Below are 115,343 nucleotides of genomic sequence, written 5' to 3'. Positions count from 1 at the left end.
CATCGCCCTGGCCATGAAGCCAGCCGTTATTATTGCCGATGAGCCGACCACAGCCCTGGATGCTGTGAACCAGCGGCAGGTGGTGGAGGCCTTTGAGCTGCTGCGGCAGGAGACCGGCACAGCACTTATCTTTATCTCCCACGATCTGGGCGTGGTCAAACGCCTGTGTGACGATCTGCTGGTCATGGAAAAGGGCTGCGGCGTAGAGGCTGGAAGGGCAGAGGAAGTGTTTAGGAACCCTCAGAACGCCTACACCCGGTATCTGATCGACACCCGGATCATGATCACGGATTCCTTTAAAAAAGCCATGAAAAAGGAGGCGCGCCATGAAGAACCTGGTAGAAATTAAAGATGTGCATAAGAGCTATCTAAAGGTGGGCGAGGGCTTTAGCGGCGGCCGCCTCAAGGTGCTGGAGGGTGTAAGCTTTAACATCGAGGAGGGCCTGTGCGTGGGACTGATCGGGGAGAGCGGCAGCGGCAAGAGCACACTCTCCCGCCTGATATTGGGGCTTGAAAAGGCCGATAAAGGCAGCGGCGGCATTTTTATCGAGGGTAAGCCCGTTAAGACATGGCTTGCGCAGAACCGGGGCAAAATGAGCGTTGTCTTCCAGGACTATACCTCCTCGGTCAATGCGCAGTTCACTGTGCGAGAGGCCATTGCAGAGCCGCTGCTGGCCCTTGGAAAAAGGCCAGAGGACCATCAGATCGACACTTTACTTAAAAAAGTGGGGCTGCCCGCGACCTTTAAAGACCGCTATCCTCACGAGCTGTCCGGCGGCCAGCTCCAACGGGTGTGTATCGCCCGGGCCATTGCCACGAACCCGCGGTTCATCGTTCTGGACGAGGCCATCAGCTCACTGGACGTGTCGGTTCAGGCCCAGATCATGACCCTGCTGCACGCGCTGCGTGTTGAAATGAACATGACCTATCTGTTTGTGGCCCATGACCTGCAGGCAGTCGCCCACCTTTGCAATAAAATTGTCTTCCTATATAAAGGGCGCATTGTTGAGGAGTGCATGAGCGGCGAGCTGGCCCAGGTACAGAACCCCTATGCCAGAAAACTGCTGGAGTCGGTAATTCCCTTTGAAGTATAGGGAAATAGAAGGGCATTTTAGCCGGCCAGCCATTGACGTTTTCATACAAAAGCGGTACAATATTAATCACATATTTAATTGATAGAACAAGTATGAAATCAGGAAAGCAGGAAGAACCAGTGAGCAGAGAATTTAATCAATGTATTACGCCGCTGACGCAGGAAATGGTGGAGAGTTATCATGAGGATGACGCCTACACCACCTATACCTCCACAGCGCTGCCAAACAGGAACGAAATCATTGGCATTTTATGTGATATAAGAGAGCTGTTTTACCCAAGGCATTACGGCAGCCGGGAGCTCTTTAACTGTACCATCCAATACTATATCGGGGATATTTTAATGCGCATTGAGGAAAAACTGCACAAGCAGATCCGCCTCTGCCTCATGCGCAAGTATGAAAATTCTGAAAAATACCAGGTGCAGGCCGTGGCCGACGAGGCAGCGCAGATCAGTTGCGCCTTTATGAAGACCCTCCCAAAAATAAGAACCCACATGGCCCAGGACGTGCAGGCCGCCTATGACGGCGACCCCGCGGCAGCGGATAAGGATCAGATTATTTTCTCCTATCCCGGCGTGTTTGCCATGATGGTCTTCCGCGTCGCCCATGAGCTCTACCAGCTGGGCGTGCCGATTATACCGAGAATGATGACCGAATACGCCCACAGCCGCACCGGCATTGACATCAACCCGGGCGCCACCATCGGAAAATACTTTTTTATGGACCACGGCACCGGTATTGTCATCGGCGAGACCACCATTATCGGCGATTATGTCAAGCTGTACCAGGGCGTTACCCTGGGGGCCCTCTCAACCCGTGGCGGCCAGAATCTGCGCGGGCATAAGCGCCACCCAACCATTGAGGACAATGTGACCATCTATTCCAATGTGTCCATCCTGGGCGGCGAGACCGTCATCGGGCATGATTCCATCATCGGTGGGAACTGCTTTATCACCCAGTCTGTCCCGGCAGGCTCAAAGGTCAGCGTGAAAAACCCAGAGCTCCAGGTGGAGGGCGGCGAGCCCCAGGAGGTTGAGGAAAACTTTGACTGGGCAAATTAAGAGAAATTCAATGGGAAATTGAAAATGATAGCATTTGTTTACACTCTGAAACGGTGGATCGCTGATCCATCGTTTTTTTGTGGTAGAAGAACAAAGAATAAAAGGGTATAATGAAGCTATAGGATCAACCATCAGAAAAGAGGCGGAACCATGAGCGACATTAAAGTAAAAAATTTTGATTTTCAGAGAGAGCTGGAAAAGGTGGCGGCCGGAATCCGTAAGCCCAATATCCTGATCTGCGGGGCCACCGGAGCGGGTAAAAGCTCGGTGGTCAACTGGGTTTTTGGCAAAAATGTGGCCGCCACCGGCACAGGAAGACCGCTGACAAGAGGTATTACCGAATACAGCAGTGAGGACACCAGCGTCAATCTTTTTGACACCGAGGGCTACGAGATCGGCGAGGAAAAAATCTCCGCCTATCGGGACAATGTGGAAAAATGGATCGGGGAACGCCGGGAGGGCGCCCTGGCCGGGCAGATCCACGAGGCCTGGTACTGTATCTCCGCTGCCAATAAACGGGTGACCGATATGGATCTCTCTGTGGTGCAGACCCTGCAGGAAAAAAATATCCCTACCGCCGTAGTGCTGACCCAGCTGGACTGCGTTGATTATGACGAATACCAGGAGCTGCTGAAGGCTGTCTCCGAGGGCTGCGGCGCCCCCTGCTTTGCCACCAGCGCACACGCGGACAAAGCCGTACAGGAGGCGCTGGCGCCCTATGTGCAGTGGGACGCCCTGGTCGACTGGGCCGAGGCTGTGCTGGACGACTCTTTAAAGGAAGGCTTCATCGGCTCACTGGCCGGCTATGTGCAGAAAAAGCAGGCACTGGTCACAAAAAAGATCATCCCCATTTATACCACCGCGGCGGCAGGTGTGGCCGCGATCCCCATTCCGTTTTCAGACGCGGTGCTTTTAGAACCCATACAGGTATCCATGGCCATGCATATTTTAAGAACTTATGGGCTGGATAAAATCTCCGAGGATCTCATCTCCTTTGTGGGCAGCCTGGTGGTGACCCAGGCAGGGCGCATGCTGGCCCAGAGCCTGACCGCCGGGGTGCTCAAGATGATCCCCGGCGTGGGTACCGCGGCCGGTATTGCCGTGAACACCGTTGTGGCCTCCACCTTTACCGCCGCCATCGGTGCGGCCCTGTCCCAGAGCTGCGCCAACTACTCAAAAGCTGTGTTTGAGGGCAGCAAGCCCCAGTCCTATCCAGAATTCTTTGACAGCGCTATCCTTTCCGGCTTTGTGGAAAGCTGGCTGAAGGAGCATAAAAATGGAAAAGACACTTGACGCCAATGTGCTCATCCTCGGTAAAACAGGCTCTGGGAAGACCTCCCTGTTCAACTATATTTTTGGCAGAAACGTCTACGCTACCGGAGCAGGGCGGCCCGTTACCGGCATGGGCATCTACGAGGAGGCTGTGACCCTGTCTCCCGACTTTACCCTGCACCTGTACGATTCCTGGGGGCTGGAGGCCGATAAGGCCAGAGACTGGAAGCAGCTCATAAACGATACCCTTAAAGCCCATGACGTGCCAGAGATCACCGAGTGGTTTCATACCATCATTTACTGCATTTCGGCCAAAGCCGCCCGGGTAGAGGACTTCGACCTCGAGATCATCGAGAGCCTCCGCCAGAGCGGCAACCAGGTGATCGTAGCCCTGACCCATGCCGATGTGGCCGGAGGGCAGGATAACCTCATGACCATGCTCCAGACCATTGCCCAGAGCGGCCATGTGCCCGAGGAAGATATCCTCCCAGTCAACAGCCAGTCCAAAACCCTGCTCACTGGGAAAAAGACCCAGGCCTATGGCCGGGAAGCCATTATCAGCCGGATCAAGGCCGGCCTGTTGAGCGCCATCAGCCAGAAGATCCCCCATATTTTTGAGGAGGAGGGCAGAGAGATCATCGAGACCTGGTATACCCGCTGCTGCTATCGCATTGATGCCGACCTCAGAAAGCCCGGCGGTATCAGCACCCGCAAGGAGAAAGAACGAAACCGCCTCTTTACCGCCTACGCAGAGGAAGCGCAGAGCGATATCGAACAGTCCTACGATACCCTGATCTCCGAAGCCTACCACTATTACTGGAAGTTTTGCGACCACCTCGAGAAAAATCCTGTCGGCTTTGTTAAAAAACCCAGAAAACCTCTGGAAGCCCTGAGAATGAAGCTGCACCTCACCGACGCCCTCCAGGCCGCAGGCGAAAATATCGGCCAGTTTTTTGAAGGCCTCTTTAAAAAAGAAAAAAGAACCGCAAAACACGACGCCTTTTTCCAGTTCTACAGAAAAGGCCTGGCCAAATACAGGGAACAGCTGTACCAGATGCTGGGAGAATATGCCGGTAAAATGAAAACCGAACTGCGCGAGTATCATCAAATTGTGCAGAGCCCAGAATAGAGAGTCTGAATGACGACCGTACGTTTCGTACGGTCGTCAGAGAAGGGTGTCATACCCAAATTATTAGAAAATAACCATTATAAATCGAATTTAAATAAATTTTTTTAATTATTTCAAAATTTTACGTGCAATTCATAGGAGCAAATGTTATAATAGGTTTCGATATTGAAAAAGTCGATGTTTTGTAAGAAAAAGAAGAGCGAGAGGGCTCTGATTTTTTTAGATGTTAGATTTAGATGAGTTTTAATATAAAATATAAAAGGAAAGAAAAATGGATAAGCCCGAAAAGATATATCTCGCCTCGCCCCACATGGGCGGCGAGGAAATGAAATACATACAGGAAGCCTTTGACACCAACTGGATCGCTCCCCTTGGTAAAAATGTCAACCAGTTTGAAAAAGAAATGGCAGCCTATGTAGGCGTTAAGACAGGCGCCGCTCTGTCCGCCGGCACAGCCGCCCTGCATCTTGGCTTAAAAGCCCTGGGGGTAGGGGAAGGAGACGTGGTCTTCTGTTCCAGCCTGACCTTTTCAGCCAGCGCTAACCCCATTATCTACCTGGGCGCAAAGCCTGTTTTTATCGACAGCGAACCCGAAACCTGGAACATGAGCCCGGTAGCTCTTGAAAAAGCCTATGATAAATATCCCCATCCAAAAGCCGTGATCATTGTGGATTTATACGGACAGGCCGCCGATTATGAAAAGCTGTCAGTCCACTGTAAAGCCCACCACACACCAGTATTAGAAGACGCTGCTGAAGCCTTAGGCGCGACCTATCAAGGACAGAAATGCGGTACCTTTGGTGATCTGTCCGTTCTATCTTTTAATGGCAACAAGATCATCACCACCTCCGGTGGCGGCATGCTCTTAGGCAATGATGAAGCACTCATTCAGAAAACCCGTTTCTGGTCCACCCAGTCCAGAGAGAATGAACGCCACTATGAGCATAAAGAGCTGGGCTACAACTACCGCATGAGCAACATTGTTGCCGGTATCGGAAGAGGACAGCTAAAAGTCCTTGATGAAAGAGTCACAAAGAAAAAGCAAATCTTTGAGACCTATCAAGAAGCATTTAAAGAAATCGACGATATTGAAATGATGCCTGTTTCCGATAAAGGCAAACCCAATTGCTGGTTAAGCTGCATGACCTTAAAACAGGGTAGTAAGATAAAACCATTAGATATTATGCAGGCCTTGGAAAAAGAAAATATCGAATCCCGCCCCATTTGGAAGCCCATGCATCTGCAGCCTTATTTTAAAGCCTATGATTTTTTTAGCCATTGTAACCAAAAGAATGAACAGAGCATCGCAGAAGATATCTTTAACCGGGGCGTCTGCCTGCCGAGCGATACCAAAATGACTGTGGCAGACCAACAGCGCATTATCAACATGATTAAAGCATTGTTTTAAAAAGCCAAATACAGAGGTTCAAAATGATCTATCAGAAATACGTCAAACGTATACTCGACATCACCCTGTCCTGCGCATCCATCATCGTGCTGTCGCCCGTGATGGGTGTTACCGCCATTCTGGTTAAACAGAAGCTGGGAAGCCCGGTCATTTTTAAACAGAAGCGGCCCGGCAAGGATGAAAAGATTTTTACGATGTACAAATTTAGAACCATGACCGATGAACGGGATGAAAAAGGCGAGTTGCTACCGGATAGTATTAGACTGACCAAGTTTGGAAAGATGCTCAGGAGTACGAGTTTGGATGAATTGCCCGAGCTGTTTAATATTTTTAAGGGCGATATGAGTATTGTAGGGCCGCGGCCGCAACTTATAAAAGACCTTGTATTCATGACTCCAGAGCAAAGAAAGAGACAAACCGTTTTACCAGGATTAACCGGCTGGGCTCAAATTAATGGTCGTAATGATGTGACATGGGAAGATAAGTTTAAATATGATTTAGAGTATCTTAAGAATATATCTTTTTTAAAAGATTATAAAATTATAGTCAAAACAATTACAAAAGTATTTGTCCGAGAGGGAATAAATGCAAAGGGAATGGATACAGCAGAAGATTTAGGTGATTATCTCTTAAAACAAAAAATGATTTCATTAAATCAATATAATATGCTTACGAAAAAGGCGGAAAGGTTATAAATGGTAAAAAAATATAGTGTGTTATTATCACTTTATATGGAAGAAAAACCTTGTTATTTAAAACAGAGTATTAACAGTATGATTAATCAAACCATTAAACCGGATGAAATAGTTATTGTTAAAGATGGCCCACTTACTACTGAATTAGAGATCGTTCTTGATAGGTATATTAGTAGATACCCAAATCTTTTTAAAATTGTTATCAGCAAAGAAAATATCGGATTGGGAAAAGCTTTGAATCTTGGACTTGATTCTTGTAAAAATGAATTAGTAGCAAGAATGGACACAGATGATATATCAAAACCTGAAAGGTGCGAAAAACAGCTTGAGTTGTTTAATAGTAATACCAATCTTAGCTTAGTAGGAACAAATGTTGATGAATTTTTTGATAATCCAGAGAGGGTTATATCAACCAGAAAAGTGCCATCTAAACAAAGTGATATTTATAATTTTTCTAAAAGAAGAAGCGCATTTAATCATCCAACGGTTATGTATAAAAAAAGTATAGTATTCCAGTTTAACGGATATAGTGATTTAAGAAGAAATCAAGACGTCGATCTTTTTGGGAGGATGTTGTATGGAGGTTGTGTTGCACAGAATATTGATGAATCGTTATTACTCTTTCGTTCAAATGATAGTCTAACAAAAAGGCGAAAAAGTTGGGAAAATAGTAAGAGCTATATGAATGTAATTAAAAAATTTTGGAAAATCGGATATGCTAGTTTTTGGGATTATTGTATTGTTGTTATCGGGCAGTTAGCTATAGCGCTTTTTCCAATAAAAGTTCAAAAGATTATCTATAAAAAATTTTTGAGAAAGTAAAAAAATGAGTGTGAGATTTTCAATAGTTATACCAGTGTTTAATGCGGAAAAGACAATTGAACGATGCGTTAAAAGTGTTCTATTACAAAATTATACAGACTATGAAGTTATTTTAGTAAATGACGGATCAACAGACAAAACGGGAAAAATTTTAAACAATTTTTTAAAAACTAGCGAGAAGCTTATTCTTAAGGAACAAAATAATAGAGGTCCAGGATTAGCTAGAAATGCCGGGATAGAAAGAGCAAGCGGAGAATATATTATATTTATTGATTCAGATGATTATATTGATGAAGGTTATTTTGAAGCATTAGATAACATCATCAAACTTGAAAATTCTGATGTTATATTTATAGACGCAGTCCAGGAAAAAATAGATGGAAAAATAATTTGCAAAGAGAAAATATCAAAATTTGCAAATTATTCAAAGAAATTATTGATTAGATGTCAAATGACTGGCAAAATTCCTTGGGGCGGTTGGAGAAAAGTAACAAGAAGAAGCATAATAATTAATAATAAAATTTTCTATTCGGACGATGAGGTTGGAGAAGAAGCTATATTTAGTTTTGAATGTTTAAGGAATGCAAGAAAAATAAGTTTTTTAAATAGTGAATATTATCATTATGTTAATTATCCAAGTAGTCAGTCTAAAAAAGGAAATGATGATCCTTGGGGACCAGTATATTTAAGAATGAAGAACTACCTTATTGAAAATTTATTGTTCGAAGAATATCAAAAAACAATACAAAGCTTTTCAGTAACAGCACTAACAGCTTCTTTGTATAGACTTGCATCAATAAACACTTTTGAAGAAACCAAAGAAAAATTGAGAGAAAAAGTAAAAGATTTAGAAAAGAATTGTAAAGTTTCAGTAGATTGGAGGAGCCTTAATAAAGCAAATAAATTCTTATATCCATTTTATATGTTGCATCTATATAATGTATTGGTTTTATTAGCAAAAGGATATTGTAATTTAAATAAATATGAAAAAAATAAAAATTTTAGTAGTTGACTATGGCAATGTGAACGGCGGAATTGAAAACTTTATTTTTAATGTTTTCAAAGGCATAGACAAAACAAAAATACAAATAGATTTTTTGGTTTATAATAATGAATGTTATAATGAAAAACTATTAATATCTGAGGGAAGTGAGATATATCATACAAATAAACCAAGAGAAAATTATTTTAAATGTAAAAAATACATTAAATCCTTTTTTATTAGAAATAGTAACAAGTACAATTTTATATGGTTACAAACCTGTTCTGCTAGTAGCATATTTGCCCATAAACTGGCACATAAGTATACTACTGCAAAGGTAATTACACATGCACATGCGTCAAAATCTGAAGCTAAAAACTTTATTTGTGAAATAATAATTAATTTTTTAAGTAGAGTTAACCAAAAAAAGCTTTTAAAAGTTTCGGATTATTATTTTGCTTGTAGTAAAAATGCGGGCATGTATTTATTTGGAAAAAAAATCATTTACAATAATCATTTTCATATAATAAAGAATGGGATTTTCGTTGATAAGTTTAGATATTCAGAAGAAAGAAGGAAAAAAATACGAAGAGAATTAAATTTAAATGATAAAGATTTTGTTGTTGGGAATGTAGGAAGAATTACCGCGATAAAAAATCATGATTTTTTAATTAAAATATTTTTAAAGATTTTAGAATATAAGCCCAATTCTACCCTTTTGATCATTGGAAATGGTGACCTCGAAATTAAAATTAAGCATAAAATCAAACAATTAGGCTTGGAGCCAAAAGTAAAACTTTTGGGCGAAAAAGAAAATGTTAATGAATATTTAAATACGATGGATTTTTTTGTTTTTCCTTCAAAGTTTGAGGGGCTTGGAATTGCCGTTATAGAAGCACAGGCTTCAGGTTTACCATGTTTAATAACGAGTAATCTTCCAAAAGAACTCTATATAACGGATATTATTTATTCAAAATCTTTAAAAGAAGGACCCGAAAATTGGGCAAAAGAGATTTTGAAAATTAGCATAAATAAAAAAAGAAATTATTACTACAAGTATGCTATTAAATCAGGTTTTGATATAGAAACAACAATAAAAGAATTAGAAAAATTTTTTATTAATATAGCTAACTAGGAGAGTTGATTTGGATATACTCATACATATTTTAGCATTTTTATTTGTTTACAACATACCTTTTGTTGGAATTCCAATAAGTAGTTCGAAGATTGTAGTTATAATTTTACTACTATATACAATATTCCATAGAATTGTATATTATAAAAAAGAATGGTTCAAAATAGTTGCTTTTTTGATTATATTAATTTTGTACTCGATTTTTATTATGATCATTAATGAATCCAAAGATATGAGCATTTTATATGCACTTATCCTTTTTATAGTGAATCATTTTTTAGGAGCTTTTCTATTTGTTCAACTTTTAAAAAGAACAAATAAATTAAATAAAAACTATATTATAAGATTATTTATAATACTCGCCTTTGTTCAAGCGCTATTCATCTTGTTAATGCTTCTATTTTCTGGATTCAGAGAAATATGTTTTTCAATTACATCAATTGAAAGAGAATCTTTGCTCAAAAGATACAACGGAATAAGAGGGTTAGGTATGGCTTCTTCGGTTACTTATGATTTAGGAGTAATACAATCATTTGCTTTAATATTTATTATTTACAAAATGATAAGTAACAAACTTTCGAGAAAGCAAATTTACTTTTATATTACCGCTTATATTGCTATATTTATTTCAGTTTGTGTTACAGGGAGAACAGGATTTATAGGAGTATTATTTTCTATATTTTTATCTGTTAGTTACATTTCGAATGATAGAAAAAAAGAAAAAAACAAAATTTTAAGAATAATAACTCATGGAGGTCTAATTGTAATTTTGAGTATCATAATAGCTTTTTCTTTTTTAGGAAAAGATAAAGTTTTAAAAATAAGTCACAACATAAGTGTGTATGCTTTTGAGATGATTTATTCATATGAGGAAACAGGCAGCTTTTCAATTGGAACATCAAAAAACTTAATTAAAATGGTAGAAAACTTTTCTAATATTAGTCCCAAATCTTTTTTAATAGGAGATGGAAGATATAAAGGAGAAGGTATTTTATATTATAAACACACAGATATAGGCTTTTTTAGACAAATCTATTTTTTTGGAATAGTTGGAACTTTATTGATAGTATATATGTATTTATATATATTTAAGAGAATGTCAATTACAGTAGCAAATGATAAATATTTTAAAAAAGTTATTTTTTTAATAGGAATATATTATTTTATTTCGAATATTAAGGGAGATTTTTTAATAGGATGTGGGAATGCAATTAGTATACTTCTTATACTTTATTTTACTATTACTGCTGAAAATATTAAAGATATAAGTAAAAGGGAGTGCTTCACCAATGAAAATTTTATTAATTAATCAAGGTTATTCGGATAATTTGGGTGATAAAGCAATAAAATACATGCTAATGGTTATGTTAAAAAAGTTAGATCATCAAGTTGAATTTTGTGGTTTTACTCAATTTGTAGAACAGAGTTTAGAATTCTCAAATAAAAAAGATGTATCTGGAAATAAAATCTTGTTAAAATTAAAAAAATCATTACCCGTGTCGTTAAAATGGAAAGTTAGAAAAGAACGTGACATAAAAAAAATACTAAGCAAGATGGATAATAATTTTGACTTTATTATTATCGGGGGAGGGCAGTTGGTAAAATCAAACTGTTATTTTCCTTACGCAATGCAATTCTGGACTGATTATGCAAGTAAAATAAATAGTAAGATAGTTTTGTTTGGTATTGGATGCGATCAAAATCTGTCAACACATGAAAAAAAGACTTACATAAAAGCTTTTAAAAAATGTGAGAATATTACTGTAAGGGATAAAGCATCTCAAAATTTTTTAAAAAAGGAGTTTGAAATAGAATGTTCTTATGTTCCAGATGTGGCTTTTTCTCTTTATAATTATGTTGTCCAAAATAAAAATAGTAAAAAAAAGGACGTTGTAGTTATGATTTATAGTTATACAACATATAAAAGCCACTTTAGACATAAAATAAATATAAAAGAGTACTATGATCGTTGGATTGAAATAATAAACCAACATATAGATAGAGATACGTTTATAAAACTTGCTTACAGTACATATGAAGATAAGATAGAAACTTACAATTTTATAAACTATTTAAAAATGCATATTGATAACAAGGTGAAAATATTGAATAGTGATACACTTACTAGTTTGTTAAATATTTTAGGGGAGTCAGAAAAAGTTATTACTGGAAGAATGCACCCAATGATTTTTGGTGTTTTGGCAAATTGCAAAGTAATACCATTTTCTATTTCTGATAAAATTGATACTTTTAAACAGGAATGGTTGCTGAATGAAAATGAAATAAATTTTAATCATATCAACAAAACTATTTTTAAAAAGTTAAATGAAGTCCTAGATTAGATAACGGAAAGGATAAGAATGCGAGTTAGTATAATAATATCTTCCTATAATAACCTAAAGTATATTTTTGAGTTACTTGACTCTATTTTCTCTCAAACTTACAGCAACATAGAAATTATTATTGCTGATGATGGAAGTGAAGAATTTGATCAAAAAGAAATATATAACTATATAAATAATAATAACAGTAAAAATTTTAATTTTAAAATTTTACATAGTGAAATTAATCAAGGAACTGTCAAAAATATTAATAGTGCATTAAGTGTTGCAACAGGTGAAATAATAAAATTTATTGCAACAGACGACCTTTTTTTCAGTACACATACTATTGAAAATATTGTATCTCATTTTAAAAAAGAACCATTTGCTTTTTTAGTAACGAGAATTCAAGAATGCGACATTAATATGTGTCCCATGCCATCCAAATTAGCTGAATTTACATTTAAAGAATTTAATTTTTTAAAAGAGATCAATAATAATGAACGATTTAGGCTACATTGTATTTACGGAACAAAGCCACCAGCACCAGGATTTTTTTTCACAAAAAAATGTTTTGAACAATATGGCTTTTTCGATGAAGCTTATCGTTTAGCTGAAGATTCACCCATGTGGTGTCGTTTGTTACGTGAAGGTTGTCCTATAGCGTTTTATGATTGTGTTACCGTTAAATACAGAATAGGATCTGGAATTTCTACTACAGTAACCAGTGCTCCTAATGAAGTATTAAAACGAGATCAGAAACTTAAAGTAGAAAAAGAAATTTTTCCGTATATGTCAATATTTAAAAAATCTGATAAAAGAAAAATATTATATACATATACTATTAATTTTCTTTTTGAAAATTATTCTACAACAAAAAAGTATAAATATATAGCTTTGAATTTTGATATTTTTTTAAAGCATATTTTCAAACGACTTTTTTGCAGAGTCAAAAGAAAATTTATTATATTTTTTACGATAAATTAATTATTAAAGATAATATTATCCAAAATGGTAAGATATAAAAAATTAGACTATTGCTGTATACAGTTTTACTAATAGAAGTTTATAAATAATTCTTGAGAGTAATTTGAAAAAAATAAAAAGTATGAGGATATAATGGGACGTTTTAGATTGTTTATAGAAAATTTTTTAGCTTATGGTTTTATTAATATTTTAAATAAAATCGTTCCTTTATTAATGTTGCCTATCGTAACCCGTTTGCTTCCTGACACCAGCGAGTTTGGACGCTTCGATCTTTTCAACATGATCATCAATTTTGGTTCATCCTTTGCCATATTGGGTGTCTACGACGCTATGTTCCGTGAATACTTTGAAAAAGACGAGATGCAATACAAAATGAAGGTTACATCAACCGGGATGCAAATTGTCTTGTTATCCTCTTTTGTGGTCATGGTTGTTTTAATCTTGTTCAACAAGGCCTTTTCACAAATCTTTATCGGTGATACCGACAGTACTTTTATCATTGTGTGTGCGGCTATCGGGGTTTTTCTGGCAGCTAACCGAAACATTATCTCTGCGCCCACACGTATGCAAAATCGTCGTACTATTTACGTGGTTTCGGGCCTATCCAATTCCATCGCCTATTATGGCATTGCCGTTTTATTGGTATACATTGGATTTGGCTATCAAGGTCTTATTTATGGAAATTTAATCGCTAGTTTAGGAATACTTCTTTTCTTTTGGGGATTTAATCGAAGAGAATTTCATTTTAAGCTATATGATAAAGAAATTGCCAGAACGCTGTTAAAAATCGGTTTGCCGCTTCTACCGGTTTTCATTATCTATTGGGCCTTTAACTCTACAGACAAAATTATGATCACCCACATGCTGGATGTAGCACAGGTCGGGATCTATTCCATTGGCGCTCGGGTGGCTTCCATCAGCCAGTTTATTTACCAGGCCTTTGCGGGGGGATGGCAGTACTTTGCATTTTCGACCATGCGGGATGATGACCAAGTTGGATTGATTTCTAAAATTTTTGAGTACTTAGGGGTGATCTCGTTTTTGGCCTTTATAGTCTTGTTACCCTTTAATCAGTGGATTTTCAATCTGTTATTCGCAGGTGATTATACTAAAGGAGCTGAAGTGTTCCCATACTTATTTTTATCGCCTTTGTTGTTAATGTTGTTTCAAACCGCTGGCAACCAGTTTTTAGTGATTAGAAAAAGTTATTGGTCTCCAATATGTTTATCAGTTGGGGTGCTCGTTAACATTATTATGAACTTTTTTATGATTAAAGCCTATGGAATTGTGGGCTGTTCCCTTTCTACGCTTACAGGCTATGCGGTTTCAGTATTGATAGTGGTGATCGTCACGTCAAGGATGAAGCTTTTGAAGTTAAGTAAAAAATTTGGTTTATTATCCGTTTTAATGGGTTGTATTACTCTGAGTTTATTTTTTAAGCTTTACTGGCCATTGGTCATTCTAATCCTGTTTGCAATGGGCCTGATTGTAATCGGATATGGAAATGATGTGCTGAAGTTATTAAAGGGGTTTAAAAAGAAAGGGTAGGTTTCCAATGATCAATATAAGAATGATTGAATTCAACGATATCGTTGATACAAAAAATGTCGAGCGCCCCATGGGCCATTTAACACCTATCGAAGGTCTTAAAGACGTGCCTTTTGACATCAAACGTATCTATTATTTAACGAGAGTTCCCGAAAATACTATCCGAGGATTTCACTCGCACAAAGTGCTCCAGCAGGTGCTGCTTTGTCTTAATGGCAGTGTGCAAATCAGTGTGAGCACTCCCTATGAAAAGGAGTTTATTACTTTAGATGATCCCGCAAAAGGACTTTATATCGGGCCAATGATCTGGCGGGAAATGTACAATTTCTCACCAGGAAGTGTTCTGATGGTTATTGCTTCCGAGTATTATGATGAGGAAGACTATATTCGAGATTATCGGACATACTGTGAGGAAGCGCAGGATTTTTTTAACAAAGAAAAACAAAAGGAAGAAAACGATGATGAACATACCCTTTAGTACCTTCACCCCCATGCACAATGAGATCAAAGCGGACATGCAGGCATGCTTCGAGCGCGTATATGATAAAAGCTGGTTCATTGACGGGGAAGAGTGCCGTCAATTTGAAAAAGAATTTGCAGAATACTGTGAGGCAGAATACTGTGTCGGATGCGGAAATGGTTTGGAAGGTTTGTATCTGTTACTGAGGGCTTTTGATATTGGCGATGGGGATGAAGTAATTGTTCCCTCCAATACATTTATTGCAACGGCATTAGCCGTATCCTATACTGGGGCAACACCTGTTTTTGTTGAACCAGACATCAAAACTTATAATATTAATCCAGCTGAAATCGAAAAAGCCATTACAGAAAGGACCAAAGCCATTATTGCCGTGCATCTTTATGGACAGTGCGCGGATATGGACCCTATTCTTGAAATCGCAGGAAAATACCAGTTGAAAGTCATTGAAGATGCCGCTCAATGCCATGGCGCAACTTATAGAGGAAAAAAAGCAGGGTCACTGGGAGATGCGGCTTCCTTCAGTTTTTATCCGGGTAAAAATCTAGGCTGTCTCGGAGATGGCGGATGTATTACGACAAACAATCCTCAAATTGCAGAGAAAGCAAGAGCCATCGGCAATTATGGCTCGGCTCGGAAGTACCATCATATTTACAAGGGCATTAATTCGCGTTTAGATGAATTACAAGCAGGATTTTTACGCATCAAGTTGAGAGAACTTGATCGCTGGACAAAAGCAAGACAGCAGATTTGCGAACGGTATTTGAATGAAATCAAAAACGATCAAATTATTTTGCCAGAAGTAAATGAAAAAAATACACACGTCTGGCATATTTTCCCAGTTCGTACAAAGAAACGTGATGTACTCCAAAATTATCTGAAAGAAAGAGGCATTGGCACCGTCATTCATTATCCTGTTGCGATGCATTTACAGGATGCTTATAAAGATTTAGGCCATGAACAGGGTGATTTTCCCATTGCAGAGAAGATTGCCAGAGAAGAATTGAGCTTGCCCTTATATTATGGGATAAAAAATGACATGGTTAATTATATTATTCAAAGAGTCAATTCTTTTTAAAGAAGTAAAAAAAGTAGAAAATGAGGGATAAAAGTGTTTATCGTAGAAAAATACAAAGATTTTGAAGAAAAAGAATGGGATGATTTTGTTCTTAACGATTCTGTAAATGGAACTTTTTTGCAAACAAGACGTTTTTTGAACTACCATCCTAAAAATCGTTTTGAAGATAATTCGCTTATCATTAAGGATAAAAAGGGAACGATAGCGGCCGTTTGTCCAGCGTGTAACATAAAAGAAAATGGTTATAAAGTGTTTTATTCTCATAAAGGATCAACTTTTGGCGGTATCATTATAAGAAGAAAGTATTATATTTCAAATAAAGTATTGGAAATGATTGATCTAATCGATCAATACTTGGGGGACAAAAATTACGAAGAAATTACGTTGAAAATTACCCCTTCCTTATTTTCAAAAGAAAGTCCTGAACTTTTGGAGTACTGTTTGGAGAACAGAAATTATAACGAATATGCAGAATTAAGTACATATATTGATTATTATTCATATAAAGAAAAGATTACAAGTAATTTTACGCAAGGCAAGAGAACCAATGTTAATAATGGAATTAAAGAAGGTTTATCTTTTCAAAGATTAAATGATGATGACAAAATTAGAAATTTTTATGAAATATTATGTCAGAATTTACACAAATATAAAACAAATCCCGTCCATTCAATAGAAGAATTATTAGAATTTAAAAATAGCAGTTTAAAAGATATCTGTCAATTTTACGGTGTCTTTAAAGAGAATGAAATGATTGCAGGCGGAATGGTTTTTTATTTTGAACAAACAAATGTAGCTCATACACAATACTTGGCAGCAAAGGAAGAATATGCGACGCTTAGTCCCAGTACATTTTTATATTATGGAATCATTAAAGAGATGAAAGAGAAGAATATATGCAAATTATCGTGGGGAATTTCAACCGAAGATAAAGGTAAAATCCTTAATGAAGGATTAATCAAAAGTAAAGAAGCCTATGGTAGCAAGTATAGTTTAAATCGCACTTTTTATAAATCGCTAGCGTAAATGCAAAAATTAATTGTAAAGTGATGGAGAAAAAGATGAAAGAATATGGGGGATATTTGCCTTTAGAATTAACGAGTAAAAAGGAATATTACCATGGAGAAGATGTATTGCCGCTTAATTGTGGACGTAGTGCAATTTATTATGCTTTGAGGGATGCAAATCCTTCTAAAGTCTATATTCCGTATTATAATTGTCAAAGTGTTATTGAAGCAGTGAAAAGATCTGGAGTCAGATTTGAGTTTTATTATCTAAATGAAGAGTTTGAACCGATAGACATACAGTTAAAGAAAAATGAATATATCTTATGGGTAAATTATTTTGGGATATTCAATAATGAAAAAGTTAATAAACTTGTCGAACAATATAAAAATGTTATTATTGATAACACTCAGGCGTTTTATTCCAAACCAAATCAACAGTCTTATAATATATACTCATGTCGAAAGTTTTTTGGTGTGAGTGATGGAGCTTATCTCATAAAAAAAGATTTGAAAATCCCAAAATTGGAACAAGCGACTTCTTATAAAACTTCAATACAACTAATAAAAAGTATTGATTTAGGGACAAACAAAAGTTATCAAGAATATCTTAATGCTGAAAATCATATCTTTGATGAAGTAAAAAAGATGTCGAAATTCACACAAAAGATTCTTGCTTCTGTCGATTACAAAGGTATAAAAACAATTAGAAATAATAATTTTCAAAGTTTACATGAAAAGCTTAGAAAATTTAATCAATTAAGCAATAGAATAAGCATAACTACCCAAACACCAATGGTCTATCCATTGCTAGTAAAAAACAAAAATTTAAGAAAAAAGTTGATTGAAAACAACGTATATGTTCCACAATGGTGGCAATACCTGATTAAGCAACTTGAAAAAAATACTTTTGAAAGTTATTTATCTAGTTATTTATTTCCATTGCCAATTGATCAAAGGTATGGTCAAGAAGATATGAACATAATTTCTGAATTTATTTTAAAGGAATGTAAAAAGGAATGTAAATATGAATAGCATTGCTAAATTAGACAATTTTATTTATCAAGTTCTAAATAAAAAAATTGATAAAATGCCTTCAAGAGTTATTAAAGCTGTAGCGTTATATTATCCAGATGCGCGAATAAGAAAAAAATATTTAAAAAAAATGGGTGTATTAATGGGAAAGGGAACATATGCCAATTTAGGTTTGAAAGTTGTTCCTTCCGAAAAAGATATTAGTGTCAAAATAGGAGATAATGTATCAATTGCTCCAAACGTTACATTTATTGCGAATTCGGCTCCAAACAATGGAAAAGAAATTTTAAAAATAGATTATATCCGAGAGAAACTCATTAAGGATGAAATGATTATCATTGAAAATGATGTCTGGATCGGAGCAGATGTAACAATACTTCCAGGTATAAAAGTTGGGAAGTGTTCTGTAATAGGGGCTGGAAGTGTTGTAATAAAGGATATTGAACCTTATAGTATCTATGCAGGAGTACCAGCTAAAAAGATTAGAAATAATAAATAGTAAATTAGGTTCATATAATGTCGGAAAGATTAATAAAGGAAAGTATGAAAAACATCACCGTAGCCGGCACCGGCTACGTCGGTCTCGTCGCCGGCGTATGCTTTGCCGAAGTAGGACATCAGGTACTTTGTGTTGATGTCGATGAAGAAAAAGTTAAAATGATGAAAGCGGGTAAGAGCCCGATTTATGAGCAAGACTTGGAAGAGTTGATGGTTCGCAATTACGAGGCGGGCCGATTGGATTACACCACGGATTATGAGGCAGCCTACCGGAACGCGGATGCCATTTTCATTGGGGTCGGCACACCGGAAAAGCCGGACGGGTCTGCGGATCTCTCTTATGTGGCCACGGTGGCGCGGCAGATTGCAGAGAGCGTGGTTCACGACTGCCTGGTGGTGGTCAAGTCCACAGTGCCGATCGGAACCAATGATAAGGTAGAGCAGTTCATCAAGGATTCTCTGGTCAATGACGTTAAGGTAGAGGTTGCCAGCAATCCCGAATTTCTGGCGCAGGGAACAGCGGTACGCGATACGCTGCACGCGGCTCGTGTCATTATCGGGACAGAAAGCCCGGAAGCGGAGATGCTGCTCAAAGAAATCTATGAGCCCTTTAAGCTGCCCATCGTTTCTGTGAACCGCCGCAGTGCGGAGATGATCAAATATGCCAGCAATGATTTTCTGGCGCTTAAAATTTCTTATATGAATGATATCGCTAACCTGTGTGAGCTGGTAGGGGCCAACATTGAAGATGTGGCCAGAGGTATGTCCTATGACCGCCGCATTGGGGATCGGTTTTTAAATGCCGGTATCGGCTATGGCGGCTCATGTTTTCCAAAGGATACCAAAGCATTAAAATATCTGGCCCGTCAGAATGGCTATGAGCTCAAAACGGTCGAAGCTGCTGTAGATGTGAATCGGCGTCAGAAGACGCTATTGTTTCGCAAAGCCTGTGAACGGCTCATCACCTTCAATGGTTTAAAGGTAGCGGTGCTTGGGCTTACCTTTAAACCAGGGACGGATGATCTCAGGGAAGCGCCCTCACTGGAAAATATTCCGTTATTACTTGAACAGGGTGCAAATATCTATGCCTATGATCCTATTGGCACGGAAAACTTTAAAAAACGTTATCCGGTTGGGAATCACGAGCAAGGTAGTATCGTCTATGTCGATGCGCCACAGGAGGCGCTGGAGAATGCAAATGTCTGCTTTATTTTCACGGAATGGGAGCAGATCAAAGCAATCTGGCCGGAGGATTATCGGGCATTTATGAAAACGCCTCTGGTCTACGATGGACGCAATATTTATGATCTTAATGCGATGAAAAACGCGAAGGTTGAGTACTACTCAGTTGGAAGATAAGATGATTTATAATATAAAATAATAAGACAGGATAGAAAAATGCAAAAGATATTAATCACCGGCGCAGCCGGATTTATCGGGTTTCACTTATCTAAGACCTTGTTAAACCAGAATTACAGCATTGTTGGCTATGACAATCTGAATGATTACTATGATGTTCGTTTAAAGCAGGACAGGCTGGCGCAACTATTATCCTATGAAAATTTTACTTTTATCGAGGGCGATCTGGCGGATAAGGAGATGCTGGAGATCCAGTTTAAAGGTCAGTCTTTCGATATGGTCATCAATTTAGCCGCCCAAGCAGGTGTACGTTATAGCATTGAAAATCCGGAGACTTACATTCAGTCAAACATCATAGGTTTTTTCAATGTTTTGGAATGCTGCCGCCATTATCCCGTAAAGCATCTGATTTACGCGTCCTCCAGCTCTGTTTATGGCGCCAATAAAAAAATACCATTCTCAACAGAGGATAAAGTGGACCATCCAGTAAGCCTGTACGCAGCTACAAAGAAAAGCAATGAGCTGTTGGCCTATTCTTACAGCAAGCTTTATGATATTCCAGCCACGGGACTGCGTTTCTTTACGGTTTATGGTCCTTATGGCAGACCGGATATGGCTTATTTTTCTTTTACAAAGGCCATTATTGAGGGACAACCCATTAAGATTTTTAATCACGGGGATATGTATCGGGATTTTACCTATATTGACGACATTGTCGAAGGGATTATCAAGCTGATGCCTCATATTCCTACACCGGACGAAAATAATGCTAGATACAAAGTTTACAATATTGGAAACAATCAACCGGAGAAGCTTATGGATTTTGTACAGACTTTGGAAGTTTGTATTGGCAAAGAAGCTAAAAAAGAATTCTGTCCGATGCAGCCTGGTGATGTTTATCAGACCTATGCGGATGTTACAGACCTGATGAAAGATGTGGGGTTTAAGCCCTCTACATCAATACAAGAAGGGTTGACACATTTTGTAGATTGGTATCAGTCTTATTATAAATAGCCCCCCACAACTTAACATGGTTTCCGGGACACATCCCAATCAACCGGTACGCGAAGCGTAAAAGCTTCGCGTACCGGTTTTTTTATTACTTTAAATCAGCGGCAAGGAGGATTTTATGTCGAAGTGCGCAGAGCCTGGTACGTTTGAGCTGGAGGTTTTGATTGAGGAGAATGAGGATTTTGGCACAGCTTTTGAGAAAACGAGGAGCAGGGTTTTAAAGGCGCTGCTCGCAGAGATTAAGGAACGGTTTGGATACTCGCCGGAGGTCTGCAAGACCAGGCTCCTGGAGGAATTTTTTTGTGAGAACACCATTGACTGGGCATCGGATGTGCTGGGAACAAAAAAGTCTGGGCTGGATTGGAAACGTCCTCATGCGTTTGGAGAGACTGATGAGCTCGAAAAATGCGGGCAGCGGCTGAATAAAAACGGGTTTGCCATCCGTGTGCTCATCGACCTCATGGATCACATCCGTATCTTTCTGGTGCCGGTGCTGCTGTGTCCGGACTGTCAGGAGCGGCGGGCCCTGGACGAGGCCTTTAACGCCCAGTACTGCCACCGGATTCTGCCGGAGGAGATGGTCAAGGGGTGTCAGTATGAGTCGGAGGTCTATGAAGCCCTGATCTGCGAGGGCTTTGAGAAGCGGTACCGGGAGGTGGAGGTCTATTTCAGCGAGGAGCGGGCAGTGGCCGTCAAACGGGATTTCAGGAAAATGTCCGGCCACGCCGAGGCCAGGCTGTCCGGGCCTTTATCGGAGCGGGTGATCCCATTGGATATCCGTCTTTGGCTGCGCAGAGGTGAGAAGCCCAGCCGGAAGGACCGTTTGTTAATAAGGCTCGAGCGTATGGTGGTCTGGGTAAGGGAGCTGGTGCAGCGCCCAGACGAGGCAGAGCCGGTCAAAAACTGGTACAGCCGGCTGCGCCGGTTATGCTCGGATGAAAACGGAGACCCTTGCTGGTAAAATTTGATCCCAATAAAATCAAATCCAACGCGAAGTAGATGGTTTCAGGGTTAAAACGGGAATATAATAATCCCAACGTCAGCGTTAACAACCGCGGCGTTAATAATCAATGAGGAGGTACTGATTTGATGAAAGAACAATCGGTACAAAAGGGTTTTTCCAAAAAATCGACATGGGAGGCTCTGGTTTCCTGCGGCCAAAATCAGAAAATGGTGCAAAAGGTAAGCCGGGAGCAGTGCATGTGCCCGAAATGCTTTTACAGAGACATGGGTGAGGACGGGGGCTGTCTGTTCACCGCCACCCTCGAGAACCATGAGGGCCTGTGCATGAACTACCGGGGCGATACGGGCTGCTTTCCCTGGGCGCTGCACTACAGCGATGTGGATGAAGACAACGTGAAGGAACGGCTTTTTATCTGGCGCCACAAAGAGATCGGTGAGCTTGAGTGTATCCTGAAAGGTAAGAACCAGGCGCTTTTCAGCTGTGAAGGGCTGGCGGCGCTGATGGGGATTAAGTTCTTCGGCTTCCTGAAACGCTATTTTAAGCTGCTGAAGCCTGTGCGGCTCCAGGTACCCGATGACACCTGCGTCGAGGGCTGCCGCGATGTTTTTTTTCTGGACTATCTGGGTCTGGAGCGCGCCCTGCTGCTGGAGACAGCCGTGGACCCGCGGCTGCGCTGGAAGCTCAGTGAGGAGCTGATGTTCGTCGGCGTCAATATCGAAAGGCTGCTCGAGGGAAATCAGGCCCTGCGGGTCGGCGTCGATGTGAAACTGGATTATGAATGGTAGGCCCTGTGATGAAAAAAGATTATTTACTCAAGCGCGTCTTTAAATTTGACGGCGTTACCAATCTGCGCACACTGGTGATTGAATGGCCGGTTTATGACAAGCTGGGCGAGGCCATCCACGATGCCTTCGGAAACCCTGTCACCCGGCGGGATGTGGGCTTTGTGGGCAAGGACGCGGCGGATATTCTGGAGTACCGCAACGCCTCCCACGCCATCATGCGCCACGTGGCTCCCGGCGACCGTACGAAACGGACGGTCGTCGATGGCGCCGGACGCAGCCAGAAAATGTGGGTCATCAATGAGCCGGGCCTTTACGGGCTCATCTTCGGCAGCAAAATGGAGGATGCCAGACGTCTGGGCGATTTTGTGAAGCGGGTGGTGCTGCCCTCCATCCGGCGATACGGGGCCTATATGGAGCCCGAAGTGCTGGCGCAGGCCGAGACCGACGACGCGGCCAGAGACGCGCTGTTTGAGGCGCTGAGAAAGGAGAAAGCCCACAGCCGCGCCCTGCTGGACGAGCTGACCGAGGCCCAGCCCAAAATCGAATTTTACGACACCATCGGTGGCGCTGAGAATGCCAGCTCCATGGGCGACACGGCCAAGATGCTGGCCAATGCGGGCTTTTTAAACGAGGATAATGACTGTCCCCTTGGCCGGAACAACCTGTACCGTCTGCTGCGCCGCTGGGGCTACCTCTGCTCCCAGCCCAGCAGCTTTAACACACCCTATGCCTGGTGCATGGACAGAGGCTGGTTTAAGGTAAAGGAGAAGCGCCGCATCCTGGGCGGCGTTTCCGTGCTCGAGACCATGGTACTGGTGACCGGAACCGGCCAGGCCGAGCTTTTAAGGCTTTTCCACGAAAAGGCCCGTCTGGGAGAGGTGGCTGTCCATCCCTGCAGGTACCAGGCGCCGGCCCAGACCGGGCAGGTGTGATTGAATTACCTGACCGAGCTTCTGGCCTTTTACCACTGGCTTTCGGCCCATCCCATGCCCGCGCTGCTTCAGGCCTACTGGCATCTGCTCATGTATTTTAACAACAAGAGCGCCCTACCCGATGTGTCCGGCGTCTGGCACTGGCCTGTAGCCTTCAAAGCGCCCAACTCCGTCGTCATGGCAAACCTTGGCCTTGACGACCGGCGCAAGGTCATGCGACAGAGAAGCAAGCTCATTGAGGCTGGACGGGTGACCTATGAAAAGGACACCGGCAACCGGGCAGGCTGGTACCGCATGGTCCCCTTTGACAAGGGCCTTGCAAAAGGGTGGGCACAGCTCGAGAAACAAAAGCAGCCGACACAGGTGTGGACACAAACCGGTACCCAGAACGGACACACAGGCGGACTGTTTATAAACAATGCTTTAAACAATAAGCATGCGTCTCTATACAGTAGTATTCCTGACGGCGGCGTGGCCCCCAGTCCGGAGGCAGCCATGGAAGCCATGAAGCGCAATGTGAACAGCGTATTTGGAACCGATATTTTTAAACTTTACGAGGAATGAGGTGAAAGGATGAACCGATATGGCAGGGGCAGGCCGGTGGTAAAAACGCACCGCCCCTATTACGCCCGCGCAGACTGCCGGGCAGGGCTGACGCTCTGGGCCCGAGACCCGGAGGATGCGGAGAACCAGTTTCAGGAATTTGCGGCCCAGGTGGAGGACCGCTTTCCGGAAATTGTTCTGGAGCTGCGTGAGCTCCGGGAGGAAGATGTTTTATTTTGAGAGGGGGCTTTGTTTGCAGAAAAATAAAAAGACAGTGGATTACACCGCTTTGGACGCTTTGGTTAAACGCGGTCAGCGGGGTGACAAGGCAGCCATGGAAGCGCTGCTGATGGCTTTTAAACCCATGCTCTGGTCAGTGGTCGGCCGCTATGTCTACAACCGGGAGGAGCTCGAGGACGCGTACCAGGAGGCCTGCGCGGTGTTTATCGAGGGGGTAAGGGATTTTGCCCTGGACGCCAGGGTCTACTTCCAGACCTTTATGCAGGGGCGGCTGGTCCACTATTTTTTAAAAAGGCGGGAGGGGCGCTTCAGCACATCGCTTGCCGGGACGCTGTCCCTGGATAGGCCGGTGGAGGGCGCCGATGGCGCCGTGGCCCTGATCGAGCTGATCCTGGATGAAAAGGCCGATGTCGAGGGAGCCTGCGTGGCGGCAGAGCAGCGAAAGGCACTCCTGCGCGCCTACAGGAAGCTTTCACCTGGGCAGCGGGAGGTGTTGCGTTTTCAGTATCTGGAAAAAGGAACCCTCTCAGCGCTGGCAGCCCAGAAGGGGGTGAGCCCAGCCGCCATCACCCAGACTCATAAACGGGCTCTGGCAGCCCTGAAACGGCATTTATGACCGGTGTTAAAAAATTTTTAAAAGAGGGGGTTAAAATTCGAGCCAAAACCGGATTGTATTAGTGTAAGGCAGCGATGCCAAAACGCAAATACAGGAGGTAAGAAAAATGGCAACCATTCAGAAAAACACCGAGTCCATCGGGATGAAGATCACCGTCAACCACGGCGAAAGAGAGGGGAAGATCGTCAAATCCTCAAAAACCTACGGCGACATCAAGGAGAGCGTGACCGACGACGCCTTTGTGGCCACCGCCAAGGCCATCGCCGGCATGCAGGAGCCCATCCGGGAGAAACAGGTGAAGGTGACGGCCGAGGAGTTAATTGAAGTGGCTTAGGCCGCTTTCATGAATGAAGAATGAAGCGGAGTCCAAATTTTGAAAAAATTTGGCAGTGAATAAGGAATGTGCCGTCAGGCGAATGCACGAACGGCAGCGAAGCAAACACAGATTTTTTAGAAACTTACCAAAACAGAATCAGTGTTTCTAAAAAATCTGTGATCATTAATTAAAAATAAGAAGGAGACTACAAAAATGCCAACAACCAGCAAAGATTTAACCATTACGTTCCAGCGGACAGACGGAAACCCGCATAAAATCACAATCCCGGATTACAGGGATGGGATCACCGATGCCGAGATCAAGACAGGGGCCCAGGCCATTGTGGACCAGGGCGCCTTTGAACCCGACGGGTTTGCGCTGGCCAAGGTGGTAAGCGCGGTGAAGGTCGACACCACCAAAACCGAGGTGGTCATTGAGGAAACAGCTTAAAAAAGGGGGCGAAAGGCCCCTTTTTTATGTGGAAGGTTGAAAGTGGAAGGTGGAAGGTTAAAGAACTTTTTGGCGTTCGCCAAAATGATGATGAACTCGGTCGCAGGCCGCTTTAGACAAATGTGAAAAGCACATTTGTACCAGAAACTTCCACTTTCCACCTTTCACCTTCCACCTGATTAAGAAGGGAGAAACCATGAAAAACATTTATAAAACCATCAGTCAAAGATTAATCCTCTCAGTCCTCCTCCTCGTTTCCTGTGTCTTTCTCATAGGTCTGAGCCTTAGGGCGGAGGAGGAGCCTGTGCCGACAGCGGAGCAGGCAGTGGGTGAGCCAGAGCAGGAGCTGCCCGCTGAGCCGGACGCGCCGCCGCCCGCGGAGAAAGTGCCAGAGGCTGGAACGCCAGTACTCATGGCCACTGCCCATTTCGCCATGGAGGAGTACCGCTGTGACTGCGATGGCTACTGCAGCGGCTGGCCCTGTGCCATGAACCCCGCGCTCCTCGATAAGATCGAGACCCTTCGCGGTGTTTTCGGACAGCCCGTGATCATTACCTCCGGTGTGCGCTGTGAGGCGCGAAACGCAGAGGTGGGCGGGGTGGCGTGGTCCTTTCACATGCGGGGCTGCGCCGCAGATCTTTACTGCCCCGGTGTGGCGGTAGGGGAGATGGCCGGGGCGGCAAAGGATGTGGGTTTAAACGTCCTGCCTTATTATGCTCACGGTTATATTCATGTTGAGATTTAAGAATTTAGCGAAACGGAAAGCGATGTATTTTAAAAATCACCTTAAACACAAGGCTTTTCTGAAAAGTGTGTATAAATGACACAAATGTCGTTTATTATAAAATAAAATCAGGGCATTTAAAAAAGACTGTTCAAAAAATGAACAGTCTTTTTTGTATTAATGAAATTTAAGGTCCCAGTTGCGCATTTCCTCACTCTTAAAGGCCACGCGTCCTCCAAGGGCCTCGTGAAGCTCTGCGAGCATCCGAGGCTTGTCCTGGTTCAGGGTACCGGCCAGGTTGATATAGTTTGAGATATGATTGGAACGGAATACCGAGCCGGGGCTGTCCAGGTGCTCCATCATCAGCAGGGTCTCCCGGGCAACCTCGATGGGGGTGAGCATCTGGAAATCACCGCGCTCGACCTCGGGGATCATGGGTGCCTGGCCTTCCAGCCGGAAAGTGAGCAGGCCGATGTATTCGGGGTTCATGGCGTTCAGCGCTTCTGCCGTTTTGACTGCGTGCTCCTGCCAGCGGGCTTTGCCGCCAAGGCCAGAGATGGCCGTGACCGACAGCTTCATCCCCGCTTCACGCACCATCCGGCCGGCCTTTATAATCTCGCCGGCAGTCTCGCCCTTGTTCACATGGGAGAGAATAGCGTCGCTGCCCGATTCCAGGCCCATGTAAATCATCTTAAGCCCCAGGGTTCTGAGCGTTCTGAGCTGCTCCGGTGTCTTAATCAGGATACTTCTGGGTGAGCCGTAGCTGGTGACCCGGCCACACTCCGGAAAGATTTCCTGGATGGCGACCAGAATGGCCTCCAGATCTGAAAAACGGCGGACTAGGGCGTCCCCGTCGGCCAGAAAAATCTTGCTCACAGGGCCATAGGCCTCCCGGGCCCCCTTCAGGTCCTCAATGACGTCCTCGAGAGGGCGGACATGGAAGCTTTTTTCTTTATACATATCGCAGAAACGGCATTTGTTATGGCTGCACCCCACGGTAGCCTGGATAATCAGGCTGTAGGCCTCGCTGGGCGGCCGGAATACGCGTCCTTCATAGCGCATGGCTGTCAACTCCTTTGCGTGCTAATTATTTTGTTTGAATAATTATAACACGCTTTTTCAAAAAAGGCCAGACGAAACTTTGGGTTGCATTTTTTTTAAGGCTGTGTTAAAATTTATTAGTCCGAAATCGGACTAATTTTAAGAGGTGAAAAATGAAAGTGCAAGCGATTGATAAAAAGTTTTTTAAGTTTGTCCTGCCCTCCATGTTTACCATGTTTTTAAATGGGCTTTATACCATTGTAGACGGCTTTTTTGTGGGGCATGCCGTCGGTGATGTGGGCTTGGCGGGCATTGGCCTTGTATGGCCTATTACAGCGGTGCTCATCGCCCTGGGCATGGGCATCGGTGTCGGCGGCTCTGTGCTCATGTCCACAGCGCGGGGCGCGGGGTGTGATGAAAACGCCAACGCGGCCCGGGCCAATACCCTGATGCTGCTGGTGGCAGCCAGCGCGCTGCTCACCCTGTTCCTGGTCTTTATGAACCCAGTGCTCGTATACGCCTTGGGGGCAAGGGGCGAGGTGTACGAGGCGGCCATGGCCTATATCCGGATCATTTCCATTGGCGGCAGCATGCAGGTACTGGCCTCAGGCCTGATCCCCATGATCCGGAACAGCCACAAGACCATCCAGGCCATGGTGATCATGGGCACAGGTCTTGTCTGTAATATTATTCTGGACGCCTGCTTTACCATGGTGATCCCCATGGGGCTGGCCGGCGCGGCCCTGGCCACCATTATCGCCCAGTCGCTGACAGTGGCCGGGAGCATGATCTGCCTTTTCCGGGATCGGGAGCACCCTGTCCGCAGGGGCCATTTCCGGCTTCAAAAGCGTATGATGGCCAAGATGCTGAAGATTGGCGTGTCCCCCTTTGGCCTGTCGCTGATGCCGTCAGTGATCACGGTCTACAACAATCTGCAGTGCCTGGCCTACGGCGGCGATCTGGCAGTATCTGCCTACGCGGTCATCAATTATTTTATCGGCTCAGTCCTGCTGCTGCTGGAGGGGGTGGGTGAGGGCATGCAGCCCCTGATCAGCTATGCGAGCGGCGCGGGGGACTACGCAGCCATGAAGCGGCTGAAAAACAGAGGGCTGATGACCGTGCTCGTCTTTTCGGCGCTGTTTTTGATCGCCTGTGTGCCGGCTGTCAGCCTGCTGCCCGGCTTTTTTGGCACCTCGGCCGAGACGGCGGCGATCATCCGGTCGGCGCTGCCCATTCTGGGACTGGCCTTCCCGATGATGGGGCTGGGCAAGCTGTTTACCTCCTATTTTTATGCCTGTGGCGAGACCCTGTACTCCACCCTGCTGGTCTATCTGGACCCGATACTGTTTACGCCGCTGTGCATTTTTATCCTGCCCAGGCTCTTTGGCCTCAAGGGGGTGTGGATGGCGCTGCCGGGCGCCCAGGCCCTGATCATGGCAGTGCTCGTGGTTCTGTGGGGACTGCACAAAAGCACACTCAGAAGCAAGGAGGCAGAATATGCAGGATAGTATTCAGGACACGCTCAGAGCCTACTATGATTTCTGGTTCAGTTGCAACGCCCTGTACGAAAAATGGGCCAAGCGGCAAGGCATAACGGTCAATACCCTGTTTGTGATCTACACCGTGAACGCGTATCCGGAGGGCTGTAACCAGCGGCTGATCTGTGAGAAGCTGATGCTGCCAAAGCAGACAGTGAACACCATCCTGGAGGCGTTGACCCGGAAAGGGATCGTCGAAAAAAAGGCCGATCCCTCAGATAAACGCAACAAGCGCATTGCCTTTACCAAGACAGGCGCAGACTATGCGGGACAGCTGTTAAAAAGGCTGGACGCCTTTGAGGAGAAGGCCCTGGGCACCATGACACAGGAGGAGCGGGAGGCCTTTACCCGCACCAGCCAGATCATGCTGGCGCGCCTGGAGGAAGCCCTCGGGACAGATTCTTAAAGGAACAGAGTGAATTTTTATCACACAGACAGCTTCAAAAATGATATAATGAAGCGAATACCTTCAAATGGAGAACAGAATGAGTGATAAAAAGCAAACCGTGCAGCCATGCAGCAAGCTGGTTCTGACCATTCTGATTCTGGCCATTGTTTTCCTGGAGGGGCTGGCCGCCTATGATTATGTATCCGGCGGAGCCCTGGCCTATGAGAACTGGTCCAGAAGCTTCAGAGAGCTGGAGGAATTGACACAAGCCCGGGAGATCACCGTAACGGCCCGAAACGACATCCAGTCCTTTGGCCTTGACGCGGCGGCAGAGGACTGTATTCTAAACTATATGACCCTGTATTTTGACAGTGTGGCCGCCCTGGAGGAACAGGACCTCACGGCCCTTTATGACACCGCAGAGCCACCGGCGGCCAAAGCCGCCGCCATCGACCAGACCGCCCTTTCCTACCTGATCGGGGTGAGAAGCATGCAGCCAAACGACCTTAAAATGAATGCCTGCAGCATCGGCGTCACCTATGTAAACGCAGCCCCGCAGCCCGGCGGCGACGTGCAGGTCGAGGTGTTGGAGGACCAGGTCGTCAATTTTGCCTTTATCCCAGAGGTCGATGCCAGCAGCAGCGGCATCCGGCATCAGTTCACCCTCCGGAAAAGCGGCGATGCCTACTGCATTGTGGCGCATGAAAAGGAGGAGGACGGCTACCTGCTCATCGAGGAATGCTATGAACAGGAAACCGGGGGCGGAGATCCCGAAAATGTCCAGGAGGTTCTGGACCGGATCCGGGGTTCGCTGCTTGAAAACGCCAGGGCCGCGGTCGATTACCAGAACGCCCAGCGCCTTACTGCAGCAGACAGCACGGCAGCCGATAAGCCCCACAGCCACCCCTATGACCGGGACGCGGCAGTGGACTACGCCATGGAGTGGGTCGATCCACTCGCCGTAAAGCGCAACCCGGACTGGTTTCTCTATGACGGCTACGGCGGCAACTGCAATAATTTTATCTCGCAGTGCCTGTACGCGGGCGGCATCCCCATGGATTGGGACGGCTATGCCCAGTGGAAATGGTTTGACGATGAGGTAGATACCTGGAACCAGCCAAGCGGCCGGTCGCCGGCATGGGCAGGGGTCGAGGAGTTCTATAACTACGCCGAAAACAACAGTGGCTTCGGCCTGGCGGCAGATGTTCATCCAAACCTGTACGCCGGCGAGCCCGGAGATGTCCTGCAATACGGCGCCACCGGCGAGTGGCGGCACTCGGTGATCATCACCGATGTGATCTACGGCGAGGACGGCGTGGTTCAGGACTATCTGATCAATTCCAACACAACCGACAGAATCAGCTATCCGGCCAGCGCGTATGCCTACTATGATTTCAGGCTCATACACGTGCTGGGCTGGAACGATTAAAAAACACGACCGTCCGTTTCGGGCGGTCGTCTCGTGGCGCAGTCCGAGACTGCGCCTTTTATCCAGATAAGAAAAAAGGTCCAGGCGCTGCGGTAAACGGCGGGGAATCGAATTGTATTGGCGGAACAGCCGGACACTGGAGAGATAAAGCATTTACATTATTGAAGAAGAGACAGGTTTGGAGGCCAGTGGCCGCAGAACGCTTTTTTCTTCCTTAGGTAAAAGGCTTCATCTCCCAAATACTTTGATGAGATGATGAAACCATTCATCATCTTTTTTTTATTGCGTCACATAATTGTCACGAAACTGTCACAAAAGTCGTCTATAATGTAAACTATCTTTGAGGAAGGATCGGAAATTAATGGATGAATAGACGATCAAATACAAGACAAAACAGAAAGAGAAGGCAGGCAGCAGTGCTGGTGGCGCTGATGGCAGTGTTCATCGTGGCAGGCTCTGCGGCTGTGCGTCATGTAACAAAAGTTCTGGCCGCGGGCGGCACCGCCGAAGCGCCAGCCGAGGACACTGCGGAGGATATAGCGGAGGATAAAAAGAACGGCGTTGTGGTGCGCAACAGCCGAACCGCCTACGGCATTGGCAGCAGCGCGGAGGACACGATCAGGGATTATCTGAACACCTGGTTCGGCACCCTGGCAGAGCTAAAGGAGCAGGATGTGACCCAGTACTTTGATCTGTCGGACAGCCAGGGCGCTGTCAGCGCCGCCATCGACCAGGCGGCCCTGTCCTTTCTGGTGGGGGTCCGCTCCCTTCAGGATAACGACCTGACGCTTACAGGCTATACCTGCGGCGTGACCTATACCGGGGCCGAAACGCTGGAAAATGGTGATCTGGCGGTGACGCTGGAGGAGGACCATGCGGTGCAGTTCAGCTTTATCGACGGGACTGATTCCTACAGCTCTGGCATCGAGCATACCTTTGTGATCCGCCAGGAGGGAAACAACTGCCGGATCATCGAGCACCAAAAGGAGGAGGACGGCTATCTGCTCATCGAGGAGCTCTATGATGAAGAAAGCCAGGGTGCAGCGCGCACCCAGACCAGCCAGCTTCTGGACCAGATCAAATCTGAGCTGATGGACCAGGCCCGGCAGGATATTGAGGCGCTCAATGCAGAAAAAAGCGAGGCCGCGGCCGGCAGCGAATCCGCTGCTCTGTGCGACCATGGCTATGACCGGGCAGCCGCTGTGGCCTACGCCATGGACTGGGTTGATCCGCTGTCGGTTATCCGGAATGACACGTGGGGGCTTTACGACGAATACGGCGGCAACTGCAACAACTATATCTCGCAGTGCCTGTACGCGGGCGGCATCCCTATGGATACCGAAGGGGAGGACCAGTGGAAATGGTACGGCGATTCCGTCAATACCCGCCAGACAGAAAGCGGGCGCTCCGGCTCCTGGGCAGGGGTTGAGGAATTCTATGACTATGCCGAAAGCAACACCGGCTATGGCCTGGCAGCGGACACCACCGCCAATCTTTACGCAGGACAGGCCGGAGATATCCTCCAGTACGGGGTGGACGGCGAGTGGAACCATTCTGTGATCATCACCGATGTGGTGACCGGCGCCGATGGCAGTGTCAAGGATTACCTGATCAATTCCAATACCACCGACCGCATCAATTACCCGGCCAGCGCCTATGCCTATTCAGATCTGAGGCTTATCCGCGTTCTTGGCTGGAACGACTGAAAAACACGACCGTCCGTTTCGGGCGGTCGTCTCATAGCGCAGTCCGAGACTGCGCCTTTTATCCAGATAAGAAAAAAGATCCAGGTGCTGTGGTAAACGGTCCGGAATCGTGCCGCTTTACCGGAACAGCCGGACATTGGAAAGATCAAGGATCAATATTCATGTAGAAGATACAAGTGAGAGGGCAGTACCCGCAGGACGCTTTTTCCTTCCTTGGGTAAAAGGCTTCGTCTCTCGGGTTTTTCGACTTTTTTCGACACGCTCGGCCGCGGGTCCTGTACGGATTCTCCAATTTAAAGCTTGACAATTGAAAAGGATTAGCATATAATGTAAACAATTAATCACCAGTTTAAGGACTTGAGTCTAAGAGTTGTCCGTATTATACCTTGTTACACAGTGTAACGTTTATTTGTTGTGCGATGAGGTATGATACGGATTTTTTATACCTAAAATCAGGAGGGATTGTTTTGGAAACGTCTAAACTGGAGCGGCTGCTCGCAGGCTCACGGGTCATCCCGTCGGTCAATTCGGCCGAGGGGCTGAAATGTGTGCTCACAAAGACCAGCCTGCCATGCGTCATGCTCAAGCTGGGGGATATCAACACCCTGCCCAAAATTGTCAGGCTTATTCACCAGTACGGGCGCAAGGCGATGGTCCACCAGGATTCCATCAAGGGGCTGGCCCGGGACCGCACCAGCATTGATTTTCTGTCAAAGCTGGGGGCGGATGCCGTCATCACCATGAAGCCCCAGTGTGTGCGGTGGATAAAGGAGGAAGAAATGCTCTCAATTCTGGGGCTGTTCCTCATTGATACCAACGCCATGGCCACAGGCATCCAGAGCATTAATGAGAGCCGGCCCGACGCGGGGCTGGTCATGCCCATGACCATACCGGGCAGCATCTATGACGCCATCCTCCGCCAGATCCGGGTACCGCTTCTGGCAGGCGGGCTGGGCATGGAGGAGGAGTTGGTGACAGCAGCTCTTGATAACGGCGCCCTGGCCGCGGCTGTCACTAAGCCGGCGCTGTGGCAGACCATTGGTTAATGAGCCTTCTGGGCTTAAAATATATTTTAGTGGAGGTAATCGGATGAAAAAAACTGTTTTGATTTTTGGGGATTCAAACACCTGGGGCTGGAAGCCCTCAAACGACATGATCAAGCCGCTGGAGCGCTGGGATGACAATGTGCGCTGGCCAGGTGTGCTGCAGGCTGGCTTGGGGGACGAGTACAAGGTTATCGCCGATGGGCTCAACGGCCGTACTACGGTCTGGAACGACCCTATCGAGGAATACCGCTGCGGCAAGGATCAGATCATTCCAACCATGGACGCCCAGGCGCCCTTTGACATGATCATCATCTTTGTGGGCACCAATGACCTCAAGGTGCGCTACACCGTATCCCCGCAGGATATCGCCAACGGCGTGGGTATTCTGGTGGATAAGGCCCTTCACCAGGTCGGAGACTATACCGGCGAGCCCAAGGTGCTGCTGGTAGGCCCGCCGCCGCTGGGGCCCATCGCAGACGGCGTGTTCAAGTACATGTTTGCAGGAAACGAAGAAAAATCCAAGGATGTCGCCCAGTTCTATAAGGGCGTGGCCGAAGCCTACGGGGTCGAGTTCTTTGACGCCGGGACCGTCGTCAAGAGCAGCGACGAGGATGGGCTCCACCTCCAGGCAGACCAGCACGAGCTGCTTGGCAAAGCCATGGTAAAGGAAGTTAAACGCATTATCGGATAGTGGGAATAAAAAGCGGACAGGCCAGAGGGCCTGCCCGCTTTTTTATGTTTTTACCGGGTCATATCATCAATGGATGGGTGGCTTGTGTGTTCACGGCTGCTGTGCTCGCTGATGTTTACCGCAGCTTCTGTATTCAGGTCAATTTCTTCTGAAATCACATCCTCCACGTCCAGCTCTTTGGGACGCTCGGTTTTATCCTTACGGTGCAGCTTGTTTTTTATTTTATCAAATTCGCCTGCTATGGTGTGTTTGGTCATTTTGTTTTCCTCCTCATAATAAACGGCATAAATGCCTTTCTGCTTTGTTTATACCCAGGGCGGGGAGGGAGTATCAAAAAAGATGACCGCCCGTTTCGGACGGTCATCTTTTTGATTATACGTGATCACTTCACAGCTTGCGCCACCCGTAAGTGCGCAGCTTTCGGATAAAGCTGTCGATATGGGAAGCGGCAAAATAGCCTGCGATGCCGGTAAAAAATAAAATTAAGAGTAAAAAGAGATTTGCCATAGTTTCCACCTTCTTTAAACATAGCATATCACGTTGCGCGTGAAGGTGGTGTTAAGGCTTGGCAAACCGCATAAATATTTTATAAAGATACGCTCTAGAGCCTTTATTTTTTATCGTCCATCAGATTCAGCTCAGACATATAGGCGCTCTTGGTCGCCAGTTTTTCGTCGGCTTCCTTCTGGAACTTGGTAACCGCTGTGACGGCTTTCTTAATCGGCATGAGCGTGCCGGCGCCGCCGATACAGCCGCCCGGGCAGGCCATGCCCTCCAGCAGGTAGCCGTCACGCTTGCCGGCCTGGGCCAGCTTCAGCATTTTCTGGCATTCCTTCAGGCCCTCGGCGCGGTCGATCTTGACATCCACGTCCGGGTAGAGGTCATGGACTGCGTTGCAGATGGCGTCTGCCACACCACCGGCCACAGAGTAGCCGCGGCCGGCCGCGGTTGCGTCGTCCAGCTTGCCGTCATCCTCAAGGTCGCCGAACTCAATGCCCTTGGCCACGAACATACCCATGAGCTCCTCAAAGGTAATGACAAAGTCCACGTCGCTGCGGACGCTCTTTCTGGAGGCCTCCAGCTTTTTAGCCGCGCAGGGGCCGATAAAGACAATCCGGGATTTGGGGTGTTCCTTTTTGATAATGCGGGCTGTGGCGACCATTGGGGTCAGCTCACCGGAAATGCAGTGGGCGATCTCCGGAAATTTGGTCTTGGCCATGACAGACCAGGACGGGCAGCAGGAGGTGCCAATAAAGGGATCGTCCCCCTTAACAACCTTGTTGACATAGTGGTGGGCCTCCTCAACAGCGCCCAGGTCAGCGCCCAGGGCTACCTCGACCACATCGGCAAAGCCCAGCTCCTTAATGGCTTCTTTGATCTTTTCAGGCGTTGCCAGAGGGCCAAACTGGCCCACAAAGGCCGGGGCGATCTCAGCAATGACCTCGTCGCCCTCCTTGATGGCGTGGATCAGCTGAAAAATCTGGGTTTTATCCGCGATGGCGCCAAAGGGGCAGTTGACCAGGCACATGCCGCAGGAAACACACTTGTCATAATTGATCTTGGCGCGTCCCAGCTCATCGCTCTCAATGGCGTCTACGCCGCAGGCCGCCGCGCAGGGCCGGTCATATTTTACAATGGCCTCGTAAGGGCAGGCCTCGCGGCAGCGCCCGCAGCGCACACATTTTTCCTTATCAATATGGGATTTGCCGTCCTTCATGTAGACTGCGTTTACCGGACAGACCGATACGCAGGGGTGTGCCAGACAGCCCCGGCAGTTGTCCGTCACCATAAAGGCTTTAGGCTCACAGGCGTCACAGGCAAAAGGAATAACATTAACCAGCGGTGGATCATAGACCTTTTCAGCGATGGCGCTTTCCTCCACATCTCTGGAGATGGGGGAAGGCTGATCGACTGGGTATAAAGGCAGGCCAATGGCGAGACGCAGGCGCTCCCCGATAATGGCTCTTTCCTTAAAGACGCTGTCGCGGTAGTTTGCGACCTCGCCCGGTATAATTTCAAAAGGGATTTCTTCCACTCTACTGGCGTAATCGCCGCCCTCATAGGCCATCTTGGCGATGGCGGCAAAAACCTGACGACGGATTTTGGTCACAGGTGTGTAGATTCCTCTCATTTACAAATTCACTTCCTTCTTGATTATTTTGTCATTTCAAGAATTTGTGCCATCACAGTTTCCGTATTTGCCTTTTCGATCACGACATTTCCGACAGAAACAATAGGGGATTTCATTCCATGCCTTGCTTCGCCGATACATTTAACCGTTTCGATATAAATACCGCGTGAGAGCTCAAGGACATCCTTAACATCGTTCAAGCTTTCGATGGATTCGATGATGTCCATAGCGCCTTTCATCACACATTCTGTACAGACACAAACTGCTACTTTTAAATCTTCCATGTTTTCTCCCCCTGTTTGCTGGCCGCTGGAAAATGACGAAGGGCGTCGCGCCCTGTGTTTCGTCATTTATCACGGGCCAGCCATTAAATTTAAGTTCGATTTTTATTAATTTTTAAAGCTGTGGATCGGAGCGGGAATTTTGCCGCCGCGGTTCACAAAGACAGAGCAGTCATTGGGATTGACTGCCATAATGGGCGCGGTACCCAGCAGTCCGCCAAAGGAGGCAGACTCGCCAAGGCCCTTGCCGTATACCGGGATCAGGCGGACAGCGGTGGTTTTGGCGTTGATCATGCCAATGGCCGCTTCGTCGGCGATGATGCCGGAGATGGTCGCGGCAGGGGTATCGCCCGGAATGGCGATCATGTCAAGCCCGACTGAGCAGACACAGGTCATGGCTTCCAGCTTGTCGAGGGACAGCGCGCCCATGGAGGCCGCCTCGATCATGCCCTCATCCTCACTCACAGGAATAAAAGCGCCGCTCAGGCCGCCAACGGAGGTGGAGGCCATGATGCCGCCCTTCTTAACCGCGTCGTTGAGCATGGCCAGCGCCGCAGTGGTTCCATGGGCGCCGCAGTGTTCCAGTCCCATCTCCTCAAGAATGCGGGCAACCGAGTCGCCGATTTCGGGCGTTGGGGCCAGAGAGAGGTCCAGGATGCCAAAGGGAACGCCCAGGCGCTCTGCCACCGTGGTGCCGACAAGCTGGCCGGCGCGGGTGATCTTGAAGGCTGTCTTCTTAATGATCTCAGCCATCTCGTCAAAGCTGGCGTTCTGGTGTTTTTCGAGAGCCTTCTTGACAACGCCCGGTCCGCTGACACCCACGTGCAGTACGGTGTCCGGCTGGCCGATGCCGTGGTAGGCGCCTGCCATGAAGGGGTTGTCCTCGACCGCGTTGCAGAAGACCACCAGCTTGGCACAGCCAATGGAGTCCTCGTCGCGTGTGAGGTAAGCGGTCTGTTTGACAATCTCGCCCATCATTTTAACCGCATCCATGTTAATCCCTGTTTTGGTCGAGCCAAGGTTGACCGAGGAGCAGACACGTTCGGTGCAGGCCAGCGCTTCGGGAATGGAGTTGATCAGGTTGAGATCGCCCCGTGTAAAGCCCTTGGGCACCAGCGCAGAGAACCCGCCGATAAAGTTGACGCCGATTTCGTGGGCGGCTTTATCTAAGGTTTCGGCGTAGGCCACATAGTCAGTGTCGCTGCTGGCCCCAGCGATCAGAGAAATGGGTGTCACAGAGACACGCTTGTTGACGATCGGGATACCAAACTCGGTTTCGATGCGTTCGCCCTGGGATACCAGGTGCTCAGCCATTCGGGTGATTTTATCGTAAATCTTGCGGCGGGCTTTTTCGCCGTCGGCGTCGATGCAGTCCATCAGAGAGATCCCCATGGTAGTGGTACGGATATCCAGATTTTCCTTTTCGATCATGCGGACGGTTTCAAGCACATCTTTAAACATTGCCATTGTGCATCACCTCTTAAATGGAATGCATGGCATTAAAAATGTCTTCATGCTGAATGCGGATCGACATGCCGATGGTCTTGCTGAGCGCTTCCAGCTCTTCCTTAAGCTGTGCGAAATCGCAGGTCATTTTGGTGACATCCACCAGCATGATCATGGTGAAAAAGTCCTGCATAACCGTTTGGCTGATGTCCTCAATGTTGGCGTTGCTCTCTGCCAGAATTTTGGACACATTGTAAATAATTCCTGTGCGGTCCTTACCAATGACCGTAACTACTGCTCTCATTTATACACGTACTCCTTACAATTTAATAGCGTTAAAGTATTTGAATGATCCCTACTATATTAAACTAAAAAAGCGCGCAGAACAAGGGGTAATGTGGGTTGAAACGGACTTCAGCTTAAGGAATACCCAAAAATCATTAAAATAAAGAGCAAAAGTAAATATTTAATTTTTTAAGATTGGTGGTAATAACTTGTCCCTGGGTGGTGCATTGTGGTATAATGTGGGGAGAATTGGTGTAGTGACCCAATAAAGTGGGGGATTAGTGGAAGAAAGGGTGGCGTTTGGCATGTTCTTTGGTGAATACGAGCATAATATTGACGACAAGGGCCGTCTGATCATCCCGTCCAAATTCAGGGAAGCGCTTGGTAAGGACTTTGTCATCACCAAGGGGCTTGACTGCTGCCTTTTTGTCTTTTCGACAGAAGAGTGGGAGATCTTTGTGAACAAGCTCAGGACCCTGCCCATCTCCGATAAGAATGCCCGGGATTTTACGCGTTTCTTTTTCAGCGGCGCCTCCGAGTGCGCGCTGGACAAGCAGGGGCGTATCTCCATTCCCGCGCCCCTCAGAAAGCATGCCCGGCTGGAAAAGGAAACCAAGATCATTGGGGTTTCCAACCGGCTTGAAATCTGGAACACAGAAAATTGGGACAACTACAACAATATGGACGTCAGCGATATTGCCGATAAAATGGCAGAGCTGGGAATCTAGCAGAAAGGAGGGAGCCTTTGGAATTTTCACACACAACAGTGCTTTTGCACGAAACCGTTGACGGACTGATGATCAGGCCGGACGGTACCTATGTAGACGGTACTCTGGGCGGCGGCGGCCATTCAGAGCTGATTTGCAGAAGCCTGAGCGCAGACGGAACCCTGATTGGTATCGACCAGGATGATTTTGCTCTGGACTACGCGGGCAGACGTCTCGCGCCCTATGCGTGCCGCAAACAGCTTGTCAAAAATAATTTTGTTCATCTGAAAGAGGTGCTCGGGGAAGCCGGTGTCTCACAGATCGACGGCATCATTTATGACCTGGGGGTTTCCTCCTTTCAGTTTGATGATGAAACCCGGGGCTTTTCCTACCACCATGACGGCCCACTAGACATGCGTATGGACAGCGGGGCAGAGCTGTCGGCCTATGAGGTCGTCAACGATTATCCGCCGGAGCGCCTGAAAAAGGTGCTGCAGGTCTATGGGGAGGAGCGTTTTGCCGGCCGTATTGTAAACGCCATTATAAAGGAAAGAGAAACGAAGCCCATTGAGACTACTCTGGAGCTCAGCGAGCTCATCAAGGCCGCCTACCCGGCCAAAGAGCGCTTCAAAGAAAAGCATCCGGCACGCAAAAGCTTTCAGGCCATCCGCCTGGAGGTCAACCATGAGCTGGACATTTTAGAGGATGCCTTTTCAGCGGGGATCGAAGCACTGAAGCCCGGAGGGCGTATGTGCATCATTACCTTCCATTCCCTTGAGGACCGGATCGTCAAGCATTTTTTTAAGGACAAGCAGAACCCCTGTACCTGTCCACCGGAGTTCCCCACCTGCGTGTGTGGGAAAAAGCCGGAAGTCAAGATTATTACGCGCAAGCCGGTGCTTCCCGCGCCGGAGGAGATCGAGGCCAACAGAAGGTCCAGAAGCGCTAAACTAAGAATTGCAGAAAAGCTATAGAACAAGGAGCAAAATCAAAATGGAGAACATGCAGAACAGTTGGGTTATTTCTGATACCATGAATTTGGATGCTGCTTCAGCCAGTGAAAGCCTGGGACGGACCAGCACCCGCAAAAAGTCATATAAAAAAGCAAAAAATAATGTAAAAGCCGCAAAAGCAGGCAATCGAAAACGCCGCGGCCGCGCCAAATCCAAGGAGCTTACCGGCTTGTCTTACCTGATGATTGCAGCTGTGCTTATTTTTGTGGTCTGCATCGGCCTTTTGTTCCAGCAGTCCATGATTTCAGAGCTGAACGAGGAAGTACGCACCATGCAGGCAGAGCTTGAGGACAAGCAGGCAGTCAACGACAGTAAAAACGGGCAGATCATGGCCAGCACCGATGACCTGAGCGGCATCGAGGCAACAGCCAGAGGATACGGCATGACCACGCCCACTGCCGGTCAGTACGTCTATGAAACGACCATGGAAAATACACAGAGAGCGTCAGCGGACACCCAGGGCGACAGTTGGCTCCGTTCGATTTTTAAATAATCGAGGGTGACAATGAGAGCGCGTAAGAAAAAAAAGAAAAATTTAAAGCAATCCCGTATGTATTATGCAATTGTTATTTTAGCAGTTGCATTTTTAATACTTGTAATAAAGCTGATGTATCTCCAGATTATCGACTCCACCGACCAGTACTCGCGTCAAGTGGATCAGCTGGTGGAGGAGGTGCCGTTAAAAGCCTCGAGGGGGAATATCTATGACCGCAACATGCGCATCCTGGTACAGGACTCCTCAGCCACCGCTATCCATGTCATCCCGCTGGAGGTCAAGGAGCCGGAAAAACTGGCCAAGGGGCTCAGTGAGAAGCTGAACCTTGATTACCAGGAGGTTCTGGACAAGGTCAACAAGACTGAGGATGACAAGGTCGAGGTGAAAAACGGAGTTAAAAAAGGTGACGGCGAGAAAGTCGTCGCTGGAATCCCTGAGGGTGTCAGCTTTCTGGACGGTACCGTCTACGCGGTACCTGATGAGATCAAAGATCCCGATTCAGCCGCCCAGGTATTAGTGAGCGTGCTGGGCATGGATTATGACGACGCCCATGAAGTGCTGACCCGCAAGGAAAACAGCGCGGTGCTCATTGAGGGCAAGGTCGATAACACCCTGGCCCGCGAGATTAAAGAGGACCAGGCCATTAAAAATGAAAAAGGCGAGACGAAAAGCTATAACGGCATTGAGCTCATCGAGGATAAACGCCGCTATTACACCAACGGCAATTTTGCCTCCTATGTTTTAGGGTTTACCGGGCAGGACCATACAGGCCTTACCGGTGTCGAATCCTCCTACAATGACCAGCTGAAGGGTGACGACGGCATCATCTATTTCCAGAAGGATGCCCAGGGCAACCAGATCCCCTCGCAGACAAAGGTCATCAAGGAGCCGACCCAGGGGCAGGATCTGACACTGACCATCGACAGCAATATTCAGATGCTGGCCGAGAGAGGGCTCAAGTCCGCTGTCGAGGAATGGAAAGCCAAAAGCGGCACGGCCATTGTTATGGATACCAAAACCGGCGAGATCATCGCCATGGCCACCCAGCCGGATTACAATCTCAACGACCCTTATTCCATCAGCGACTACTACAGCTCGAAGCACGCAGGCGACCTCAAGGACAAATCCAAGGCCGACCAGCTCAGTGAAATGTGGAAAAACCCAGCGGTCAGCTTCATCTACGAGCCTGGTTCGACCTTTAAAGCTGTAACGGCGTCCAGCGCTCTTGAAGAAGGCGTGGTGACACCGGACACCAAGGTGTACTGCAGCGGCTCCATCGACATTAACGGCGTAACGGTCAACTGCACCGGCTCCCACGGCACACAGACCGTTTCAGAAGCCATTGCAAACTCCTGTAACCCAGGGCTGGTCCAGATCATTCAGAAGCTGGACCCGGCGCTGTTCTATCAGTATGTTTATAACTATGGCTTTGGCAAGCAGACAGGCATCGAGCTTCCAGGGGAGGAAGCCGGGATCATCAACCGACCCTTTGACGGAAACGGCGAGATCAACCTTCTGGATTACGCCACCTTCTCTTTTGGACAGGGCCTTGCCACCACACCCATTCAGCTGCTCTCAGCACTGAACTGTGTTGTCAACAACGGTTATTATATGAACCCGACCATCATCGGAAAGGGGAGCAGCCAGCAGGAATATGTCAACAATCAGCTGAACGGCCCCAAACAGATCATTTCCTCCGACACCTCGGCGGAAATGCGCAATATCATGAAAAATGTTGTCGCTGAAAACTCGACCTTAGCCAGCCTGGCAGAGGGCTACAGCATTGGCGGCAAGACCGGTACAGCCGAAAAATTTGTGGACGGCGCTTACAACAGCACCTACTACGTCACCTCCTTTTTCTGTTACGCTCCGGTCGAGGACCCACGGTACTCCATTCTTCTGGTGCTCGACGAACCGGACCCCAGCGCCTTTGGGGGCACCAGCGCCGCGCCGACTGCCATCAATCTGATGAAGCAGGTTCTGGACTACATGGGCGGCCAGACCGACAGCGACACCCAAATCCAGCAGAACTCCATTACTGTGCCAGACCTGATCGGCCAGGAAAAGGATTTTGCTGTTAAGATTCTGGAGGAAAAGGGCATCAAGTATAAGCTGGATGTAAAAGGCGATGGCGATACCGTCATTTCCCAGAGCTTCCCGGCCCAGAGTGTCTATGACCCCAATACAGAGCTGGTTCTTGAAATTGGCTCCCAGAGCAGTGAGAATGGCGGCAAGGTTACCGTTCCGGACCTTAACGGCATGTCCATTCAGTCTGTCAACGAGATTGTCACCGGCCTTGGCCTCAACCTCAAGGTCACTGGCTCCGGCTTTGCCGCCGAGCAGTCCCCGGCGGCGGGAACCGTTGTCGATAAGGGCAGTGAGATCAGCGTGACCTTTAAACCTTAAAGCATAGAGTAAAGGCAGCGACGACCGTCCGTTTCGTACGGTCGTCAGGCTTAAGTTTTAAATCATCATTGAAGAAGCAGGATTTTCTTGCTTCTTTTTGTCAATTTGTAAATAAAATGTAAAATTGTTGGAACCTTGCCTGTGGTTTTGCTATAATAAGAAAGTATGTAAAAATTTCAGTTTGTCTTTGACAAAACAACAAGAGAAAGAAGATACTTAAATATGGAAAAAGTTTCACTTGAACAACTGGTGAAAATCACAGAAGGCCGGCTCATCCAGACAGGAACAACCGACTGGATCAGCGGCGCGGCGATTGATAGCCGTAAAATCGAGAAAAACGACCTTTTTATCCCCATTAAGGGTGAAAAGGTAGATGGACACCGTTTCATCAAAATCGCAGCCGAAAAAGGCTGTTCAACAAGTTTTACAGAAACAGAAGCTCTGGATTTTCCAGAGGGGATCAGCGTTGTTCTGGTCGAATCCTGCCTGGAAGCCATGAAGGCCCTGGCAAAGTACAACCGGGAGCGCTATGATATACCGGTCATCGCCATTACCGGCAGCAGCGGAAAGACCACAACCAAGGACCTCATCGCTTCAGTGCTGTCTCAGAAATACAATACCCTGAAAACCCAGGGGAATTTCAATAATGAATACGGCATTCCTCAGACGCTCTTTAACTTACAGCCAGAACACGAAATCGCCGTGATTGAAATGGGCATGGACCATCTCAATGATATCCGTAAATCCATCGGTGAGGTCAGGCCCCATATCGGCGTCATTACCAATATCGGCACAGCTCATATCGAGATTCTGAAAACCCAGGATAATATTCTGGCCGCTAAAAAAGAAATCTTTGAGACCATGGTCGCCGGCGACATTGCGCTGCTCAACGGGGATGATGTGTATTTAAATAAGATCAAAGAGGATGAAGAGCCTTTCTCGGTTGTCCGGGTGGGGATTAAAGGTGAGGATCTGTCACTTAAGGCAGAACAGGTCGATTCCTCTGCCAAGGGCATCCGCTTTGAGGCGGATGGCGAACACTTTCACTTCGCTTATCCTGGCATTCACAATGTTTACAACTGCCTGACCGCCATCTGGCTCGGCAGATATTATCAGATGACCCATGAAGAGATTCAGCGCGGGCTTGACGCCTTTAAACCAAGCGGCAACCGCATGGATATCGTCAAGGTAAGAGAGACCACAGTGATTAACGATTCCTATAACGCCAATCCCGATGCCATGAAGGCAGCCCTCGATATGCTGTGGGATATGGGGAAAAGCAGCCGCAGGCTTGCAGTGCTTGGGGATATGCTGGAAATGGGAGAGATGGCTGAAAGCGGCCACCTCGAGATCGGTGCTTACGCGGCAGAAAAAGCCGATGTGCTCATTGCGGTTGGCCCAGAATCAAAAGCCTACATCAAGGGGGCAGGCGCCAGCCTGGCAGATGAGCGCTGTTTCTGGACTGCAGACGCAGAAGGCGCCGGAGAGCTGCTGAGAAAGCTTATGGCGCCGGGAGACGTGATTCTCATCAAGGCCTCCAGGGGCGTGCATCTGGAAAAAACACTGGAAATGATTCAGGAGTAAAGGAAGAGGAAACAAGGAAAAGATGGATACTTTAAAAATTTCAATTGTCAGTTTATTAGTCGCATTTATCATTGTCTGGCTCGTCATGCCGCGAGTCCTGCCGATTCTGCACCGGCTGCACTTCGGGCAGGCCATCCGCGAGGAGGGGCCGCAGAGCCATATGAAAAAATCCGGTACCCCCACCATGGGCGGCCTTGTCATCCAGGGCGCTGTCCTCATCGCTGTTATTATCATCAGTTTATTTACTAAAAAATGGGACTTTTTCCCATTGATCGTGATGGTGGCCTTTGGTGCCATTGGCTTTATCGACGATTTTATCAAGGTTTCAAAGAAGCACAATCTGGGGCTGCGCGCCTGGCAGAAGCTGGTGCTCCAGTTTGCGGCGGCTCTGGCCATTGCCATTTACGCGGCATGGACACCCGCCATCGGCACAGAGCTGGTCGTTCCGTTTATGGGCACCACCGTTGATTTCGGTATCTGGTATGTTCCTTTTACCTTTTTCGCAGTCGTGGCAGTGACCAACGCAGTCAACCTGACCGATGGCCTTGACGGCCTCGCTTCCGGCGTTACGGCCATTGTATGTATTTTCTTCCTGGCCATGGCCGTTGCCCTGAATCAGGTCAGCACTGCTGTTTTCAGCGGGGCGGTGATCGGCGCGTGCCTTGGCTTCCTGCGCTATAACTCAAACCCGGCTGAGATTTTTATGGGCGATACAGGCTCCATGGCTCTGGGCGGCGCAGTCATTGTGATGGCCATCATTACACGGATGCAGATATTTGTGCTGATCGCAGGCCTGCTTTATGTAATTGAGGCCCTGTCGGTGGTTATTCAGGTGGGCTATTTCAAGCTGACCCACGGCAAGCGCTTCTTTAAAATGGCGCCGATCCACCATCACTTTGAGCTGAAGGGCTGGAGTGAGACCCGGGTGGTCACCGTGTTCTGGATTGTTACGGCAGTCTTTGTGGCACTGGCATTTTTATGTTTATAATTTAGGAGGCGTGAGTACAATTGAGTGAAAAGATTTTAGTGATTGGAGCTGCCCGCAGCGGTGTGGCGGTTTCAAAGCTTTTAATGGATTGCGGCAAGGCAGTGATACTGACCGATAATCGTCCTGAGGACGTGGTTCTGGCAGAGTTTCCCCAGGTACGGGAGACCTTGGCAGAGCTTGAGGTAAAAGGCATCGAAACCGTTTTTGGAAGACAGATCGACACCAAGGTTATCAATGAGATTGACCGTGTGGTCACAAGCCCGGGCGTGCCGTTAACCATTCCGATCATTGCCGAGGCATACCGCTGCGGCGTTCCTGTTATCGGCGAGGCTGAGCTGGCGTACTGTATGACAAAGGCCCCTTTTGTAGCCATCACCGGCACCAACGGCAAAACCACCACCACCACACTCACGGGTGAGATCTTTAAAAACAGCGGCCGGAAAACCTACACGGTGGGCAATATCGGGGACCCCATCAGCAACTATGTAATGGAAGCAGCGCCCGAGGATGTCTTTGTGACAGAGATCAGCGCGTTTCAGCTGGAGACCATCAATAAATTCCGTCCAGTCGCTTCGGCCATATTAAACCTGTCTCCAGACCATATGGACCGGTACGGCACCATGGAAAATTACATTGCCGCCAAGGCCCGCATTTTTGAAAACCAGCGCGGCGAGGACTTTTTGGTGCTCAACGCCGATGACGAGCAGGTCTGTGAGCTGGGCCGTCAGGCGCAGTGCCGGAAGTACTATTTCAGTCTGGATAAAAAGGTGGCCCAGGGCGCCTACGCCATGGACGGCGGTATTTTTATCAATGACAATGAATCGGTCATTCCAATCTGCCGTATCGAGGAGATGGGCATAAAAGGCCCTCACAACGTGCAGAACGCTCTTGCGGCCACAGTGCTCGCATATTTTATGGGAGTGGACGTGGTCAGCATCACGGAGACGCTGAAGTCCTTCGGTGGGGTAGAACACCGCCAGGAATTTGTGGCGACCATCGACGGTGTGGATTATATCAACGATTCCAAGGGCACCAACACCAACGCGGCCATCGTGGCTCTGAACGCTATGACCAAACCGGTCATCCTCATCGCCGGAGGCTACGATAAAAAAGAAGACTATAGCGAATTTATCGAGGTGGTCAGGAAAAAGGTCAAACGCATGGTGTTAGTCGGAGCGACTGCTTCCCAGATTGAGGAGACAGCCGAGGGCCAGGGCTATTACAGCACTGTGCGTGTGGGCGATTATGACGAGGCGGTCAAGGTCGCCTCGGAGTGTGCCGCTCCCGGCGATGTGGTGCTGCTGTCACCGGCCTGTGCCAGCTGGGATATGTTTGACAATTTTGAAATCAGAGGACAGGTCTTTAAGGATTTAGTGAAGCGAATCGGGAGTAACTGATGAAAAAAGGAAAAGTAGACAGGCCGTTTGTCATCGCTCTGTTGATTTTGGTAGGCTTTGGCCTCCTGATGGTCTTTAGCGCCAGCATGTATTCTTCAACAGTCGACGGCAGCAAGGGCTACTCGCTCTTTCTCAAGCAATTTGGGTTTGTGGCGCTGGGGCTCGTTGTAATGGGCTTTATGAGTAATATCGATTATCGCAAATACAATAATAAGAAAATCAGCATGATTTTGCTGGGCGTGACGGTCTTTCTGCTGCTCCTTGTATTGATACCGGGCATCGGGGTAGAGGTCAATGATGCCAGGCGGTGGCTGAATGTCGGCATCGGCCAGTTCCAGCCCTCGGAGCTCGCAAAGGTCACGGGCATTCTTTATCTCTCCTCCCTGCTAGCGCGGGAGCCGGAGGTACTGAACGGCGGCACCTGGGAATTTACAAAGCAGTGTATGGCGCCGATTTTCCTGATCTGCGGCATCACAGCCATCGAGCCCTCACTGAGCGCGGCCATGGCAATTGGCTTCGGTATGGTGGCAGTGCTCTATTTTGCAGGGGTACGCTTTAAACGCTTCGCGCCCTATGCGGCAGTCGGCGTGGCGGGGGTCGTTGTGCTGATGATCATTGAGCCCTGGCGTCTGGAACGCTTTAATGTATTCTTAGGCCGCGGGAGCGTTGACTATCAGATCACCCAGTCACTCTTAGCCATTGGGACTGGTGGCATTTTCGGGCAGGGGCTGGGCAATGGCAAGCAGAAATTTCTGTTCCTGCCAGAGCTCCAGAATGACTTTATTTTCGCCAATATTGGCGAGGAATTTGGCCTTATCGGCTGTGTCTTTGTTCTGGGCCTTTTCGCCTTTATTATCTGGCGGGGCTTCAAAATTGCCAACACGTCGCCGGACCGGTTCGGTTACCTTTACACCAGCAGTGTCATGCTGCTGCTGGGCTTTCAGGTGTTTGTAAACGTGGGGGTCGCCACCTCGGTCATCCCGGTTACCGGGATGGCGCTGCCTTTTGTCAGCGCTGGCGGTACCTCGATGGTGGTGCTCTTTGCCATGCTGGGGCCCATACTCAATATTTCAAGGCAGGCGGACCTGCGTAAAAGGAAAGGGAGAAGAAAATGAAAATTTTAGTAGCGGCCGGCGGCACCGGAGGCCATATCTATCCGGGGCTGGCCATTGCAGATAAACTAAAGGAGCGCCTGCCCGATGCCGAGATCCTTTTTATCGGCTCACAGGTAGGCATGGAAAAAAACATTGTGCCCAAGGAGGGCTATCCCATTGAGTACATCCGAGTCCGCGGCTTTGAGCGTGAGCTGTCGCTTGAAACGCTGGCAGCGGTCAAGGGAATCTTTGACGGCATCTCAGATTCAAAAAAGGTTTTGAAAAGGCATCAGCCGGACCTGGTGGTTGGGACTGGCGGCTTCACCTGCGGTCCGCTGCTTCTCGAGGCAGCGAAGCGGGGCATTCCCACCATGATCCATGAGCAGAACGCCTACCCAGGCAAGACAAACCGGATGCTTGGGAAAAAAGTGGACCGCGTGGCCATCAGCTTTAAAGAGGCCGCCGAGTATTTTCCGGAGGATAAGACATTTCTGGCAGGCAACCCAGTGCGTGACGTGTTTAAACAGACCGACCGCAAGGCCCTCAGGGATAAGCTTGGCCTGAAGGAAAACCAGCGTCTGGTCGTCATCATGGGCGGCAGCCAGGGGGCTGGGAGTATCAACAATGCGGCCGCTTCGTTTATTGCCAGGAATGCAGATAATCCGGATATTGTCGTTTATCACCTGACCGGGAGAGGACAGTACGATAAAGTCCTAGAAAAATTAAAGGAAAATGATGTAAAATTAGACGATTGCCGTAATATAAACGTGTTAGCGTACAGCGATGATGTCCACACCCTTATCGGCGCTGGAGATCTGGTTGTCAGCCGTTCTGGGGCCATGTCGGTGGCTGAGATTGCCGCAGTGGGTATTCCATCCATTTTGGTGCCCTACCCAATGGCAGCAGGAAACCATCAGGAATTCAATGCCCGTGTTATTACGGATAACGGCGGCGGTATCCTGATCCATGACACCGAGCTGACCCCGGACCTGCTGGCCGAAACCATTCCGGCCCTGCTCCGGGATGAAAAGGGGCTTGAAAAAATGCGGAGTGCCACAAAAGAACGGGCAATACTGGATGCAGGTGACCGGATTTGTGCAGAAGCTTTGAAGCTGATCAAATAAATTGAACAAAAACAAATAAAAAGGGTGACAAAAACCGGTAAATGGTGATAAAATGGATGAAAAGCTGCAAAGACGTAAAAAATTAAAAAAAAATAAAAGGAAAAGACTGCTAAAATATGTTACACTATTAGTGGTTGTTGTTTCTATTTTATTTGTCTTTATTTTTGTCATGGCAAGCGCCATTTCCGCCGGTGTGTTTAATATCAAGCATATTGAAGTAATTGGGAATGAAGTTGTCGATAGCGAAACAATTGTAGAAACTTCGGGAATCAATGAAGGTGAGAGCATTTTTTGGGTAGATTTAAATAAGGCTCATTATAATATTGAGGAACTCATAAATGTTGAAAAGCTGGAGATTACAAAAGTCATGCCGGACAAAATCGTGATCAAAGTAAAGGAAGCACCGGCAATCTGCGCGGTTAATTACGATGGTAAGATCAATTATATCAACCGTGAGGGGCTTCTGGTTGAGCGCAGCGAGTATCTGCGCAAAACGGATATCCCCATTGTTACGGGCTTCACGGATATTACCATTGATAAAATCGGGCATCCGGTAACCTTTAATCCGGACTGGAAGTTTGACACAGTCATGGAGATTCTGAAGACTTTTCAGAATGACGGAAACCTTGCGAAGATTTCGGAAGTGGGTATTACGGAAAATAATACTTATCGGATCATTACAAAAAATAATGTGGTTATGACCGTGTCGGATCTGGATAACTTTAAAGGCTCTTATGATTATATCAATACGGTTTTTGCCGAGAACAAGAGTAATCTGGACATCAATCTGACCACTGGCGGTAACAAACCGATTCTGAAACCAAGATAAACTGAGGTGAAGGCTTGAAGCGAAAAGGCAGTTTAGCGATTGCGCTAATATGTATTTTTGTGGGTGTTTTGATTATCCTTCAGATGAAAACAGTCGACCAGTTGGGCGGGACGGTTGATTCCGAGCGCGCCGGCGACCTGGCTGCTGAGGTAAAAGCCCTTGAAAACAAAAATGACGAGCTGAACAACCAGCTCGAGGATCTCGAAAAACAGCTGGCTAACTATGAATCGGATGCCGCTGGAACCGATGATGTCATAAAGAAAAAACAGAAGGAGCTGGAGAAGGAACGCGTGCTTGCAGGTGTGACGGATGTGACGGGTTCAGGCCTGGTCATCACCATTGATACCGACAGCACAGATTACGACGCGTCCCTCTATTCCAAAAGCTCCGATCTGCTGCTCTCACTGGTAAACGAGCTGAACGCAGCAGGCGCCGAAGCCATTTCCATCAATGGCGAACGTTTGATTAATACTTCGGAGATCCGCCAGGCGGGCTCCTATATTAATATTAACCGTAACAAATACGGTGCACCCTTTGAGGTGAAAGTCATTGGCAATCCTCAGGATCTCTCCGCGGCCATCAAAATGCGGGCCGGTGTTGTGGATGTCATGCAGTCCAATAAGCTGAAGGTTTCTATTTCACAGGAAGACAATGTTCTTGTGAAGGCCTACAGCGGTGTGATTGACTTAAAGTATGCCAAGCCGGCCTCAGGCAGTGGGTCCGATGAATAGCGGTGGGCTATGAAGAGTATAAGTGAAAAAACCATGAACCGGATACTGGTCTTGGTCTTTCTGGTGGTTGGCATTGGAATGGCCCTGATCGTTAAGGAGATTGGCTCAAAAGACATCCCGGCCCAGCGTACCTTTGTCAATGCGAAGACCTTATATAACCAGGAGCTTGAGGAGGATAACCTCAAGGTCAAAAATGAGGAGCTCAGCAAAAAAATAGCGGCTGAGCAAAAAAGGCTCGAAACCTACGAGGAGGCCCAGAGGGCCATCGAGGATGAAGGTTCTGTGGTCGATACTGTCGGCCAATATCTGGACGCAGAGCTTGAAAACTATAAAATGGCAGACGGCTCTGTACCCATCCAGGGACCCGGCCTTGTCATCACGCTGGAAGACAGTGACAAAGCCATCGAACCTGGTGAAAACCCTAATAAATACCTGGTGCACAACTCAGATGTGCTGGCAGTCATTAATGAACTGAAGGCAGCCGGCGCGGAGGGAATCCAGCTCAATAAAATGCGCGTGACAAGCAGCAGCAACATCGACTGCGGCGGCGCAGTCATAAATGTGGATGATGAGATATCCTCACCGCCATTTGTGATTGAAGCCATTGGAGACCCTGAATCCATGTATATTTACTTAAATTCTGATGAAAGTGTTATTCAACTGTTGAAATATTGGGAAATAAAGGTTAATATAGAAAAGTCAGAATATTTACTACTCAACAAAAGTAATAAACTGTAATTTGATTTTTTGCAGAGAAACGAGGACAACGATGCTATATCCATTAATAGGGCTGCTTGCAGGGCTTTTAATTGGTGTTGTTTTGCCTTTTGAAATACCGCTGGCATATTCATCCTATCTCTCGATCGCAATACTCGCTTCGCTGAATTCAGTATTTGGCGGTATTCAGGCAGACCTGGAAGGAAAATTTGACCAAAAACTGTTTATTACCGGTTTTTTTGGCAACACCATTTTAGCGGCGCTGCTGACCTATATCGGTGACAGAGTAGGGATTCCAATTTATTACGCAGCAATCTTTTATTTTGGAACCAGCTTGTTTTCAAATTTTGCGAAGATCCGGCGTTATTATTTCCGGTCTGGCAGCAAAAAATCAGATCCTAAAGCGATTTCAAAGGAGCAGAAGCATGGTCATTCAACCGGCCATAAGGCTGAGCCTATAGAAATAATACATTCCACAACCGATGATTTGGACGAGACAGAGGACTATGAGGAAGAAGACTACGATGCCGTTGAGCTTGACGAGAGCGGCTACCGCGGTGACGCTTCCGACGAGGATGAAGTCTTTGAAGATGATGAGGAACTGGATGAAGAACAAAAAAATGATGATAAAAAACAAACTAAGAGTTTCTTACGTGAAATAGAGGAGGAAGAAAAGTGATTGAATTAGATGGCTACAATGATAATTTTGCGAGAATTCGTGTAATTGGTGTTGGCGGCGGCGGGAACAATGCCGTTAACCGCATGATCGAATCAGGTCTGAAGGGTGTTGACTTCATATCCATCAATACTGATAATCAGGCATTAGCCCTGACCCTGGCTGAAAAACGCCTTCAGATTGGTGAAAAGACCACCGGCGGTCTTGGTGCAGGCGGTAACCCGGAAATGGGTCAGAAGTCTGCAGAAGAAAGCCGTGATGCCATTGCAGATTTAATTCAGGAAACAGATCTGTTATTTATCACTGCTGGTATGGGCGGGGGAACCGGTTCCGGTGCTGCGCCGATCATTGCAAAAATTGCCCGTGAAATGGGAATCTTAACCATTGGTGTTGTCACCAAGCCATTCTCTTTTGAAGGCCGAGTCCGCATGCGCAACGCTCAGATTGCCAGTGATTTCCTTCAGGATAATGTCGATGCGCTGGTTACCATTCCAAATGACCGTTTATTAAGAATGGCCGATAAGACCACTTCCTTAAGAGACGCTTTCAAGCTGGCGGATGATGTCTTATTACAGGGTGTTAAAAGTATTTCTGACCTGATCTCTATGCCAGGTCTCGTAAGCCTTGACTTTGCCGATGTTAAGACTATCATGAAGGATGCCGGTCTGGCGCACATGGGTGTTGGCCGTGCCTCCGGTGAAAACCGTGCAGAAGAAGCTGCAAAAGAAGCGATCTTAAGCCCGCTTCTGGAAACCGAAATTGACGGCGCTACCGGCGTACTTTTAAATATTACCGCAGGTGAAGACCTGTCACTCTTTGAAGTCGACAGAGCCGCTACCATTGCGAGAGAAGCTTCTGACGAAGACGCTAACGTTATCTTTGGTGCGACCATTGATGAAAGTTTTGGCGATGAAATCCAGATTACTGTTATCGCGACTGGTTTCTTACCGGCAGAAGAAGTGGAAGCTAAAAAAGCTGCTATCCTGAACAGCGCAAACGCTGCTGCTGCAAACACGACTGCTAAGCCTGAAACCAAAACAACCAGCGCCGCTGGCGAATTTGCGATTCCTGGATTTTTAAGCAACGAAGACTAAGGTGTCTGAATGAAGTGTCCCTTTTGTGATTATGACGAAAGCAAAGTAGTTGATTCACGACCTGTTGAAGAAGGCACTATGATTCGTAGAAGAAGGGAGTGTATCCGGTGCGCCAAAAGGTTTACGACCTATGAGCGGATTGAAAACATTCCCTTGATCGTTGTTAAAAAGGGCGGTCAGCGTGTACCCTTTGATAAAAATAAAATTTTAAACGGGATGATCAAAGCCTGTGAGAAACGTCCGGTGCCCATCGACAACATCCAGCGTGTTGTTGATTTGATGGAAAAGGAGCTTTATCAGGTTGAAGATAAAGAGGTGGAATCATCCTACATTGGAGAGCGCGTCATGGATGCGCTTAAGGATATCGATCAGGTGGCCTACGTTCGTTTTGCATCAGTTTATCGTGAGTTTAAGGATGTTGAGTCTTTTATGGATGAACTGAACCGCCTTATGTCTGAACGCTGAAGGCGTGGAGTAGTGAATGAGATTTTTTGAAAAAACCATTGCGTCTAAAGAGATTTACAATGGACGCATCTTAAATTTAAAGGTCGACGAAGTCGAGCTTCCGGATGGAGGTACTTCTTTCCGGGAACTGGTAGACCACAAGCAGGGTGTCGGTATTTTGCCTGTCAGAGGAAACCGGATTATTTTCGTGCGCCAGTTTAGAAAGGCCATCGAAAAAGTGATCCTGGAGATACCGGCTGGTCTGGTTGAAGTGGGTGAAGATCCAAAAGAGGCAGCGGTGCGGGAGTTACAGGAGGAAATTGGCCTGAAGCCCCTGGATTTGCACTTTTTAGGAGAAATGTGGCCCTCACCGGGATTTACCAATGAAGTGACCACTTTATTTATGGCGTCTCAATTTGTTATTGAGCCGAGAAAACAGGATGATGATGAATTCATCGAAATTGTCGAAATGCCTATACGGACAGTCCGAGCGCTTTACCTCAAAGGAAAGTTTTCAGACGCAAAGACTGCCTGTGTTTTAGGTCGCTTTTTTTCTCTTATGTAAATAAAATCATCGAGGTGGTCTATTATCATCTGTGTTGCACACAGGATAACAGATCACTTTTCTTATTATTTGTAACAAATAAATTAAAGCTTTTAAGGAGAAACCGAATGACAGAAAATTTTATATTCTCCGGTCATGACACGGTGGTGTTAGCGCAAAAATACGGCACGCCACTTTACGTTATGAGCGAAGATATTTTAAGAGGGAACATTAACCGTATTAAGGATGCCTTTGAATCGGCGGGCGCGGATTATGATGTGAACTATGCCGGCAAAACCTTTTTAAATATGGGAATGTGCCGGATCATTGCAAGTGAGGGCATCTCTCTGGACGTGGCATCGGGCGGAGAACTTTATACTGCTGTAAAAAGTGGTTTTAATCCTGCACGTATCTGCTTTCATGGCAGCAATAAAAACCAGGCAGAGCTGGAAATGGCCCTCGGCTACAAGGTAGGCCGTATCGTTGTCGACAGCGAATGGGAGCTGGAACGGCTGCATCTTTTGACTGAGGAGCTTGAGCAGCCTGTCAAGGTGCTGTTTCGGGTATCTCCCGGCATTGAAGCCCATACCCATGAGCTTATACAGACAGGGAAGATTGACTCCAAATTTGGCCTGCCATTGAGCCAGGCCCGTGAGATTATCGGCCGCACAAAAGAAATGGAGTTTGTGGAGACTGTCGGCATTCATTGTCACATCGGCTCTCAGATCGCAGATGAAAAGCCTTTCTTACTGGCTTCGGAAGTTATGCTTGATCTTTATAAGGCATTGCTCTCCGATGGGCTTAATCTGACTGAGATTAATCTGGGCGGCGGCTTTGGTATTCCTTACTTGAAGGAAGATCCCAGCTTTGACGTCACTAACTATATTCCTAAAATGGTCGACCATATGCGTGAGATGGCTGAGCAGAGACAGGTTCCGATGCCTAAAATCGTGGTAGAGCCTGGCCGTTCAGTAGCGGCTCCGGCAGGTATTACTTTATATACGGTGGGAACTGTCAAAGAAATCCCGGGACTCAAAAAGTACGTAAGTGTTGACGGGGGTATGGCAGATAATCCCCGCCCGGCGCTTTACGGAGCGGACTATGATGCCGTGATCTGCAATAAACCTCAGGATGAAGCATTGATGGAAGAAGTAACAGTCAGCGGTAAAGCGTGTGAGACAGATACCTTAATTAAATCCATTAAGCTGCCGTCTCCTCAGCCAGGCGATACGTTGGCAGTGCTTCATACAGGGGCCTATAATTATTCAATGGCCAGCAACTATAATCGTCTCAGAAGGCCGGCAGTTGTCCTTTTGAAGGGCGATCAGTCAGCAATACTGGTTGAACGTGAAAGCTTTGAGGATCTGGTCAAGAATGACAGGATTCCTTCCTGGCTCGAGGGCTGATTATGTTTAGCGCAAATTATTTTATCAACCTGCTGCTGAGCCTGCCCGGTATTTTAGTCGCCATTTCTTTTCATGAAATGGCCCACGGCTACGCGGCGGATGCGATGGGGGATCCAACCCCGAAACTGGCGGGACGACTGACGGTTAATCCCCTTAAGCACATTGACCCCATCGGTTTTATCAGTATGCTGCTTTTTCGTTTTGGCTGGGCAAAGCCTGTGCCGGTTAATCCGAATAATTTTAAAAATCATCGGAAGGGAATCATTGTTGTCAGTCTGGCGGGCTGCTTCACAAACCTTTTGTTAGGCTTTATTTCGCTCATTGCGATCTACGCGGTTTCGCCCTTTGCCAACGTGTATCTGCTGCAGATTCTGCAGTATTTGTACCTGTATAACCTGATGTTTGCAGTCTTTAACCTTATTCCCATTCCACCCCTCGATGGGTCACAGATTCTGGCTGAGTTTTTGCCTTACAATGCAAAACAGAAATTCTACCAGTTTTCACGTTATGGGATGATCATTCTGCTGCTGCTGGTTGTATTTAATGTGTTCGGTCTGATTATTACACCCATCATCAACGGGATTGATGGTTTATTTAGAATGATATTAAACCCACTTTTTTTAATGCTTTGGTCATAAAATGAATAGTTACGAAGTCAGTTTAGAGAAATTTGAAGGTCCTCTGGACCTTCTCATTCATTTAATTCAAAAGAATAAAATTGATATCTACGATATTCCCATCGCAGAAATCACAAATCAGTATCTGGCTCATATTGAGAAGTGGCGCGAGCTGGATATGGAGGTTGCCAGTGAGTTTGTGGTTATGGCTTCCAAGCTTTTGGAGATTAAATCCAGAATGCTTCTGCCAAGAGCAAAGGATGAGGAAGAGGACGAAGAAGACCTGAAAGAGAAATTGGTACGCCAGCTTATAGAGTATAAAATCTTTAAAAATATCAGCATTTATCTGGAAGAACGGGAGTGCGCAGAGCTGCATGCCGTCTATAAGGATCCGGAATATATCCCGGTTATGACCCAGGACGCCGAGGTTGAGATCAACCCTGAGGATATTTTTAAAGCATACTCCAACATATTTTCCCTATACAACGATGAGATTGAGTTCAAAGATTTTTCTCAGGAGATTGTAAGGGAAGTTTTTACTGTAGAGGAAAAAATTGATTACATCGAGCACCAGTTTGAGCTCAATCGCTCTGGAGAACTCCATTTTTCAGAGCTGTTCAGAAAAAAAGTCAGCCGGGGAGAAGTTGTTGTAACCTTTCTGGCGCTTTTGGAGATGTATAAAATTAATAACATACGGCTTTTTCAGAACCGTGTATTTCAGGAAATTATCATCAGACAGAGGACAGAGGAATAAATGCAGGAACTTTCAAAGAGTAATAAAAAGCGTCTAAAGGGAATCATCGAAGGCATCCTTTTTGCCGCCGGTGAGCCTGTCGCGCTGCGTGAGCTTGAAAAGGCGATGGAGCTGGACGGGAACACCATTCAGGCCCTTATGTCAGAACTGGAAAAGGACTATGGCAGTGTGGAACGAGGGCTTCGCCTAGTGCAGGTCAATCACACATGGCAGCTGTCCACAAAGCCTGAACATTACGATTTTATCCGTCAGGTACTGGGGCAGCAGGAGCCCACAGGGCTGTCCAAGGCGGCTCTTGAGACGCTTTCGATCATTGCCTACCGCCAGCCGATTACCCGTATCGATATTGATAATCTGAGAGGGGTCAGCTCCAACAGTTCTGTTCAGCGGCTCCTTGACCGGGGGCTGATCAAGGAGGCTGGCAGGATGGAAGCGCCGGGCCGGCCGATTCTCTATAAAACAACCCCCGCCTTTTTAAAGACCGTTCATTTGAAGCATATCGAGGATTTGCCGGCTTTTGAGCAGTTTGCTGAGGGAGAACAGCAGAAAATCGATATCTCCGCTTCTATGGCGGAAAATATGGAAATAAACACAGTTGAGGAATTGAATTGAGATTACAGAAATATATGGCCCAGTGTGGCGTTGCTTCAAGACGTAAATCAGAAGAACTGATTGCCGCAGGCAGGGTATGTGTCAACGGTGAGGCAGTGCTGACACCAGGGCTTCAGGTAGACCCGGAAGCCGACAGGATTACAGTGGATGGTAAAACCATCGCGGAGGACAAAAAAATTTATGTGCTGCTGAACAAGCCAAAAGGTGTGGTTTCTACCTCGGCAGACCGCCACGCCGACCAGACTGTGATGGATCTGCTGCCCATTAAGGAGCGGCTGTTTACCGTGGGGCGGTTGGATAAGGATACGGAGGGGCTGCTGATTTTAACCAATGACGGAGACCTTACTTTCAGACTGACGCACCCCAGCCATGAGTTTAACAAAATTTATGAAGGGCTGGTAAAAGGGCTCCCCAGTACCGGAGAGCTGAAGCTTTTTGCTGAAGGTGTCCAGATCGAGGATGATGACCATACACTGCATACCACTGCGCCCGCTTCAGTGCAGGTAATAAAGACTTACAGAAGCACAGCCCTGCTCGAAATGACGATCCACGAGGGAAGGAAGCGCCAGATTCGTAAAATGTGCGCGGCAATCGGCCATCCCGTCATTCACCTTAAGCGGACAGCTATTGGCAGTATTACCTTAAAAGGGTTAAAGGCTGGTGAATGGCGTTATCTTACTGAGGAAGAAATACGTTATCTGAGGGGAGAAAAAGATGATTAAAATTGTGATTCCTAAAAGTTTTGAGGTGGTCGCTCCTTATTTTAAGGAGCCCGAACACAAGCGGAGCCTTTATATGACAGCCATGGATGACGAAGCGCTTCTTGCTGTTGCCCGTTTTATGGTAAAGGGTGAAACAGCAGAGCTTTATGATATTTTAAATATTAAGCCGGAGGTGCCAATGGCGGTGCTGGACGGTTTGATCCGCACCACGCTGTTTCAGGCGGCTGAGCTTGGGTGTGAAGCCTGCAGGGTTTACAATGTGCCGGAGACACTGAAGGCGTACTTTAAAGGCCATCAATTTAGGGACTGCGGTGAGTACATCAGCCATGACGCTTATGTCGATGAATTTTTTAAACCGTGTCCGGGGTGTGCCGGTGCCGTCGATTAATGAATTCAGGAGAGTGACCCTGCTGGCAGGAGCCTTGATGGCCGAGCACTTACGCATGGGAGACTCCGCCGTCGACGCGACCGCCGGGACAGGTGCAGATACCTGTCTGCTGGCCCGGAGTGTGGGAGCGTGCGGAAAGGTCTACTCTTTTGACGTCCAGAAAGAAGCCCTGAAAGAAACCGAGCAGCGCCTGTCGGCCGAGGGCTTAAGAGACCGGGTCCTTCTTTTTCACAAGGGGCACGAAACAATGGGCAGTATACCAGAGCTTCGTCAGGACTCTAAGATAATGGGTATTATGTTTAATTTAGGGTATTTGCCTCATGGAGACAAAGAAATCGTTACAAAGACAGATACCACACTGGCAGCACTTGAAAGCAGTGTAACCCTGCTGGCGCCAAAGGGGCTGATGACGCTTTGCCTGTACCGGCATCTAGCCGGACTGGAGGAGAGCATGGCCGTTGAAAAATGGTGCGCGCAGCTTGGAGCAGGGTTTAATGTGCACAAGCTTGAGACAATCAATAAAAATAATCCGCCCTATTTAATTTTGGCGGAAAAGACAAAATGAGGCAGATAACGGAAATGAATCAATCATCGGATATGAAACAAGACAGCAAACCGGAACTAAGGGATATTTTTGCAGAGATTAAGGAGCGCTATAAAGGCCTGAGCAAGAGCCATAAAAAAATTGCAGCCTTTGTGATGAAAAATTATGAAAAGGCTCCGGATATGTCCGCCATCAAAGTAGCGCAGCATGTTAAGGTCAGTGAAGCGACGGTTGTGCGCTTTGCGCTGTCTTTAGGCTATGAAGGCTATCCAGAGTTCAGAAAGGCCCTTAAAAATGAAATAAACAGTAAATTGACGACCATTGAGCGCATCAACATGACTTTGGGTGACGAGGAAAAAGAAAAGCTGATGCAGCGCTCTGTGGCCGCGGTGCTCAAAAGTGATATCAACAGCATCAACGGAACCCTTGAATCCTTTGATTACGAAGCGCTCAGGCAATGCGTAGACCTGATCCGCAGTGCAGGCAAGGTGGTCATTATCGGTTTTAGAACAACTAGTCTGCTGACCGAGCATCTGGGCTATTACCTGAACCTGATCCTGGATGATGTCCGGGTAATCAATCACGGTGTAACAGACATATATGAGCATTTGATCAAAATTGGCGAGGGCGACGTGGTCATTGCCATGAGCTTCCCGCGCTATGCGCAGAAAACCTATGAGGCTGTAGAATTTCTTAAAAACCGGGGTCCCAGGATTATCACCATATCGGATAATGAGCACGCACCCATCAATGAGTTTGCCGATCACAAGCTCATTGCGAAGAGCAATGTTTATTCCTTCGTGGACTCCCTGGTGGCGCCTTTAAGTCTGATTAACGCGCTGGTAGTGGCCGTTGGTTTTAAAAATATCAAAGAAACAAAACAGACCTTTAATGAGCTCGAAGAAATCTGGAAAGAACATTATATTTATACCGGTGACGAGTTTGTCAAGGATTTATAGGAGAGAAAATGAAAAAAACAGCCATTATCGGCGGCGGCCCGGCAGGGATGAGCGCAGCCATTGCCGCGCTGCGCTCAGGCCAGCAGGCAGACCTTTACGACCAGAATGAAAAACTGGGCAAAAAGCTGTATATTACTGGCAAGGGCCGGTGCAACCTGACCAATCACTGTGACATAAGTGAATTTTTTGACAGTATTGTCACCAACAAAAATTTCCTTTATTCGGCCCTCTATACCTTTACAAATGATGCGCTTATGGATCTGATGGAAGAAAACGGCTGTCCCCTTAAAATTGAGCGGGGCGAGCGGGTCTTTCCCAAGAGTGACAAATCTAGCGATGTCATTAAAGCCTACAGGAAAATTCTGGAGCGCGAAGGGGCACAGGTCTTCCTGAACCAGCGTATTGCCGCTGTCGAGACAGCAAAGAGCAGCGAAGGGGTAAAGGTTACAGGTGTCCGTTTTGAGAATGGAAGAATCGAAAACTATGATCGGGTCATCCTGGCCACTGGCGGGAGAAGCTATATCTCAACAGGCTCTGACGGTTCCGGTTTTAAAATGGCCAGAGACCTCGGACACCGGGTAACCCCGCTGAGACCATCATTAGTGGGCGTCAATACCCAGGAGGCATGGGTGCCGAAGCTTCAGGGCCTCTCCCTTCGCAATGTAGGGCTGACCATGAAACAGGGCAGGAAAAAGATCCGCCATGAAGCGGGGGAAATGCTTTTTACGCATTTTGGTGTTTCCGGTCCGCTGGTCCTTACCATGAGTGCTTTTATGAAGCCGCCATATGAAGACTATACTTTGACCATTGATTTGAAGCCGGCTCTCAGCATGGAACAGATGGATGTGCGGCTGCAGCGTGACTTTGAAAAATATCATAACAAGCATTTTATTAACGGTTTAGTTGATTTATTACCTTCAAAAATGATTCCGGTTATGGTAAAATGTTCAGGGATTCCAGAAGATAAAAGGGTGAACCAGATCACGCGGGAGGAACGCAGGCATCTGGCAGAGCTTTTTAAAGGGCTGGCGCTCCACGTGACCTCTCTTCAGGATATCAATACCGCCATTATCACTTCTGGCGGTGTGGATGTCAAAGAGATCGACCCGAGCACAATGGAATCAAAACTCGTCCGGGGGCTTTATTTTGCCGGCGAAATGATTGACGTCGATGCCCTGACCGGAGGATTTAACATACAGATTGCCGCCAGTACCGGATGGCTGGCAGGCTTATCGGAAGAAGGTTAAGGAGAGCTTTATGCAAATTGCGATTGACGGCCCCGCTGGGGCAGGAAAAAGTACCATTGCGAAAATAATTGCAAAGGAATTGGGTATTCTATATTTAGATACCGGCGCCATGTACCGGGCCATTACCTATGGTATCTGGAAAAATAAAATAGATTTTTCGGATCAGAAGGCCATTGCCGATTTTACAAAAGAGAACACCATCGATTTTAAAGGGACAGATGTTTACCTGAGTGGAGAGAAGGTTACAGAAGAGATCCGTCTGCCCATTGTCAGCAGGCACACGTCAGATGTTGCCTGTATTGGTGAAGTCCGCAGACTGCTGGTCGGCCAGCAGCAGAGCATTGCAGGCTGCCATTCTGTTATTATGGATGGCAGAGATATCGGGTCTGTTGTGCTTCCCAAGGCAGACTATAAATTTTATCTGGATGCCAGCATTGATGAACGCGCCAGACGGCGTGCTATTGAGCAGCAGGCCAGGGGAATTGATCAGGATTTTGACAGTATCCGTGAAAGCATTGCGGTTCGCGATTACAATGACAGCCACCGCGATGAAGGGCCGCTGGTCTGTACAGAGGATGCCATTGTGGTCGATACGACCGGCAAAAGCATCGAGGAAGTCTGCCAGGTAATCTTAGATAATATCCGGGGAGGAAAGGCCCATGTTTTATAGATTCGGAAGAGCCATTATCAAGCTTTTAAACCTTATTCTGTATAACATCCATGTGGAAGGGGAAGAAAATATCCCGGAGACAGGCGGGGTTGTCCTTTGCCCCAATCATATCAGTAATTATGACCCTCTGGCAGTGGCGACCCATATGAATCGGCAGGTGCATTTTCTGGCCAAGGCCGAGCTTTATAAAAATTTTATTGTCAGAAAGGTGCTGCTTGCCGTGGGTACCATTCCAGTCGACAGGGGAAAGGTTTCATTGGAAACACTAAAGGAATCCTTAAGAGTTCTCAAAAATGGTGAGATTCTGGGCATTTTCCCGGAGGGGACCCGTGTAAAAAACGGCGAACGCAAGAAACCAATGGAAGGTTTCGTGGTGTTTGCCCTAAAAACCAAGTCTCCCATCCTGCCGGTACATATTGAAGGTGAATACAAATTTAGAGGTAAAATAAACATAAAATTCGGAAAACCCATTGAATTAAACGAATATTATGGAAAAAAAGTGAAACCTGAAGAAATGTCAAAAATAAGTGAAAAAATTATGGACATTGTCTATGATTTACAATAAAATAATGGAGATAGACTATGCAGATTATCATTGCCGATAAGGCAGGCTACTGCTTTGGAATTGAAAACGCCATGAAAATGGTCGAGGATACTCTGGCAAACCACCAGAATCAATCAATCTATACCCTGGGGGATATATCCCATAACCGTCAGGAAATGGATCGGCTGATCGGCAGAGGGGTTGTCAAGGCGGAGACCATCGATGAAATAGACCATGGCTGCGTCATCATTCGTTCTCACGGTGTGGGGAAGGATGTGATTGAGGCGGCTGAGGCCAAGGGCCTTGAAATTGTCAACGCGACATGTCCTTTTGTAAGGGCGATGCAGAAAAAAGTTGAGGATTACTACAAAAAGGGCTACCAGATTGTCATTGTCGGCAATCAGGAGCACCCGGAGGTCGTTGGCGCTACAGGCTGGTGCAATAACGAAGCAATTGTTATAAACGACATAAAAAGTGTAGAAAATTTAAAAAAATATGATAAAATATGTGTAGTGGCGCAGACGACGATCATCGAGGCAAATTTTAACAAAATTACAGAAGCCCTGAAGTCGAAAGCGGATGAAATTGTTATATTTAATACTATTTGCAGTGCAACAGCTGAAAGACAAGCGGCTGCGGCAGAAACTGCAAAGGTAGTAGAATATATGATCGTAATAGGCGGATATCATAGTTCCAATACCCAAAAATTATTAGATATCTGTAAGACCTATTGCAAAAACACTTGTCATATAGAAACAGCCGGAGAATTAGACCCTAATGAGATTAAGAAGTATCAAACCATCGGAATCACAGCGGGCGCATCAACACCGGATTGGATCGTTAAGGAGGTAACGGAAAGTATGGAAGAAAACAAATTGGAACAAGAACAAACTCAAGAGGTGGTTCAGGAAACAGAAGCTGCAAAAGCGCAGACAGCAAACGAAATTGCAGACGCTAATTTCGATTTCGCAGCTGAGATTGAAGAATCCCTCAAACCAATCAGAAAGGGTGCCCCAGTAGAAGGTGAAGTAATTCACATTGACAATGATGAAGTTATTTTGAATATTGGATATAAGGCAGATGCAGTCATTAAGAAGAATGACTTCACATGGAAACATGATGAAGAACTGGCAGACCTTGTCAAACTTGGTGATAAAGTCAATGCTATTGTGACCGACTTAAATGACGGTTCTGGCAGCGTTAAATTGTCTAAGATCAAATATGACAATCAGGCAGTTCAGCGTCAGTTAGCAGAAGCCTTTGAAAATAAAACTGTTTTAGAAGGTAAAGTAAAAGGCGTGTCTGGCAGCGGTCTCATTGTTGATATCGGATTTACAGATATCTTCATGCCAGCATCCCAGTATCATGTGCGTTATGTCAAAGATCTTGAATCTTTAATCGGCGAAGACGTTAAAGGCATTATCATTGACTACAACGCAAAGAGAAGAAGAGCCATCTTGTCACAGAAGGTTATTCTTGAAAAAGAAATCAAAGAAAAACAGGCAGCTTTAAGAGAAGCCAAAGAAAAACGTTTTGACGAGCTTGAAGTCGGCGATATCGTGGGCGGTACCGTTAAAACCATCACTAACTTTGGTATCTTCGTAGACTTAAACGGAATTGATGGTTTTGTGCATCGTTCTGATTTAACCTGGGAAAGAGCTAACGAACCAAAAGACCTGGTAGAAAAAGGTCAGGAAATCGAAGCAAAGGTTATTTCCAAGAACGATGAAGACAAGAAGATCAAACTGAGCGTTAAGGCCCTTAAAGAAAGACCTTGGGAAGAATTCGTTAAAAACTATAAAGTGGATGACGAAGTTGAAGTTAAGATCACAAACGTACTGGATTTTGGTGCTTTCGCTGAAATTTTGCCAGGCGTTGAAGGCTTAATTCATGTTTCTGAAATCAGCTATGATCGTGTAGAGTCTGTTGCAGCTGTTCTGAAACCGGGCGATGTTGTTAAGGTTAAAATCATTGGTATCAATACTGAAAAAGAAAAAATCAGCCTGAGTATCAAAGCAACCTTAGAAGCGCCTGAAAGACCTGCAAGACAGAAAAAATCAGATTCTTCTTATGAAAGATCCTCTGCACCAAGATCTGATGCGCCAAGAAGAAGACCACAACAGAATAAGAATAAAACTGTTTATGAAGAATCAGCTAATGTAACCTTAGGTGATGCTTTTGGTAATCTTTTTGAAGGTCTGTCATTCGATGACGAAGACGACGATAAATAAGCAATAAGAACATAAGCCTCTCTGGAAAACCGGAGAGGTTTTTTTCTGGTTAGGGCTTTTTATTAGCAGGGCCTTAGTATATAATAGTACTATGGAATTTTTTGATAACATGAATAAAGTGGAGGAGAAAGACTTTGGGAGGAATTTTTGGAGTTGTATCTAAAAAAGACTGTGTAGCAGATTTGTTTTTCGGGACAGATTATCATTCACATTTAGGAACGCGTAGAGGAGGCATGGCCGTCTACGATCAGGAAGAAGGCTTTGACCGGGCAATTCATAATATAGAGAATTCACCCTTCCGTACAAAGTTTGAACGCGATGTACAGGAAATGAAAGGACAGATCGGCATTGGCTGTATCAGTGACAGCGACCCGCAGCCGCTTATTGTCCGCGCGCATTATGGCAATTTTGTGTTGACCACAGTTTGCCGGATTAACAATGCCGATGACATCGTAGAGCGGGTATTGTCCAAGCACCGTGCCCATTTTATGGAAATGAGCAGTGGAAAGGTAAATGCTACCGAACTGGTCGCTTCGATCATTGCTGCCAGAGATAACCTTCTGGATGGAATTAAAGCAGCACAGGAAATGGTGGATGGTTCCCTGACCATGCTGATCATGACAAAGGACGGCATTTACGCGTCCAGAGACCGCCTGGGGAGGACACCTTTGATTATCGGCAAAAAGGAGGATGGCTATTGCGCGTCCTTTGAATCCTTTGCTTATCAAAACCTGGGCTACAGTGACGCTTATGAGCTGGGGCCAAATGAAATAGTTTATATCACAGCCGATGGCTATGAAACGGTATCGCCAGCGGGTAAGGAGATGAAAATTTGCGCCTTCCTGTGGACTTACTATGGTTATCCAACTTCAACCTATGAAGGGGTAAATGTAGAGGCAATGCGCTACCGCTGTGGTGAAGCTCTGGCAAAACGTGACACTGATGTGCCAGTCGATTCAGTCGCCGGGGTTCCTGATTCCGGGATTGCACATGCCATCGGCTATGCCAACGAATCAGGCATTCCCTTTTCAAGGCCGCTGATTAAGTATACACCTACCTGGCCAAGAAGCTTTATGCCGCCGACACAGAGCATGCGGCATCTTATCGCTAAGATGAAGCTTATTTCAGTCGATGCTCTGATCAGAGACAAAAAGCTTTTATTTATTGACGATTCCATTGTGCGCGGGACGCAGATGAGTGATACCGCCAGCCACCTGTTCAGCAACGGTGCCAGGGAGGTTCATGTCCGATCAGCCTGCCCACCAATTATGTATGGCTGTAAGTACCTGAACTTCTCGCGTTCTACTTCGGAGTATGATTTAATCACACGCCGTATTATCCGTGAACGTGAGGGAGATAATGACGAGAATGTCGTAGCAGATTATGCAGACCAGAATTCTCGGAATCATAAGGAAATGGTTGACACGATCTGTAAGCGACTTAAATTTACTTCACTCAAATATCATGAGCTGGAGGATATGATCGAGTCCATCGGTATCGATCCCTGTAAGGTCTGTACCTATTGCTGGAACGGTAAGGAATAGCGGTCATGCTTTCCCAGATTCACAGCTGCAGCCTTTTAGGGATTGAGGGACAGATTGTTACAGTAGAGATTGATGTACTAAACGGCCTTCCTTCCTATGTGCTGGTGGGCCTTCCGGACACGGGCGTTAAAGAGTCGAAGGAGCGGGTTTACTCTGCTCTGAAAAACAGCGGCTACAGCTATCCGATGAAAAAGATCACCATCAATCTGGCGCCGGCAGACCTTAAGAAGGAGGGCCCGGCCTATGACCTGCCCATCGCTCTTGGGCTGTTAATGGCTTCGGAGCAGTTGGAGCCTGTTGATATTGAAAGCTATGTAATCCTGGGAGAGCTTTCTCTGAGCGGTGAGATTAAGCCGATTAATGGTATCTTACCTATGGTCCTGGCCGCCAGGGATCATGGCTTTAAAAAAATCATGATCCCTTCGGCGAACCAGTACGAGGCGGCGGTGGTTGAGGGAATTGAAATTCTTCCTGTGGAGAGTGTGGCAGAGGCGGCAGCACATCTATCTGGTGAATGTTGTAAAGCACCCTGCAAGGTGGACATTGACGCCTTGTTCAAAAGAAGCAGTACTCATAACTGTGAGACAGACTTTTCAGAGATACGAGGACAGGAACATGCAAAAAGAGCTTTTGAAATTGCCGCTGCAGGCGCCCATAATCTTCTGTTAAGCGGGCCGCCTGGAGCAGGAAAATCGATGATGGCAAAAGCGTTCCCGTCAATTCTGCCGGATATGACGGTGGAGGAAGCGCTGGAAGTCACGAAGATTTATTCAGTGGCCGGGCTTCTGCGCGATGCGCAGGTAATGACCGAAAGGCCTTTCCGATCACCGCACCACACCATCTCAAATATCTCACTGATTGGCGGGGGACGTATCCCCAAGCCGGGTGAGGTATCTCTGGCGCACCTGGGAGTATTGTTTTTGGACGAACTGCCAGAATTTAAAAAGAGCGCGCTGGAGGTTTTGAGGCAGCCCATTGAAGACCAGCAGGTCACCATTTCAAGAGTCAGCGCTTCGCTGACCTATCCGGCCTCATTTATGATGATTGCCAGTATGAACCCCTGTCCCTGCGGTTATTACGGTGATCCGACCCATGAATGCCGCTGCAGTACCAGTGAGATACACCGTTATGCCGGAAAAATATCCGGGCCACTTTTGGATAGAATCGATATAAAAATTGAAGTGCCGGCCATGGATTTTGATGCGCTTGAGACAGCGCCAAAGGGTGAGCGCTCTGCGGATATCAAAGCTCGGGTCAATGCGGCACGCGCTGTGCAAAACAGGCGGTATGCGAAGGAAGAGGGCCTTTACTTCAATGCCCAGCTCTCACCGAGGTATATCGAAAAATATTGTAAGCTGGGACTGCATGAAAAGCAGCTTATGGAAAAAATTTATAAGAAAATGAATCTCAGCGCCAGAGGATACCATCGTATTCTCAAGCTGGCCAGAACCATTGCGGATTTGGAGGGCGCTGCTGATATAAATGCCGCTCATCTATCGGAGGCAGTACAGTACCGAAGCTTTAGTCCTGAAGGATAATAAAAAGGTGAGCGTCCAGAATAATTCTGGACGCTCACCTTTTTTATTGCACACTGTAAACCAGACAGGCAAAATCCTTGACTGGCATCGGTCTTGCGAAATAATACCCTTGAATAATATCACAGCCGATTTTTTTCAAAAAGTCGATTTGATCCTGTGTCTCAACGCCCTCGGCGACTACCTTAATATCCAGCGAATGGGCCATTTGGATAACGCTCTCTACGACTTTTTCTCCCCGGCGGGACAGCGTTGTCTCGTTGAAAAATTCTTTGTCCATTTTTAAGACATCCACAGGCAGCTCTTTCAACAGATTCAACGAGGAATAGCCGGTTCCAAAGTCATCAATCGAGATCTTAAACCCGAAATCATTGAGCGCCTTAAAAACAGAAGCGAGCACGTCAATATTGTCAAAAACGGCACTTTCAGTTACCTCAAGCTCCAAACAGCTTGGTGGTACGTCATATTTTCTGACAACAGCCATAAGCTTCCCGGCAAAATCGGAATGGCTCAAGTGCTTCCTGGAGAAATTAACAGATATGAGCAGCGGTGCCAACCCCTGATCCATCCAAATACGCTGCTGTTTACAGATCGATTCAAACATAAAGAAGTCCAGCTTAATGACAAAATTGTTTTTTTCAAAAAGAGGAATAAACTCGGCTGGCGGTATCAGTCCTTTTTCTGGATGAAGCCAGCGGACCAGCGCTTCAGCGCCAACGGGCTGTAAAGTTTTAAGGGAGTACTTGGGCTGAAGATAGACTTTAAACTGGTCAGAAGCCAGTGCCTCATCCATTTGGTTTTCAATTTCTCTTTCCCGCAGAATCTGATTGCGCATAACGGTATCAAAATAAGCAATATCATTGCCGTTGGCACCCTTAATGGATTTACGAGCCATATCCGCCCGGTCATACATATGGTTAACGGTGAGGTGATCCTCCTGAACCAGATAAACACCAAAGGACAGGGTAAAGGGAATATCAAAATCCCGGCAGGTCAGCTGCTCTCTTAAGGCCTTCAAGCGGTCAGTTAGAGTCTTAGTGGTTTTATAGTGAAGCAGAAGCGCAAAATCATCAGAGGCGACACGGCAAAAAGTTTCTTTGATATCCAGATGGCTGGCGATGGTTTCAGACATGGCGGCCAGAAGCTGATTGCCGCTTTGAAAACCGTAAAGATCATTTATAGCCTTGAATTTATCGATGTCGAAGCTGACGATTGCGTATTGAAGATGTTCCTTTCCACCTAACCAGTGCTCGCTGTCAAGAATAAACCGGTTAAAATTGGAAAATCCTGTAATGTCATCCGTATAGGCCATGCGCTTAAGCTCACGGCGGCTCTTTCTCTGATGAATTTCAATATATACGATCAGTGTGGTAAAGAAAAATAGAATAATCCCCCAGGTTAAAAGAGTCGATTGAATAATCTGACTGGATTTTTCTGAGACGACGCTTTTGGGCGCTACAATTAATACATTCCAGTTATTGGTATCTACCGGGGCAATGCTAAAGTAGTAAGGCTCTCCATTATGGCTGTATTCTGCCACACAGGTTTCGCGGGCTTTCAGAGCTTCAAGCACTTTAGTGCGCATTTTGTCATTTGAGTAGCTGAGTTCTGTAATCGATTCGATATCCTGATTACTGCCGGGATGATTGGAACGGATAATGATGTCTCCGTTATCGTTTATGATATAGGAATAGCCCCTGCCGTCAAAGCTTGTTACAGAAAGAACGTTGCTGTATTGGCTGATGGCATTAGTTGCGAAGAGTACGCCGAGCACTTTATCTTCTGAACGGATTGGCGCGGCATAAACCGTAATGGGTTCTCCGCCAAATTTATCCCTCAAAATACCGGAAACAACGGTTTGGCCTTTTAAAGCTTTATAAAAATAATTCCGGTCAGAAAAATCCTCATCATAGCCATCGGTCGTATGGGCGATACCGTCAGAAGTGATGATGCCCATGCGTTTAAAAGAATTGCGGTCGTTCTCCTGTTTTAAAACGGGGAGGGCGTCCAGAATATTGTCTGGCGAATCATTGCCGATATAGGTGGCAATGGCATCCAGTGTATTAAAATCGCCCCTCAGACGATTCTGGATGGTGGTGGCAGACTGTTGAGACAGCTCTTTTAGTGTGGTTTGAGTTTCTGACTCTAAAAAATGGTCCAGATAGGATGTGTAGACAGAAGCGATAATGACGATCATAAATATCAGCAGCAGCGCTGCAAGAATGGGCCGCCATATTTTTGATTTTAACCCACGGTCATTCATGTAGTATCTCTTTTCTATGCGATTACTTTTTTATATTATACCATAGTCGAAAGTACTAAAGAAGCAGCAGGACAAAAAAGAAAAGGATGGAATAAAAAGGAATAAATATGAAAAAGATGGTATTTTGAGAAGAAAGTTAAAAATATACAACATTAATGTCAAAATATGTGTTATGATAAAGTATCATATTTTTAAAAGGGGAATTGATATGGAAAGGGATCTGTTCTGGATATGGCTGATGTCGTTGACCGATCTTGGGAATAAGCGCAAGCTAAAGCTGTTGGAATATTTTGAGACACCAGAAAAAATATACAATGCTGATGAGAAAAGCCTGATGGCTTCTGGTGCGGTTAAGGAAAAAGACTGTAAATACATCCGAAGTCAGCAGCATCTGTACCTTGCAACAAAGGCAAGAGGCTTTATGGAGCGCCATAGAATTGACCTTATAACCATTGAAAACAGCCTTTATCCGGCAAGGCTTAAAAATATTTATGACCCGCCGGTCGGGCTGTTTGCAAAGGGCAATCTTGATTTACTGGACCGTCCGATGTATCTGGGGATTGTAGGCTCTCGAAAAGCCTCACCGGCAGGGCTTAAGCAGACCCGTAAGCTGGCAGAAACCTTTTCTGATATGGGGATTACCATTGTCAGCGGACTGGCAGAGGGCGTCGATGGTGAGAGCCATTTAGGCAGCTGCGAGCGAATCGGCTCGACCATTGCCGTTATGGGGACTGGTATCAATGTGTGCTATCCTGAAAAGCATAAGCCGCTGTACAAAAAGATCGTCCGCAGCGGGCTGATCCTCACAGAGTTTTTTATGGATGAGCCGCCATTAAAATTCCATTTTCCGAGAAGAAACAGGATCATCAGCGGCCTGTGCGATGGCCTGCTGGTGGTAGAAGCCCGGGAAAAGAGCGGCGCTTTGATTACAGCCGACTTTGCACTGGAGCAGGGGAAAAACGTTTATGCTGTACCCGGCGATATTGCCCGTTATCAGAGTGTTGGCAGTAACCAGCTTATTAAGGAAGGTGCAAAGGTAGTGACAGAGCCGGAGGATGTGCTGGAGGATTATGTGGACATGCTGCCTCAGGATACGGAGAGCTTTCATAATCCCATCAGTCTCGAACGCGCCGCTGAGGGAATAGATGACCCGGAGCAGAAAAAAATATTAAACTATGTTGCTGAAGGCTACACAACGGTGGATGAGCTGGTAGGAGTATCTGGAATGGGGATTGGGGCTGTCAATGGAGCTCTTTCCATGCTGGAGCTTGACGACCGTGTTAAAGTAGAATATGGAAAGGTATATATTCTTTAGAGAGAAACCTTATGGATTTCTGTATTCATAATTTGAAAAAAAAGGATTCCTTTGTTATAATGAAGCTTGTTTGACTTTTATCATACATAATAAAAACAAGTTATAACGGTAAAATATATATTGAAGGAGGAATACAATGGCAAAAAATCTCGTCATTGTTGAATCACCCGCAAAAGCTAAGACGATAAAAAAATATCTGCCTAAGGGCTACGAAGTGCAGGCAACTATGGGACATGTGATCGACCTGCCCAAAAGCCGGATCGGGATTGACATCGAAGATCACTTTAAACCTGATTACATCAAGATCAGGGGAAAAGGTGAGCTGCTGAAAAAAATTAAGAAGGAAGCCAACAAGGCAGATAACATCCTGCTGGCAACGGACCCCGACCGCGAGGGCGAGGCGATTTCATGGCATGTAGCCAACTTTTTGGGTATTGATCTGGATACCAAGTGCCGGATTGAATTCCATGAAATTACCAAGAGAGCGGTTAACGCCGCCATTGAAAACAAGCGCGCGGTGGATATGGATCTGGTGGATTCCCAGCAGGCCAGAAGAATACTTGACCGGCTTGTCGGCTATTCCCTGAGCCCATTTTTATGGAAAAAGGTAAAGAAAGGGCTCAGTGGCGGACGTGTTCAGTCGGTTGTCACCCGTATTATTGTAGACAGGGAAGAGGAAATTGCGGCCTTTGTCCCTGAAGAGTACTGGGGACTTGACCTGGAGCTTAAAAAAGATGGGGATAAAAACATCTTTTTATCCCGTTTCTATTCTGAAGATGGAAAAAAGAAAACCATCAAGGATGCCGAAGAAGCGGCTCGTCTGGAGCAGGTAGTATTGCATAACCCCATTTCGGTTGCCGGGGTTAAAAAGCGTGTGCGCAAACAGAAGCCGCCGCTTCCATTTACAACCAGTACCCTGCAGCAGGAGGCTTACAAAGTTTTGGGCTTCACAACACAGCGCACCATGCGCATTGCTCAGCAGCTTTACGAGGGGGTCGAGGTAGCAGGCAAAGGCCTGGTCGGTTTGATTTCTTATATCCGTACTGACTCTACACGTTTGGCGGATGAAGCCATCGCAGAAGCAAAAGACTTTATCGAATCTAATTATGGTCCGGATTATCAGCAGAGCTCTGCGAAAAAGATAGTAAAAAAGAAAAATGTCCAGGATGCCCATGAAGGGATCCGTCCTTCATCGGTTTTTAATCTGCCGGAGGAAGTGCGTGATTCCCTCGAAAAGGACCAGTATAAGCTGTACAAGCTTATCTGGGACCGCATGGTCGCCAGCCAGATGGCAGACGCTGAGTATTATGTAACAGATGTGGATGTAGCCTGCGCAAATTTGCTCTTTAAAACAAAGGGCGAGATCATGAAATTCAAAGGCTTCACAGCAGTATACCGCACAGCCAGCTCAGCAGAGAAAGAAGAAGCAAACCGTCTGCCTGAGTTTGAGGACAATGAGGAACTAAACCTTGTTAAAATCAATAAAGAACAGAAATTTACCAAGCCGCCAGCACGCTATACAGAAGCCTCACTGGTAAAAATCCTCGAAGAAAAGGGGATTGGACGGCCAAGTACCTACGCGCCGACCATCGCCACCATCAAAAACCGGGATTATGTCGAGGTAGTGGAGAAGCACTTTGTGCCCACAGAGCTGGGGATTACCGTTACACACCTTATGAAAGAATATTTTGAGGATATTGTCAATCTGACCTTTACCGCAGAGATGGAAGAGAAGCTGGATAAGGTAGCAGATGGCGAAACGGACTGGGTAAAGCTTCTGGAAAGCTTTTACGGTGGCTTTAAGAAAGAATTGGATCATGCTCAGGAGGCTGCGGCGGAGGTTACCATCGCAGATCCTGAATCCGATGAGATCTGTGAGCTCTGCGGACGCAGAATGGTCATAAAAAAAGGTAAATACGGCAAATTTTTGGCTTGTCCTGGTTTCCCGGAATGTAAAAATACCAAGCCTTATTTTGAAAAGACCGGCGGTATCTGTCCGGAATGCGGCGGAGACCTTGTCAAGCGTACCTCTAAAAAGGGACGTACCTTTTATTCCTGCTCTAATTACCCGAACTGCGAATATATGAGCTGGGATATGCCGGTGGCTGAAAAATGTCCGGAATGCGGGCAGACGATGTTCCAAAAGGGGTTGGGCAAACGAAAGAAGATTTACTGCGCCAAATGCGGTTTTGAAAAATCGTCCGATCAGCAATAGAAAATATGCATAAGACTGATGACCGTCCGTTTCGGGCGGTCGTCTAAGGCTGTCAAAGAAGTAAACCAGCTTGAGAGTGCGCCTTTTATCCAGATAAGAAAAAAGGTTCAGGCGCTGTGGTAAACGACCAGGAATCGTGCAGAACGACCGGAACAGCCGGACACAGGTGAGATCAAGCGTCGGCTTTAGCAAGAAATATGTGGATGTGAGGGCAGTGTCCGCAGGACGCTTTTTTCTTCCTTAGGTAAAAGGCTTCGTCTTTCAGGTTTTTTAACACACAGGGATGACCGTCCGTTTCGGGCGGTCGTCTGTTTACATATAGATTTAAGTATTCATTGCTAAAATGGCCTATTAGATTAAATATATAATGAAATGAGGAATAAAAAATGTTTCATGCAACAACAATCGTTGGTGTAAGACACAATGGCGAGGTTGCCATTGCCGGTGATGGTCAGGTAACAATGGGGGAAACGACCATTATGAAGGCAACAGCCAAAAAAGTCAGAAAAATTTACAATGATCAGGTATTGGTTGGTTTTGCGGGATCAGTCGCTGATGCTTTTACACTGTGTGAACGCTTTGAACACAAAATTGAACAGTACAACGGGAACCTGCAGCGCGCTGCAGTTGAACTGGCTAAGGACTGGCGCCAGGATAAGGCGCTGCGTAAGCTGGAAGCCCTTTTAATTGTTATGGATAAAAAAGAAACGCTGGTGCTTTCTGGCAGCGGCGAGGTGATTGAGCCGGATGACGACATTGCCGCCATTGGTTCTGGCGGCAACTACGCGCTTTCTGCCGCCAGAGCTTTAAAACGCCATTCGAATTTAAGCGCAAAGGAAATCGCCCACGAATCCCTTAAGATTGCATCTGAAATCTGTGTTTACACGAATGATAACATCCGTGTCGAAGAATTAGAATAAATTTGAGGTAAAATTTATGGAAATGAAAGATTTAACGCCTAAGAAAATTGTCGAAGAGCTGAACCGCTATATTATTGGTCAGGAGCCGGCAAAAAAGGCGGTGGCTGTAGCCCTGAGGAACCGTTATCGCAGAAGCCTTTTGTCAGAGGAAATGCGAGATGAGTTTACACCGAAGAACATTATCATGATGGGACCTACCGGCGTCGGGAAGACTGAGATTGCAAGACGGATTGCCAAGCTGGTGTCTGCGCCCTTTATAAAAGTAGAGGCGACTAAATTTACAGAAGTAGGATACGTTGGGCGAGATGTGGAATCTATGGTGCGAGACCTGGTGACCACCTCCATCCGTAAGGTACAGCAGGAAAAAATGAAGGAAGTTTATGAACAGGCCGAAGAACGGGCGAATAAACTGATTTTGGATATTCTGGTACCTATGAAAAAGAAAAAAGAAACCATTAAAACGCCCTTCGACATTTTTATGAAGAGTAATAAGCAGCCAGCTCAGCCAGAGACAGCAGATCCGGCTAAGGAAGCTGAAAAAGCTGAAAAAGAAAAGAATCTCCAGATTAAACGTGAAGCCATTGCCCAGGATTTAGGCGATGGAAAGATGGAAGACGAGGTTATCGAGATCGAGGTAGAGGATGACGGCTCCAAAACCATCGGTGTCATGGCGGGAATGAATGATGATATGAACATTAACATCAATGATATTCTCGGCGATTTTCTGCCGTCTAAGAAGAAAAAACGTCATGTTAAGGTAAAGGATGCGCGTAAGATTTTCACAAACCAGGAAGCTCAGAAAATGATCGATATGGATGAGGTCAAGGAAATTGGTCTGCGCGAAGCGGAGCAGAACGGGATTATTTTTATCGATGAAATTGATAAGATTATCGGGAATGGTAATAATAATGGCCCCGATGTCTCGCGTGAAGGTGTGCAGCGTGATATTCTGCCAATCGTTGAGGGCAGCACCATCACCACAAAATACGGCCCGGTAAAAACTGACTTTATTTTGTTTATCGGTGCAGGCGCTTTTCATGTGGCTAAAATATCCGATATGATTCCTGAACTTCAGGGACGTTTTCCAATTACCGTTGAGCTGGACAGTCTGACAGAGGAAGACTTCAAACAGATACTTACCCAGCCTGAAAACTCTGCCATCCGCCAATACCAGGAGCTTTTAAAAACAGAGGATGTCAATCTGGTTTTTGAGGATGATGCTATCGAGACATTGGCGCAGATTGCCTTTGCTCAGAATGAGGAACAGGAAAATATTGGCGCCCGACGGCTGCACACAGTCCTTGAGAAGCTGCTTGAGGAAGTATCCTTCTATGCGTCCGACTATGATGCGGACACCTTTGTGGTTAATAAAGAATACGTCAACTCTGTATTTAAACCGGCAGAGCGTGAACGCGGCTATTCCAGATTTTTACTTTAAAAAATTAAGAAAAAATACTTGCTACTGCCCTGTAATTATGTTATTATAGGGCAGTATGTTGTTATTACACACATTTTTCGAGGAGCAGCAGGTGCCTGCGGAGCAGGTGGGCTGAATCCGGAGAGAAAAATGGAGGAAAAACCTAAGGAGGAATTATTATGGCAGCAGTAACAATGAAACAATTATTAGAAGCGGGTGTACATTTTGGTCACCAGACCAGAAGATGGAACCCTAAAATGGCCCCTTATATTTTCACTGAAAGAAACGGTATCTACATCATCGACTTACAGCAGACAGTGAAAAAAATCGATGTTGCCTGTAACTTCGTTAAAGAAGTAGCAACAAACGGCGAAAGCATTTTATTCGTTGGCACCAAAAAACAGGCTCAGACCAGCATCGAAAAGGAAGCCAAAAGAAGCGGAAGCTTCTGCGTTAACCACCGTTGGTTAGGCGGTACCTTAACAAACTTCACCACCATCAGCAAACGTATCGAACGCTTAAAAGAATTAAAAGCGATGGAAGAAGATGGAACTTTTGAACTGTTACCAAAAAAAGAAGTTATTAAATTAAAAAGAGAACGTGAAAAACTGCAGAAATTCTTAGGCGGCATTGAAGACATGAAAGAAATGCCGGGTGCTATGATCGTTATCGACAGCAAGAAAGAAAGAATTGCCATTGCAGAAGCACATAAACTGGGCATTCCAATTGTTAGTATTGTCGATACCAACTGTGACCCAGACGAAATTGACTACGTTATTCCTGGAAACGACGATGCGATCCGTGCCGTTGCTTTGATCCTTGGCGTATTAGCCGATGCGATTATCGAAGGAAAACAGGGCGAACAGTTTGAAGAAACTGTCGTAGAAGAAACGATTGTAGCCGAAGATGCTTCCGGCGACGTCGTTGTCGAAGAAGTAGTAGAAGTAACTGCTGAATAAGCAGATTGACATTTGATTAGAGGAGGATACAGACGTGGACGCTAAATTAGTTAAAGAATTAAGAGAAAAAAGCGGCGCAGGCATGATGGACTGCAAAAAAGCTTTGGTTGCTACCGACGGTGACATCCAAAAAGCAATGGAATATTTAAGAGAACAGGGCTTAGCCGCTACCAATAAAAAAGCTGGCCGTGTAGCTGCTGAAGGTGTTGTAGAATCTTACATCCATATGGGCGGTAAAATCGGCGTTTTAGTAGAAATTAACTGTGAAACAGATTTCGTTGCTAAAACCGATGGCTTCAAAGCTTTTGCTAAAGACGTTGCAATGCACATTGCAGCTGCTAACCCAACCTATGTTTCTAAAGAAGAAGTGCCAGAAGCAGAAGTTGAACATGAAAAAGAAATCCTGAAACATCAGGCATTAAATGAAGGCAAGCCAGAAAAAATTGTCGACAAAATGGTTGAAGGCCGTATCGGTAAATTTTATAAAGAAATCTGCCTGTTAGAACAACCTTTTGTTAAAAACCCAGATATCACCATTGAAGATCTTGTCAAAGAACAGATCATGACAATCGGTGAAAATGTAAAAATCAGACGCTTTGCCCGCTTCCAGTTAGGCGAAGGGATTGAAAAGAAACAGGAAAACTTTGCGGAAGAAGTAGCTGCACAGATGAAATAAAGAATAATAAAATTATTTAAAAATATAAAAACCGCCATAAATACGGCTTTGGCTTTTGAGAAGTTTAAAGTGACGATTTATGGCGGTTTTTTCTAAAATCGAAATAGTGCACTGTTTAATTAAAAACTTTATTTTACGGGAAGGAAAAAAATGTTATATGTTGAACGACGCCAAAAGATATTAGAGATGTTAACCCAAACGGGCAGCGTAAAGGTAGCTGAACTTGTTGATATATTCAATGTTGATGCAACGACAATTCGCAGGGATTTGAAGGAACTGGCAAAGGATTATGATATTCATGTAATTTATGGCGGAGCTTATTATAAAAAGGAAAAAGCCAGTGGTGTGATTGAAATTGACCCTTTAGAAAAACGGATGGTCAATTTGGAAAAGAAAAAAATGATTGCCAAAAAAGCAGCAGCTCTGATTGATAATGGGGATACGATTGTTTTAAATAATGGCGTAACAGCTGAGTTGATTTTAGAAGATCTTGGAGATCTGGAATCCATAAATTTAATAACACAATCACTAACGATCGCTGCTAAAGCAACAACAAAGCCTTTTATTAATCTTTACATGCCAGGCGGTAAATACAGGCCTTTGTCTGGTATGTTTTATGGAGATTTGGCAGAAGACACGATTCGGCAATTAAGTGCCAATAAAATATTTTTTGGTATTTTATGCGTATCCATTAATAATGGAATTACACATCCGTTTATTGAAGAAATATCCGTGCTTCGCAGCCTGCTGGATATCAGTCAGCAGAAATACCTCATTGCAGATTCTTCAAAATTTGGTAAAGTCTCTTTAGGGCGCGTGGTCGAATTAGAGGCTTTTGACGCATTGATCGTTGATGATGAGTTTCCGGACATGTATCGGGAATTTGCAGAATTAAATGATATTGAAATCATCTAGTTTTTTCCCATTTATACACGAATGTGTACAAATGGGAATTTTTTTATTGACAAAAACGTATAAACAAGTATAATAAAGTTAAATAATGCATTATAAAGTAAAAAAAAGAAAAAACGTGCACGTGAAAATTGTTGATTAATTTAGCAAAGGGTAAATATGATTTTAAGAGGAGTAAAAAATGAAACAATATATAATGGTTATTGATGAGGGGACCACGGGGACAAGAGCTATTATTTTTGACGATAATTTTCAGCCAATCGCTCAATCCTACGACGAATTTATACAGTATACGCCAAATGAAAATATGGTTGAGCATGATGCGATGGAAATCTATGAAAAAAGTGTTAAAATGTGCCAAAACGCGATTGAAAAAGCTTCTTTATCGGCTTCCGATATTCGTTGTATTGGAATCACAAACCAGAGAAACACCGCTTTGTTATGGGATAAAAAAACAGGGGAGCCGCTTTATCATGCTTTAGTCTGGCAAGACTCACGTATGGGGGAAGCGAGTAATGCGATTAGAGAATCAGAATTTTTTGACGAACTGCTCGAGGTTTCTGGAAAAAATGTTACGCCCCATTTGGATGTTTTGTTTTTAAAATGGTTTTTGGATAACGTAGGGGGCGCGCGCGAAAAAGTAGAAAGCGGTGAGGCGATTTTTGGTACGATTGATACATGGCTGGTGTGGAAACTGACAGGGGGAAAAGTCCACGCGACCAGCTTTTCTAACGCTTCAAGCAGTGGGTGCATGGACATAAAAAATGAGAAATGGTTCAGCAGGCTTTTTGACTATGTAGGAGTGCCAGAATCGGTATTCCCGAAGATAAAATCAGAGTCTGATGATTATGGAATGACAGATGTTTTTGGAGCGCCTATTCCCATTACCGGAGTCATCGCAGATCAGCAGTCGGCTCTTTTTGCTCAGGGATGCATTAAGCCAGGCAGTGTTAAATGTACAAATGGCACTGGCAGTTTTTTAGATATTAATATCGGGACAACTTTTACAACATCTCATGGAGGGGTGGATACACTGGTTGGCTGGAAATTAGGTGATACAACCACGTATGCGGTTGAAGGCTTTGCGGCAGTAACCGGTTCTGCAGTGCAGTGGCTGCGTGATGGAGTGAAGTTCATACAAAAGTCAAGCGATATAGAAGCCCTGGCCGCTTCGGTTGAAGATACAAATGGTGTTTATTTTGTCCCAGGATTAATTGGTCTTATTACACCGTATCAGGATCCCTTTGCGCGTGGCCTTATTATAGGGATTACCCGAGGAACAACAGAAGCTCATATTGCAAGGGCAACTTTGGAGGCGATAGCTTTCAGGATTAAGGACATTTTGAATATTGTGGTTGATCAGGGAATTGAAATATCAGAAATCAAAATTGATGGAGGTGCATCAGAAAATAATTTACTGGCACAGATGATTGCTGATTACTGTAATGCCTCTGTTTTAAGACCAGAAAGTGTGGAGGCGACAAGTTTAGGCGCCGCTTTGATGGCGGCGATGTACATGGGAGATATTACTTTAGATGAAGTAGAAGGGGTGATGGCTTCAGATGCAGTCTTTACGCCGAATATGGATAGCCGTCGGCGTGAAGAAGAATATAAAATCTGGAAAGAAGCAGTTACACGTTCACTAAACTGGATTAAACATTAAATAAAAAGCATAGAGGAGGGGGAGAAAGTGAGGGAGCGTTTTAAACGTATTCGTTCAGATTTGATTGATCGGGTACCGGAAATTTGTGTGGATCGGTGCTTGTTATTAACAGAGGCTTATCAAAAATATGAGAAATATCCAATTGTTGAAAAACGCGCAAAAGCATTGGCGGATGTTCTAAGTGGCATGCAGATTTATATTGGTGATGATGAGCTTCTGGTGGGGAACCAGGCGCGTGTACCCAGGGCAGCGCCTTTATTTCCAGAGTATGACTATGAGTTCGTATTAAGTGAAATGGAAGATTTTGAACACAGGACAAGTGACCGCTTTATCATAAAGAAGGAGGATAAAGAAAAACTAAGGCAAGTGCTGCCTTGGTGGAAAGATAAAACCTTAAAAGCAAGAGCGACAGCCATGCAGCCTGAAGCTGTTTTAGAAGATATAAAAATTGGGGTACTGGGCTGGCAGGGAAATATTACGTCAGGAGAAGGCCATATAATCCCAGATTATGAAATGGTATTAGAATGTGGTTTTTCAGGATTGTATTCAAGGGTTAAGACGCTTATCGGCAATCTTGTATTAACGGAGCCAAAAGATCTTGAAAAATTCACCTTCTATCGCGCTTGTGAATCCATCTTAAAGGGCTGCTTCGATTTTATTGCGCGTTATCGGGATCTGGCCATAGAACAACAGAAAAGATGTGAAGGTTCAGTGCGCAGCTCTGAATTAAAAGACATTTCAAAACGTTGTGATGCATTACTTCATCGTCCTCCCGAATCCTTTGCGGAAGCGCTTCAGTGTGTATGGTTTGTTCAGGTTATTCTCCATATTGAGTCTAACGGACACTCGTTGTCCTTTGGCCGTTTTGATCAGTATTTATATCCTTTTTACAAGAAAGATATTGAAAATAATATATTGACACAGACGGAAGCAGAAGAATTGCTGGGATGCTTTTACTTGAAAGTTTTTGGCAACAATAAATTGCGATCATGGAAAACAACACAGACCCAGCTGGGTTACCCTACCTATCAAAATATATGTTTGGGCGGGCAAAAGAGCGATGGAAGCGACGCAGTTAATACACTCTCGTGGATGTGTCTTGATATGCTGGAAGAGATAAGGCTTCCGGAACCTAATATTTATATACGTATACATGAAGGAACACCCGATGATTTTTTGAACCATGCTGTAAAAATAGTGAAAAAAGGACTCGGCATGCCGTCATTTGTCAATGATCAGGTGATTATTCCATCTCTGCTGCATCGTGGAGTATTACCAGAAGACGCCGTCAATTATTCTACAATGGGCTGTACAGAGGTTCAAGTGCCGGGAAAATGGGGCTATAGAGCGAATGGAAAGAGTAAAATTAATTTACTGCGTATTCTTGAAATTGTTTTAGATGGAGGTATTGACCGTAAAAGTGGACAAAAAATTATGGACGGTTTAACACTTTTGGAAGAATGTACGACCATTGAACAAATTAAAAATGGCTATCAGAAAGCAATTGAACATTATATGAAGCTCCATGTTATTGCAGACAATATAAACGAAATGGCAATGAATGCTTTAGTGCCGGATGCGTTTTGTTCTTTGCTGGTGCAGGACTGCTTAAACAGAGGGAAAAGTATTAAGGAGGGTGGAACCATTTATGACATGATCAGCGGTACCCTTGTGGGTATTCCGAATGTGGGTAATGCAGTGTATGCCATCCAGAAACTGGTGTTTGAGGAAAAAAGAATTACACCACAGGCGCTTAGTCACGCGCTTAAAACAAATTTTGAAGAAGAAGGTGGCGAGTTTATAAGAACGCTTTTACTGAATGGGGCAGAAAAATATGGCAATGATGTAGATACGGTCGATGAGATCACAAAAGAATTGTCTGATTATTATGTAACAGAGATTTCAAAATATAAAACGTTGAGAGACGGTAAAGGCCCCATCGGCTGTTGTTATACAAGCTCTACGGTAACAATTACAGCCAATATTCCTTGCGGGGCATCCGTCGGCGCTACACCTGATGGCAGAAAGGCAGGGGAGCCTACTGCAGAAGGTGTATCCCCATCGCGAAATACATTAAAAAATGGCCTTACGGCTATTTTTCAGTCAGTCGGAAAGCTTTCCAATGAGTTGTTTACAGGAGGACAGCTTTTAAACATTCGTATTAATCCGGCAACTTTGCAAACCCGCGAAGAAGAAGCAAAATTTGCAGCGGTTTTACGTGCGTCAGGAGATTTAAAATGCTGGCATTCGCAGTATAATGTCTTATCGAATGAAACGTTGCGGGATGCCCAGAAGCACCCTGAGAATTATGCAGACCTTATGGTGCGGGTCGCTGGTTACAGCGCGTTATTTACATCTTTAAACAGTGAACTTCAGGAAGACATCATTGCGCGTACACAATTTGAGTTATAGGTTTATTATGAAAACAAAAATTTTTAATTTACAGCGATACTCGGTCCATGACGGACCGGGTATCCGCACAGTTGTTTTTTTAAAAGGGTGCCCTCTGCGCTGCCGCTGGTGTTGTAATCCAGAATCTCAAAAAAGCGAAACCGAGTTATTTTTTGAAAAAAATAAATGTATTGGCTGCCGGTCTTGCGAAAAGGCTTGCACAGAGGGCTTAGTACTGGAAAATAGAACAAATCATTTTCTATTGTGTGCAAAATGCCGACAAAAATTATGTGTTGAGCGTTGTCCTTCAGGAGCACTGACTTTGATGGGGGAAGATCGCACGGTAGCAGAAATTTTTGAAATAATAAAAAGAGATCAGGCTTTCTATCAACATTCCGGTGGAGGCGTTACAGTTAGTGGCGGCGAGTCTCTTTTAGAACCTGCTTTTGTGAATGAGCTGTTTGGGTATTGCACGCAGGCAGAAATACATACAGCTGTAGAAACCTGCTTATGCATTCCGTGGAAAAATATAGCGGTCACTATGGATAAAACCAATCTTTTTATCTGTGATTATAAGCACTGGGATAAAAATGTTTTCAGGAGATGGACTGGGGGAGATTTGGCGCAAATTACTGAAAATTTAAAAAAGCTAAGACAAAATGGTCAGGAAATACTGGTGCGTGTTCCAATAATTCCCGGTTTTAACGCATCAAAAAAAGATATCCATAGAATATGTGAGAAACTGGCAGAATTAGATATCACAGAGGTATCCTTATTGCCATACCATAAATTGGGGAAGGTAAAATATGAAGGTTTGGGAATCGCTTATCCAATGGGGGATGCACCGCTTTTGCCCCAGTCTGAGATAGAGACATTCAACGAAATTCCAGGAACGTTTGGAATCAAAAGAATATAGTTCGGGGAACGTAATGAGAGCCATAAAATAGCAAAGATTATTATTAATGTATGATTGACAGACAGCTTTAAAAGCAGTGCCCAGGTTTTTCTTGAGCACTGCAATACAAGCTGTTTTTTATTTGATATTTTGTTGTATAATACGGTATGAAATCATGAGGTACTCTTTCGTATAAGGATTGTCTAAATCGTAATGAAGAAGTGATTTTATTTTTTGCATTCGATAGATTAAGGTGTTTCTATGAATAAATAGACTTGAGGCTGTTTTTTGCAGGTTGCAATTGTTGCGGATATAAGAGATTAAGGTCAATAGAAAATCTGTATTGTTTTCATTGTCATATCTCATTAGCTCAATAGAATCAGGATGGCACATGGAAATATTAGCAGGCAGATCGTTATGTCCGATAATCAGATTTACGGCATGATCATAAAAAGAGAAAAAAGTAGTATCATGTCTTGTTTTTATTCCATAGTTTATTGTGGAGATCGCTTGAGTATAGTAATCGAATAAAAGAAAAAAGCCGTTAAATTTATTGCTAACACCACAAAATAATTTTTCAGTTTGAGCAATTTGTGATAAGCTTATGGAAATATCTTTATTTAGAAGTGTTTGGTTTAAAATTAATATAATTTTGTCAGAAAATTCAATACATAAAATTTTATTGTTAAACTGTTTTTCTAAAATTATTTTTATATTATTAATAATGCCTTTTAAATTTTTCGATTCGCTATGTGTTGGAGAGAGTACGGCTACGGCGTAACAATCACATTCTTGCCATCCCTTTAAAGATAAATAATAAGATACCAGCTTTTTATCATAAATATTTCCATTAAGAATATTAATAATTTGCTTAGACGTTGTGTAATGGCTGAGCTCCTTTTTATGTGCTTTGTCTTTGATTTTAATCAAATCCGTCAGTTTCCTCAGCAAACAAAAGTGGCCAAAATTTAAAGTAGTTTCATATTCTAAAACTTCGAGAAATCCCGTTCGTATTCCGTCCACAAAAACATCGTCGCAGTAACGGTTATATTCAAAGAAGTTTCTCTCGGTATAGTATTCTCCTGTTTTTAATATTTTTTTTACAGTATAATTATCTCGATTGCCCATATAGTAAAGCCATTCGGAAGAAAAATGACCGTTTTTTAGTAAAGCACTCCAGTGCTTATCGAGTTTTGGGTCATTTAAATATTGGAGCGTGATCCCTATGATCCGATAATCGCTATCCAGATAAAACATAGGATTGCGTAATAATGTATATGTTTCATCGATAACGCTTTGTATGTCATTATCTTCAAATAAAAAGTATACTATTTTTTCGAACCAGTTGTAATAAATGTCAAAAGCCTTGGACACGGATTCGATACATTGTTTATCAGATAGTCCGTAAAAAGATAATGTCCCCTCCTGTGTAGTAAGACACCAATTGTTATTTAGAAACTGAAATAGGCTCTCTTTATTCTGATAGATATCTTCTTTATTCAGATAGGGAGGAAGACTGCTTTTATTATGCAAAAAGATTTTTTCTTTATAAAGAACATTGGCAATCATTTCAAGGTTAAGTTTCATTACACAACTCCTTTTGTACTGTTTTGCACAAAACTATCAAAATTTGAAAGTTTTATTTATACTTGAATAACGTAGATTTTCTTTTGGAAATAAACTATAATTTTTTGTATAAAAGATATATTTTATAAATTTAATGCAAATCCGGATTTTGATTTTGTGCAATTATGCGCGAAAGATTTTGAATAACTATAAGATATATTATTTAGTATAAAATATTTAGCGATTAAAAGTCAATGACTTTTATTTACAAGGGGGTTTTTAAGATAAAAGAGCTTCAAATGGAAAGAAATAAAATGGTTATGGATATTTACAAAGGAAAGAAACCCAAGAGAGTACCAATTCATTTAAAAATCGGTATGGAAGCAGCAATGCAATATTGTGGGTATGATCTTAAACTGGCTCAATGGAATCCAGAATATATCTATCCTACATTCCAGAAATTCTCTTCTATGCTTCCAAGTGATTTTTGCCCAGTTGTTTATTCATGGAGACTGCCTGCTTTATATGATTTTTTAGGTGCTAAGGCATTTATTATGGGAAGTAATGGAAATATCCAGCATCCTGAAATGCAGAGTTTGTATGTGGAAGAATATGATGATTTTATAAAGGATCCTTATAAAGTAATGGTACAAAAGTGTCTGCCGTGTTTGTATACTGCATTGGATACAGCTTCAGAAAGAAGATCTTTTGTTTTTGCTAAAGCGCTGAATGTTTATCATGATACTTATTCAAAGATATTTTCTGAAATCGATAAGGTTATTGATGAACATGAATTTATTAACATACCTGTACATGAGTGTGTTGCGCCTTTTGATGTTTTAGCGGACTTACTGCGTTCCTTTTCTGGGATTTCATTAGATATGCGGCGATGCCCTGAGAAAATTGCAGAAGCAGCATCGGCATTGGTCCCGTTGTGCATTAAAATTGCAACTGCAGACGGGTTTCCAGATAAAACAAAAGTTATGTTTCCGATACATATGCCACCGTTTATGAGTGAGAAGCAGTTTGGAAAATTGTATTGGCCCTCCTTAAAACAGGTAATGGATGAGATAACAAAAAAAGGATATACGATTTCACTTTTTTTAGAAGGAGATTGTACTCGTTTTCTGGATTATTGGAAGGAACTGCCTCCATTGACGGAGTTTACATTTGAATACGGGAATCCTGAATTTCTTAAGAAAAATTTAGGAGAAAAGTATGTTCTCAGGGGGCTCTTTCCATTGAATACAGCACGTAGCTTACGGGAAGAACAGTGCATTAACGAGTTGAAAAAATTCATTGATGTTATGGCGCCTGGCGGCAAGTACATTTTTGGTTTTGACAAATCACCAATGGCTCTGGGAGATTTGAATATCAAAAATTTCAGGGCGATATGTAATTATATTATTGAAAACACAAATTATTAAGGAGATTATTATGGAATTTTCTTCGGAATTTTATACGAATTATTTAGTAGAGGATGACGATATAACTGAATTTGAGAGAGAGCAAAACAAACAGCGTCAGCAATATGAAGACAAAATTCTTGCGTTTGTCTGGATGCTGTTTGGATAATCCAATCGGCTTGAGTAATAAAACGAAAGGTCTTATAGATTCACCTTAAAAGAACCTAAATATATATCAGAAGAATTGGGTGCGAATATGAAAAAAGTACAAAGGTATATTGCCGTTGCCGGGGCCGGGCTTGGCTGGCAGATGATGTTTATGGTGACCTATGCTTGTTCAAGTTTTTATGTAGCGTTTCAGAATTCTACGGGCTATTCAAACACACAAATTGGATTATTGCTGTCATTGTATGGTATCATGCAACTGATCATGTATATTCCTGGGGGGTGGCTTGCAGACAGGGTAAACACAAAAACTTTACTGGTCATCGGCTGGATGGGGACATCTTTAACCGGTTTTGGAATTGCAGTGCTTCCGAGTTTCAGCATTATGATAGCGCTGTATCTTTTGAATGCGGTATTTGCCTGTGGTTTTGTTTTTAATGCAAATCAGAAAATGACACGTCTTCTTGGAACAAACGAAGAGCAGGGAAAGCTTGTTACGTTCCGGCAAATTGTGCGAAATGTTTCAACGATACCAATTAGTGCGATGGGCATTTGGCTGATTGCAAGTATCTCCTCGGTTAGATTAAGCATGCAAATTGTTTTAATTTCTTTTTCAGCATTAAATTTACTCGGAGCATTGTTGATTTTGTTCTTTTTTAAACCAGAAATAAAGGATACAGCTAAAGAAAATCCTGTTACATTTTCCGATGTAAAAAATGTTTTGAAAATTAGAAATGTATGGTTGATTGGCGTGATTTGTTTTAGCATTTATCTGGCATCGACTTCATTAATTTATATGCAGCCCTATATGGTTGAATTCTTTGGATTAGATGCAGCACAATCGACGACATTGGGAGTTATTTATAAAAATATTGGAATTGTCGCGGCTCCGTTTTGTACTTTTTTAGGCAACCGTAATCGTGATAAAGTTTCAATAACCAAAGTGATTTCGATTGCTTGTTTTATCAGTGCTATTTGTTTTATCTGTTATATAATTTTTCCGACCGTTCCAGAATTACTCACATTAACCATTGTTGTATTTTTACTTGCTTCTTTCTGGGTAGTCGGTGTTTGGGGAATCATGTTTATTCCAGTTTCAGAAATTGAACTACCAGTTCGCTTAACGGGAACAGCTATGGGGGTTGTGTCAATTATTACTTATATTACAGATGCGTTTTATTATTCGCTTTGTGGTGGCTGGATTGACCAGTATGGGGCAGGAGGATATTTTAATATCTTCTTATTAACTTGTATTTGCCTGATCATCGCTTTTATTGCAGGACTTTTTGTGGCTAAAGACATTAAAAAGATTCGGGCAAAAAATGATACAGATGTACAGGGTGAAGGCGAAGTACAGGTTCAATTGTAAAACATAGTGATACTTGAAATTTTCTCCCCCAAATTTATAAAGAAGGTATGTTATGAAAAAGATCAAAAAAAGAGTTTTTATTCCTGCGTTAGCAGTCGTTGGAGGTGCTGCGATTCTTGGGTGTATAAGAGGAGATTTGCTGTCCGGTAACTTAGAAAATTTGTTTAACATTTCTTTGGACAAACTCGGCTGGTTATATCAGATTATTACAGCAATTACCTTTGTTCTTTGCATTATTTTGAGCTTTTCAAAAAAAGGTCGAATTCGTATTGGGGGAGAAAAGGCTCAAGCACATTACAGCTTTAAATCTTGGTTTGCGATGTCATTAACTGGGGGGATTGCAGTTGGCACAATAACCTATGGTGTGTCATTGCCAATGATTTATTTCAAAAACATCTTTGGTGAGCTCGATGGCTTTGGAATTGCAGCCGGAAGTGAAGAAGCCGCTATCTTTGCTTTAGGACGGATTATACATGAATGGTCGTTTTTTCCCTATTCAATCGCAGCGGTCAGTGCGCTTTGTATTGCCTATATGTGCTATAACATGAAAAAACCCCTTAGTATTTCAAGCTGTTTAATCCCTCTGTTGGGTGATAAAAAAGCCGGAAAGCTGGCGACTGTTATTGATGTTCTGGCAGTTATCGCGCTGGTTTTAGGACTTTCTGGCAGCTTGGGTGGTGGTATTGTACTGATCGCCTCTGGATTGAAGCTAATATATGGAATCGAGACAACCCAAACAATTTTAATTATTATTACAATGTTATTTGCTTTTGTTTTTATTTTTTCATCGATAAGAGGAATAAAGAAAGGAGTTCGTGTATTTGCGAATATAAACACATATATTTTCTACTTATTGCTTTTTATATTGTTTATCTGCGGGCCAACATTATTTATTCTAAATCATACAACAACAGCCTTTGGGTATTGGCTGCAAAATTTGCCTTTGTGGACATTTGATACAGGAATTCTTGGAGGAGAAACCCTTGTTAAATGGTGGACGATTATGACATGGAACTTTTGGATTGTTTATGCACCGGTAACAGGAATCTTTCTGGCAAATATTTCTTATGGCAGAACAATTCGTGAATTTATGATCGTGAATTTTTTTATGCCATCACTATTTGCGATTATATGGTTTGGTGTGTGGGGAGGGACAGCAATCAACTGGCAGATGGAAGGTGTCGTCGATTTTGTACCTATTATTCAACAGGTTGGTCCTCTTAGTGCGCTGAGTGCTTTCTTTAACAATCTTCCATTTACGAAGGTGATGATTCCATTGATGTTTGGTCTGCTGATTTTATCATTTGCGACATCGGCGGACAGTAATATTATTGCGGTTTCCTCTTTGTGCATAAAAGATGAAGGGCTGGAAAATGAAGCGCCGATTTGGGTTAAGTTAACCTGGGGGCTGCTTTGTTCAATTATTGCGTGTACGATGATATTATTTACAAAAGAACAGGAAGGGCTGTTAGCAATTAAATATATGGGCTCGGTTGGTGGTATTATTGTTTTTGGAGTGTTTATTTTAATGGTGATTTCAACCATAAAAATATTTTTTATTGACAAAAATGATTAATAGAATCAGATTTAAGAGATTTTTAAAAGTTAAAGGAGATTGGTATGTTAAGTAATAGAACGATTCAGGATGAAAGAACTCAATTATTTAAAAATGTTTTTGATGGAAAAGTACCTAAACGTGTGCCGATTGATATTGATTTTTCATGGGATGCCGCCATTGAATATGCAGAACTTGATTTAAAAACGGCGCAATGGGATATGAAACAATGGCCAATATTTTATGAAAAAATGGCTCGGGAATTTCAAAATGATAAGCTGCCACTCACACGCAGCAACCGAACTCCTCGTTTTTATCAGATTTTACAGGCAAAATCTTTTGTGATGAGTGACTCCGGATATATGCAGCATCCGGAAATTTCTTGTCTGGAAGTTGATGAATATGATGAGTTTATAAAAGATCCCTATAACTTTATGACAGAGGTACTGCTTCCAAGATTATATCCTTCAATTCAAAACGACACAATTTTTAGTGCGTTAAATTTTGCGAAAGCCTATAAAGCATATCATGACAGTATGCAATATATGGCAGAAATAGCTGACTGTATGACGGATAAATATGGTTATGCTGTATTACCACCCGGTGCCGGAACAGAGGCTCCGTTTGATTATCTTGCAGATTTAATACGTTCATTTACAAATATAAATAAAGATATTCGCCGCTTTCCACAGAAGGTAGAAGAAGCGTGTGAAGCGCTGCTGCCGCTTACATGCAAAGCGGCTATTGGGCCTGTGCAGAATCAGTATGCCCGATGTTTTATTCCGCTTCATATGGCGCCTTTTTTAAACAAAAAGCAGTTTGAACGTTTTTGGTGGCCAACCTTCCAAAAGCTTATGAAATATATTTTTGAAAATAATATGGGGGCGTGGATTTTTTGCGAACATGACTGGTCCGATAAGCTTGATTATCTTGCAGAGTTAGAGGGCAGAGTTTATATGTGCTTTGAATATGGAGATCCTTCAAAAATCAAAAAAATAGTTGGAAAGAACCATATTGTTTCAGGGCTTTACCCCATCAGTTATCTTCAGACAAAATCAAAACAGGAATGTATCGATGAAGCAAAACGACTTTTAGATATTATGGCCCCTGGTGGTGGATATATTTTCAGTACAGATAAAATTATTTTCTCCCTTAAAGGCCAAATTGCAGAAAATCTTAAAGCAGTTTTAAAAACAGTTCGTGAGTATGGACAATATTGAATTTATTATGCATACAAATTTTTGGGGCAGTTAACGGTAGAATCTGATAAAGGAGATTAATATGGATAATGAAACATATGAATTTGATTGGGAAGCATATTTAGAAAAATTTCCAGTTCTTCAAGGTGTTGAAGCGGCTGAAATATTAAAGGAAGATGAAAAAAATATGTTTTTGTTTGTTTTTGGTCTGTTTAAGTAAAAATTATAAACTAAGAAGGCTGTCTCGAAAGTTAGGTTAAGAAAGCAGCCTTCAATATTTGGATGTGTTTGAAGATGCAAAGTGTTAATAAATTTTTAATAATTTCTTTATCAGCAGGTTAGAAAGTTTCGTTACAATGAGGACAGCAAAATAATGGAGGCTGTCAATGACTGAAAAAAATCTTATAAAAGGACTTTCTGAAAAAGAGGTAACACAGCGTGTGCAGGAGGGCAAGCAGAATCTGACCCAAAGTGCCATGACTAAAACAACAGGTGAGATCGTCAGAAAAAATGTTTTTACCTTGTTTAATCTTATGAATTTGTTGATTGCCATTGCACTTTTCTATGTTGGTGCGTACAGTAATATGCTGTTTATTGGAATTATTATTTTAAATATGGTAATTGGTATTGCGCAGGAGATCAAAGCTAAGAAAACAGTCGAAAAGTTATCACTGCTTTCTGTTCCTTCTGTCACAGTGCTGCGTGATGGAGAAGAAAAAACGATCGCGACAGATGAAGTGGTTCAGGATGATATAATGGTCTTGAGCGCAGGCCAGCAGATTTGCTGTGATGGAGTGGTGCTCTCTGGTGATGCGGAGGTAAACGAGGCGCTCCTGACAGGTGAGGCAGACGCTGTTGGAAAGGTGAACGGCGATAAACTGATGTCTGGCAGCAGCCTGGTCAGCGGCCGGTGTTTGGCGAAGGTCATTCATGTTGGAAATGATAATTACGCGTCTAAAATTGCGCAGGAGGCTAAACAGGTAAAGGAACAGAACTCTGAACTGATGCAGTCCATGCGTAAGGTAACCCGTATTACCAGCCTGTTTATTATCCCCTTGGGGATTATCTTGTTTTTGGAAGCTTTTATTTTACGGAGCGATCCGCTTTTTACTTCGGTAGTGTCCACTGCGGCCGGCCTGTTGGGGATGCTTCCAAAAGGGTTAGTGCTGCTGATCAGTGTATCGCTGGCCGGCGGTGTTGTTAAGCTGGCAAAAGATAAAATTTTGATTCAGGATATGTTTTCTTTGGAAGCATTGTCTCATGTCGATGTACTGTGCCTTGATAAAACCGGTACGTTAACAGAAGGGAAGATGAAGGTGGAAAGTGTACAGATTTTTGAAAATACACTTGCTAAAAAAGTGAAGCTTGAGCCGTTGATGGGTTCCTTTCTGAGATACAGTAATGACAACAATGCGACTTTTCAGGCGCTAAAGGAGTACTTTAAAGAGAGCAGCGCCTGTACTGTGTACTCAAGGGTCTCGTTTTCCTCTGAAAGAAAGTGGGCTGCAATGACCTTTAAAGAAGGGGGCACACTTGTTATTGGAGCACCGGAAAAAGTGTTGCAGGAAGAAATGCCGGATGCGCTGAAGTCGGAGATAAAAAGAGGGAGAAGAGTGCTTGTCGTCAGCGTTACAAAAGATGAAATTACAAGCCGGACAAATTTATCCGAAACGAGGCTGACGCCCATAGCTGGGATTGTTATCCGGGACCGCCTACGCCAAAGTGCACCAAAAATTTTAAGCTATTTTAGAAAACAAGGCGTCACGGTTAAAGTAATATCCGGTGACAACCCGTTGACGGTAGCTATGGTTGCGAAGGATGCCCGGCTAAAGAACTATGACAAAGCGATTGACATGATGACTGTAAGTGAAGATGCAGATTTTAGAAAAATTGCGGAAAAGTATACGGTGTTTGGAAGAACCACACCTCAGCAGAAAAAGAAACTGGTTCAGGCACTGAAGTCTGAGGGGCATTCTGTAGCAATGACGGGAGATGGTGTTAATGACCTTTTGGCATTAAAGGAGGCTGACTGTTCTATTGCCATGGGAAATGGAAGCGATGCCGCCAGACAAGCTGCTCAGGTGGTTCTGTTAGAATCTGATTTTTCAGCGCTGCCGGGACTTTTATTGGAAGGGCGGCGTGTAGTAAATAATGTTACCCGGGCTGCCGGGGTCTTTTTTATCAAGACGATTTATTCAGTGGTCATGACGCTCATATGTGTGCTGGCCAACATTCCTTTTCCGTTCCTTCCGATTCAGATTACATTGATCGACGCTGCTATAGAGGCTTATCCTTCGTTTGTAACAGCTTTTGAGGCAGATGGACGGAGAATCAGGGAGAGGTTTCTGCCTGCGGCATTGCGAAGCGCCCTGCCAAATGCTGCGGCCATCATTGCGGCATTTTTGCTGATTAATTTTACAGCAGGTACAGGACTGATTACAATTGGGATGATCGAAAAAGCAACGATACTCTATCTTTTGGTGGGATTACTCAGCATGCAGGCTGTTATAAAAAATAATATCCCTTTTACAAAGCTTCGTTTGTTTGTTGTTATCACGATGGTGGCTGGGTATTTTGGAGCAATCTTTTTGTTTAGCAATCTACTGGGATTAAAGGTGGCTTTGAGTGCCAGTACGCTTCTTTTGTTTGGTGGAGTGATGGCGATTTCCTTTGGCATAGAACGTATTTTGGCGAAGTGGGTCAGGAATCATGACAGAAAAAAGATGACTGCCAGTAGACGGTGTTTCATGGCCGTTCACAGTGACTTTCAAAAAGAACAGTAATGATAAATTATTGAGCTGCCTTCATTAATTTCTTGTGAAAGAAGCTTGACGCAGGCGGCTGTTTTAAGCTATAATAGATATGTTCATTATGACTGTATATTAGACAGTTAATAATTGTGTCGGCTCTTTGGCATAAAGGTAGGCCGATACAAACGGTACCTGAATAGATTTGTGATAAAGAGCACGCGAGTGTTCTTTTTTTACAGTTTGGGTTATTCCTGAGCTTCCCTTGAAAAACAGGGGGTTCTGAGGTATAATCAAACTAAGAATAGAAGGGGGATTATATGGAGACGAAATATAAAAGAATTATTATCAAGCTGAGCGGCGAAGCCCTGTCTGGTAAGGTTGGATTTGGCATTGATCCACCGACGGTACAGCGCATTTGTGAATCTGTGAAAGAAGTTTTTGAGCAGGATGTTGAGATCGCGATTGTTGTAGGCGGAGGCAATTTCTGGAGAGGCCGTTTTGGCGAAGGAATGGATAAATCGACTGCGGATTATATGGGAATGCTTTCCACTGTTATTAATGCGCTGGCACTGCAGGATGTTTTGGAACAGATGGGCGTGCCAGTAAGAGTACAGACTGCCATTGAAATGAAAGAAGTGGCTGAACCTTATATACGCCGTAAAGCAGTCAGACATCTGGAAAAAAAACGCGTAGTTATCTTTGCAGCAGGCACAGGCAATCCTTTCTTTACGACGGACACCACAGCGGCGCTGCGTGCAGCAGAGGTAGACGCAGAGATGATCCTTTTGGCCAAGAGTGTGGATGCGGTCTACGACTCTGATCCAGAGGTGAATCCAGACGCTAAAAAATATGATCGTCTGACCTACATTGATGTTATTAACCAGGGATTAAAGGTTATGGATTCCACAGCCATTACCCTGTGTATGGATAATAAAATACCAATCCTTGTTTTCGGTCTGGATCAGCCGGAAAATATTTTGAAAGCCGTTCGCGGCGAAACCATCGGAACAATTATCGAGGAGGCAGAATAATGTTAAATGAAATTAAAGACAGAGCCAATGACAAAATGCAGAAAGCCCTGAATAACTTAAATGAGAGTTTGGGAGGTCTGAGAGCAGGCCGTGCGAACCCCCATATTCTGGATAAGGTTACGGTTGATTACTATGGTGCGCCGACAGCCATCAACCAGCTGGCAAGTGTGGCAGTGCCTGAAGCGCGTATGATTACCATTCAGCCTTATGACAGCACCTCGATCTCCGCGATCGAAAAGGCTATTTTGACCGCTGATCTGGGCTTTAATCCATCTAACGATGGCAAAATCATTCGTCTGATCGTGCCGGAGCTAACGGAAGAACGCCGTAAAGAGTTGGTTAAGTTAACCAAAAAGTACGGGGAAGAATGTAAGGTTGCCATGCGTAACATACGCCGTAAAGCGGTACAGGATCTGAAAGACGCTGAGAAGGAAGGTCTGATCAGTGAGGATGAACTGCACCAGGGCGAAAAAGAAATTCAGAAGCTGACCGATGATGAAGTGAAAAACATCGAAGGTGTGCTGAAGGAAAAAGAAGCGGAAATCATGGCAGTTTAGCCAGAAGTGATTTGATTGTTAACTAAAACCATCTCGGTTTTGTTTGTGAAACTAAATAAGTCTTTCACAAGAGTGGGGAAACCCACTCTTGTGTATTTTCTGAAGCTTATTAAAATCTAGGAGAATATATGAAGAAACAATCCAAGGAATCAATGCTGGAGGAGCTCATCGCACCGGTGGTGGAAGCCGAGGGCTATGAGTGTGTTGATGTTACCTTTGAAAAAGCCGGAAAGGACTGGGTATTAACCACCTATATAGACGGACCAAATGGCATTGGGTTGGATGACTGCGAAGCGGTCAGCCGTAAGCTCAGTGACCTGATGGATGAAAAAGACCCTATCGAGCAGAGCTATTTGTTAGAGGTTTCGTCTCCGGGAATTGACCGTCCTTTAAAAAAGGAAAAAGATTTTGTCCGCAATATGGATAAACGCGTTGTGGTCAGTTTCTACGCGCCGGTAAATGGCAGTAAACAGTTAAGCGGTATCCTTAAAGGCTACGATGGTGTAACGCTGACCCTACAGCTTGACTCTGAAGAAATGATGGAGCTGGAAATGTCTGCTGTTTCCAAGGTTGCTCCGGAAATCGAATTTTAGGAAGGCGAATAGTTATGAATGCAGAGTTTATGAGAGCTCTTGATGCTTTAGAAGCAGAAAAGAACATTGATAAGGAGGAACTGATCGACGCTATTGAGGTGTCCATCGAATCCGCCTACAAAAAAAATTATGGCAATGTCCAGGATGTGGACGTAAAACTCGACCGCGATACGGGAGAGATTACCGTTTATGCGACGCGTGATATTGTCGAGGATGTCGAAAATCTGGAAACACAGATATCCCTCGAGGAAGCGCGTGAGATTGATCCAACCTATGAGGTGGGAGATGTCTACCGTAAGGTTATTACTCCAAGAGATTTTGGACGTATAGCGGCTCAGAATGCAAAACAGCTTATTGTTCAGCGAATTAAGGAAGCTGAACGCAATATGGTTTATAACGAATACCTGGAACGCCAGGAGGAAGTAATGACGGGGATCATCAACCGTATCGAACGCGGCAATGTGTTCGTGGATATTGGAAACAGCGAAGGCTGTATGCCACCAATGGAACAGGTTCCCGGAGAAAAATACTACCCTGGACAGCGTTTGAAGGTTTACCTGCTCATGGTGCGCAAGACCACCAAGGGGCCGCAGCTTAGATTGTCCAGAACGCATCCGGGGCTGGTAAAACGTCTCTTTGAGACCGAGGTGCCGGAAATTTATGATGGCATTGTGGATATTGTGTCTATTTCCAGAGAAGCAGGCTCAAGAACCAAGATTGCCGTTAAGGCCAATGATTCGTCCGTTGATCCGGTTGGGGCCTGTGTTGGGCAAAAAGGAATCCGTGTTCAGAATATTATTAATGAGCTGAACGGTGAAAAGATTGACATTATTAAATACAGCGATGATGTACGTGAATATCTGTCCAACGCCCTGAGTCCTGCAAAGATTTACCGGATTCTGCCAAATAAAACCGAAAAAACCGCTATTGCGGTTGTCGATGATTTTCAATTATCACTGGCGATTGGTAAAGAGGGCCAGAATGTTCGGCTGGCGGCAAAACTGGCATCATGGAAAATTGATATCAAGAGCAAAAGTGACTATGAACGTATGCTGGCAGAAAATCCAGACTTTGACGCGGATTATACGAACGCGGGAGAAGAGGAGGATATTCTGGATGAGCTGAAAAATGAATTGGATGAGGTGTTAGATATTCAGATTGATGAAGATAATGCCGAAAGCCTCGATAATGTACTGGACGACTTGGTAATGACGGACGAATTAGAGGATCTGGATGACTTTTTTGAATAAGTAAAGATTTATCCGGTATCTCTGTGATATAATATTATAATGTGTGCAGGAGGAAGCAATGAAAAAAATGCCCGTAAGAACCTGCGTGGTTTGTCATTCGAAAATTGAAAAGAAAAATTTATTGCGTATTGTCTGCAATAAAGACAATGAAATATTCTATGATCCAACGGGAAAAGCCAATGGACGGGGCGCCTATATCTGTGATGACCCAAAATGTCTGGACGCTTTTCTGAGTAAAAATATTCTTGAAAAAGCTTTTAAACGGCCAATCGACAAAGATACCGTCGAAGAAGTGCGTCAAAAAATAAAAGAACAGCTGTCATAGGCCATAAAGGCAGATGAAAATAACAGCTATGGAGAGATCTATGAACAAATAAAAACAATTGAAGGGAGGAATTATATGTCAAAGTTAAGAGTTTATCAATTAGCAAGTGAGTACGACGTTCCAAGCAAGGAATTTGTCGATATCTTAAACAAACATAATATTCCCGTGAAAAATCACATGAGTGTGTTAACAGAACAACAGGTAACTGATTTCAGAAAAGAATACAAAAAGGGTGAAGATACTAAAGTGCAGCCAAAAGCAGCACCTAAAGCAGCAGCGCCAAAACAGGAGGCAAAGGCCCAGAAGCCCCAGCAGCCCAAACAGGAAAGCAAGCCACAGCCTAAAGCACAGCCGCAGTCAAAGCCTCAGCACCAGGAGCGCAAACCACAGCAGTCGAAGCCACAGCAGCAGGAAAGAAAGCCGCAGCAAAGGGACAACAACGCATCCCAGAACCGCCGCCCGGCAGATGGCCAGAAAAATGGGAATAACGGCCAGAGTCCGCAAAAAAGAAATGCCGGGGGACAGGGGAACAACAGCAGCAATAATAACAACCGTCCCAATAATGCCAAGTGCCAGACTGTGCCTAATAACAGCAAGCCAGACCGCAAAAATAAAAACCAGAAAAGAAATAATAATAACAATAATCAGCCTGCTAAGGTCAGAGACCATAGCAAAAAAGGAAAAACAGCCCGCAGCGTTTATAAAAAGATGAAGGATGAAAAAAAGACCGAAAAGATGAAAAATCAGGTCTTTGAGATTCCTGAACTGGTAAGCGTTGGAGAGCTGGCAGAAATTCTGGATGTTGGCGCAACTGAAATTATTAAGATCTTAATGATGTCGGGTACTATGGCAACCATTAACCAGCAGATTGATTATGAAACCGCCGAAATTGTGGCCTCAGAGCTGGGTTATGAAGTTAAAGCTGTTAAAATGGAGGATGTCGTCACCAAAATTCTGGAAGAATATGACGAAGAAGATACCGGAAACGAAGTTAAACGTCCGCCGGTTGTTACTGTTATGGGTCACGTTGACCATGGTAAGACCTCCCTCCTAGACCGTATCCGTAAAGCAAATGTTACAGCCGGTGAAGCTGGTGGGATTACTCAGCATATCGGTGCGTACACTGTTACCATCAATGGTGAGTCAATCACTTTTATTGATACACCAGGCCATGAGGCTTTTACTGCCATGCGTTCCAGAGGGGCGCAGATGACCGATATCGCTATCTTGGTGGTAGCAGCTGATGATGGTGTAATGCCGCAGACTGTAGAAGCGATCAATCATGCTAAGGCAGCCGGCGTCCCGATCATTGTTGCGATTAACAAAATTGATAAAGAAGGCGCCAATCCTGAGCGTGTTAAACAGGAATTAACAGAACATAATCTGGTGGTCGAAGAATGGGGCGGCGATGTTATCGCTGTGCCGGTTTCAGCCAAGAAGGGCGAAAATATTGACACACTGCTCGAAATGGTGTTGCTGGTTTCAGAAATGGGCGAATTAACAGCAGATCCTAAGCGTGCTGCTCGCGGAAGCGTTATTGAAGCCCAGGTTAAAAAAGGAAAGGGTGCAACTGCCAGTCTTTTAGTACAGCAGGGCACACTGCATGTCGGAGATTCCATCATATCAGGTATGACCTACGGTAAGGTTCGTACCATGATTGATGATAAGGGCAAGCGTATTAAGAAAGCCGGTCCATCCACTCCGGTTGAAATTTCTGGTTTATCCGATATCCCTGTGGCAGGGGATGACTTCATCGTGCTTGAAAATGAAAAAGAAGCACGCCAGCTGGCGGAAAAACGCCGTGAAATGGAAAAGGATGCCCGTCAGGCTAAGATGCGGCTGTCTCTGGACGACCTGTTTACAAAGATTCAGGAAGGACAGATTCAGGATATCAATATTATTATCAAGGCCGATGTTCAGGGTTCCATTGAAGCCATTAAGCAGTCACTTGAAAAGCTGAACACAGATGATGTGCGCATTAATGTGATCCACGGTGCCGTTGGTGCAGTGAACGAGACAGACGTTATGCTGGCGTCCACCTCCAATGCAATCATCATTGGCTTTAATGTGCGCCCGGATAAAAACGCACTGGCAGCTGCGGAAACGGAAGAAGTCGATATCCGCCTGTATCGTGTTATCTACGATGCGATCGAAGATGTCAAGAAAGCCATGGAAGGGATGCTGGCACCGGAATTTGTCGAAAAAGTTACTGGGAATGCCGAAGTCCGCGAAGTCTTCAAGATACCCAATGGCAGCATGATTGCCGGTTCCTATGTCACTGACGGTAAAATATCCAGAAATGATGAGGTTCGGATCATTCGTGATGGCATCGTTGTGTTTGAAGGTGAAATCGCATCCTTAAGACGCTTTAAGGATGATGTTAAAGAGGTTGCCAGCGGGTACGAATGTGGTATCGGTATTGATAAATACAATGATATCAAGCTCGGTGACGTTATTGAGACCTTTGTCATGGAAGCCGTGGCAAGAGAACTGTAAAATAAAGGGGGTGCTATTATGGCATCACATCGTATAGAAAAAATTAACGGTCAGATTCAGCGTGAGCTGAGTCTGATTATTCAGCAGAAAATGAAGGACAGCCGTTTCAATCGTGACACACTTAGTATTACTCATGTCAAAGCGGCGTCGGATCTAAAAACTGCGACTATTTATGTCAGTATTTTCGGAACACCTGAGGAAAAGGAAGAAGTCCTGGGTCTCTTGGATAATGCAAAAGGCTTTTTGAGGGCAAATCTTGGGAAGGTGCTTAAGGTTCACTCAATTCCGGCGCTTACTTTCAAATTAGATGATTCTGTGGAGTATGGCATGCATATCGACAGTATTTTAGCAAGTCTGAAAAAAGATAAAGGAGCATCTGAGGATGAAGAAGGTACCGACAGAGATTCTTGATTGTATAAAAGAGAATCAGAGCTTTTTGATTCTCGTGCACAATAAACCCGATGGCGATGCCATCGGGTCTGCTATTGCCCTTGGAAAGGGCCTGAAAGCCCTGGGGAAGGACGTGGATTATTACATCGAAACGCCTTTGGAGGATAAGCTTCAGTTTTTTAGCGAGAGCCGCTATTTTGAAGATGAGCTTCGGGATGAATATGACGTTGTAACCTTTTTAGACTGTTCAACTATGGAATATGCGTTTAAACCAGTCCCGATGGTGGATGCCCGGACCACGATGGTCATTGACCATCATGCCACCAATCAGGGGTATGGCGACATCAATTTTCTAGAGATAACTGCCGCTACTGCCGAGTTGGTTTTTCGTATTTTAGACGCTTTGGGTGTTGAACTGGACCTTGAGATGGTCGAGGCTGTTTTTACCGGTATCTCTACCGATACCGGCAGCTTTCAGTTTGCCAATGTCACCGCCGACACCCATCAGATTTTAAGCCGCCTTTATGAAAAGCGTGATAATTTTGCGGTGTTGTCTAAACGCCTTCACAGCGAGAAAAATTATGCTCAAATGAAGCTGTATGGTAAAGCCGTAGACTCGCTGCAGCTTTATGAAGACAATACCCTGGCATGGATCTTTTTAGGCTATGCTGATATCTGTAAATACGGCGGCCCTGTCCAGATAACGGATGATGTTGCCAACATTGGCATGAACGTTATCGGCGTTCAGCTCTCTGCGACAGTGAAAGAAGTGGAGTGTGGTATTTACCGTGTCTCGCTCCGTTCAAAAACACCGTTCAAAATTGATGTCTCATTGATTGCCCGTAAATACGGGGGAGGCGGCCACATGCGCGCCGCAGGATTTACCTTTAAGGGAGACCTGAAAGCGCTGAAAAAAGAATTGATCGAAGTGATCGAGTATTATAGGAAGCATGAAGAAGATATATGAGTGAGCTAAACGGTTATCTCAATATTTATAAGGAAAAGGGAATGACATCCCACGATGTTGTTTTTAAAGCCCGGCAGATATTACACACAAAAAAGATCGGGCATACCGGGACTCTGGACCCCAACGCCCAGGGAGTGCTTGTTTTATGTGTCGGTAAAGCTACGAAAGCGGTGGAATATTTAAATGACCTGGATAAGGTTTATGAGGCGGAAATTCTTTTTGGTCAGGAAACTGATACCTGTGACTGCACAGGGACAGTAACCGCAGAGGAGCCGATAGACTTTACTGGAGAAGAATTTTTAAAGGTGCTTGAATCCTTTAAGGGTGACAGCATGCAGGTGCCACCCATTTATTCAGCCTTAAAAATCAATGGGCGTAAGCTTTATGACTATGCAAGAGCGGGTGAGAAAGTTGAAATACCGCCACGACCCATACATATCAGCCGGATAGAAGCAATAGAGACGGTAGAATTACCACGTAAGGCCCGGTTTATTGTAGAATGCTCTAAAGGCACATATATCCGTTCCCTTTGCCGTGATATCGGCAAAAAATTAGGGACCGCAGCTTGCATGGGGGATCTTTATCGTAAAAGAGTTGGAGATTTTAGAATTGAAAATGCATTGCATTTATCCCAGCTTAAAAATTTGATGCTGGTGGACCGTGCCCAGGGATTTTTCCATGAGCCGGAGTATGCGCTCGAAAAATTCCGAATGGTAACCGCCAATGAACAGGGCAGCCGTTTTTTGAGAAGCGGCAACCGTTTGTACCAGTGGAATGTTGTAGAAGATTTTGTGAGCTATGAAGACAGCGAAATCCTGCGTCTTTACGACCAGGAAGAATTTGTAGGTATTGGCCGGTTTTGCGCTGGCGAGGAACCCTATGTTCAGCCAATTAAAATGTTTTAGGGAGAATAACCATGAATACCGAAATTAATCCAAATGAAAAAATCGTATTGGCTCTTGGCTTTTTTGATGGTGTGCACTTAGGGCATCAGGAGCTTATTAATGCCACCATCAAAAAAGCAAAAGAACTGAATTGTGCCAGTGGCGTCATGACCTTTGCTGAACATCCACTGACGCATATTTTTCCGGCCTATTCACCGTGGCTTATTACCACGAATGAAGAAAAAGTTCAGGTTATGAAAGACCTGGGGATTGATTATGTTTTTCTGAACCCTTTTAATGATCAGTTGATGTGTTACAGTCCAAAAGCTTTTATACGGGACTATTTACTGCAGAAATATAATGTCGTTCATATTGTGGTCGGCTTTAACTATAGCTTTGGTTTTAAAGGTGAAGGGGATATCCAGATGCTCACGGAGTTTGGAAAGCGCTTTAATTTTGGCGTGACTGTTATTCCACCGTGTATTATCGACGGACAATCTGTCAGCAGTACCCTGATTCGAGAGCTTATCGGTACCGGAAAAGTAAATGAAGTATCAACTTTTTTAGGTCGGGATTACAGCATTGAGGGAACCATTGTAAAAGGCAAGGGGCTTGGGCATACCTTTGATATTCCCACTGCCAACTTGAAAATGAAAGAAAAAGTCATTCTTCCCAGCAGCGGCGTCTATTATACAAAAATAAAGGTGCGCGGCCAGGAACACGATGGCCTTACGAATTTAGGGTTTAATCCTACTTTTGAAAAACACCCCTACAGTATCGAGACTTATATTTATGATTTTGATGAGAATATTTATGGAGATTATGTCACCCTGACTTTTAAAGAGAGAGTTCGTGGTGAAATCAAATTTGACAATCTTGGCGATTTGGTCGCCCAGATCAAAAGTGATATCCGTAATATACATACGCGCTACAGAAAGTAGACATAAAAGGACGACCGCCCATTTCGAGCGGTCGTCCTTTTATGTTGCAAGAAATGATTCGCTTTTCATGCGGTCCAGAATCTGAGCGCAATCATAATCGGTGATCAGCACATTGATATAACCGCCGTTGATGGCACCTGAAATGGCAGCAGGCTTATCAACGCCGCCGCAGACACCAATGGAGTATTTAGTATTTTTGAGCACCCCGAGGTCAATGGACATCATTTTTTCGTTATATTCAAATTTATCAATATTGCCGTTTTCGTCATAAAAAACCATACAGATATCACCACACATTTTCTGTTCACGAATTTCTTCAAATATTTCTGGAGTAAAGTAACCGGTCTTTATAATGGTAGAATTACTGGTAGGGGCACCAATACCCAAAATTGCAATATCCATACGCTTAGCTTTTTTAAAAACGCGCTGAATACTGTTTTCTTTCATCAACTCAATTTTTGTGTTTTTTCTGGAAATCATGGCAGGAGCGTGAAGCGGATAATAAATGCCCCCAAAGGCACGCGCCATGGATTCAGCAATATAATTGCTGTGCAGTTCGGTAGCTACAGTGCCAATACCGCCAATCAAAGGGACAAAGGTAAGATTTGAATGGTAGGAATTGTTGGCGTGTGGCGCGATCTGTGCGACCGTAGTTCCCATGGTGACGCCGATGACATCGCCATCACGTATTATCCGGGAAAGATACTGAGCGGCGGCCTTACCCATCAACGCTTTGGTTTCGGCTGTATCCTCCAGGGTTTCTACAATGAAAACTTCCTTTAAACCATATTTTTCTTCTAACAGCTGTTCCAGCTGAAAATATTTACGTCCATTGGTGTCCGATACCGTAATGGTAACAATGCCGTGTTCCCTGGCGGCGCTCAGCAGCTTAGAGATGGTAGGGCGGGAAATAGATAACTTATTGGCAATGTCCTGCTGGCTCATGTTTTTATTATAGTACATATCGCTGACGCGCAGCATCATGCGTTCATCCTCAATAATATTTTTTTTCATTAAAAAACTCCTCTATTCTATATATCCGTTAGTATGAATTTTAACATAGCTTCCTTAGAAAAACCATTGTTTTCCGTTATAATTTAACAAATGTTTTAAATAGAATAAACGGTAAAAAGAAAATAAATAAAAATTAAAATCATTTAAAATGTTAAAAACAAGAAACAAACTTGCTTTGCAAATGTTCTGATTGATGAAGGAGTTGAATTTCTGTTTTTAGAAAGATAAAGTGTTTGAGTTTATAAATGCTTTAAATAAAGGGATTTCAGGGATTTTGTTTGAAATGATGAAATAATAAAAAATAAAAAAAGAAACATATGTAAAAAATAAATATATCTTCTTAAAAAAATCACTGATGAGTCTTTAAGATTTGACAAAAAATAAAAAACGCATATAATCATAAGTGAATAAGAACAAAAAAGACTTACAGGAACATATGTTATAGAAAATAAAGGAGAGCTCACCTTTTGCCTGTTTAGTGGCGGATATCGCCAGCTTTTATTCTATGGAGGGATGAATTATGTTAGTAACATCAAAGGAATTGTTTAAAAAAGCTCAAGAACAGTGTTTTGCAATACCAGCAGCTAATTTTATTGATTTGGAATCGCTGAAATGGCATGTGGAGGTAGCCGAAAGACTGGGACTTCCACTTATACTGGCTTTGGCGGAAAGCCATCTGGGAGATGACATTAATCTGGAGGACGCGGCTCTTATTGGAAAAAAATATGCTGAAGCCGCAAAAGTTCCAGTAGTTTTACATCTGGATCATGGAGCGACGTCAGAACTCATTAAAAAAGCCATTGACCTGGGTTTTTCTTCGGTTATGATTGATGCTTCGATGGAAAGCTTTGATATTAATGTTGCAAGAACAAAAGAAATTATTGACTATGCTCATCCGAGGGGTGTAGTGGTAGAGGCTGAAATTGGACATGTAGGCGCTGGGGAAAATTATGAGAATCATGACGAGACAGACTCAAAGTATACTACAGTAGAGGATGCTGAAAACTTTATTAAAGCGACAAATGTGGACTCTCTGGCGATTTCAATTGGGACAGCCCATGGTATGTATAAGGGAATTCCCGAAATTAACTTTGACCGTTTGAAGGAGATAGCAGCGGCTGTGAATACACCATTAGTTCTTCACGGCGGATCCTCGTCGGGGGATAAAAACTTAAACAAATGCGCAGTGAGTGGTATCGCTAAGATCAATATTTTTTCTGATTTTCTGGCCGGCGCTATGGAAAGCCTGAATGAACAAAAGCCAGACAATTATTTGGATGTTAAGAAGGCTTCTAAAGAGGGGATGCAGAAGACCCTTGAGCATTATTATGGTGTATTTGAGACAAAAGCAGTGGAGGTATAAACAATGAGAAAAGTGAGAACACCTTTTTTGATCGTCAACCCGAAGTCCTATCTCTATGGCGAAAAAATCCTGGAATTAGCTAAAGCCGCAGGCAAAGTAGCAGAGGATACTGGAGTTGAAATTTTCTTTACCTGTCCTTTCGCGGATATTCGTTACATTGCTGAAAACACTAAAAATATCATTGTGACGGCTCAGCATATGGAGTCACTGCGCCCTGGAAGAGGGATGGGACACGTGCTGCCGGAATCATTAAAAGCAGCGGGGGCAGAAGCGGTTTTTTTGAATCATGCAGAGAACAGCTGTACAGTGGCAGAATTGTACGCGACCATGAATCGGGCAAAAGAACTTGAAATGCTTACGGTGGTCTGTGCAGATTCGGTTGTGGAATCAAGGGCGATTGCAGAAATGAAACCGGATATTTTGCTGTCTGAACCAACGGATCTTATCGGTACGGGCGAGACGGCGGATGATAGCTACGTTCTGGAAACGACTGAGCAGATTCACGCTGTGAATCCGGAAATTTTGATCATGATCGCTTCCGGCGTTAATTCTCCAGAAGATGTCTATAATATTATTAAGCTGGGCGCAGACGGGACCGGTGCGACCTCCGGCATTATAGGGGCGCCCGATCCTGCGCGGATGGTTCGCGAAATGGCAGAGGCCATGGCTAAGGCGGATAAAGAAAAGAAAGAGGAACAATGCGATGAAAATGTATAAAGAACAAATTGAACTGGAATCTCACGGCGGCAGACCCACTTACTTTGATATCACACCACAGCTGAAAAAAATTATTCAGGAGAGCGGCATTAAGGATGGTATCTGTGCTGTCTCATCGCCGCATACTACCTGCGCTGTCTTTTTTGAGGAATTTGTCCACGATTATACCGAAGAAGGCGACGAATTTCTACAGGTCGATTTAAACAATGGGCTTAATAAAATTTTCCCCAGGCATGAAACAGCAGATCAATACCTTTATCCTGGTGAGGAGCATTATCGAGAGGTCGAATCCTGGCCGAATGCCGAAACCTATCTGCCAGGAGGCGACCGGACGCAGCTTTTTAATTGTGACGCCCATCTGAAAGCAACAATTATTGGCTCAAGTGAGGTTTTCGATGTAGAAAACGGAAATCTTGGCGTCGGTGTGACAGGATATGCTTATTTTGTTGATTTTGACTGCTCGCGCCCCAGACCGAGAAAATGCAAGGTATGTATTATTGGCGAATAACTTTAATGAAATATAAAAAGTGCTTTACTCTCTATTTTTGATGAGAGTATAGCACTTTTTTATTTTTAGAAAAAAGCACTAGGAACAAAAATAATATAGGGCATATTTTGTTTTTGTAAAATATTAGCGATTGTTAAACAAATAACATCATAAAACTAACATTTGTAAATTATAAAAACGTAATCTAAAATGATATTATTTTAACGAATGAAACAAATTAAGGATAAGAAAACGAATACAAGTCGCTAAATTAAGCCGAAGTTATATAAAATTTAATATCAAAGATCACAAGGATGATTTTGATATTTAATTGACATTTACAAATGTGCGTTGTATAATGCGATTAAAGTCAAGAACAAAAGACAAAAACAGAAGCATTCGGAGTAAAAAATAAAAGTGAAGGGAAAAGGGAAATGCAAAGAAATTTATTGTTTTTAGTTGTATTTGCGTTGATGGCACTTCAGATGGTACTCAGCTTGTTTCAGATAAAGCGCTACCAGCGTGAACTGGGCAAGTTAAGAGGAACCGGTACCATTGGTATTGGACATACGAAAGGGGGGCTGAAGGCAGGACAAATTTTGATTGTGTCTTATAGCAGGCGTAAAGATCAGGTAGTGGCTTACCGTCAGATGAAAGGGATTACCATTTTTGCAGGGTTTAAAACAACAGAAACCATGCTTGGAATGAGTCTGTCAGATTTGAAAAGTATTGGTCTGGAAGAAGATGCCTGGGAATTCCGACGTAGAAGGCGAAAGCATCCCTATAACCCAGAAGAAATGACTAAAAAAAAGGGAGCGCTCATTCAGGCGGTAGAGGCTATCGAAAAGAGACTTGCTGTAGAAAATATGCAGACAGAGAATAAAAAGCGGTTGCTCGAATGCACTGGACAATTTACGGCAAAGGAATCAATGTGAATAATGAGCTGTATGTAGAACGTGGAAAATTCGCCTGCATATCAGCGATTATTAAAAAAAGAAAAGAACGAGGAGGTAATTATGGAATTCTTATCAAATTTAGCTACGGCATTCATTGGGCTGTTTCAAATCGGGGGTGAACAGTTTGTAGGGTACATCACCGGAATCATTCCAACGCTTGTCTGTTTGATCACGGCAGTCAATGCTCTGATCGCAATCATCGGTCAGGACAAGGTCGATAAGCTGGGAATTATCTGCAGCAAAAACTTTTTACTCAGATATACGCTGCTGCCGATCCTGTCAATGTTTTTTCTGTGCAACCCAATGGCCTACACAATGGGACGTTTCCTGGATGAAAAATACAAACCTGCATTTTATGATGCGGCAGTGTCTTTCTGTCATCCAATCACAGGTTTGTTTCCGCATGCTAATGCTGGTGAATACTTTGTTTACGGCGGGATTGCGGCAGGACTCACAACCTTAGGCAAGGATCTTGGTCCACTGGCAATCCGCTACTTTATCGTCGGCGTTATCGTAATACTGATCCGTGGGATTATCTGCGAGCGATTGACCATTAAGTTCATGAAAAAGGGGGAAAACGCAAATGTATAAAGCCGTTAAAGTATCAAAGGGTTCTTCAGGCTGGGGTGGCCCGCTGGTGATCCAGCCAACCGAAAAGCGCAATAAAATTGTGTCTGTTACGGGTGGCGGTATTGATCCGCTCACAAAAAGAATTGCAGAACTGACGGGAGCGACTGCTGTTGATGGCTTCTCAACAGGTGTTCCTGATGATGAATTCGCATGTGTTGTCATTGACTGTGGCGGTACGGCTCGATGCGGTGTTTACCCCAAAAAAAAGATACCGACCATTAACATCACTTCAGTAGGACAGAGCGGTCCGCTGGCTAAATTTATCACCGAAGATATCTATGTATCAGGTGTAAAGCCTGAGACCATTCAGCTGGCCGATGGCTCAGACACACCAATTGCCACTGAAAAAACGATACAGCAGGAAAATCAGCAGAAAGAAGAAAGCCAAAAGAAGAAAAGCGCCAAGGGTGAAAAGAAAGAAAGCATTATCGTACGGCTTGGTAAAGGCGTTGGCGGCGTTGTTGGCAAATTCTTTCAGGCAGGCCGTGACACCATCGATATGGTTATCCGTAATATCCTTCCTTTTATGGCCTTTGTTGCCATGCTTATCGGGATTATCCAGGGAACCGGTCTTGGTGACTGGATCGCAAATACCATTTCGCCGCTTGCAAATACACTGCCGGGTTTGTTGGTTATCTGTATTATCTGTGCCATACCAATTATTTCCCCAATTATCGGACCAGGCGCTGTCATTGCTCAGGTAGTCGGTGTTTTAATTGGTCAGCAGATTGGTGTAGGCGCAATCAATCCTTCACTGGCGTTACCAGCACTCTTTGCCATTGACGCGCAGGTAGGCTGTGATTTTGTACCAGTTGGCCTTTCTCTTGGTGAAGCAGAGCCGGAAACCATTGATGCCGGTGTACCGGCTGTACTGTTTGAGCGCTTGATCACAGGCCCTGTGGCTGTTCTGATCGCTTATGCTTTCAGCATTGGTTTATATTAAAAGGCAGAGATGAAATGGACTATAAAAGCACTGTAACAACCATTGGGCCGCTGGTAGAGGAAATGGCAGAAGAAGGAAATTTTATAATCGTATTTAATGAAAATGCACCGGAATCTCTTGCAGAGATGTCTGTTCTTCACACTATCTGTGATATGGATCAGGAAATAAAACCAGGAGATGTGGTCATTTTTGGAAATAACCAATATATTGTTACCGCAGTGGGTGAGGAAGCAAACCACACTTTAAAAGCAATGGGGCACTGCTCTTTTAAATTTACAGGCCAAGAAGCTGTGGAACTTCCTGGACAGATTGAACTGTCTGGCGGTGATCTACCAGAAATAAAGCCTGGAGATTCGTTTGAAATTTTATTCACTTAATATGGCAGTGGAGAGCAGACTCATTAAGCTGCCGGATAAAAATCGTTTAACAAATTTTTAATATAGAAAGAGGTATTTAAAATGATTAACATGATGTACAAGCTGCAGAAGTTGGAAGACGAAGGCAAACCAATTAAGGCCAGTATCGTTGGCGCAGGCCAGATGGGATGCGGTATGGCCGCTCAGATGACCGTTATGAAAGGGATGGACCCGGTAGTTGTGGTTGACGTTGTACTTGAAAATGCAAAACGTGCGTATCTGGACTCCGGTTATAAAGAAGGAGAAGATTTTGTAGAAGCGGAAACAGTTGAAGAAGCGAATAAGCTTCTGGCAGAAGGCAAGTTTATAGTTACAAAAAACAATGAAATCGCAACAAAATGTGACATTATTGATTGTGCTGTCGACGCAACGGGTGTACCGGAAGTTGGTGCAAAGGTCGCGATGGACGCCATCAACGCCGGTAAACATATCTGTATGTTAAATGTTGAAACTGACGTGTGTATCGGACATCTCTTATATAAACTGGCCAACAACGCAGGCGTTGTCTATACAGGCTCCGCGGGGGATGAACCGGGTGCTGTTGTAGAAATGTATGATTATGCAAAAGGCCTCGGATTTGATGTCAAAGTTGTCGGTAAAGGTAAAAACAATCCTCTGGCACTGGAGTGCACACCAGAAACCGTTGCAGAAATCGCAAGAGAAAAAGGTGCTTCTCCGAAAATGATCTGTGCCTTTAAGGATGGCACAAAAACTATGGTCGAGATGACTGCAATGGCTAACGCCACTGGCTTTGTACCGGATGTTACCGGTGCACACGGTGCAGAAAGCGATGTTGCCCACCTGAACGATGTATTAAGTCTTAAGAGTGAAGGGCGTGGTGGTGTATTAGATAACTATGGTGTTATTGAATATATCAATGGCGTGGCACCTGGTGTGTTTGTAATTATCGGAACAGATCAGCCAGATATCGCAGCAGAGCTGACTTATCTGAGTATGGGACCTGGACCAAATTATACACTGTACCGTCCGTATCACTTAACCTCTTTAGAAACACCAATGTCTGTGGCAAAGGCCTGTATTGATCATGAACCGACGATTGTACCGCGCTGCGGCCGTGTGGCTGAAACCATTGCTGTTGCAAAAAAGGATATGAAAGCTGGAGAAATGCTGGATGGCATCGGCGGGTATACCATTCGGGGAACCTTCATGGCTGCCTCAGAAGCCGACAGACAGAATGCGTTGCCGATGGGGCTTGTCGATAAGAAAACACAGCTGATCCATGATAAAAAGGCCGGTGAAGTGATTACCTATGATGATGTTGTACTGAACAATGATAACTTGATTGTACAACTGCGCAAATTACAGGACGAATTATTTATCTAACGTTTACCCCTTGCCCGGACAGGATGGAGACAGCAAGTGCTTCACACCTGCCTGGGCACTTTTTAAAAAAGGAGAAAGCAAAATGCATACACAAAAGCTGACAGTTGTAAACCCCACCGGCCTGCATGCGCGTCCTGCAGCAGAGTTTTGTAAGATTGCCGGTACCTATCAATCAAAAATTATGCTCAAACGTCTGGGAGCAAACGAAAAAGAAGGAAATGGAAAGTCTGTGATCGCTGTTATGGCCATGGGACTGCCGAAAGGCTGCGAGATCGAAATCAGCGCAGAAGGCGAGGATGAAAACGCAGCAGTTGAAGCACTGGCAGAATTAGTCAGAGGCGGATTTGGTGAAATATAAACAAGTAATGCCGTTAAACAGAAAGTTTTGTTTGACGGCTTTTTTCTTGGCGCGGAAAAGGCAAGATAAAACCACTCGTTCAACGAGTGGTAAACAAAAAAGACTTAAAGAGAAAGAACCTCCTATGTTAAAGTAAAGTGGGTCTGACAACCACAAAAAACATAGGAGGTTTATGTCATGGATGACATAAAAAGTTTATCACACTCTAAGTGGCGATGCAAATATCATATCGTGTTTGCGCCGAAGTATAGAAGATTAGAAATCTACAATCAGTTAAAAGTGGATATCGGAAAAATCCTGAGAATGTTATGTGAACAACAAAAGTAGAGCTTATTGAAGCGGAGGCATGTCCGGACCATATCCATATGTTGGTAGCGATTCCACCGCATTTGAGTATCTCAAAATTTATGGGGAAACTCAAAAGTAAAAGCGCGTTGATGATATTTGATCGTCATGCAAACTTAAAATATAAGTATGGGAACCGGCATTTTTGGGCAAGAGGATATTATATTGATAGTGTTGGAAAGAACGAAAAAATGATCAAAGAATATATCCACAATCAACTAGAAGAAGACATTATGAATGATCAAATCAGTATAAAAGAATATATCGATCCATTTACGGGAAAGAAGAAAAGCAAATAGAAAAAGCCCCCGAGTAGGGGGCAGCGGGTAATAAAAATGTGGTTGTCAGGCGATTCGATGCCCCCTTAAGGGGGCCACCACAAGTAATAGGCCCTTTTAGGGCCCGTTCAAACCACCAGTTTAACTGGTGGTCATGATTTTTTAGGTCAATTTTAGGATATGTGATATAATTAAAAATACAATATTAAATTCGAAAGGGTGAAGGATCATGCAGAAAGTTTTTGATTTTTTGAAAAAGTGTAACACCTACTATCTGGCTACAACAGATGGTGACCAGCCAAGGGTTCGCCTGTTTGGGACGATTGATCTTTTTGAGGACAAGCTCTATATTCAGACAGGAAAAGTAAAGGACGTTTCAAAGCAGATATTGAAAAATCCCAAAATAGAGATCTGTGCTTTTGACGGTCAAAAATGGCTGAGGGTACAGGCGATTGCTGTAGAAGATGACCGTGTGGAGGCCAGACAGCATATGTTAGACGGTTATCCAGAGCTGCAGAATATGTATTCAGCGACTGATGACAATACCCAGGTGTTTTACTTGAAAGACGCTACTGCGACATTCTCCTCATTTACGGAAGCACCGGAGATCATTACATTTTAATCAGCAAAAGCCCAGAACCGGTTCTGGGCTTTATTGTATTTTTCCGGCTGCTTTATTTACATTCAAAAGCTGCTAAGATATAATGAACTATAAAGATGAGGTGATTAAAAATGTTAGAGGCACTTGTATCCTTTTTCGTTGAGCTGGATGAAGATAAGGTTATTATAACCATACAACGTCTGATAAAGGCAGGAATCGAAAAGAAAAAGGTCGTGGAAGCATTGAATAAGGCTTTAGATATTATCGGAAAAAAGTACGAGACTGGAGAGTATACCTTATCGGATTTAATGATGGCGGGCATTCTCTATGAACAGATAATGGAGATGGACTGTATTGATATTTCAAAATCCATTGAAAAAACAGCGCTGAAAAATGGGATGATCGTTATTGGAACGATTGAGAGTGACATGCATGATATTGGAAAATCGCTGTTTAAAAGTGTTGCCTCAACTTCTGGGTTTAAGGTGGTTGATCTTGGTGTCAATGTAAAGCCTGAAATTTTCTGTCAAAAGATAAAAGAGCTTAACCCAGACATTGTCGGGATCAGCGCAGTACTTACCGGTGCGATCAGCCATCTTCGGAAGGCGATTGACGCCATTACACAGGAAGGGCTGAGAGATCAGGTGAAGATCATTATTGGCGGTAGTGTAGTGGATGCCGCTGTCTGTAAGGAAGTAGGCGCAGACGGTTTTACGGACGATGCGATTCAAGGTGTCGAAATATGTCAAAAATGGATGAACAGTGATGGGTGAATATACGAAGTATACGGAAATTATAGAGAATATCAAACAGAAGATACAAAGTAATATCTATAAATCGAATGAGCTGCTCCCCTCCGAAAAAGAGCTGTGCACTGAGTACAGTGTAAGCCGGCGAACCGTCCGGAGAGCGATTATGGAGCTTGTGGAGGACGGTTATTTATATACAGTGCCAGGCAAAGGGACCTTTGTACATGTTTTAAACAAGGATAATTATGAGGTTAACTTTAGACTTGAAGATGTTATTTGCAAGGGATTTGATAAGTCAGAGTTATATGAAGCCACCATTCTTTCGCCGGATGTCTACCTTGTTTATAATTTGCAGGTGGCACCGACAGATAAGGTTTTGCGAATTCAGTCCCAGCTAAAAAGAGGCGATCAGATTGTGGCTTTTGATGTTAAAAATATCCCGTATTTTCTGGGGATACCTCTGAAGGAAGAAAATCTGAATTACAATAGTTTGAGAGATATCTTGAAAAATAAAATTTCTCAATATGAAATGACAGAGGAGATATACCTGTCTTCAATGATGGCGGATGATTTTTTATGTAGCGTTATGCAGATGGAAGCTCCAGAACCTTTAATGGTTTTGGACATTATCATTTGTGACCGGGATAAAATTCCACTGGGATGGAATAAAATTTATATAAAATGGAATGAAAGTGAAATTAGAGGGGTATCGGTTTGACAGTGAACAATCATTTTACAGCCTATGAGCTTATTGCAAGTGATATCCGTGAAAAAATTGAAGAAAATATTTTTAAGCCTGAGCAGCGTCTGCCTTCAGTACTTGAGCTATGCAGTGAATATAATGCCAGCGATTCTACGATTCGAAAAAGTCTGGATATTTTGAAAAAAGAAGGCTATATCTACAGCAAAAAACGCGTTGGTGTTTTTGTAAGTTCTATTGAAGAAAAACGCTTTATTCTTAAATTTAATGAATTTAGCAATTTAAAAGAGCCAGTTACAGATTCTAATCTGGTAATATTTAAAAAAGGACCAGATAATAAAGAAGTAAGGGACCCGAGATTCTACCATAAAAAATATATTGAGTGCCATCGTATTTATAGGGCGGGAGCCTTTCCAGTATTGTATAAAGTGGATTATATTTTGTACAATGCTCATATGTGTCTGGAAAGTATTAATGCTGAAAAATGGATTGGTGAAATGGATCTTGTGATGGACAGCCCTGCAATTTATAAACAACTTGCATTGAGAATCGAGATGGGCGAAGAGAAAATTCGCCAAGCTATGATTTTGGCAGAAGAGAGTATTCTTTATAAAATCAGGCGTGAATATTACACTGAAAAGAAGTCGTTTGTGGGTTTGAGCGAAATTTATGTCGCAAACCACGATTTAAAACTACAGATTCATGAAAAATAGGGTTGACAGAAATACTAAATCCTGATATATTCTATGTGTAATATGTACAACATAAAGAAAAATAAACACGAATTATTGTGTTTATTTTTTCAAGGCCATCTATGTGCTACATGTACAACTTAATATCGCGATGTTTTAGATGATGATTTTATTTTTAAAGGAGGGCTCTTTGACAAATCAATCATAATAGTTGTCAAGGGGGAGATTATGAAACCATACGAACGATTTATTTCTAAGAAAGATATTCAAACGATTCACGAAGAAAGTATAAAAATTTTAAGTGAAATTGGAGTTAAATTTGAACATGAAACAGCTATTGAACTTTTTAAAAAGCATGGCGCAAAGGTTGATGGAGATATTGTTTTTATTGACGAAGCCCTGTTAAACAAAGCTTTAAAAAAGGTGCCGGAAAGCTTTGAAGTAAACATAGGCGATGGCAAGACCATCAATCTGGGCGGGGGATCGAAGGTATGCATGCCGGCAATGGGAAATATTTATATTTCAGAAAAAGGTAAAATACGCAAGATGGATAATAAAGACACTATTAATCAATTCAAACTTGCGGATACCAGC

115 protein-coding genes and 2 pseudogenes (2 of these 117 cut by a window edge) are annotated in these 115,343 nt (G+C 44.4%); 108 read left to right on the top strand and 9 right to left on the bottom strand.

Features of this window, described 5'->3' with window-relative positions:
- The 30 genes from B2M23_RS19525 to B2M23_RS19385 form a co-directional block, all read left to right on the top strand.
- Window positions 1–349 carry the final stretch of an ABC transporter ATP-binding protein gene (locus tag B2M23_RS19525; RefSeq protein WP_038351361.1) on the top strand. The gene continues 500 nt to the left of window position 1, outside the view, so only the last 349 of its 849 coding nucleotides appear in the window; the start codon falls outside the window, past its left edge; its stop codon occupies window positions 347–349.
- Window positions 327–1,094, top strand: a complete 768-nt coding sequence (locus B2M23_RS19520) for an ABC transporter ATP-binding protein (RefSeq protein ID WP_038351362.1) — start codon at window positions 327–329, stop codon at window positions 1,092–1,094. Before B2M23_RS19525 ends, B2M23_RS19520 begins: the two co-directional genes overlap by 23 nt.
- A 92-nt stretch (window positions 1,095–1,186) precedes the next feature.
- Window positions 1,187–2,155: a serine O-acetyltransferase gene (locus tag B2M23_RS19515; RefSeq protein WP_154557721.1), complete on the top strand. Its 969-nt coding sequence runs from the start codon at window positions 1,187–1,189 to the stop codon at window positions 2,153–2,155.
- A gap of 150 nt (window positions 2,156–2,305) precedes the next feature.
- Window positions 2,306–3,448 carry a YcjF family protein gene (locus B2M23_RS19510; protein WP_052237119.1) on the top strand — a complete coding sequence of 381 codons (1,143 nt, stop codon included), beginning with the start codon at window positions 2,306–2,308 and terminating at the stop codon, window positions 3,446–3,448.
- Complete coding sequence (locus tag B2M23_RS19505; RefSeq protein WP_038351364.1) at window positions 3,432–4,556, top strand: GTPase family protein; 1,125 nt, start codon at window positions 3,432–3,434, stop codon at window positions 4,554–4,556. Before B2M23_RS19510 ends, B2M23_RS19505 begins: the two co-directional genes overlap by 17 nt.
- Before the next feature lie 271 nt (window positions 4,557–4,827).
- Entirely contained in the window at window positions 4,828–5,964 is a 1,137-nt protein-coding gene (locus B2M23_RS19500; RefSeq protein WP_038351365.1) for a DegT/DnrJ/EryC1/StrS family aminotransferase, read from the top strand.
- A gap of 23 nt (window positions 5,965–5,987) precedes the next feature.
- The gene (locus tag B2M23_RS19495; RefSeq protein WP_038351366.1) at window positions 5,988–6,659 is read left to right on the top strand and encodes a sugar transferase; all 672 of its coding nucleotides are present in this window, start codon (window positions 5,988–5,990) and stop codon (window positions 6,657–6,659) included.
- Complete coding sequence (locus B2M23_RS19490) at window positions 6,660–7,481, top strand: glycosyltransferase (protein WP_038351367.1); 822 nt, start codon at window positions 6,660–6,662, stop codon at window positions 7,479–7,481.
- Window positions 7,482–7,485: 4 nt separating this feature from the next.
- Window positions 7,486–8,493 (top strand): glycosyltransferase family 2 protein, encoded by a 1,008-nt coding sequence (locus B2M23_RS19485; protein ID WP_052237120.1) that lies wholly within the window; start codon window positions 7,486–7,488, stop codon window positions 8,491–8,493.
- On the top strand, window positions 8,465–9,598 hold the full coding sequence (locus B2M23_RS19480; RefSeq protein ID WP_038351368.1) for a glycosyltransferase: 1,134 nt from the start codon (window positions 8,465–8,467) through the stop codon (window positions 9,596–9,598). Before B2M23_RS19485 ends, B2M23_RS19480 begins: the two co-directional genes overlap by 29 nt.
- Window positions 9,599–9,608: 10 nt before the next feature.
- The gene (locus tag B2M23_RS19475; protein WP_038351369.1) at window positions 9,609–10,907 is read left to right on the top strand and encodes an O-antigen polymerase; all 1,299 of its coding nucleotides are present in this window, start codon (window positions 9,609–9,611) and stop codon (window positions 10,905–10,907) included.
- Window positions 10,888–11,940, top strand: coding sequence for a polysaccharide pyruvyl transferase family protein (locus tag B2M23_RS19470; protein ID WP_038351370.1), 1,053 nt, complete (start codon window positions 10,888–10,890; stop codon window positions 11,938–11,940). The genes B2M23_RS19475 and B2M23_RS19470 overlap by 20 nt, the downstream gene beginning before the upstream one ends.
- Before the next feature lie 18 nt (window positions 11,941–11,958).
- Window positions 11,959–12,906 carry a glycosyltransferase gene (locus B2M23_RS19465; protein ID WP_038351371.1) on the top strand — a complete coding sequence of 316 codons (948 nt, stop codon included), beginning with the start codon at window positions 11,959–11,961 and terminating at the stop codon, window positions 12,904–12,906.
- A 132-nt stretch (window positions 12,907–13,038) separates the two neighbouring features.
- Window positions 13,039–14,454 (top strand): oligosaccharide flippase family protein, encoded by a 1,416-nt coding sequence (locus B2M23_RS19460; protein ID WP_038351372.1) that lies wholly within the window; start codon window positions 13,039–13,041, stop codon window positions 14,452–14,454.
- Window positions 14,455–14,461: 7 nt separating this feature from the next.
- Window positions 14,462–14,932: a sugar 3,4-ketoisomerase gene (locus tag B2M23_RS19455; RefSeq protein WP_038351373.1), complete on the top strand. Its 471-nt coding sequence runs from the start codon at window positions 14,462–14,464 to the stop codon at window positions 14,930–14,932.
- Complete coding sequence (locus B2M23_RS19450) at window positions 14,916–16,010, top strand: DegT/DnrJ/EryC1/StrS family aminotransferase (protein WP_038351758.1); 1,095 nt, start codon at window positions 14,916–14,918, stop codon at window positions 16,008–16,010. The genes B2M23_RS19455 and B2M23_RS19450 overlap by 17 nt, the downstream gene beginning before the upstream one ends.
- Before the next feature lie 33 nt (window positions 16,011–16,043).
- On the top strand, window positions 16,044–17,036 hold the full coding sequence (locus tag B2M23_RS19445) for a GNAT family N-acetyltransferase (protein ID WP_038351374.1): 993 nt from the start codon (window positions 16,044–16,046) through the stop codon (window positions 17,034–17,036).
- A 35-nt stretch (window positions 17,037–17,071) separates the two neighbouring features.
- Entirely contained in the window at window positions 17,072–18,049 is a 978-nt protein-coding gene (locus B2M23_RS19440; RefSeq protein ID WP_052237121.1) for a hypothetical protein, read from the top strand.
- Window positions 18,042–18,548, top strand: a complete 507-nt coding sequence (locus tag B2M23_RS19435; RefSeq protein ID WP_038351375.1) for an acyltransferase — start codon at window positions 18,042–18,044, stop codon at window positions 18,546–18,548. Before B2M23_RS19440 ends, B2M23_RS19435 begins: the two co-directional genes overlap by 8 nt.
- A 44-nt stretch (window positions 18,549–18,592) precedes the next feature.
- Window positions 18,593–19,906, top strand: coding sequence for a UDP-glucose dehydrogenase family protein (locus tag B2M23_RS19430; RefSeq protein WP_038351760.1), 1,314 nt, complete (start codon window positions 18,593–18,595; stop codon window positions 19,904–19,906).
- Between the two features lie 39 nt (window positions 19,907–19,945).
- The gene (locus tag B2M23_RS19425; protein ID WP_038351376.1) at window positions 19,946–20,920 is read left to right on the top strand and encodes an NAD-dependent epimerase; all 975 of its coding nucleotides are present in this window, start codon (window positions 19,946–19,948) and stop codon (window positions 20,918–20,920) included.
- 115 nt (window positions 20,921–21,035) lie between these two features.
- Complete coding sequence (locus B2M23_RS19420; RefSeq protein WP_038351377.1) at window positions 21,036–21,878, top strand: hypothetical protein; 843 nt, start codon at window positions 21,036–21,038, stop codon at window positions 21,876–21,878.
- A gap of 128 nt (window positions 21,879–22,006) precedes the next feature.
- Entirely contained in the window at window positions 22,007–22,666 is a 660-nt protein-coding gene (locus B2M23_RS19415; protein WP_038351378.1) for a hypothetical protein, read from the top strand.
- An 8-nt stretch (window positions 22,667–22,674) separates the two neighbouring features.
- Window positions 22,675–23,598 carry a phage antirepressor KilAC domain-containing protein gene (locus tag B2M23_RS19410; protein WP_167617958.1) on the top strand — a complete coding sequence of 308 codons (924 nt, stop codon included), beginning with the start codon at window positions 22,675–22,677 and terminating at the stop codon, window positions 23,596–23,598.
- Complete coding sequence (locus tag B2M23_RS19405) at window positions 23,599–24,162, top strand: hypothetical protein (RefSeq protein ID WP_038351379.1); 564 nt, start codon at window positions 23,599–23,601, stop codon at window positions 24,160–24,162.
- 9 nt (window positions 24,163–24,171) lie between these two features.
- Window positions 24,172–24,381, top strand: coding sequence for a hypothetical protein (locus B2M23_RS21365; protein WP_038351380.1), 210 nt, complete (start codon window positions 24,172–24,174; stop codon window positions 24,379–24,381).
- 13 nt (window positions 24,382–24,394) lie between these two features.
- Complete coding sequence (locus B2M23_RS19400) at window positions 24,395–24,997, top strand: RNA polymerase sigma factor (RefSeq protein WP_167617956.1); 603 nt, start codon at window positions 24,395–24,397, stop codon at window positions 24,995–24,997.
- 106 nt (window positions 24,998–25,103) lie between these two features.
- Complete coding sequence (locus B2M23_RS19395) at window positions 25,104–25,331, top strand: DUF1659 domain-containing protein (RefSeq protein WP_013380854.1); 228 nt, start codon at window positions 25,104–25,106, stop codon at window positions 25,329–25,331.
- A gap of 195 nt (window positions 25,332–25,526) precedes the next feature.
- Window positions 25,527–25,763, top strand: coding sequence for a DUF2922 domain-containing protein (locus B2M23_RS19390; RefSeq protein WP_038351382.1), 237 nt, complete (start codon window positions 25,527–25,529; stop codon window positions 25,761–25,763).
- Window positions 25,764–25,959: 196 nt separating this feature from the next.
- Window positions 25,960–26,508 carry a YcbK family protein gene (locus B2M23_RS19385; RefSeq protein ID WP_052237123.1) on the top strand — a complete coding sequence of 183 codons (549 nt, stop codon included), beginning with the start codon at window positions 25,960–25,962 and terminating at the stop codon, window positions 26,506–26,508.
- A 156-nt stretch (window positions 26,509–26,664) separates the two neighbouring features.
- On the opposite strand, the gene B2M23_RS19380 is transcribed toward B2M23_RS19385, so the two are convergent.
- On the bottom strand, window positions 26,665–27,549 hold the full coding sequence (locus B2M23_RS19380; RefSeq protein ID WP_038351383.1) for a radical SAM protein: 885 nt from the start codon (window positions 27,547–27,549) through the stop codon (window positions 26,665–26,667).
- Window positions 27,550–27,701: 152 nt separating this feature from the next.
- Here B2M23_RS19380 and B2M23_RS19375 point away from each other — a divergent pair, with 152 nt between their 5' ends.
- The 6 genes from B2M23_RS19375 (at window position 27,702) to B2M23_RS19350 (ending at window position 34,326) form a co-directional block, all read left to right on the top strand.
- The gene (locus B2M23_RS19375) at window positions 27,702–29,036 is read left to right on the top strand and encodes an MATE family efflux transporter (RefSeq protein ID WP_038351384.1); all 1,335 of its coding nucleotides are present in this window, start codon (window positions 27,702–27,704) and stop codon (window positions 29,034–29,036) included.
- Window positions 29,026–29,472 (top strand): MarR family winged helix-turn-helix transcriptional regulator, encoded by a 447-nt coding sequence (locus B2M23_RS19370; protein WP_052237124.1) that lies wholly within the window; start codon window positions 29,026–29,028, stop codon window positions 29,470–29,472. Before B2M23_RS19375 ends, B2M23_RS19370 begins: the two co-directional genes overlap by 11 nt.
- A 79-nt stretch (window positions 29,473–29,551) precedes the next feature.
- On the top strand, window positions 29,552–30,883 hold the full coding sequence (locus tag B2M23_RS19365; protein ID WP_052237125.1) for an amidase domain-containing protein: 1,332 nt from the start codon (window positions 29,552–29,554) through the stop codon (window positions 30,881–30,883).
- Window positions 30,884–31,248: 365 nt separating this feature from the next.
- Window positions 31,249–32,589 (top strand): amidase domain-containing protein, encoded by a 1,341-nt coding sequence (locus tag B2M23_RS19360; protein ID WP_081571310.1) that lies wholly within the window; start codon window positions 31,249–31,251, stop codon window positions 32,587–32,589.
- A 467-nt stretch (window positions 32,590–33,056) separates the two neighbouring features.
- Window positions 33,057–33,635, top strand: coding sequence for a glycerol-3-phosphate responsive antiterminator (locus B2M23_RS19355; protein ID WP_038351386.1), 579 nt, complete (start codon window positions 33,057–33,059; stop codon window positions 33,633–33,635).
- Between the two features lie 43 nt (window positions 33,636–33,678).
- Entirely contained in the window at window positions 33,679–34,326 is a 648-nt protein-coding gene (locus B2M23_RS19350; protein WP_038351387.1) for an SGNH/GDSL hydrolase family protein, read from the top strand.
- A gap of 50 nt (window positions 34,327–34,376) precedes the next feature.
- On the opposite strand, the gene B2M23_RS19345 is transcribed toward B2M23_RS19350, so the two are convergent.
- The 5 genes from B2M23_RS19345 to B2M23_RS19325 form a co-directional block, all read right to left on the bottom strand.
- On the bottom strand, window positions 34,377–34,583 hold the full coding sequence (locus B2M23_RS19345) for a hypothetical protein (RefSeq protein WP_038351388.1): 207 nt from the start codon (window positions 34,581–34,583) through the stop codon (window positions 34,377–34,379).
- Window positions 34,584–34,936: 353 nt separating this feature from the next.
- A complete protein-coding gene (locus B2M23_RS19340) occupies window positions 34,937–36,457 on the bottom strand; it encodes a 4Fe-4S dicluster domain-containing protein (protein WP_038351389.1) in 1,521 nt (506 codons plus the stop codon).
- A gap of 23 nt (window positions 36,458–36,480) precedes the next feature.
- On the bottom strand, window positions 36,481–36,741 hold the full coding sequence (locus B2M23_RS19335) for an NAD(P)H-dependent oxidoreductase subunit E (protein ID WP_038351390.1): 261 nt from the start codon (window positions 36,739–36,741) through the stop codon (window positions 36,481–36,483).
- Between the two features lie 105 nt (window positions 36,742–36,846).
- Window positions 36,847–38,205 (bottom strand): PFL family protein, encoded by a 1,359-nt coding sequence (locus B2M23_RS19330; protein WP_038351391.1) that lies wholly within the window; start codon window positions 38,203–38,205, stop codon window positions 36,847–36,849.
- A gap of 13 nt (window positions 38,206–38,218) precedes the next feature.
- A complete protein-coding gene (locus B2M23_RS19325; RefSeq protein WP_013380838.1) occupies window positions 38,219–38,488 on the bottom strand; it encodes an ACT domain-containing protein in 270 nt (89 codons plus the stop codon).
- A gap of 286 nt (window positions 38,489–38,774) precedes the next feature.
- On the opposite strand from B2M23_RS19325, the gene mraZ reads away from it, so the two are divergent.
- The 30 genes and pseudogenes from mraZ (at window position 38,775) to B2M23_RS19175 (ending at window position 68,089) form a co-directional block, all read left to right on the top strand.
- On the top strand, window positions 38,775–39,197 hold the full coding sequence (gene mraZ / locus B2M23_RS19320; RefSeq protein WP_038351765.1) for a division/cell wall cluster transcriptional repressor MraZ: 423 nt from the start codon (window positions 38,775–38,777) through the stop codon (window positions 39,195–39,197).
- A gap of 17 nt (window positions 39,198–39,214) precedes the next feature.
- Window positions 39,215–40,150, top strand: coding sequence for a 16S rRNA (cytosine(1402)-N(4))-methyltransferase RsmH (gene rsmH / locus B2M23_RS19315; protein WP_038351392.1), 936 nt, complete (start codon window positions 39,215–39,217; stop codon window positions 40,148–40,150).
- A gap of 19 nt (window positions 40,151–40,169) precedes the next feature.
- The gene (locus B2M23_RS19310) at window positions 40,170–40,682 is read left to right on the top strand and encodes a septum formation initiator family protein (RefSeq protein ID WP_038351393.1); all 513 of its coding nucleotides are present in this window, start codon (window positions 40,170–40,172) and stop codon (window positions 40,680–40,682) included.
- 57 nt (window positions 40,683–40,739) lie between these two features.
- Window positions 40,740–43,091, top strand: coding sequence for a penicillin-binding transpeptidase domain-containing protein (locus B2M23_RS19305; RefSeq protein WP_242945842.1), 2,352 nt, complete (start codon window positions 40,740–40,742; stop codon window positions 43,089–43,091).
- A 222-nt stretch (window positions 43,092–43,313) separates the two neighbouring features.
- Entirely contained in the window at window positions 43,314–44,675 is a 1,362-nt protein-coding gene (locus B2M23_RS19300) for a UDP-N-acetylmuramoyl-tripeptide--D-alanyl-D-alanine ligase (protein ID WP_038351395.1), read from the top strand.
- Window positions 44,676–44,697: 22 nt separating this feature from the next.
- Entirely contained in the window at window positions 44,698–45,663 is a 966-nt protein-coding gene (mraY, locus tag B2M23_RS19295) for a phospho-N-acetylmuramoyl-pentapeptide-transferase (RefSeq protein WP_038351396.1), read from the top strand.
- A 20-nt stretch (window positions 45,664–45,683) separates the two neighbouring features.
- Complete coding sequence (gene murD, locus B2M23_RS19290; protein WP_038351397.1) at window positions 45,684–47,060, top strand: UDP-N-acetylmuramoyl-L-alanine--D-glutamate ligase; 1,377 nt, start codon at window positions 45,684–45,686, stop codon at window positions 47,058–47,060.
- The gene (ftsW, locus tag B2M23_RS19285; protein WP_038351398.1) at window positions 47,060–48,175 is read left to right on the top strand and encodes a putative lipid II flippase FtsW; all 1,116 of its coding nucleotides are present in this window, start codon (window positions 47,060–47,062) and stop codon (window positions 48,173–48,175) included. The genes murD and ftsW overlap by 1 nt, the downstream gene beginning before the upstream one ends.
- The gene (murG, locus tag B2M23_RS19280) at window positions 48,172–49,278 is read left to right on the top strand and encodes an undecaprenyldiphospho-muramoylpentapeptide beta-N-acetylglucosaminyltransferase (RefSeq protein WP_038351399.1); all 1,107 of its coding nucleotides are present in this window, start codon (window positions 48,172–48,174) and stop codon (window positions 49,276–49,278) included. The genes ftsW and murG overlap by 4 nt, the downstream gene beginning before the upstream one ends.
- Before the next feature lie 52 nt (window positions 49,279–49,330).
- Window positions 49,331–50,107, top strand: a complete 777-nt coding sequence (locus B2M23_RS19275) for a cell division protein FtsQ/DivIB (RefSeq protein ID WP_038351400.1) — start codon at window positions 49,331–49,333, stop codon at window positions 50,105–50,107.
- A 14-nt stretch (window positions 50,108–50,121) separates the two neighbouring features.
- Entirely contained in the window at window positions 50,122–50,838 is a 717-nt protein-coding gene (locus B2M23_RS19270; protein ID WP_038351401.1) for a DUF881 domain-containing protein, read from the top strand.
- Between the two features lie 9 nt (window positions 50,839–50,847).
- Complete coding sequence (locus tag B2M23_RS19265; protein WP_052237126.1) at window positions 50,848–51,576, top strand: DUF881 domain-containing protein; 729 nt, start codon at window positions 50,848–50,850, stop codon at window positions 51,574–51,576.
- Window positions 51,577–51,607: 31 nt separating this feature from the next.
- A pseudogene (locus B2M23_RS21580) lies at window positions 51,608–51,919 on the top strand (small basic family protein); the annotation flags it as partial.
- Window positions 51,920–52,230: 311 nt separating this feature from the next.
- Entirely contained in the window at window positions 52,231–53,325 is a 1,095-nt protein-coding gene (gene ftsZ, locus B2M23_RS19255) for a cell division protein FtsZ (RefSeq protein WP_038351402.1), read from the top strand.
- A gap of 9 nt (window positions 53,326–53,334) precedes the next feature.
- Window positions 53,335–53,790: a transcriptional regulator NrdR gene (gene nrdR / locus B2M23_RS19250; RefSeq protein WP_038351403.1), complete on the top strand. Its 456-nt coding sequence runs from the start codon at window positions 53,335–53,337 to the stop codon at window positions 53,788–53,790.
- Window positions 53,791–53,806: 16 nt separating this feature from the next.
- Complete coding sequence (locus B2M23_RS19245) at window positions 53,807–54,334, top strand: NUDIX hydrolase (RefSeq protein ID WP_038351404.1); 528 nt, start codon at window positions 53,807–53,809, stop codon at window positions 54,332–54,334.
- Between the two features lie 107 nt (window positions 54,335–54,441).
- Complete coding sequence (gene lysA, locus B2M23_RS19240; protein WP_038351405.1) at window positions 54,442–55,719, top strand: diaminopimelate decarboxylase; 1,278 nt, start codon at window positions 54,442–54,444, stop codon at window positions 55,717–55,719.
- Between the two features lie 2 nt (window positions 55,720–55,721).
- Window positions 55,722–56,357, top strand: a complete 636-nt coding sequence (locus B2M23_RS19235) for a site-2 protease family protein (protein WP_038351406.1) — start codon at window positions 55,722–55,724, stop codon at window positions 56,355–56,357.
- A gap of 1 nt (window position 56,358) precedes the next feature.
- Window positions 56,359–57,090 (top strand): segregation and condensation protein A, encoded by a 732-nt coding sequence (locus B2M23_RS19230; RefSeq protein WP_038351407.1) that lies wholly within the window; start codon window positions 56,359–56,361, stop codon window positions 57,088–57,090.
- The gene (gene scpB / locus B2M23_RS19225) at window positions 57,091–57,702 is read left to right on the top strand and encodes an SMC-Scp complex subunit ScpB (protein ID WP_038351408.1); all 612 of its coding nucleotides are present in this window, start codon (window positions 57,091–57,093) and stop codon (window positions 57,700–57,702) included. It abuts the gene before it with no gap.
- A complete protein-coding gene (locus B2M23_RS19220; protein WP_197731411.1) occupies window positions 57,699–58,424 on the top strand; it encodes a pseudouridine synthase in 726 nt (241 codons plus the stop codon). The genes scpB and B2M23_RS19220 overlap by 4 nt, the downstream gene beginning before the upstream one ends.
- A complete protein-coding gene (locus B2M23_RS19215) occupies window positions 58,417–58,812 on the top strand; it encodes a hypothetical protein (RefSeq protein ID WP_038351409.1) in 396 nt (131 codons plus the stop codon). The genes B2M23_RS19220 and B2M23_RS19215 overlap by 8 nt, the downstream gene beginning before the upstream one ends.
- Window positions 58,766–59,377 carry a tRNA 5-(aminomethyl)-2-thiouridylate-methyltransferase MnmM gene (gene mnmM / locus B2M23_RS19210; RefSeq protein ID WP_167617951.1) on the top strand — a complete coding sequence of 204 codons (612 nt, stop codon included), beginning with the start codon at window positions 58,766–58,768 and terminating at the stop codon, window positions 59,375–59,377. Before B2M23_RS19215 ends, mnmM begins: the two co-directional genes overlap by 47 nt.
- Window positions 59,378–59,391: 14 nt before the next feature.
- Complete coding sequence (locus B2M23_RS19205) at window positions 59,392–60,315, top strand: MurR/RpiR family transcriptional regulator (protein ID WP_227162878.1); 924 nt, start codon at window positions 59,392–59,394, stop codon at window positions 60,313–60,315.
- 8 nt (window positions 60,316–60,323) lie between these two features.
- Window positions 60,324–61,562 (top strand): BaiN/RdsA family NAD(P)/FAD-dependent oxidoreductase, encoded by a 1,239-nt coding sequence (locus tag B2M23_RS19200; protein ID WP_038351411.1) that lies wholly within the window; start codon window positions 60,324–60,326, stop codon window positions 61,560–61,562.
- Between the two features lie 10 nt (window positions 61,563–61,572).
- Window positions 61,573–62,232, top strand: coding sequence for a (d)CMP kinase (gene cmk / locus B2M23_RS19195; protein WP_013380811.1), 660 nt, complete (start codon window positions 61,573–61,575; stop codon window positions 62,230–62,232).
- Window positions 62,222–62,797, top strand: a complete 576-nt coding sequence (locus B2M23_RS19190) for a lysophospholipid acyltransferase family protein (protein WP_038351412.1) — start codon at window positions 62,222–62,224, stop codon at window positions 62,795–62,797. Before cmk ends, B2M23_RS19190 begins: the two co-directional genes overlap by 11 nt.
- Before the next feature lie 17 nt (window positions 62,798–62,814).
- Entirely contained in the window at window positions 62,815–65,007 is a 2,193-nt protein-coding gene (locus tag B2M23_RS19185) for a bifunctional 4-hydroxy-3-methylbut-2-enyl diphosphate reductase/30S ribosomal protein S1 (protein ID WP_013380809.1), read from the top strand.
- Window positions 65,008–65,141: 134 nt separating this feature from the next.
- Window positions 65,142–66,551 (top strand): amidophosphoribosyltransferase, encoded by a 1,410-nt coding sequence (locus B2M23_RS19180; RefSeq protein WP_038351413.1) that lies wholly within the window; start codon window positions 65,142–65,144, stop codon window positions 66,549–66,551.
- Window positions 66,552–66,556: 5 nt separating this feature from the next.
- Entirely contained in the window at window positions 66,557–68,089 is a 1,533-nt protein-coding gene (locus B2M23_RS19175; RefSeq protein WP_038351414.1) for a YifB family Mg chelatase-like AAA ATPase, read from the top strand.
- Between the two features lie 43 nt (window positions 68,090–68,132).
- On the opposite strand, the gene B2M23_RS19170 is transcribed toward B2M23_RS19175, so the two are convergent.
- The gene (locus B2M23_RS19170) at window positions 68,133–70,349 is read right to left on the bottom strand and encodes a bifunctional diguanylate cyclase/phosphodiesterase (RefSeq protein ID WP_038351415.1); all 2,217 of its coding nucleotides are present in this window, start codon (window positions 70,347–70,349) and stop codon (window positions 68,133–68,135) included.
- A gap of 208 nt (window positions 70,350–70,557) precedes the next feature.
- On the opposite strand from B2M23_RS19170, the gene dprA reads away from it, so the two are divergent.
- The 10 genes from dprA (at window position 70,558) to B2M23_RS19120 (ending at window position 83,733) form a co-directional block, all read left to right on the top strand.
- Complete coding sequence (dprA, locus tag B2M23_RS19165; RefSeq protein ID WP_038351416.1) at window positions 70,558–71,664, top strand: DNA-processing protein DprA; 1,107 nt, start codon at window positions 70,558–70,560, stop codon at window positions 71,662–71,664.
- A 136-nt stretch (window positions 71,665–71,800) separates the two neighbouring features.
- Window positions 71,801–73,879, top strand: a complete 2,079-nt coding sequence (gene topA / locus B2M23_RS19160; RefSeq protein ID WP_038351417.1) for a type I DNA topoisomerase — start codon at window positions 71,801–71,803, stop codon at window positions 73,877–73,879.
- Between the two features lie 386 nt (window positions 73,880–74,265).
- Complete coding sequence (gene hslV / locus B2M23_RS19155) at window positions 74,266–74,799, top strand: ATP-dependent protease subunit HslV (RefSeq protein WP_013380803.1); 534 nt, start codon at window positions 74,266–74,268, stop codon at window positions 74,797–74,799.
- A gap of 22 nt (window positions 74,800–74,821) precedes the next feature.
- Window positions 74,822–76,237, top strand: a complete 1,416-nt coding sequence (gene hslU, locus B2M23_RS19150; protein ID WP_201261622.1) for an ATP-dependent protease ATPase subunit HslU — start codon at window positions 74,822–74,824, stop codon at window positions 76,235–76,237.
- Between the two features lie 158 nt (window positions 76,238–76,395).
- Window positions 76,396–77,175 carry a 30S ribosomal protein S2 gene (rpsB, locus tag B2M23_RS19145; RefSeq protein WP_038351419.1) on the top strand — a complete coding sequence of 260 codons (780 nt, stop codon included), beginning with the start codon at window positions 76,396–76,398 and terminating at the stop codon, window positions 77,173–77,175.
- Window positions 77,176–77,209: 34 nt separating this feature from the next.
- Window positions 77,210–77,851, top strand: a complete 642-nt coding sequence (tsf, locus tag B2M23_RS19140; RefSeq protein WP_038351420.1) for a translation elongation factor Ts — start codon at window positions 77,210–77,212, stop codon at window positions 77,849–77,851.
- A 150-nt stretch (window positions 77,852–78,001) separates the two neighbouring features.
- Window positions 78,002–78,766: a DeoR/GlpR family DNA-binding transcription regulator gene (locus B2M23_RS19135; RefSeq protein WP_038351421.1), complete on the top strand. Its 765-nt coding sequence runs from the start codon at window positions 78,002–78,004 to the stop codon at window positions 78,764–78,766.
- A 178-nt stretch (window positions 78,767–78,944) separates the two neighbouring features.
- Window positions 78,945–80,426, top strand: a complete 1,482-nt coding sequence (locus B2M23_RS19130; protein ID WP_038351422.1) for an FGGY family carbohydrate kinase — start codon at window positions 78,945–78,947, stop codon at window positions 80,424–80,426.
- Window positions 80,427–80,453: 27 nt separating this feature from the next.
- Entirely contained in the window at window positions 80,454–82,838 is a 2,385-nt protein-coding gene (locus tag B2M23_RS19125) for a glycyl radical protein (RefSeq protein ID WP_052237128.1), read from the top strand.
- A gap of 7 nt (window positions 82,839–82,845) precedes the next feature.
- The gene (locus B2M23_RS19120; protein ID WP_146209109.1) at window positions 82,846–83,733 is read left to right on the top strand and encodes a glycyl-radical enzyme activating protein; all 888 of its coding nucleotides are present in this window, start codon (window positions 82,846–82,848) and stop codon (window positions 83,731–83,733) included.
- A gap of 117 nt (window positions 83,734–83,850) precedes the next feature.
- Here B2M23_RS19120 and B2M23_RS19115 read toward each other — a convergent pair whose 3' ends face one another.
- Window positions 83,851–85,299: a PucR family transcriptional regulator gene (locus tag B2M23_RS19115; RefSeq protein WP_038351424.1), complete on the bottom strand. Its 1,449-nt coding sequence runs from the start codon at window positions 85,297–85,299 to the stop codon at window positions 83,851–83,853.
- 278 nt (window positions 85,300–85,577) lie between these two features.
- On the opposite strand from B2M23_RS19115, the gene B2M23_RS19110 reads away from it, so the two are divergent.
- From B2M23_RS19110 to B2M23_RS19040, 17 genes are all read left to right on the top strand, one after another.
- A complete protein-coding gene (locus B2M23_RS19110) occupies window positions 85,578–86,705 on the top strand; it encodes a uroporphyrinogen decarboxylase family protein (protein WP_038351425.1) in 1,128 nt (375 codons plus the stop codon).
- Between the two features lie 10 nt (window positions 86,706–86,715).
- On the top strand, window positions 86,716–86,853 hold the full coding sequence (locus B2M23_RS21360) for a hypothetical protein (RefSeq protein WP_167617949.1): 138 nt from the start codon (window positions 86,716–86,718) through the stop codon (window positions 86,851–86,853).
- A gap of 87 nt (window positions 86,854–86,940) precedes the next feature.
- A complete protein-coding gene (locus B2M23_RS19105; RefSeq protein ID WP_038351426.1) occupies window positions 86,941–88,218 on the top strand; it encodes an MFS transporter in 1,278 nt (425 codons plus the stop codon).
- Between the two features lie 52 nt (window positions 88,219–88,270).
- Complete coding sequence (locus B2M23_RS19100; RefSeq protein ID WP_038351427.1) at window positions 88,271–89,794, top strand: BCCT family transporter; 1,524 nt, start codon at window positions 88,271–88,273, stop codon at window positions 89,792–89,794.
- A gap of 44 nt (window positions 89,795–89,838) precedes the next feature.
- Entirely contained in the window at window positions 89,839–90,993 is a 1,155-nt protein-coding gene (locus tag B2M23_RS19095) for a uroporphyrinogen decarboxylase family protein (RefSeq protein WP_038351428.1), read from the top strand.
- 61 nt (window positions 90,994–91,054) lie between these two features.
- Entirely contained in the window at window positions 91,055–91,192 is a 138-nt protein-coding gene (locus tag B2M23_RS21355; RefSeq protein WP_167617948.1) for a hypothetical protein, read from the top strand.
- A gap of 166 nt (window positions 91,193–91,358) precedes the next feature.
- A complete protein-coding gene (locus tag B2M23_RS19090; protein WP_038351429.1) occupies window positions 91,359–93,755 on the top strand; it encodes a cation-translocating P-type ATPase in 2,397 nt (798 codons plus the stop codon).
- 284 nt (window positions 93,756–94,039) lie between these two features.
- Window positions 94,040–94,753, top strand: coding sequence for a UMP kinase (gene pyrH / locus B2M23_RS19085; protein ID WP_013380785.1), 714 nt, complete (start codon window positions 94,040–94,042; stop codon window positions 94,751–94,753).
- Window positions 94,753–95,310 carry a ribosome recycling factor gene (gene frr / locus B2M23_RS19080; protein WP_038351430.1) on the top strand — a complete coding sequence of 186 codons (558 nt, stop codon included), beginning with the start codon at window positions 94,753–94,755 and terminating at the stop codon, window positions 95,308–95,310. Before pyrH ends, frr begins: the two co-directional genes overlap by 1 nt.
- A gap of 128 nt (window positions 95,311–95,438) precedes the next feature.
- Window positions 95,439–95,903, top strand: a complete 465-nt coding sequence (locus B2M23_RS19075; RefSeq protein WP_038351431.1) for a ribosome maturation factor RimP — start codon at window positions 95,439–95,441, stop codon at window positions 95,901–95,903.
- A 14-nt stretch (window positions 95,904–95,917) separates the two neighbouring features.
- Window positions 95,918–97,153, top strand: a complete 1,236-nt coding sequence (nusA, locus tag B2M23_RS19070) for a transcription termination factor NusA (protein ID WP_013380782.1) — start codon at window positions 95,918–95,920, stop codon at window positions 97,151–97,153.
- A gap of 58 nt (window positions 97,154–97,211) precedes the next feature.
- Entirely contained in the window at window positions 97,212–97,478 is a 267-nt protein-coding gene (gene rnpM / locus B2M23_RS19065; RefSeq protein WP_038351432.1) for an RNase P modulator RnpM, read from the top strand.
- 75 nt (window positions 97,479–97,553) lie between these two features.
- On the top strand, window positions 97,554–99,974 hold the full coding sequence (gene infB, locus B2M23_RS19060; protein ID WP_038351433.1) for a translation initiation factor IF-2: 2,421 nt from the start codon (window positions 97,554–97,556) through the stop codon (window positions 99,972–99,974).
- 18 nt (window positions 99,975–99,992) lie between these two features.
- Window positions 99,993–100,385 (top strand): 30S ribosome-binding factor RbfA, encoded by a 393-nt coding sequence (gene rbfA / locus B2M23_RS19055; protein WP_038351434.1) that lies wholly within the window; start codon window positions 99,993–99,995, stop codon window positions 100,383–100,385.
- The gene (locus B2M23_RS19050; RefSeq protein WP_038351435.1) at window positions 100,357–101,331 is read left to right on the top strand and encodes a DHH family phosphoesterase; all 975 of its coding nucleotides are present in this window, start codon (window positions 100,357–100,359) and stop codon (window positions 101,329–101,331) included. The genes rbfA and B2M23_RS19050 overlap by 29 nt, the downstream gene beginning before the upstream one ends.
- A complete protein-coding gene (gene truB, locus B2M23_RS19045; protein WP_038351436.1) occupies window positions 101,328–102,236 on the top strand; it encodes a tRNA pseudouridine(55) synthase TruB in 909 nt (302 codons plus the stop codon). Before B2M23_RS19050 ends, truB begins: the two co-directional genes overlap by 4 nt.
- 11 nt (window positions 102,237–102,247) lie before the next feature.
- The gene (locus B2M23_RS19040; protein ID WP_038351437.1) at window positions 102,248–103,156 is read left to right on the top strand and encodes a bifunctional riboflavin kinase/FAD synthetase; all 909 of its coding nucleotides are present in this window, start codon (window positions 102,248–102,250) and stop codon (window positions 103,154–103,156) included.
- A gap of 39 nt (window positions 103,157–103,195) precedes the next feature.
- On the opposite strand, the gene B2M23_RS19035 is transcribed toward B2M23_RS19040, so the two are convergent.
- A complete protein-coding gene (locus tag B2M23_RS19035) occupies window positions 103,196–104,170 on the bottom strand; it encodes a sugar-binding transcriptional regulator (RefSeq protein ID WP_038351438.1) in 975 nt (324 codons plus the stop codon).
- A 520-nt stretch (window positions 104,171–104,690) separates the two neighbouring features.
- On the opposite strand from B2M23_RS19035, the gene B2M23_RS19030 reads away from it, so the two are divergent.
- The 15 genes and pseudogenes from B2M23_RS19030 to B2M23_RS18960 all read left to right on the top strand — a co-directional run.
- Window positions 104,691–105,533 (top strand): class II fructose-bisphosphate aldolase, encoded by an 843-nt coding sequence (locus B2M23_RS19030; RefSeq protein ID WP_038351439.1) that lies wholly within the window; start codon window positions 104,691–104,693, stop codon window positions 105,531–105,533.
- 3 nt (window positions 105,534–105,536) lie between these two features.
- Complete coding sequence (locus tag B2M23_RS19025; protein WP_038351440.1) at window positions 105,537–106,250, top strand: triose-phosphate isomerase; 714 nt, start codon at window positions 105,537–105,539, stop codon at window positions 106,248–106,250.
- Complete coding sequence (locus B2M23_RS19020; protein ID WP_038351441.1) at window positions 106,237–106,758, top strand: YjbQ family protein; 522 nt, start codon at window positions 106,237–106,239, stop codon at window positions 106,756–106,758. The genes B2M23_RS19025 and B2M23_RS19020 overlap by 14 nt, the downstream gene beginning before the upstream one ends.
- Before the next feature lie 413 nt (window positions 106,759–107,171).
- A complete protein-coding gene (locus tag B2M23_RS19015) occupies window positions 107,172–107,672 on the top strand; it encodes a transcriptional regulator GutM (RefSeq protein ID WP_038351442.1) in 501 nt (166 codons plus the stop codon).
- Window positions 107,673–107,753: 81 nt separating this feature from the next.
- A complete protein-coding gene (srlA, locus tag B2M23_RS19010) occupies window positions 107,754–108,284 on the top strand; it encodes a PTS glucitol/sorbitol transporter subunit IIC (RefSeq protein ID WP_013380768.1) in 531 nt (176 codons plus the stop codon).
- Complete coding sequence (gene srlE, locus B2M23_RS19005) at window positions 108,277–109,266, top strand: PTS glucitol/sorbitol transporter subunit IIB (protein ID WP_038351443.1); 990 nt, start codon at window positions 108,277–108,279, stop codon at window positions 109,264–109,266. The genes srlA and srlE overlap by 8 nt, the downstream gene beginning before the upstream one ends.
- A 14-nt stretch (window positions 109,267–109,280) precedes the next feature.
- Window positions 109,281–109,643: a PTS glucitol/sorbitol transporter subunit IIA gene (locus B2M23_RS19000; protein ID WP_038351444.1), complete on the top strand. Its 363-nt coding sequence runs from the start codon at window positions 109,281–109,283 to the stop codon at window positions 109,641–109,643.
- Window positions 109,644–109,724: 81 nt separating this feature from the next.
- Complete coding sequence (locus tag B2M23_RS18995) at window positions 109,725–111,026, top strand: NAD(P)H-dependent oxidoreductase (RefSeq protein ID WP_038351445.1); 1,302 nt, start codon at window positions 109,725–109,727, stop codon at window positions 111,024–111,026.
- Between the two features lie 82 nt (window positions 111,027–111,108).
- Window positions 111,109–111,384 carry an HPr family phosphocarrier protein gene (locus tag B2M23_RS18990; protein WP_038351446.1) on the top strand — a complete coding sequence of 92 codons (276 nt, stop codon included), beginning with the start codon at window positions 111,109–111,111 and terminating at the stop codon, window positions 111,382–111,384.
- Window positions 111,385–111,561: 177 nt separating this feature from the next.
- Window positions 111,562–112,028: pseudogene (gene tnpA / locus B2M23_RS18985) on the top strand (IS200/IS605 family transposase).
- A gap of 208 nt (window positions 112,029–112,236) precedes the next feature.
- Window positions 112,237–112,629: a pyridoxamine 5'-phosphate oxidase family protein gene (locus tag B2M23_RS18980; protein WP_038351447.1), complete on the top strand. Its 393-nt coding sequence runs from the start codon at window positions 112,237–112,239 to the stop codon at window positions 112,627–112,629.
- 110 nt (window positions 112,630–112,739) lie between these two features.
- Window positions 112,740–113,381, top strand: coding sequence for a cobalamin B12-binding domain-containing protein (locus B2M23_RS18975; RefSeq protein ID WP_038351448.1), 642 nt, complete (start codon window positions 112,740–112,742; stop codon window positions 113,379–113,381).
- The gene (locus B2M23_RS18970) at window positions 113,374–114,075 is read left to right on the top strand and encodes a GntR family transcriptional regulator (protein ID WP_038351449.1); all 702 of its coding nucleotides are present in this window, start codon (window positions 113,374–113,376) and stop codon (window positions 114,073–114,075) included. The genes B2M23_RS18975 and B2M23_RS18970 overlap by 8 nt, the downstream gene beginning before the upstream one ends.
- A gap of 2 nt (window positions 114,076–114,077) precedes the next feature.
- Window positions 114,078–114,770, top strand: a complete 693-nt coding sequence (locus B2M23_RS18965; protein WP_242945912.1) for a GntR family transcriptional regulator — start codon at window positions 114,078–114,080, stop codon at window positions 114,768–114,770.
- 207 nt (window positions 114,771–114,977) lie between these two features.
- On the top strand, window positions 114,978–115,343 hold the start of the coding sequence (locus tag B2M23_RS18960) for a trimethylamine methyltransferase family protein (protein ID WP_038351450.1). Its footprint extends 1,071 nt past the window's final position; the window shows 366 of its 1,437 coding nt (coding positions 1–366); its start codon is at window positions 114,978–114,980; its stop codon lies off the right edge, out of view.

The sequence above is a fragment of the Eubacterium limosum genome, assembly GCF_000807675.2.
Taxonomy (GTDB): Bacteria; Bacillota; Clostridia; order Eubacteriales; family Eubacteriaceae; genus Eubacterium; species Eubacterium limosum.
The sequence above is the reverse complement of the archived record's forward strand: the minus strand, read 5'-3'. Positions and strand labels throughout refer to the sequence as shown.

What these genes read in the sequence shown, in the direction of transcription:
- B2M23_RS19520 (WP_038351362.1), top strand. Translation starts at nt 327, where the DNA reads ATGAAGAACCTGGTAGAAATTAAAGATGTGCATAAGAGCTATCTAAAG.
- B2M23_RS19515 (WP_154557721.1), top strand. Translation starts at nt 1,187, where the DNA reads ATGAAATCAGGAAAGCAGGAAGAACCAGTGAGCAGAGAATTTAATCAA.
- B2M23_RS19510 (WP_052237119.1), top strand. Translation starts at nt 2,306, where the DNA reads ATGAGCGACATTAAAGTAAAAAATTTTGATTTTCAGAGAGAGCTGGAA.
- B2M23_RS19505 (WP_038351364.1), top strand. Translation starts at nt 3,432, where the DNA reads ATGGAAAAGACACTTGACGCCAATGTGCTCATCCTCGGTAAAACAGGC.
- B2M23_RS19500 (WP_038351365.1), top strand. Translation starts at nt 4,828, where the DNA reads ATGGATAAGCCCGAAAAGATATATCTCGCCTCGCCCCACATGGGCGGC.
- B2M23_RS19495 (WP_038351366.1), top strand. Translation starts at nt 5,988, where the DNA reads ATGATCTATCAGAAATACGTCAAACGTATACTCGACATCACCCTGTCC.
- B2M23_RS19490 (WP_038351367.1), top strand. Translation starts at nt 6,660, where the DNA reads ATGGTAAAAAAATATAGTGTGTTATTATCACTTTATATGGAAGAAAAA.
- B2M23_RS19485 (WP_052237120.1), top strand. Translation starts at nt 7,486, where the DNA reads ATGAGTGTGAGATTTTCAATAGTTATACCAGTGTTTAATGCGGAAAAG.
- B2M23_RS19480 (WP_038351368.1), top strand. Translation starts at nt 8,465, where the DNA reads ATGAAAAAAATAAAAATTTTAGTAGTTGACTATGGCAATGTGAACGGC.
- B2M23_RS19470 (WP_038351370.1), top strand. Translation starts at nt 10,888, where the DNA reads ATGAAAATTTTATTAATTAATCAAGGTTATTCGGATAATTTGGGTGAT.
- B2M23_RS19465 (WP_038351371.1), top strand. Translation starts at nt 11,959, where the DNA reads ATGCGAGTTAGTATAATAATATCTTCCTATAATAACCTAAAGTATATT.
- B2M23_RS19460 (WP_038351372.1), top strand. Translation starts at nt 13,039, where the DNA reads ATGGGACGTTTTAGATTGTTTATAGAAAATTTTTTAGCTTATGGTTTT.
- B2M23_RS19455 (WP_038351373.1), top strand. Translation starts at nt 14,462, where the DNA reads ATGATCAATATAAGAATGATTGAATTCAACGATATCGTTGATACAAAA.
- B2M23_RS19450 (WP_038351758.1), top strand. Translation starts at nt 14,916, where the DNA reads ATGAACATACCCTTTAGTACCTTCACCCCCATGCACAATGAGATCAAA.
- B2M23_RS19440 (WP_052237121.1), top strand. Translation starts at nt 17,072, where the DNA reads ATGAAAGAATATGGGGGATATTTGCCTTTAGAATTAACGAGTAAAAAG.
- B2M23_RS19435 (WP_038351375.1), top strand. Translation starts at nt 18,042, where the DNA reads ATGAATAGCATTGCTAAATTAGACAATTTTATTTATCAAGTTCTAAAT.
- B2M23_RS19430 (WP_038351760.1), top strand. Translation starts at nt 18,593, where the DNA reads ATGAAAAACATCACCGTAGCCGGCACCGGCTACGTCGGTCTCGTCGCC.
- B2M23_RS19425 (WP_038351376.1), top strand. Translation starts at nt 19,946, where the DNA reads ATGCAAAAGATATTAATCACCGGCGCAGCCGGATTTATCGGGTTTCAC.
- B2M23_RS19420 (WP_038351377.1), top strand. Translation starts at nt 21,036, where the DNA reads ATGTCGAAGTGCGCAGAGCCTGGTACGTTTGAGCTGGAGGTTTTGATT.
- B2M23_RS19415 (WP_038351378.1), top strand. Translation starts at nt 22,007, where the DNA reads ATGAAAGAACAATCGGTACAAAAGGGTTTTTCCAAAAAATCGACATGG.
- B2M23_RS19410 (WP_167617958.1), top strand. Translation starts at nt 22,675, where the DNA reads ATGAAAAAAGATTATTTACTCAAGCGCGTCTTTAAATTTGACGGCGTT.
- B2M23_RS21365 (WP_038351380.1), top strand. Translation starts at nt 24,172, where the DNA reads ATGAACCGATATGGCAGGGGCAGGCCGGTGGTAAAAACGCACCGCCCC.
- B2M23_RS19395 (WP_013380854.1), top strand. Translation starts at nt 25,104, where the DNA reads ATGGCAACCATTCAGAAAAACACCGAGTCCATCGGGATGAAGATCACC.
- B2M23_RS19390 (WP_038351382.1), top strand. Translation starts at nt 25,527, where the DNA reads ATGCCAACAACCAGCAAAGATTTAACCATTACGTTCCAGCGGACAGAC.
- B2M23_RS19385 (WP_052237123.1), top strand. Translation starts at nt 25,960, where the DNA reads ATGAAAAACATTTATAAAACCATCAGTCAAAGATTAATCCTCTCAGTC.
- B2M23_RS19380 (WP_038351383.1), bottom strand. Translation starts at nt 27,549, where the DNA reads ATGCGCTATGAAGGACGCGTATTCCGGCCGCCCAGCGAGGCCTACAGC.
- B2M23_RS19375 (WP_038351384.1), top strand. Translation starts at nt 27,702, where the DNA reads ATGAAAGTGCAAGCGATTGATAAAAAGTTTTTTAAGTTTGTCCTGCCC.
- B2M23_RS19370 (WP_052237124.1), top strand. Translation starts at nt 29,026, where the DNA reads ATGCAGGATAGTATTCAGGACACGCTCAGAGCCTACTATGATTTCTGG.
- B2M23_RS19365 (WP_052237125.1), top strand. Translation starts at nt 29,552, where the DNA reads ATGAGTGATAAAAAGCAAACCGTGCAGCCATGCAGCAAGCTGGTTCTG.
- B2M23_RS19360 (WP_081571310.1), top strand. Translation starts at nt 31,249, where the DNA reads ATGAATAGACGATCAAATACAAGACAAAACAGAAAGAGAAGGCAGGCA.
- B2M23_RS19350 (WP_038351387.1), top strand. Translation starts at nt 33,679, where the DNA reads ATGAAAAAAACTGTTTTGATTTTTGGGGATTCAAACACCTGGGGCTGG.
- B2M23_RS19345 (WP_038351388.1), bottom strand. Translation starts at nt 34,583, where the DNA reads ATGACCAAACACACCATAGCAGGCGAATTTGATAAAATAAAAAACAAG.
- B2M23_RS19340 (WP_038351389.1), bottom strand. Translation starts at nt 36,457, where the DNA reads ATGAGAGGAATCTACACACCTGTGACCAAAATCCGTCGTCAGGTTTTT.
- B2M23_RS19335 (WP_038351390.1), bottom strand. Translation starts at nt 36,741, where the DNA reads ATGGAAGATTTAAAAGTAGCAGTTTGTGTCTGTACAGAATGTGTGATG.
- B2M23_RS19330 (WP_038351391.1), bottom strand. Translation starts at nt 38,205, where the DNA reads ATGGCAATGTTTAAAGATGTGCTTGAAACCGTCCGCATGATCGAAAAG.
- B2M23_RS19325 (WP_013380838.1), bottom strand. Translation starts at nt 38,488, where the DNA reads ATGAGAGCAGTAGTTACGGTCATTGGTAAGGACCGCACAGGAATTATT.
- mraZ (WP_038351765.1), top strand. Translation starts at nt 38,775, where the DNA reads ATGTTCTTTGGTGAATACGAGCATAATATTGACGACAAGGGCCGTCTG.
- B2M23_RS19310 (WP_038351393.1), top strand. Translation starts at nt 40,170, where the DNA reads ATGGAGAACATGCAGAACAGTTGGGTTATTTCTGATACCATGAATTTG.
- B2M23_RS19305 (WP_242945842.1), top strand. Translation starts at nt 40,740, where the DNA reads ATGTATTATGCAATTGTTATTTTAGCAGTTGCATTTTTAATACTTGTA.
- B2M23_RS19300 (WP_038351395.1), top strand. Translation starts at nt 43,314, where the DNA reads ATGGAAAAAGTTTCACTTGAACAACTGGTGAAAATCACAGAAGGCCGG.
- mraY (WP_038351396.1), top strand. Translation starts at nt 44,698, where the DNA reads ATGGATACTTTAAAAATTTCAATTGTCAGTTTATTAGTCGCATTTATC.
- ftsW (WP_038351398.1), top strand. Translation starts at nt 47,060, where the DNA reads ATGAAAAAAGGAAAAGTAGACAGGCCGTTTGTCATCGCTCTGTTGATT.
- murG (WP_038351399.1), top strand. Translation starts at nt 48,172, where the DNA reads ATGAAAATTTTAGTAGCGGCCGGCGGCACCGGAGGCCATATCTATCCG.
- B2M23_RS19275 (WP_038351400.1), top strand. Translation starts at nt 49,331, where the DNA reads ATGGATGAAAAGCTGCAAAGACGTAAAAAATTAAAAAAAAATAAAAGG.
- B2M23_RS19265 (WP_052237126.1), top strand. Translation starts at nt 50,848, where the DNA reads ATGAAGAGTATAAGTGAAAAAACCATGAACCGGATACTGGTCTTGGTC.
- nrdR (WP_038351403.1), top strand. Translation starts at nt 53,335, where the DNA reads ATGAAGTGTCCCTTTTGTGATTATGACGAAAGCAAAGTAGTTGATTCA.
- B2M23_RS19245 (WP_038351404.1), top strand. Translation starts at nt 53,807, where the DNA reads ATGAGATTTTTTGAAAAAACCATTGCGTCTAAAGAGATTTACAATGGA.
- lysA (WP_038351405.1), top strand. Translation starts at nt 54,442, where the DNA reads ATGACAGAAAATTTTATATTCTCCGGTCATGACACGGTGGTGTTAGCG.
- B2M23_RS19235 (WP_038351406.1), top strand. Translation starts at nt 55,722, where the DNA reads ATGTTTAGCGCAAATTATTTTATCAACCTGCTGCTGAGCCTGCCCGGT.
- B2M23_RS19230 (WP_038351407.1), top strand. Translation starts at nt 56,359, where the DNA reads ATGAATAGTTACGAAGTCAGTTTAGAGAAATTTGAAGGTCCTCTGGAC.
- scpB (WP_038351408.1), top strand. Translation starts at nt 57,091, where the DNA reads ATGCAGGAACTTTCAAAGAGTAATAAAAAGCGTCTAAAGGGAATCATC.
- B2M23_RS19215 (WP_038351409.1), top strand. Translation starts at nt 58,417, where the DNA reads ATGATTAAAATTGTGATTCCTAAAAGTTTTGAGGTGGTCGCTCCTTAT.
- mnmM (WP_167617951.1), top strand. Translation starts at nt 58,766, where the DNA reads ATGAATTTTTTAAACCGTGTCCGGGGTGTGCCGGTGCCGTCGATTAAT.
- B2M23_RS19205 (WP_227162878.1), top strand. Translation starts at nt 59,392, where the DNA reads ATGAATCAATCATCGGATATGAAACAAGACAGCAAACCGGAACTAAGG.
- B2M23_RS19200 (WP_038351411.1), top strand. Translation starts at nt 60,324, where the DNA reads ATGAAAAAAACAGCCATTATCGGCGGCGGCCCGGCAGGGATGAGCGCA.
- cmk (WP_013380811.1), top strand. Translation starts at nt 61,573, where the DNA reads ATGCAAATTGCGATTGACGGCCCCGCTGGGGCAGGAAAAAGTACCATT.
- B2M23_RS19190 (WP_038351412.1), top strand. Translation starts at nt 62,222, where the DNA reads ATGTTTTATAGATTCGGAAGAGCCATTATCAAGCTTTTAAACCTTATT.
- B2M23_RS19185 (WP_013380809.1), top strand. Translation starts at nt 62,815, where the DNA reads ATGCAGATTATCATTGCCGATAAGGCAGGCTACTGCTTTGGAATTGAA.
- B2M23_RS19175 (WP_038351414.1), top strand. Translation starts at nt 66,557, where the DNA reads ATGCTTTCCCAGATTCACAGCTGCAGCCTTTTAGGGATTGAGGGACAG.
- B2M23_RS19170 (WP_038351415.1), bottom strand. Translation starts at nt 70,349, where the DNA reads ATGAATGACCGTGGGTTAAAATCAAAAATATGGCGGCCCATTCTTGCA.
- dprA (WP_038351416.1), top strand. Translation starts at nt 70,558, where the DNA reads ATGGAAAGGGATCTGTTCTGGATATGGCTGATGTCGTTGACCGATCTT.
- topA (WP_038351417.1), top strand. Translation starts at nt 71,801, where the DNA reads ATGGCAAAAAATCTCGTCATTGTTGAATCACCCGCAAAAGCTAAGACG.
- hslV (WP_013380803.1), top strand. Translation starts at nt 74,266, where the DNA reads ATGTTTCATGCAACAACAATCGTTGGTGTAAGACACAATGGCGAGGTT.
- hslU (WP_201261622.1), top strand. Translation starts at nt 74,822, where the DNA reads ATGAAAGATTTAACGCCTAAGAAAATTGTCGAAGAGCTGAACCGCTAT.
- rpsB (WP_038351419.1), top strand. Translation starts at nt 76,396, where the DNA reads ATGGCAGCAGTAACAATGAAACAATTATTAGAAGCGGGTGTACATTTT.
- B2M23_RS19135 (WP_038351421.1), top strand. Translation starts at nt 78,002, where the DNA reads ATGTTATATGTTGAACGACGCCAAAAGATATTAGAGATGTTAACCCAA.
- B2M23_RS19130 (WP_038351422.1), top strand. Translation starts at nt 78,945, where the DNA reads ATGAAACAATATATAATGGTTATTGATGAGGGGACCACGGGGACAAGA.
- B2M23_RS19120 (WP_146209109.1), top strand. Translation starts at nt 82,846, where the DNA reads ATGAAAACAAAAATTTTTAATTTACAGCGATACTCGGTCCATGACGGA.
- B2M23_RS19115 (WP_038351424.1), bottom strand. Translation starts at nt 85,299, where the DNA reads ATGAAACTTAACCTTGAAATGATTGCCAATGTTCTTTATAAAGAAAAA.
- B2M23_RS19110 (WP_038351425.1), top strand. Translation starts at nt 85,578, where the DNA reads ATGGAAAGAAATAAAATGGTTATGGATATTTACAAAGGAAAGAAACCC.
- B2M23_RS21360 (WP_167617949.1), top strand. Translation starts at nt 86,716, where the DNA reads ATGGAATTTTCTTCGGAATTTTATACGAATTATTTAGTAGAGGATGAC.
- B2M23_RS19105 (WP_038351426.1), top strand. Translation starts at nt 86,941, where the DNA reads ATGAAAAAAGTACAAAGGTATATTGCCGTTGCCGGGGCCGGGCTTGGC.
- B2M23_RS19100 (WP_038351427.1), top strand. Translation starts at nt 88,271, where the DNA reads ATGAAAAAGATCAAAAAAAGAGTTTTTATTCCTGCGTTAGCAGTCGTT.
- B2M23_RS19095 (WP_038351428.1), top strand. Translation starts at nt 89,839, where the DNA reads ATGTTAAGTAATAGAACGATTCAGGATGAAAGAACTCAATTATTTAAA.
- B2M23_RS21355 (WP_167617948.1), top strand. Translation starts at nt 91,055, where the DNA reads ATGGATAATGAAACATATGAATTTGATTGGGAAGCATATTTAGAAAAA.
- B2M23_RS19090 (WP_038351429.1), top strand. Translation starts at nt 91,359, where the DNA reads ATGACTGAAAAAAATCTTATAAAAGGACTTTCTGAAAAAGAGGTAACA.
- pyrH (WP_013380785.1), top strand. Translation starts at nt 94,040, where the DNA reads ATGGAGACGAAATATAAAAGAATTATTATCAAGCTGAGCGGCGAAGCC.
- frr (WP_038351430.1), top strand. Translation starts at nt 94,753, where the DNA reads ATGTTAAATGAAATTAAAGACAGAGCCAATGACAAAATGCAGAAAGCC.
- B2M23_RS19075 (WP_038351431.1), top strand. Translation starts at nt 95,439, where the DNA reads ATGAAGAAACAATCCAAGGAATCAATGCTGGAGGAGCTCATCGCACCG.
- nusA (WP_013380782.1), top strand. Translation starts at nt 95,918, where the DNA reads ATGAATGCAGAGTTTATGAGAGCTCTTGATGCTTTAGAAGCAGAAAAG.
- rnpM (WP_038351432.1), top strand. Translation starts at nt 97,212, where the DNA reads ATGAAAAAAATGCCCGTAAGAACCTGCGTGGTTTGTCATTCGAAAATT.
- infB (WP_038351433.1), top strand. Translation starts at nt 97,554, where the DNA reads ATGTCAAAGTTAAGAGTTTATCAATTAGCAAGTGAGTACGACGTTCCA.
- rbfA (WP_038351434.1), top strand. Translation starts at nt 99,993, where the DNA reads ATGGCATCACATCGTATAGAAAAAATTAACGGTCAGATTCAGCGTGAG.
- B2M23_RS19050 (WP_038351435.1), top strand. Translation starts at nt 100,357, where the DNA reads ATGAAGAAGGTACCGACAGAGATTCTTGATTGTATAAAAGAGAATCAG.
- truB (WP_038351436.1), top strand. Translation starts at nt 101,328, where the DNA reads ATGAGTGAGCTAAACGGTTATCTCAATATTTATAAGGAAAAGGGAATG.
- B2M23_RS19040 (WP_038351437.1), top strand. Translation starts at nt 102,248, where the DNA reads ATGAATACCGAAATTAATCCAAATGAAAAAATCGTATTGGCTCTTGGC.
- B2M23_RS19035 (WP_038351438.1), bottom strand. Translation starts at nt 104,170, where the DNA reads ATGAAAAAAAATATTATTGAGGATGAACGCATGATGCTGCGCGTCAGC.
- B2M23_RS19030 (WP_038351439.1), top strand. Translation starts at nt 104,691, where the DNA reads ATGTTAGTAACATCAAAGGAATTGTTTAAAAAAGCTCAAGAACAGTGT.
- B2M23_RS19025 (WP_038351440.1), top strand. Translation starts at nt 105,537, where the DNA reads ATGAGAAAAGTGAGAACACCTTTTTTGATCGTCAACCCGAAGTCCTAT.
- B2M23_RS19020 (WP_038351441.1), top strand. Translation starts at nt 106,237, where the DNA reads ATGAAAATGTATAAAGAACAAATTGAACTGGAATCTCACGGCGGCAGA.
- B2M23_RS19015 (WP_038351442.1), top strand. Translation starts at nt 107,172, where the DNA reads ATGCAAAGAAATTTATTGTTTTTAGTTGTATTTGCGTTGATGGCACTT.
- srlA (WP_013380768.1), top strand. Translation starts at nt 107,754, where the DNA reads ATGGAATTCTTATCAAATTTAGCTACGGCATTCATTGGGCTGTTTCAA.
- srlE (WP_038351443.1), top strand. Translation starts at nt 108,277, where the DNA reads ATGTATAAAGCCGTTAAAGTATCAAAGGGTTCTTCAGGCTGGGGTGGC.
- B2M23_RS19000 (WP_038351444.1), top strand. Translation starts at nt 109,281, where the DNA reads ATGGACTATAAAAGCACTGTAACAACCATTGGGCCGCTGGTAGAGGAA.
- B2M23_RS18995 (WP_038351445.1), top strand. Translation starts at nt 109,725, where the DNA reads ATGATTAACATGATGTACAAGCTGCAGAAGTTGGAAGACGAAGGCAAA.
- B2M23_RS18990 (WP_038351446.1), top strand. Translation starts at nt 111,109, where the DNA reads ATGCATACACAAAAGCTGACAGTTGTAAACCCCACCGGCCTGCATGCG.
- B2M23_RS18980 (WP_038351447.1), top strand. Translation starts at nt 112,237, where the DNA reads ATGCAGAAAGTTTTTGATTTTTTGAAAAAGTGTAACACCTACTATCTG.
- B2M23_RS18975 (WP_038351448.1), top strand. Translation starts at nt 112,740, where the DNA reads ATGTTAGAGGCACTTGTATCCTTTTTCGTTGAGCTGGATGAAGATAAG.
- B2M23_RS18970 (WP_038351449.1), top strand. Translation starts at nt 113,374, where the DNA reads ATGGGTGAATATACGAAGTATACGGAAATTATAGAGAATATCAAACAG.